Origin of the sequence: Azospirillum himalayense (assembly GCF_042657465.1) — a bacterium.
Classification (GTDB): Bacteria; Pseudomonadota; Alphaproteobacteria; order Azospirillales; family Azospirillaceae; genus Azospirillum; species Azospirillum himalayense.
In genome coordinates this window covers 55,836-157,422 of the sequence record NZ_JBHSLC010000035.1, presented here as the reverse complement: position 1 = coordinate 157,422, position 101,587 = coordinate 55,836, and the positions used below count along the sequence as shown (strand labels likewise).

At 68.1% G+C, this 101,587-nt stretch carries 101 protein-coding genes and 1 tRNA gene (1 of these 102 running past the window's edge); 41 read left to right on the top strand and 61 right to left on the bottom strand.

Annotated elements, in window-relative coordinates; all coding sequences use genetic code 11:
* The coding region (locus tag ACFPMG_RS17355) for a flagellin (RefSeq protein ID WP_376996431.1) at positions 1–898 on the bottom strand (898 nt) is incomplete at its 3' end.
* Positions 899–1,292: 394 nt separating this feature from the next.
* Here ACFPMG_RS17355 and ACFPMG_RS17350 point away from each other — a divergent pair.
* Together ACFPMG_RS17350 and ACFPMG_RS17345 are read left to right on the top strand one after the other, a co-directional pair.
* Complete coding sequence (locus ACFPMG_RS17350) at positions 1,293–1,760, top strand: RidA family protein (protein ID WP_376996373.1); 468 nt, start codon at positions 1,293–1,295, stop codon at positions 1,758–1,760.
* Between the two features lie 91 nt (positions 1,761–1,851).
* Positions 1,852–3,072: a GNAT family N-acetyltransferase gene (locus tag ACFPMG_RS17345; RefSeq protein WP_376996372.1), complete on the top strand. Its 1,221-nt coding sequence runs from the start codon at positions 1,852–1,854 to the stop codon at positions 3,070–3,072.
* Between the two features lie 24 nt (positions 3,073–3,096).
* Here ACFPMG_RS17345 and ACFPMG_RS17340 read toward each other — a convergent pair whose 3' ends face one another.
* Complete coding sequence (locus tag ACFPMG_RS17340) at positions 3,097–3,573, bottom strand: nucleoside deaminase (RefSeq protein WP_376996371.1); 477 nt, start codon at positions 3,571–3,573, stop codon at positions 3,097–3,099.
* A gap of 179 nt (positions 3,574–3,752) precedes the next feature.
* Here ACFPMG_RS17340 and ACFPMG_RS17335 point away from each other — a divergent pair, with 179 nt between their 5' ends.
* Entirely contained in the window at positions 3,753–5,063 is a 1,311-nt protein-coding gene (locus ACFPMG_RS17335; protein ID WP_376996370.1) for a pentapeptide repeat-containing protein, read from the top strand.
* 3 nt (positions 5,064–5,066) lie between these two features.
* Here the strand turns inward: ACFPMG_RS17335 and ACFPMG_RS17330 are convergent, their stop codons facing one another.
* Entirely contained in the window at positions 5,067–6,179 is a 1,113-nt protein-coding gene (locus tag ACFPMG_RS17330; protein ID WP_376996369.1) for a CaiB/BaiF CoA transferase family protein, read from the bottom strand.
* A 154-nt stretch (positions 6,180–6,333) separates the two neighbouring features.
* Here ACFPMG_RS17330 and ACFPMG_RS17325 point away from each other — a divergent pair, with 154 nt between their 5' ends.
* On the top strand, positions 6,334–6,525 hold the full coding sequence (locus tag ACFPMG_RS17325; protein ID WP_376996368.1) for a YegP family protein: 192 nt from the start codon (positions 6,334–6,336) through the stop codon (positions 6,523–6,525).
* Between the two features lie 85 nt (positions 6,526–6,610).
* On the opposite strand, the gene clpA is transcribed toward ACFPMG_RS17325, so the two are convergent.
* The 4 genes from clpA to ACFPMG_RS17305 form a co-directional block, all read right to left on the bottom strand.
* Complete coding sequence (gene clpA, locus ACFPMG_RS17320) at positions 6,611–8,926, bottom strand: ATP-dependent Clp protease ATP-binding subunit ClpA (RefSeq protein ID WP_014239699.1); 2,316 nt, start codon at positions 8,924–8,926, stop codon at positions 6,611–6,613.
* A gap of 8 nt (positions 8,927–8,934) precedes the next feature.
* The gene (gene clpS / locus ACFPMG_RS17315) at positions 8,935–9,261 is read right to left on the bottom strand and encodes an ATP-dependent Clp protease adapter ClpS (protein WP_038529118.1); all 327 of its coding nucleotides are present in this window, start codon (positions 9,259–9,261) and stop codon (positions 8,935–8,937) included.
* A gap of 455 nt (positions 9,262–9,716) precedes the next feature.
* Entirely contained in the window at positions 9,717–10,202 is a 486-nt protein-coding gene (locus tag ACFPMG_RS17310; RefSeq protein ID WP_014239701.1) for a phasin family protein, read from the bottom strand.
* A gap of 268 nt (positions 10,203–10,470) precedes the next feature.
* Positions 10,471–11,007 carry a phasin family protein gene (locus ACFPMG_RS17305; protein WP_051140131.1) on the bottom strand — a complete coding sequence of 179 codons (537 nt, stop codon included), beginning with the start codon at positions 11,005–11,007 and terminating at the stop codon, positions 10,471–10,473.
* A gap of 420 nt (positions 11,008–11,427) precedes the next feature.
* Here ACFPMG_RS17305 and ACFPMG_RS17300 point away from each other — a divergent pair, with 420 nt between their 5' ends.
* Positions 11,428–12,189 (top strand): proteasome-type protease, encoded by a 762-nt coding sequence (locus ACFPMG_RS17300; protein WP_376996367.1) that lies wholly within the window; start codon positions 11,428–11,430, stop codon positions 12,187–12,189.
* Positions 12,190–12,320: 131 nt separating this feature from the next.
* On the opposite strand, the gene ACFPMG_RS17295 is transcribed toward ACFPMG_RS17300, so the two are convergent.
* Positions 12,321–13,043, bottom strand: coding sequence for a hypothetical protein (locus ACFPMG_RS17295; protein WP_376996366.1), 723 nt, complete (start codon positions 13,041–13,043; stop codon positions 12,321–12,323).
* A 481-nt stretch (positions 13,044–13,524) separates the two neighbouring features.
* Here ACFPMG_RS17295 and ACFPMG_RS17290 point away from each other — a divergent pair, with 481 nt between their 5' ends.
* Complete coding sequence (locus ACFPMG_RS17290) at positions 13,525–14,733, top strand: serine hydrolase (RefSeq protein WP_417281706.1); 1,209 nt, start codon at positions 13,525–13,527, stop codon at positions 14,731–14,733.
* Between the two features lie 79 nt (positions 14,734–14,812).
* On the opposite strand, the gene ACFPMG_RS17285 is transcribed toward ACFPMG_RS17290, so the two are convergent.
* Together ACFPMG_RS17285 and ACFPMG_RS17280 are read right to left on the bottom strand one after the other, a co-directional pair.
* Positions 14,813–15,649 carry an ABC transporter substrate-binding protein gene (locus ACFPMG_RS17285; protein WP_376996364.1) on the bottom strand — a complete coding sequence of 279 codons (837 nt, stop codon included), beginning with the start codon at positions 15,647–15,649 and terminating at the stop codon, positions 14,813–14,815.
* A 112-nt stretch (positions 15,650–15,761) separates the two neighbouring features.
* Complete coding sequence (locus tag ACFPMG_RS17280) at positions 15,762–16,457, bottom strand: ABC transporter permease (RefSeq protein WP_376996363.1); 696 nt, start codon at positions 16,455–16,457, stop codon at positions 15,762–15,764.
* A 119-nt stretch (positions 16,458–16,576) separates the two neighbouring features.
* Between ACFPMG_RS17280 and fdhD the strand changes: the two genes are divergently transcribed.
* The 13 genes from fdhD to ACFPMG_RS17215 all read left to right on the top strand — a co-directional run bounded on the left by fdhD (position 16,577) and on the right by ACFPMG_RS17215 (position 27,811).
* Complete coding sequence (gene fdhD, locus ACFPMG_RS17275; protein WP_376996430.1) at positions 16,577–17,458, top strand: formate dehydrogenase accessory sulfurtransferase FdhD; 882 nt, start codon at positions 16,577–16,579, stop codon at positions 17,456–17,458.
* A complete protein-coding gene (gene mobA / locus ACFPMG_RS17270; RefSeq protein WP_376996362.1) occupies positions 17,448–18,074 on the top strand; it encodes a molybdenum cofactor guanylyltransferase MobA in 627 nt (208 codons plus the stop codon). Before fdhD ends, mobA begins: the two co-directional genes overlap by 11 nt.
* Positions 18,071–18,565, top strand: coding sequence for a DUF3305 domain-containing protein (locus tag ACFPMG_RS17265; RefSeq protein WP_376996361.1), 495 nt, complete (start codon positions 18,071–18,073; stop codon positions 18,563–18,565). The genes mobA and ACFPMG_RS17265 overlap by 4 nt, the downstream gene beginning before the upstream one ends.
* A 142-nt stretch (positions 18,566–18,707) precedes the next feature.
* A complete protein-coding gene (locus tag ACFPMG_RS17260) occupies positions 18,708–19,289 on the top strand; it encodes a DUF3306 domain-containing protein (protein ID WP_376996360.1) in 582 nt (193 codons plus the stop codon).
* A 290-nt stretch (positions 19,290–19,579) separates the two neighbouring features.
* A complete protein-coding gene (locus ACFPMG_RS17255; RefSeq protein ID WP_376996429.1) occupies positions 19,580–20,191 on the top strand; it encodes a TorD/DmsD family molecular chaperone in 612 nt (203 codons plus the stop codon).
* A gap of 176 nt (positions 20,192–20,367) precedes the next feature.
* Positions 20,368–20,568 carry a hypothetical protein gene (locus ACFPMG_RS17250; RefSeq protein ID WP_038529100.1) on the top strand — a complete coding sequence of 67 codons (201 nt, stop codon included), beginning with the start codon at positions 20,368–20,370 and terminating at the stop codon, positions 20,566–20,568.
* Between the two features lie 15 nt (positions 20,569–20,583).
* Positions 20,584–23,496 carry a formate dehydrogenase subunit alpha gene (locus tag ACFPMG_RS17245; protein ID WP_376996359.1) on the top strand — a complete coding sequence of 971 codons (2,913 nt, stop codon included), beginning with the start codon at positions 20,584–20,586 and terminating at the stop codon, positions 23,494–23,496.
* Positions 23,497–23,516: 20 nt separating this feature from the next.
* On the top strand, positions 23,517–24,113 hold the full coding sequence (fdh3B, locus tag ACFPMG_RS17240; RefSeq protein WP_014239715.1) for a formate dehydrogenase FDH3 subunit beta: 597 nt from the start codon (positions 23,517–23,519) through the stop codon (positions 24,111–24,113).
* A 26-nt stretch (positions 24,114–24,139) separates the two neighbouring features.
* Complete coding sequence (locus ACFPMG_RS17235) at positions 24,140–24,304, top strand: hypothetical protein (protein WP_376996358.1); 165 nt, start codon at positions 24,140–24,142, stop codon at positions 24,302–24,304.
* 46 nt (positions 24,305–24,350) lie between these two features.
* Positions 24,351–25,424: a formate dehydrogenase subunit gamma gene (locus ACFPMG_RS17230; RefSeq protein WP_376996357.1), complete on the top strand. Its 1,074-nt coding sequence runs from the start codon at positions 24,351–24,353 to the stop codon at positions 25,422–25,424.
* Between the two features lie 11 nt (positions 25,425–25,435).
* Entirely contained in the window at positions 25,436–25,825 is a 390-nt protein-coding gene (locus ACFPMG_RS17225) for a hypothetical protein (RefSeq protein ID WP_376996356.1), read from the top strand.
* 159 nt (positions 25,826–25,984) lie between these two features.
* Positions 25,985–26,929, top strand: a complete 945-nt coding sequence (locus ACFPMG_RS17220) for a WD40 repeat domain-containing protein (RefSeq protein WP_376996355.1) — start codon at positions 25,985–25,987, stop codon at positions 26,927–26,929.
* A gap of 183 nt (positions 26,930–27,112) precedes the next feature.
* Positions 27,113–27,811 carry a class II aldolase/adducin family protein gene (locus ACFPMG_RS17215; RefSeq protein WP_376996354.1) on the top strand — a complete coding sequence of 233 codons (699 nt, stop codon included), beginning with the start codon at positions 27,113–27,115 and terminating at the stop codon, positions 27,809–27,811.
* 19 nt (positions 27,812–27,830) lie between these two features.
* Here the strand turns inward: ACFPMG_RS17215 and ACFPMG_RS17210 are convergent, their stop codons facing one another.
* The 11 genes from ACFPMG_RS17210 to ACFPMG_RS17160 all read right to left on the bottom strand — a co-directional run bounded on the left by ACFPMG_RS17210 (position 27,831) and on the right by ACFPMG_RS17160 (position 37,934).
* On the bottom strand, positions 27,831–29,903 hold the full coding sequence (locus ACFPMG_RS17210) for a sensor histidine kinase (RefSeq protein ID WP_376996353.1): 2,073 nt from the start codon (positions 29,901–29,903) through the stop codon (positions 27,831–27,833).
* Between the two features lie 207 nt (positions 29,904–30,110).
* A complete protein-coding gene (locus ACFPMG_RS17205; protein ID WP_376996352.1) occupies positions 30,111–30,914 on the bottom strand; it encodes a DODA-type extradiol aromatic ring-opening family dioxygenase in 804 nt (267 codons plus the stop codon).
* Positions 30,915–31,011: 97 nt separating this feature from the next.
* On the bottom strand, positions 31,012–31,491 hold the full coding sequence (locus ACFPMG_RS17200; RefSeq protein ID WP_038529084.1) for a F0F1 ATP synthase subunit B family protein: 480 nt from the start codon (positions 31,489–31,491) through the stop codon (positions 31,012–31,014).
* Positions 31,488–32,138, bottom strand: coding sequence for a F0F1 ATP synthase subunit B family protein (locus ACFPMG_RS17195; RefSeq protein ID WP_051140136.1), 651 nt, complete (start codon positions 32,136–32,138; stop codon positions 31,488–31,490). The genes ACFPMG_RS17200 and ACFPMG_RS17195 overlap by 4 nt, the downstream gene beginning before the upstream one ends.
* Positions 32,139–32,225: 87 nt before the next feature.
* Positions 32,226–32,450, bottom strand: coding sequence for an ATP synthase subunit C family protein (locus tag ACFPMG_RS17190; RefSeq protein WP_014239727.1), 225 nt, complete (start codon positions 32,448–32,450; stop codon positions 32,226–32,228).
* A gap of 73 nt (positions 32,451–32,523) precedes the next feature.
* Positions 32,524–33,267, bottom strand: coding sequence for a F0F1 ATP synthase subunit A (locus ACFPMG_RS17185; protein WP_094305931.1), 744 nt, complete (start codon positions 33,265–33,267; stop codon positions 32,524–32,526).
* Positions 33,268–33,279: 12 nt separating this feature from the next.
* The gene (locus tag ACFPMG_RS17180; RefSeq protein ID WP_014239729.1) at positions 33,280–33,642 is read right to left on the bottom strand and encodes an AtpZ/AtpI family protein; all 363 of its coding nucleotides are present in this window, start codon (positions 33,640–33,642) and stop codon (positions 33,280–33,282) included.
* Positions 33,643–33,818: 176 nt separating this feature from the next.
* On the bottom strand, positions 33,819–34,421 hold the full coding sequence (locus tag ACFPMG_RS17175; protein WP_376996351.1) for an SCO family protein: 603 nt from the start codon (positions 34,419–34,421) through the stop codon (positions 33,819–33,821).
* A gap of 71 nt (positions 34,422–34,492) precedes the next feature.
* The gene (locus ACFPMG_RS17170; protein ID WP_376996350.1) at positions 34,493–34,717 is read right to left on the bottom strand and encodes a hypothetical protein; all 225 of its coding nucleotides are present in this window, start codon (positions 34,715–34,717) and stop codon (positions 34,493–34,495) included.
* Between the two features lie 45 nt (positions 34,718–34,762).
* On the bottom strand, positions 34,763–36,907 hold the full coding sequence (locus ACFPMG_RS17165) for a bacteriohemerythrin (RefSeq protein WP_376996349.1): 2,145 nt from the start codon (positions 36,905–36,907) through the stop codon (positions 34,763–34,765).
* A gap of 289 nt (positions 36,908–37,196) precedes the next feature.
* Complete coding sequence (locus ACFPMG_RS17160) at positions 37,197–37,934, bottom strand: PhoH family protein (protein WP_137140118.1); 738 nt, start codon at positions 37,932–37,934, stop codon at positions 37,197–37,199.
* 741 nt (positions 37,935–38,675) lie between these two features.
* On the opposite strand from ACFPMG_RS17160, the gene minC reads away from it, so the two are divergent.
* The 10 genes from minC to ACFPMG_RS17110 all read left to right on the top strand — a co-directional run bounded on the left by minC (position 38,676) and on the right by ACFPMG_RS17110 (position 48,692).
* Positions 38,676–39,437 carry a septum site-determining protein MinC gene (gene minC, locus ACFPMG_RS17155; RefSeq protein WP_376996348.1) on the top strand — a complete coding sequence of 254 codons (762 nt, stop codon included), beginning with the start codon at positions 38,676–38,678 and terminating at the stop codon, positions 39,435–39,437.
* 141 nt (positions 39,438–39,578) lie between these two features.
* Positions 39,579–40,394 carry a septum site-determining protein MinD gene (gene minD, locus ACFPMG_RS17150; protein ID WP_376996347.1) on the top strand — a complete coding sequence of 272 codons (816 nt, stop codon included), beginning with the start codon at positions 39,579–39,581 and terminating at the stop codon, positions 40,392–40,394.
* Positions 40,391–40,789, top strand: coding sequence for a cell division topological specificity factor MinE (gene minE, locus ACFPMG_RS35415; protein WP_465252024.1), 399 nt, complete (start codon positions 40,391–40,393; stop codon positions 40,787–40,789). The genes minD and minE overlap by 4 nt, the downstream gene beginning before the upstream one ends.
* A 237-nt stretch (positions 40,790–41,026) precedes the next feature.
* Complete coding sequence (locus tag ACFPMG_RS17140) at positions 41,027–42,418, top strand: CRTAC1 family protein (RefSeq protein ID WP_376996346.1); 1,392 nt, start codon at positions 41,027–41,029, stop codon at positions 42,416–42,418.
* Between the two features lie 248 nt (positions 42,419–42,666).
* Positions 42,667–43,215 (top strand): PAS domain-containing protein, encoded by a 549-nt coding sequence (locus tag ACFPMG_RS17135; protein ID WP_376996345.1) that lies wholly within the window; start codon positions 42,667–42,669, stop codon positions 43,213–43,215.
* A complete protein-coding gene (locus tag ACFPMG_RS17130) occupies positions 43,190–44,500 on the top strand; it encodes a methyl-accepting chemotaxis protein (RefSeq protein ID WP_376996344.1) in 1,311 nt (436 codons plus the stop codon). Before ACFPMG_RS17135 ends, ACFPMG_RS17130 begins: the two co-directional genes overlap by 26 nt.
* Before the next feature lie 431 nt (positions 44,501–44,931).
* A complete protein-coding gene (locus ACFPMG_RS17125; protein ID WP_376996343.1) occupies positions 44,932–46,038 on the top strand; it encodes a methyl-accepting chemotaxis protein in 1,107 nt (368 codons plus the stop codon).
* Between the two features lie 79 nt (positions 46,039–46,117).
* Positions 46,118–47,116, top strand: a complete 999-nt coding sequence (gene dgcA, locus ACFPMG_RS17120; RefSeq protein ID WP_376996342.1) for an N-acetyl-D-Glu racemase DgcA — start codon at positions 46,118–46,120, stop codon at positions 47,114–47,116.
* Positions 47,113–47,493: a cupin domain-containing protein gene (locus ACFPMG_RS17115; protein ID WP_376996341.1), complete on the top strand. Its 381-nt coding sequence runs from the start codon at positions 47,113–47,115 to the stop codon at positions 47,491–47,493. The genes dgcA and ACFPMG_RS17115 overlap by 4 nt, the downstream gene beginning before the upstream one ends.
* On the top strand, positions 47,490–48,692 hold the full coding sequence (locus ACFPMG_RS17110) for an aminotransferase class V-fold PLP-dependent enzyme (protein ID WP_376996340.1): 1,203 nt from the start codon (positions 47,490–47,492) through the stop codon (positions 48,690–48,692). Before ACFPMG_RS17115 ends, ACFPMG_RS17110 begins: the two co-directional genes overlap by 4 nt.
* Positions 48,693–48,695: 3 nt before the next feature.
* Here the strand turns inward: ACFPMG_RS17110 and ACFPMG_RS17105 are convergent, their stop codons facing one another.
* Together ACFPMG_RS17105 and ACFPMG_RS17100 are read right to left on the bottom strand one after the other, a co-directional pair.
* Complete coding sequence (locus ACFPMG_RS17105; protein ID WP_376996339.1) at positions 48,696–49,880, bottom strand: glycosyltransferase family 4 protein; 1,185 nt, start codon at positions 49,878–49,880, stop codon at positions 48,696–48,698.
* 64 nt (positions 49,881–49,944) lie between these two features.
* Entirely contained in the window at positions 49,945–50,346 is a 402-nt protein-coding gene (locus tag ACFPMG_RS17100; RefSeq protein ID WP_376996338.1) for a 4a-hydroxytetrahydrobiopterin dehydratase, read from the bottom strand.
* A gap of 101 nt (positions 50,347–50,447) precedes the next feature.
* On the opposite strand from ACFPMG_RS17100, the gene ACFPMG_RS17095 reads away from it, so the two are divergent.
* Positions 50,448–51,041, top strand: a complete 594-nt coding sequence (locus ACFPMG_RS17095) for a uracil-DNA glycosylase (protein WP_376996337.1) — start codon at positions 50,448–50,450, stop codon at positions 51,039–51,041.
* A gap of 7 nt (positions 51,042–51,048) precedes the next feature.
* On the opposite strand, the gene glk is transcribed toward ACFPMG_RS17095, so the two are convergent.
* The 3 genes from glk to ACFPMG_RS17080 all read right to left on the bottom strand — a co-directional run bounded on the left by glk (position 51,049) and on the right by ACFPMG_RS17080 (position 54,769).
* The gene (glk, locus tag ACFPMG_RS17090) at positions 51,049–52,038 is read right to left on the bottom strand and encodes a glucokinase (RefSeq protein ID WP_376996336.1); all 990 of its coding nucleotides are present in this window, start codon (positions 52,036–52,038) and stop codon (positions 51,049–51,051) included.
* Between the two features lie 10 nt (positions 52,039–52,048).
* Positions 52,049–53,446, bottom strand: a complete 1,398-nt coding sequence (gene otsA / locus ACFPMG_RS17085; RefSeq protein ID WP_103040313.1) for an alpha,alpha-trehalose-phosphate synthase (UDP-forming) — start codon at positions 53,444–53,446, stop codon at positions 52,049–52,051.
* 444 nt (positions 53,447–53,890) lie between these two features.
* Positions 53,891–54,769, bottom strand: coding sequence for an N-formylglutamate amidohydrolase (locus ACFPMG_RS17080; RefSeq protein ID WP_376996335.1), 879 nt, complete (start codon positions 54,767–54,769; stop codon positions 53,891–53,893).
* A gap of 234 nt (positions 54,770–55,003) precedes the next feature.
* Here ACFPMG_RS17080 and ACFPMG_RS17075 point away from each other — a divergent pair.
* Positions 55,004–55,078 (top strand) — tRNA-Val (locus ACFPMG_RS17075).
* 156 nt (positions 55,079–55,234) lie between these two features.
* Here the strand turns inward: ACFPMG_RS17075 and ACFPMG_RS17070 are convergent.
* On the bottom strand, positions 55,235–57,406 hold the full coding sequence (locus tag ACFPMG_RS17070; protein ID WP_417281707.1) for a malate synthase G: 2,172 nt from the start codon (positions 57,404–57,406) through the stop codon (positions 55,235–55,237).
* Between the two features lie 283 nt (positions 57,407–57,689).
* Here ACFPMG_RS17070 and recD2 point away from each other — a divergent pair, with 283 nt between their 5' ends.
* From recD2 to ACFPMG_RS17050, 4 genes are all read left to right on the top strand, one after another.
* Positions 57,690–59,846: an SF1B family DNA helicase RecD2 gene (gene recD2 / locus ACFPMG_RS17065; RefSeq protein ID WP_417281705.1), complete on the top strand. Its 2,157-nt coding sequence runs from the start codon at positions 57,690–57,692 to the stop codon at positions 59,844–59,846.
* Between the two features lie 351 nt (positions 59,847–60,197).
* Complete coding sequence (locus tag ACFPMG_RS17060; protein WP_137140132.1) at positions 60,198–60,800, top strand: cold-shock protein; 603 nt, start codon at positions 60,198–60,200, stop codon at positions 60,798–60,800.
* Positions 60,801–61,116: 316 nt separating this feature from the next.
* A complete protein-coding gene (locus tag ACFPMG_RS17055; protein WP_376996332.1) occupies positions 61,117–61,839 on the top strand; it encodes a Crp/Fnr family transcriptional regulator in 723 nt (240 codons plus the stop codon).
* 145 nt (positions 61,840–61,984) lie between these two features.
* Positions 61,985–64,975 carry a hybrid sensor histidine kinase/response regulator gene (locus tag ACFPMG_RS17050; protein ID WP_376996331.1) on the top strand — a complete coding sequence of 997 codons (2,991 nt, stop codon included), beginning with the start codon at positions 61,985–61,987 and terminating at the stop codon, positions 64,973–64,975.
* A 50-nt stretch (positions 64,976–65,025) separates the two neighbouring features.
* On the opposite strand, the gene ACFPMG_RS17045 is transcribed toward ACFPMG_RS17050, so the two are convergent.
* The 12 genes from ACFPMG_RS17045 to ACFPMG_RS16990 form a co-directional block, all read right to left on the bottom strand.
* Complete coding sequence (locus tag ACFPMG_RS17045) at positions 65,026–67,017, bottom strand: methyl-accepting chemotaxis protein (RefSeq protein WP_376996330.1); 1,992 nt, start codon at positions 67,015–67,017, stop codon at positions 65,026–65,028.
* A 229-nt stretch (positions 67,018–67,246) separates the two neighbouring features.
* On the bottom strand, positions 67,247–67,546 hold the full coding sequence (locus ACFPMG_RS17040; protein WP_014239762.1) for a hypothetical protein: 300 nt from the start codon (positions 67,544–67,546) through the stop codon (positions 67,247–67,249).
* A gap of 219 nt (positions 67,547–67,765) precedes the next feature.
* On the bottom strand, positions 67,766–68,059 hold the full coding sequence (locus tag ACFPMG_RS17035) for a ferredoxin family protein (protein WP_079285569.1): 294 nt from the start codon (positions 68,057–68,059) through the stop codon (positions 67,766–67,768).
* Positions 68,056–69,357 carry an FAD-dependent oxidoreductase gene (locus ACFPMG_RS17030; RefSeq protein WP_376996329.1) on the bottom strand — a complete coding sequence of 434 codons (1,302 nt, stop codon included), beginning with the start codon at positions 69,355–69,357 and terminating at the stop codon, positions 68,056–68,058. The genes ACFPMG_RS17035 and ACFPMG_RS17030 overlap by 4 nt, the downstream gene beginning before the upstream one ends.
* A gap of 30 nt (positions 69,358–69,387) precedes the next feature.
* Positions 69,388–70,467 (bottom strand): electron transfer flavoprotein subunit alpha/FixB family protein, encoded by a 1,080-nt coding sequence (locus tag ACFPMG_RS17025; protein ID WP_376996328.1) that lies wholly within the window; start codon positions 70,465–70,467, stop codon positions 69,388–69,390.
* 39 nt (positions 70,468–70,506) lie between these two features.
* A complete protein-coding gene (locus tag ACFPMG_RS17020; protein ID WP_376996327.1) occupies positions 70,507–71,358 on the bottom strand; it encodes an electron transfer flavoprotein subunit beta/FixA family protein in 852 nt (283 codons plus the stop codon).
* Between the two features lie 346 nt (positions 71,359–71,704).
* Positions 71,705–72,028 (bottom strand): nitrogenase-stabilizing/protective protein NifW, encoded by a 324-nt coding sequence (gene nifW, locus ACFPMG_RS17015; RefSeq protein ID WP_035672214.1) that lies wholly within the window; start codon positions 72,026–72,028, stop codon positions 71,705–71,707.
* Between the two features lie 17 nt (positions 72,029–72,045).
* On the bottom strand, positions 72,046–72,924 hold the full coding sequence (gene cysE, locus ACFPMG_RS17010; RefSeq protein ID WP_376996326.1) for a serine O-acetyltransferase: 879 nt from the start codon (positions 72,922–72,924) through the stop codon (positions 72,046–72,048).
* A 13-nt stretch (positions 72,925–72,937) separates the two neighbouring features.
* Positions 72,938–74,083 carry a homocitrate synthase gene (nifV, locus tag ACFPMG_RS17005; RefSeq protein ID WP_376996325.1) on the bottom strand — a complete coding sequence of 382 codons (1,146 nt, stop codon included), beginning with the start codon at positions 74,081–74,083 and terminating at the stop codon, positions 72,938–72,940.
* A 252-nt stretch (positions 74,084–74,335) separates the two neighbouring features.
* Positions 74,336–75,541, bottom strand: coding sequence for a cysteine desulfurase NifS (gene nifS, locus ACFPMG_RS17000; protein ID WP_376996324.1), 1,206 nt, complete (start codon positions 75,539–75,541; stop codon positions 74,336–74,338).
* Positions 75,542–75,544: 3 nt separating this feature from the next.
* Positions 75,545–76,462, bottom strand: a complete 918-nt coding sequence (nifU, locus tag ACFPMG_RS16995; protein WP_376996323.1) for a Fe-S cluster assembly protein NifU — start codon at positions 76,460–76,462, stop codon at positions 75,545–75,547.
* A 49-nt stretch (positions 76,463–76,511) separates the two neighbouring features.
* Positions 76,512–76,892 (bottom strand): HesB/IscA family protein, encoded by a 381-nt coding sequence (locus tag ACFPMG_RS16990; protein WP_376996322.1) that lies wholly within the window; start codon positions 76,890–76,892, stop codon positions 76,512–76,514.
* Between the two features lie 281 nt (positions 76,893–77,173).
* On the opposite strand from ACFPMG_RS16990, the gene ACFPMG_RS16985 reads away from it, so the two are divergent.
* The gene (locus tag ACFPMG_RS16985; RefSeq protein ID WP_376996321.1) at positions 77,174–77,671 is read left to right on the top strand and encodes a hypothetical protein; all 498 of its coding nucleotides are present in this window, start codon (positions 77,174–77,176) and stop codon (positions 77,669–77,671) included.
* A 34-nt stretch (positions 77,672–77,705) separates the two neighbouring features.
* Here the strand turns inward: ACFPMG_RS16985 and ACFPMG_RS16980 are convergent, their stop codons facing one another.
* The 14 genes from ACFPMG_RS16980 to ACFPMG_RS16915 form a co-directional block, all read right to left on the bottom strand.
* On the bottom strand, positions 77,706–78,296 hold the full coding sequence (locus ACFPMG_RS16980) for a nitrogen fixation protein NifQ (protein ID WP_376996320.1): 591 nt from the start codon (positions 78,294–78,296) through the stop codon (positions 77,706–77,708).
* A gap of 58 nt (positions 78,297–78,354) precedes the next feature.
* The gene (fdxB, locus tag ACFPMG_RS16975; RefSeq protein ID WP_376996319.1) at positions 78,355–78,648 is read right to left on the bottom strand and encodes a ferredoxin III, nif-specific; all 294 of its coding nucleotides are present in this window, start codon (positions 78,646–78,648) and stop codon (positions 78,355–78,357) included.
* A gap of 168 nt (positions 78,649–78,816) precedes the next feature.
* Positions 78,817–79,023, bottom strand: a complete 207-nt coding sequence (locus ACFPMG_RS16970) for a CCE_0567 family metalloprotein (protein WP_376996318.1) — start codon at positions 79,021–79,023, stop codon at positions 78,817–78,819.
* A gap of 10 nt (positions 79,024–79,033) precedes the next feature.
* Entirely contained in the window at positions 79,034–79,498 is a 465-nt protein-coding gene (locus ACFPMG_RS16965) for a NifX-associated nitrogen fixation protein (RefSeq protein ID WP_376996317.1), read from the bottom strand.
* 4 nt (positions 79,499–79,502) lie between these two features.
* Complete coding sequence (nifX, locus tag ACFPMG_RS16960; protein ID WP_035672311.1) at positions 79,503–79,904, bottom strand: nitrogen fixation protein NifX; 402 nt, start codon at positions 79,902–79,904, stop codon at positions 79,503–79,505.
* Positions 79,905–79,951: 47 nt separating this feature from the next.
* Positions 79,952–81,352: a nitrogenase iron-molybdenum cofactor biosynthesis protein NifN gene (gene nifN / locus ACFPMG_RS16955; protein WP_376996316.1), complete on the bottom strand. Its 1,401-nt coding sequence runs from the start codon at positions 81,350–81,352 to the stop codon at positions 79,952–79,954.
* Positions 81,353–81,357: 5 nt separating this feature from the next.
* Positions 81,358–82,773, bottom strand: a complete 1,416-nt coding sequence (nifE, locus tag ACFPMG_RS16950) for a nitrogenase iron-molybdenum cofactor biosynthesis protein NifE (RefSeq protein WP_376996315.1) — start codon at positions 82,771–82,773, stop codon at positions 81,358–81,360.
* 189 nt (positions 82,774–82,962) lie between these two features.
* A complete protein-coding gene (locus ACFPMG_RS16945; RefSeq protein WP_376996314.1) occupies positions 82,963–84,450 on the bottom strand; it encodes a methyl-accepting chemotaxis protein in 1,488 nt (495 codons plus the stop codon).
* Between the two features lie 436 nt (positions 84,451–84,886).
* Positions 84,887–86,095 (bottom strand): NAD(P)/FAD-dependent oxidoreductase, encoded by a 1,209-nt coding sequence (locus ACFPMG_RS16940; protein WP_376996313.1) that lies wholly within the window; start codon positions 86,093–86,095, stop codon positions 84,887–84,889.
* Between the two features lie 146 nt (positions 86,096–86,241).
* Positions 86,242–86,772, bottom strand: coding sequence for an RrF2 family transcriptional regulator (locus ACFPMG_RS16935; RefSeq protein WP_137115840.1), 531 nt, complete (start codon positions 86,770–86,772; stop codon positions 86,242–86,244).
* 211 nt (positions 86,773–86,983) lie between these two features.
* Positions 86,984–88,543, bottom strand: a complete 1,560-nt coding sequence (gene nifK, locus ACFPMG_RS16930; RefSeq protein ID WP_137102568.1) for a nitrogenase molybdenum-iron protein subunit beta — start codon at positions 88,541–88,543, stop codon at positions 86,984–86,986.
* Positions 88,544–88,573: 30 nt separating this feature from the next.
* The gene (gene nifD / locus ACFPMG_RS16925) at positions 88,574–90,013 is read right to left on the bottom strand and encodes a nitrogenase molybdenum-iron protein alpha chain (protein ID WP_014239785.1); all 1,440 of its coding nucleotides are present in this window, start codon (positions 90,011–90,013) and stop codon (positions 88,574–88,576) included.
* Positions 90,014–90,154: 141 nt separating this feature from the next.
* On the bottom strand, positions 90,155–91,036 hold the full coding sequence (nifH, locus tag ACFPMG_RS16920; protein ID WP_038528978.1) for a nitrogenase iron protein: 882 nt from the start codon (positions 91,034–91,036) through the stop codon (positions 90,155–90,157).
* 271 nt (positions 91,037–91,307) lie between these two features.
* Positions 91,308–92,546: a hypothetical protein gene (locus tag ACFPMG_RS16915; protein ID WP_376996312.1), complete on the bottom strand. Its 1,239-nt coding sequence runs from the start codon at positions 92,544–92,546 to the stop codon at positions 91,308–91,310.
* A 342-nt stretch (positions 92,547–92,888) separates the two neighbouring features.
* On the opposite strand from ACFPMG_RS16915, the gene ACFPMG_RS16910 reads away from it, so the two are divergent.
* From ACFPMG_RS16910 to ACFPMG_RS16890, 5 genes are all read left to right on the top strand, one after another.
* Entirely contained in the window at positions 92,889–93,776 is an 888-nt protein-coding gene (locus ACFPMG_RS16910; protein WP_376996311.1) for an NAD(+)--dinitrogen-reductase ADP-D-ribosyltransferase, read from the top strand.
* Positions 93,777–93,803: 27 nt separating this feature from the next.
* Positions 93,804–94,697, top strand: coding sequence for an ADP-ribosyl-[dinitrogen reductase] hydrolase (draG, locus tag ACFPMG_RS16905; RefSeq protein WP_376996310.1), 894 nt, complete (start codon positions 93,804–93,806; stop codon positions 94,695–94,697).
* Between the two features lie 8 nt (positions 94,698–94,705).
* Complete coding sequence (locus ACFPMG_RS16900) at positions 94,706–95,134, top strand: ArsC/Spx/MgsR family protein (RefSeq protein WP_376996309.1); 429 nt, start codon at positions 94,706–94,708, stop codon at positions 95,132–95,134.
* A gap of 75 nt (positions 95,135–95,209) precedes the next feature.
* Positions 95,210–95,977 (top strand): class II glutamine amidotransferase, encoded by a 768-nt coding sequence (locus tag ACFPMG_RS16895; RefSeq protein ID WP_376996308.1) that lies wholly within the window; start codon positions 95,210–95,212, stop codon positions 95,975–95,977.
* A gap of 149 nt (positions 95,978–96,126) precedes the next feature.
* Entirely contained in the window at positions 96,127–96,753 is a 627-nt protein-coding gene (locus tag ACFPMG_RS16890; RefSeq protein WP_109068576.1) for an FMN-dependent NADH-azoreductase, read from the top strand.
* Positions 96,754–96,919: 166 nt separating this feature from the next.
* Here the strand turns inward: ACFPMG_RS16890 and ACFPMG_RS16885 are convergent, their stop codons facing one another.
* The 8 genes from ACFPMG_RS16885 to ACFPMG_RS16850 form a co-directional block, all read right to left on the bottom strand.
* A complete protein-coding gene (locus ACFPMG_RS16885; RefSeq protein WP_376996307.1) occupies positions 96,920–97,798 on the bottom strand; it encodes an SIR2 family protein in 879 nt (292 codons plus the stop codon).
* Between the two features lie 88 nt (positions 97,799–97,886).
* Positions 97,887–99,083, bottom strand: a complete 1,197-nt coding sequence (locus tag ACFPMG_RS16880) for a DegT/DnrJ/EryC1/StrS family aminotransferase (RefSeq protein ID WP_376996306.1) — start codon at positions 99,081–99,083, stop codon at positions 97,887–97,889.
* A 94-nt stretch (positions 99,084–99,177) separates the two neighbouring features.
* Positions 99,178–99,462 (bottom strand): hypothetical protein, encoded by a 285-nt coding sequence (locus ACFPMG_RS16875; RefSeq protein WP_376996305.1) that lies wholly within the window; start codon positions 99,460–99,462, stop codon positions 99,178–99,180.
* Positions 99,463–99,467: 5 nt separating this feature from the next.
* Positions 99,468–99,677, bottom strand: a complete 210-nt coding sequence (gene nifT / locus ACFPMG_RS16870; RefSeq protein ID WP_035672252.1) for a putative nitrogen fixation protein NifT — start codon at positions 99,675–99,677, stop codon at positions 99,468–99,470.
* A 38-nt stretch (positions 99,678–99,715) separates the two neighbouring features.
* Complete coding sequence (locus tag ACFPMG_RS16865; RefSeq protein ID WP_376996304.1) at positions 99,716–100,867, bottom strand: cysteine desulfurase family protein; 1,152 nt, start codon at positions 100,865–100,867, stop codon at positions 99,716–99,718.
* A gap of 34 nt (positions 100,868–100,901) precedes the next feature.
* A complete protein-coding gene (locus ACFPMG_RS16860; RefSeq protein ID WP_014239798.1) occupies positions 100,902–101,213 on the bottom strand; it encodes a nitrogen fixation protein NifZ in 312 nt (103 codons plus the stop codon).
* Positions 101,214–101,236: 23 nt separating this feature from the next.
* Complete coding sequence (locus ACFPMG_RS16855) at positions 101,237–101,533, bottom strand: nitrogen fixation protein NifZ (RefSeq protein ID WP_114860847.1); 297 nt, start codon at positions 101,531–101,533, stop codon at positions 101,237–101,239.
* Positions 101,534–101,557: 24 nt separating this feature from the next.
* On the bottom strand, positions 101,558–101,587 hold the 3' end of the coding sequence (locus ACFPMG_RS16850; protein WP_376996303.1) for a 4Fe4S-binding leucine-rich repeat protein. It continues 744 nt past the right edge of the window; only the last 30 of its 774 coding nucleotides appear in the window; its start codon lies beyond the right edge, outside the window; the stop codon is at positions 101,558–101,560.

Here is a 101,587-nt window from a genome sequence, read left to right as displayed (position 1 = left end):
AGGTGAAGGTCTGGTCTTCGACGGTGATGGTGAAGCTGTCGCCGGCCTCGATCGTGCCGCCCATCGACACCTGGGTGATCTGCGCGGTGCCCGACTTGGCCGCCGTCGTCGTGTTGGCAGCCATGGTCTGGCTGTTGTCGAAGTAGGTGATCGTGCGCGACTCGTTGCCGTCCGTGATGATGAAGGACCGCTCGCGGCCCTTGGCGCCGCGGACCTCGATCTGCACGTCGGAGAAGCTGCCGAGCGAGGTGGCCATCGTGCCGGACAGCTTCAGGCCGACCAGGCCGTGGGCCATCTCGGCGCTGTTGATCTCGCCGGCCGCGCCCTCGATGGAGCCGTCGCCCTTGACGCGCACCGTGTAGGTGTCGGTCGACACCACGTTGGTGACGCGGGCGTTCTCGATGCCCTGGATGGTGTTGACGGCGCGGCGCGACTCGCTGGTGGAGTCCAGCCGCAGGCCGTTGCCGGCCAGCAGGTTCTTGCCGGCATAGCCGCTGTCGCCGGCCAGCTTGTCAATCTGCTCCTTCAGCGCGTTGAACTGGGCGGACAGCGTCTTGCGGGTGGCGACGGAACCGGCGTCGGTGCCCAGAGCGGAATAGGCGGCGGTGGTCAGGCCGCGCGCCTGCTCGATCATGCTTTCGATCGCGGTCACGCCCTTGTCGGCGGCCTTGATGGTGCTGATCGACTGACCCATGGCGTCCTTCAACGACGACAGGTCGCCGGCGCGCTGGGTCAGGCTCTTCGCTGCGAAGAACGAAGTCGGGCCGTCGAGCGCCGAGTTGATCTTGTTGCCGGTCGAGAGGATGTTCTGCTTGACACCGATCTTGTCGTTCACGCTCTGCAACTGCAGCAGATTCGTGCGCATTGACGCGGTGAGGGTGACGTCGTTGATGGCCATGGTTCCAAGTCTCCTTCTGAGGCTCGCCCCGCGGCTGGTGCTTGAAACCGAAGCGAGGCAACGTGCATTTGCGCGATCCTCCCCTATCAAGACCCGTGCCAGTTCCCGGAAATGCCATTAAGTAATTGATTTTAATCGATGTATTTGAAGGTTGCGCGGTGGCTCGGCGATGGCCGGCCGGACGCCCTTTCCCAGGCCGGTGGAAAGTTTTGCCGGGCAGAAAGGGTGTTGCGCCCCGGACTCCGGGACAAAACTACCCAGTTGGGGGCACGCCCCAGGTGCCGGTAAGCCCTTGGTGGCGGAGGCGGAGGGGGCTATCGTCGGGGTGTCGCACCCATCAGGGCGCACCCATCGGGGCCTTCTCGGTGCCCCCAACGACGACGGAGGGATGAACATGGCCGGACGCATCGAGGCGCGGCTGAAGGAGTTGGGGATCGAACTGCCGCAGGCGGCGGCCCCGGTGGCGGCCTATGTGCCCTACACCCTGTCGGGCAACACGCTCTACGTGTCGGGTCAGGTCACCGTGTGGAACGGCGAGCGCCGCTTCATCGGCAAGCTGGGCCAGGACTTCACGGTGGAGCAGGGCCAGCAGGCGGCGCGGCTGTGTGCGCTGAACATCATCGCCCAGGCCAAGGCAGCCTGCGGCGGCGATCTCGACCGGGTGGTGCGCGTGCTGCGGCTGGGCGGCTTCGTGAACGGCACCCCGGACTTTCACGACCAGCCGCTGGTCATCAACGGCGCGTCGGAACTGATGATGCAGGTGTTCGGCGACGCCGGGAAGCACGCCCGCGCCGCGGTCGGCGCCCCGTCGCTGCCCGGCAACGTGGCCGTCGAGGTGGATGCCATCCTCGAACTGGCCTGATCCGGGCTCCGCATCGGGGGGAGGGGGCGGGCCTCTTGCCGCGGCGCGGCAAAGCGCCCACCTCCCTCGGCGAACCCGCGAAGGAGAGACCATGCCCGACGGCAAGGACAGCGGCCCCAACCCCGGTGCCGATCCCGAGGCCGGGGAGACGATCACCGTCAAGGTCCTGACCGGCATCGGTCTGGCCGACCCGAAGGAGTGGGACGCCTGCGCCGGGCCGGACAACCCGTTCCTCAGCCACGCCTTCCTGCTGGCGCTGGAGGAATCGGGATCGGTCACCGGCCGCACCGGCTGGCAGCCCAGCCACCTCGCCGCCCTCGACGGGGCGGGGCGGATCATGGGCGCGGTGCCGCTCTATCTTAAGAACCATTCCTATGGCGAATATGTCTTCGACCACGCTTGGGCGCATGCCTATGAGCGGGCGGGCGGGCAGTATTACCCGAAGCTGCAGTGCGCCGTTCCCTTCACCCCGGTGCCGGGGCCGCGCCTTCTGGTCCGGCCCGGCGCCTCGCTCCAGGGGATGGAGGCGGTCGCCGGCGCCCTGATCCAGGGGATGGAGGAGGTGGCGCGGCGCTACGGCGTCTCCTCGGTCCATGTCACCTTCCCGGAGGAGGGCGATTGGCGCCGCCTCGGCGAGGCCGGCTGGCTGCTCCGCGAAGGCGTGCAGTATCATTGGGAAAACCGCGGCTATGCCAGCTTCGACGATTTCCTGGGCACCTTGAACAGCCGCAAGCGCAAGGCCATCCGCAAGGAGCGACGCGAAGTGGCGGAGAGCAGCGTCCGGCTGCACAGCCTGACCGGCGCCGACCTGAAGTCGGAGCATTGGGACGCTTTCCACCGCTTCTATCTGGAAACCGCCGACCGCAAATGGGGCGGCGGCTATCTGAACCGCGCTTTCTTCCGGCTTCTGGGCGAGACCATGGCCGACCGGGTCATGCTGGTGATGTGCGAGGACAATGGGGAGTGGGTGGCCGGCGCCCTGAACCTGATCGGGACCGACGCGCTCTACGGCCGCAACTGGGGCTCCGACGGCAGCTACCGTTTCCTGCATTTCGAGGCGTGCTACTACCGCGCGCTGGACTTCGCCATCGAGCGCGGCCTCGGCCGGGTCGAGGCCGGCGCCCAGGGGGAGCACAAGATCCAGCGCGGCTATCTGCCGGTGCCGACCTACAGCGCCCACTGGGTGGCCGACCCCGGCTTTCGCCGCGCCATCGCCGATTACCTGCGCCGCGAGCGGCCCGGCGTGGCGGCGGAGCGCGAGGCGCTGATGGATCTGTCACCCTACCGCCAGGATGGCCTGCCGGAGCAATAGGGCCGGATCAGTAGGGAACCCGGATCAGTAAGGAATGCGGTCGGGACGGGCGGCCCATTCGTCGAAGACGGCGCGCGCTTCGTCGGCCAGCAGGCGCTGCATGGGGATCGCCCGCTGTTCCAGCGGCAGGGCGATTTCCGTGTAGAGGAAGGCGTCGTCGAAGCCGATGGCCGCCGCGTCGTCGCGCCCGTTGGCGTAGACGATGCGCCCGATCCGCGCCCAGTAGATGGCCGACAGGCACATCGGGCAGGGCTCGCAGCTCGTGTAGACGGTCGCCCCGGCGAGGCTGAAGCTGCCGAGGTCGCGGCAGGCGTTGCGGATGGCGACGACCTCGGCGTGCGCCGTCGGGTCGTTGCTGGAGGTCACGCAGTTCCACCCCTCGCCGATGATCCGGCCGTCCCGCGCGATGACCGCGCCGAAGGGGCCGCCGGCGTTGCCCTGCATGTGGGTGCGGCTGAGCGCGATGGCGCGGCGCAGGCACTCCGTGTCGAAACTCGTCATGCTTTCCCTCTCCCAACCCTAACCGCGTTGTCGTTCAATGGTTTAAAGACTTCTCTATGGCCTCGGTCCGGCATGCGCCCGCGGCATTGCAGGGGTGGCGGACGATTGGGGATTTCTCCTTTACTGCCCATGCGCAATGCGTAGTGTGGGCGGGATCAGCCGACCGACGGACCCGCCCGATGACCGACCGCGCCATGGAATTCCTGAAGCAGGTGCGGGACCATCTATTCTATCTCAAACTGAAGCCGGGCGGTGTGCGCCTTCAGGCGAAGGGCGTCGATCTGTCGAGGCTGCGGCTGAAGGGCTTCAACCTGCAAACGGCCATCCTCACCCAGGGCAACTTCTCTGACGCCCAGCTCGAGGAGGTCAGCTTCGCCATGTCCGACCTGTTCGGGGCGAATTTCAGCCGGGCGAAGCTGGTGGGCTCCTCCTTCGCGCGGGCGGACCTGCGCGGGACGAACTTCCTGAAGGCCGACCTGACCCGCACCGACTTCGAAGGGGCCGATCTGCGCCCCGGCCAGATCATGGTCCACCGCGCCGGGCGCGAGGACGAGGAGGAGCGGCGGCCCGCCAACCTGACGGACGCGCGGATGGACGGCGTCAATTTCAAGGGCGCCGACCTCAGCCACGCCGACCTGGCCAACGCCTCGACGGCAGGCGGCGACTTCAGCAACGCCAACCTGTTCGCCGCCAATCTGGCCGGGGCCGACCTGACGGAGGCGAACTTCAGCGGGGCCAAGATGAAGCGCGCCGTGCTGAACGGCGCCAACCTGACCCGCGCCATCCTGCGCAACGCCGACCTGCGCGAGGCGACCCTGCGCAACGTCGACCTGACCGTGGCGGACACGCAGGGCGCCAACCTGAGCGGCGCCGTCTACATGCGGAACGCCGACGCCTTGCCGATGCCGGTGCGCAGCGTGCTGGACGCCCACATCCTGTGGATCAACAGCGGCGGCGGGGCCGGGACGCGGGCGGACTTCACCGGGATGGATCTGCGCGGGCTGGACCTCACCGCCTGCGACCTGTCGGGCGGGGTGTTCCGCGACGCCAACCTGGACGAGGCCCGGCTGTCCAACGCCTCGCTCTCGCTGGCCGATTTCGGCGGGGCCAGCCTGCGCCGGGCGCGGCTGGACCAGGCGGTGCTGACCGGGGCGAACCTGAGCGGGGCCGATCTGAGCGGGGTGGATCTCCACGGCGCCGACCTCGGCATGGTGGAACTGCGCAACCCGGACGGCACCCCGACCGGGCGGAGCTGGCCCGCCAACCTGACGAACGCCACGCTGGCAGCCGCCGACCTGCGCGGCGCCCGGCTGACCGGGGCGAAGCTGGCCGGCGCCAGTTTCGAGATGGCCAACCTCGCCTCCGCCGACCTGCGCGGCTGCGACGACGCGGCGGCGAACCTGTCGAAGGCCAGCCTGATGGGCGCCCGCCGCGGCCCGCTGGACGCGCGGTCGCCGCGCGACGGCGGCGGGCCCCTCATCGCCCTGTAGCCGTTACCTCCAGGCGGCGAGCACCGCGGCGGCGGTGGACTCGCGCAAGGGCGCCCGCTCGGGCGGGGTCCCGCCATCGACGCGCAGGCCCATCAGGGTCTCCACCAGCGGCTCCGGCCCCGGCGTGACGCGGACTTGGCCGCGGGCGGCGATGTGCGGGTGGTCCGGCATCTCCGCCAGCGTCGGCAGCGCCTCGAAGCAGCAATCCACGGGGTCGAGCAGCGCCTTCCAATCGGCGAGGCTGCGTGTGGCGAACAGGGCGTCCACCTCTGCGATCAGGGCGGTCTGAGGGAGCGAGTCGGTTTGCCGGGCGGTCCAGTCGGGGCGTCCCACCGCCTCGCAGAAGCCTTGCCAGAACTTGGCCTCCAGCGCCGACAGGGTGGCGAAGCGGCCATCGGCGGTGCGGTAGATGCGGTAGCAGGCGGCCCCGCCGGACAGCAGCGCCTCGCCGCGGGCCGGGACCTCGCCGCGGGCGTCGGCGGTCAGGTTGAAGCCCTGCCAGCCCAGCACCGTCTCCATGATCGACAGGTCGAGGAAGCAGCCTTCGCCGCTGCGCTGGCGCCCGAACAGGGCGGCGACCACCGCCAGCGCCGCCTGCTGGGCCGACGCGAAGTCGGCGACCGGCGGATGGCTGATCGAGGGGCGGTCCGGCGTGCCCGAGGAGTCCAGGCCGCCGCCGACCGCCATGTAGTTGAGGTCGTGGCCGGCCCGCCGGGCGTACGGGCCGCTGCTGCCCCAGCCGGACAGGCTGGCGTGGACCAGCCGCGGGTTCAGCGCGCGCAGCCGGGCGTGGCCGACCCCCAGCTTGTCCAGCACGCCAGGGCGGTAGCTTTCCACCAGGGCATCGGCCCCGGCGATCAGCCCTTCGAAGGCGCCGCGGTCGCCCTCGTCCTTCAGGTTCAGGCGGATGACCGTCTTGCCGGCGTTGAGCAGCTTGTAGGCGGCGGTCGTGCCGTCGGCGTCGGTGGAGCCCATCTGGCGCAGCGGGTCGCCGCTCGGCGGCTCCACCTTCACCACTTCGGCGCCGAGGTCGGCCAGCATCTGGGCAGCGTAGGGACCCGGCAGATACTGGCCGAGATCGATGACGCGCAGTCCGCTCAGGAAGGGCAGGGGCATGGTGCGTTTCCTCATACTTTGTTTCGGCGTGCTTCGTTCTGGGGGTGCCGCCTGGAAGGAGTGTCCGTGATGCGGCATCGGGAATGCAACCGTCCGCCCTTCACATTTGTGTCGCCTCCGCCGTCCGTATCAGACCATCGGCGAGGAGGAACACATGTCCACGGCCAAGGCTCCCAAGTACAGGATCTACAAGGATCACCGCAACGAATGGCGCTGGACCTTCCACGCCGCCAACGGCGAGGCCATCGCCGTCAGCAGCGAGGGCTACACGGCCGAGCGCGACTGCCTGCACGGCATCGCTCTGATGAAAAGCTCCAACGACGCGGTCGTCTTGGTCGAGGAGTGAGCGCCGGGCGACCCACAGGCGGGCACCGGACAAAAAGAAAGGGGGCCTTGCGGCCCCCTTTTTTAGCGTTTCGTACGAAGCGGCGTCATTCCGCCAGTTCGTGCACGACCTCGTCCTCGTCCTCGTCGCCGGAGCGCCGCTTGCGCGAGCCCTCGGTGTACTCGAAGGCGGGCTTGTCGTCCTTCACGGTGACCTTGACCAGACCGCCCTTGGCGAGCTTGCCGAACAGCAGCTCCTCCGCCAGCGGCTTCTTCAGGTGCTCCTGGATCACGCGGCCCAGCGGACGCGCGCCGTAGAGCGGGTCGTAACCCTTCTTGCCCAGCCACTCGCGGGCCTGATCGTCGAGTTCGATCGTGACGCCGCGGTCCTCGAGCTGCGCCTCCATCTGCATGATGAACTTGTCCACCACGCGGTTGATGACCTCCTGGGTCAGCGGCGCGAAGGGGATGATCGCATCCAGACGGTTGCGGAACTCCGGCGTGAACAGCTTCTCCACCGCTTCCATGTCCTCGCCTACCCGGCGCTCGCGCTCGAAGCCGATGGCCGGCTTGGCCATGTCCGCGGCGCCCGCGTTGGAGGTCATGATGAGGATGACGTTGCGGAAGTCCACCGTCTTGCCGTTGTGGTCGGTCAGCTTGCCGTGATCCATGATCTGCAACAGGATGTTGAACAGATCCGGATGCGCCTTCTCGATCTCATCGAGCAGCAGCACGCAGTGCGGATGCTGGTCGATGGCGTCGGTCAGCAGGCCGCCCTGGTCGAACCCGACATAGCCCGGAGGGGCGCCGATCAGGCGGGAGACGGTGTGCCGCTCCATATACTCCGACATGTCGAAACGGGTCAGCTCGATGCCCAGCGTGAGGGAGAGCTGGCGGGCCACCTCGGTCTTGCCGACGCCGGTCGGGCCGGTGAACAGGTAGTTGCCGATCGGCTTCTCCGGTTCGCGCAGGCCGGCGCGGGCCAGCTTGATGGCGGAGACCAGCGCGTCGATGGCCTTGTTCTGGCCGAAGACCATGGTCTTCAGGTCGCGCTCCAGGTTGAGGAGCGTCTCCTTGTCGTCGCGGCTGACCGACTTCGGCGGGATGCGGGCGATCTTGGCGACCACCGCCTCCACGTCCTTGACGGAGATCTTCTTCTTCCGCTTGTTCTCCGGCAGCAGCATCTGCGCGGCGCCGACCTCGTCGATGATGTCGATGGCCTTGTCGGGCAGCTTGCGGTCGCCGATGTACTTCGCGGACAGCTCCACCGCCGAACGGATCGCGTCGTTGGTGTAGCTCACCCGGTGATGCTTTTCGTAGTAGGTCTTGATCCCCTGGAGGATCTTGATCGCATCCTCGACCGTCGGCTCGTTGACGTCGATCTTCTGGAAGCGCCGGACGAGCGCCCGGTCCTTCTCGAAATAGTTCCGGTATTCCTTGTAGGTCGTCGAACCGATGCAACGCAGCGAGCCGGAGGCGAGGGCCGGCTTCAGCAGGTTCGAGGCGTCCATCGCACCGCCCGAGGTCGCACCGGCGCCGATGACCGTGTGGATCTCGTCGATGAAGAGGACGGCACCTTCCGTGGCCTCCAGTTCGGAGACGACGGCCTTGAGGCGCTCTTCGAAGTCGCCGCGGTACCGCGTACCGGCGAGCAGGGAGCCCATGTCGAGCGCGAAGATGGTGGCGCCCTTCAGCACCTCCGGAACCTCGCCATGGACGATGCGGCGGGCCAGCCCCTCGGCGATGGCGGTCTTGCCGACACCGGGGTCACCGACATACAGCGGGTTGTTCTTCGACCGCCGGCACAGGATCTGGATGGTCCGTTCGACCTCCTGCTCCCGTCCGATCAGCGGATCGATCTTCCCGCTGGCCGCCTTCTTGTTCAGGTTGACGCAATAAGCCTCTAGGGCTTCGCTGCCTTTCTTCACGACCTTCTCCGCCGCCGCGTCCTCGTCGGCTCCGGTAACGCGCTTCGCTTCCGAGCGGCCCGGGGCCTTCGCGATTCCGTGAGAGATGTAGTTCACCGCGTCGAAACGGGTCATCTCCTGCTCCTGCAGGAAATAGACCGCGTGGCTTTCGCGTTCAGAGAACAGGGCGACGAGCACATTTGCTCCCGTCACCTCTTCACGCCCCGACGACTGGACGTGGATGGCCGCGCGTTGCAGCACCCGCTGGAAGCCCGCCGTCGGCTTAGCATCATCGGGCCTGTTCGTGATCAGGTTCGCAAGCTCGTTGTCGAGGTAATCCGAGAGTTCGGCGCGCAGTCGGTCCAGATCGACCCCACAAGCGCGCAAGACGGCCATGGCATCGGCATCCTCGGTCAATGCGAGCAGCAAGTGTTCGAGCGTCGCGTATTCGTGCCTGCGCTCGTTCGCATGGGCCAGGGCTCGGTGCAGCGTCTGTTCCAAGTTACGCGACAGCATCTGTGGCCTTAATCCTTTTCTAGCGTACATTGCAGCGGGTGCTGGTGCTGGCGCGCAAAGTCCATCACCTGCGTGACTTTCGTCTCCGCCACCTCGTAGGTGAACACGCCGCACAAGCCCACACCCCGCCGGTGCACATGCAGCATGATCCGCGTAGCCTCCTCGCGCGACTTGGCAAAGAAGCGCTCCAAGACATGAACGACGAATTCCATAGGTGTGTAGTCGTCGTTCAACATCAAGACCTTATACATCGAGGGCTTTTTAGTCTTAGGCTTGGTTTTGATAACCACGCCCGTGGTGGTGCCCTCGTCGCCGTGCTTGTCGTTTTCGGCCATGGTCTCAACAGGTCAACATCGCGATGTACGTCGCATGAATGATATGAGAACTCCGGGCGCGGTGGGAAGGGGCCGTTTTCGGTGAGTCCCCATTTGGGAGAGGCCCATTCGGAACAAGACCTGCCCGGCTACCCCGGAATTGGTGGAAGGCATTTGATTTTGCGGCAGAACTGCCGCACCGGCGTGCCAAAAATGGCACGGCCCGCACCCTGTACATGTCCCTCGCGCCCAAAAGAAACAAGCCCGGCGGTCTGCACCGCCGGGCTTTCCCGGAACTTCACAACGCCGTGAGGCGGCAGGATTTAAAGCGGTACCGCCTTGCGCCGTCCGCACCCCCGGACGATAGCGTCCCGGGGGCGGCGGAGGTGGGAGCCGCCCCGGCCCTGCGGCCGGGTCTGTGGAATTGCTGGCTCCGGGACATTTTGTCTCAGGCTGACGTCTGGGACCGGCCTGGATCAGGCGGCCTTCGCCGCGACCGGCTTGGACAGCGTCTCGACCGTGACCTGGAGGCGGTCGTTGATCGGCGCGAAGGCGTCCTTGGCGGTCTTCAGCGACAGCTCCTGCAGCTTGGCGCTCTCCTTGACGAAGGTCTCGAAGCTCGCCTTGGCGAAGCTGCTCTGCAACTCGACCAACTCCTGGACGGTCTTGACGGCCAGCAGGGCCTTGCCGGTGGCGGCGCTCTTCTCCAGCGAGGACTGGGTGAAGGAGGCGACCTGCTTGCCGGCTTCCTCGGCGCCCTTGGCGACGATGGTGCCCGACTTCACGACGGCGTCGACGTTGCCCTTGGTGAGCGCGGTCAGCTCGTCGAAGCCCTTCAGGATCTGGGCGGAGGCCTTCTCGAACTGCTCCTGCTGGGCCTTGACCAAGCCATCGACGTTCTGCTTGGCGGCGGAGACGGCGTCTTCGAAGGTCTTGGTGGCGGCGGCGAACTTGTCGGTCATGGAACGGCTCCTCGAATTTCATCGGGTTGACCCGCGCCGGACCCACCGATTGGCGACCGCGCGGATGATCCGACCAGCGACCCCGTGGCTTCGGGCGTCGGGTCGATGCTGCAATGCAGCATGACTAAACTTAGGGCAGGCTCCAGCGCCTGTCAACGGGATTTTGTGCGGTGCACAAAAACTTTTGCGCGTCTCGGCCGGCCCCTTCACGCGCGGAGCCCGGCCGTCGGGGAACGGCCGGGCTCCGTGGATTCGCCGTGTGGGCGGATCAGGCCGCGATCGGCTTGGACAGGGTGCTGACGGTGACCGACACGCGGTCCTTCAGCGGGGTCAGGGCCGCCGTGGCGACGCGGGTGCCGATGCCCTGGAGGCGGGAGGACTCCGCGACGAAGGCATCGAAGCTGGCCTTCACATACTCGCTCTGGAGATCGACGACCTCCTTCAGCGACTTGGCGGTCAGCAGGGCCTTGCCGGTGGTGACGGACTTGTCGAAGGAGGCCTGGGCGTAGGCGGTCACCTCGCGGGTCAGCTCCTCCGCACCCTGGGTGGCGATGCTGCCGCTCTGGATCAGCGCTTCCACGTTGGCCTTGTTCAGGGCCTGAAGCTCGGAGGAGATCTTCAGGAGCTGGGCGGACAGCTTCTCGACCTGCTCCTTGGTGGCGGAGGCGGTCTGCTCGAACGTCTTCGCGGCCTGCTCCTGGCCGGCCTTGACGAAGCCCTCGACCTGCTCCTTGGCCTGGGCGGCGGCGCTCTCGAACGCCTGGGTGGGGGCGGGGGCCGGCTTGGCCTTCGTCACGGTCGTCATGCCTTGCGTTCCTTCCTTCGTCGAAGCCCGGCGCGCATCAACCCGGATCGGCGGACCGTCCGCCTGCGGGGCGCAGACCGGCTGCGTTGGGGAGGCCCGGACGGCTCCGGGCCCGAAAAATGCTGCAGTGCAGCAATGGCTAAACTATGGGCATTTATCCGTGGAGTCAACAAAGAATCTTGTGCGTCGCACAATATATCAGTTGAGCCCGGTCCCTTTGCTTATCGGTACGGCGAAAGCTCCACCGTTCCGCCTCATGGGAAAACCGATCCACTTTGGCTCGACTGGGCGGAGCCTTTACGAAAGCTTTACCGCCGATCCTGCCCAATCCTACCCTGCCCGCCGAAGGGACGCGCTTCGGCCAAAGGTCAGACCAACCGCGGCGGAACGTCGCAGCTATCAGTTCGGGAACGTTCTTTCATGACCTATTGCCTCGGCATCAAGACCCGCGACGGCCTGATCGGCCTGTCCGACGGGCGCATCACCAGCGGCTCGCAGCTGTCGTCCGCGCGCAAGGTGACCATGGTGGGCAGCGGCGGCGACCGCTTCTTCATCCTGAATTCCGGCCTGCGCAGCGTGCGCGACAAGACGCTGGCCTACCTGCGCCGCGACATGTCCCGGCGCCGCGGCGAGAGCTACCCGACCATGCTGGACGCGCTGTCGGCCTTCACGGCCTGCCTGCGCCAGGTGGCGGCGGAGGACAAGGAGGCGCTGGAGGCGTCCAAGCTGGCCTTCAACCTGCACGCCATCATCGGCGGCCAGCTCGCCGAGGACCGCGAGCCCTACATGTTCCTGGTCTATCCGGAGGGCAACTGGATCGAGGTGGACGAGCGCACGCCCTACCTGTCGATCGGCGCCACGGCCTACGGCAAGCCGATCCTGGACCGCGCGCTGTCCTACAGCACGGACATGCAAACGGCGCTGAAGATCGCCTATTTGTCCTTCGACAGCACGCGCTTCTCGTCCAACGACGTCGGCTTCCCCATCGACATGGTGACCTTCAACGCCGAGGAGCGGCTGTGGCGCCAGTCGAACTTCGACTACGACGATCTGGTCGAGCAGCGCCTGTGGTGGAACCGGAACATCACCGAGCTGGCCCGCCGCATGCCGGACGGCCCCTGGGTGGACACGCTGCTGGCCGCGGGTGCGCGGGCGGATGTTGCTGAAGAGGAGGTGGTCTGAGGTGTGAAGCCTTGCCCCCTCCCTAACCCTCCCCCGCTATCGCAGGGGAGGGGACTGCCGCCGCTTCGCAGAATCTCCCTCCCCTGCGAAGCGGGGGAGGGCCGGGGTGGGGGCGATGTCAGCCCTGCCCGCTACTTCCCGGCGAACAGCCACGACCCGAAGGGCGCGGTCGGGCCGACCAGCCCGTCGCGGCCCACCTGCACCTCGAAGACCACGCCGGCGCTGTCCACCTGACCGCCGGTCGGCAGGGTGCGTGGGGCGTCCTGCGGGCGCGGCAGGGCGGGGTAGGGCACGCCGATCCCCTGGCCGCTGCCGTCCAGCTCCTTCAGCGGCCCGTCGAAACGGATGTCGGAGAAGCGGTCGGACGGGTAGGGGTAGGCGTTGAAGAACCAGCTTCCCCGCCGGCAGCCGTTGATCAGCCAATAGACGCCGTTGGACGGCAGGCGCACCCCGCTCGGCGCCGGCTCGAAGGCGCCGCTCTCGTAGAGGCGCAGGACGAACAGGGCGAACTGGCGCGGCGACAGCTGGGCCTTGGCCACCGGGCCGCGGGCCACCGCCGCCGGGTCGTCCAGATCGATGCGGGCGAGGTCGGTGGCCTCCAGGACGCGCGCCTCGACCAGCGCGCCGCCGGTGCCACGGTCGCCGACGATGTCGTAGGTCCGCACATGCTTCTGATAGTCGGCGTTGAAGACCAGCCGGTAGCGGTCGGTCTCCCCCTTGGTGCAGGCGGCGCGCAGGTCGTCGCCGTTGAGGTAGCTGACCCAGGTGAGCTTGCGCGCCACCGGGTTGTCGGTCGGTCCGACCGAGGCGCAGCCGGCGAGCAATCCCGCCGCGGCCACCGCCAGCCCCGCCACCCTCGCAATCCGTCCTCTTCGTCCGTCCCGTGGGGCAGCGCGCGGAGTCGGCGGGCGTCGCTCGGGCGGGCGGGTCATGAGGTGCCTCGCGTCCAGTCGGGAAGGGAAATGGTCCTGCGCTTCCGGGAAGATGGATCGGCGGTCGCGCTCCTTCAACGCGGTTCGCCCCGTACGGGTCCGTGCCTCATCCAATTTCGTCACAGCGTCGCCGAAGAAATCGAAGCGGCAAATTAACGAATTGTCGCTAGACACTGATTTCCATGGAATTTACCATTGCGCCAAACAGCAAGTATTAGCCTTTGGCGGGGGCATCATGACCGTAACGGGCCAGACCGTTCGAAGCCTGCTTTTGGTGTTCGCTTGGCGCGGACGCGAAACGGAGGGGGAACAGGCCGCAGAACGTTTGGCGAATGGACGTTCGACTCTGGGGAGTGCCTTCGGCATTACCCCTTTCGTTAGAAGGCTGTGCGGCGCCCTGGCGGTGCTGGCGGTGACCATGATGGCGCCGCTGCCGGCGCTGGCCGCGAAATACGCGGCGATTGTCGTCGACGCGCGCACGGGTGAGGTGCTGCACGAGGAGAACGCCGACACCCTCACCTACCCGGCGTCGCTGACCAAGATGATGACGCTCTACCTGACCTTCGACGCGCTCGACGAGGGGCGGCTGCGGCTGGATCAGGCGCTGCCCGTGTCGGCCTGGGCGGAGGCGCAGTCTCCGACCAAGCTCGGGTTGCGCGCCGGCAAGACGCTGCGGGTGGAGCAGGCGATCCTCGGGCTGGTCACCAAGTCGGCCAACGACGCCTCGGTCGTGCTGGCGGAGGCGCTGGGCGGCAGCGAGGCGAAGTTCGCCGAGATGATGACCCGCAAGGCCCGCGAACTGGGGATGCGCAACACCGTGTTCCGCAACTCCAACGGCCTGCCCAACATGGAGCAGCTGACCACGGCGCGCGACTTCTCCATCCTGTCGCGGGCGATGCTCTCCGACCACTCCCGCTACTACCCCTATTTCAGCCGCCGCGCCTTCGTCTATGGCGGGCGCAGCCTGAACAACCACAACCGGCTGATGTCGCGCTACGAGGGCATGGACGGCATCAAGACCGGCTACACGGTGGCCAGCGGCTTCAACCTCGCGGCCTCGGCGGTGCGCGACGGGCGGCGGCTGGTCGCCGTGGTGCTGGGCGGCAAGTCCGCGGCCTCGCGCGACGCCCGCATGGAGGCGATTCTCGACAAGGCGTTCGACAAGCCGAGTCGCGGGTCTGAGGCGCCGGTCGTCGCCCGCGCCGGGGACGAGGACGCGCCGCGCGCCACCGCCAAGGGCAGGCCGCCGGCCAAGCCGGAGACCATCGCGCAACTCGCCTCCACCGTCTCCACCCCCGCCGCGGTCCGCCCGCCGGCCCGCGCCCGCGACGAGGACGGCGACACGAAGGCCGACGGCTCGAAGTGGGGCGTGCAGGTCGGCGCCTTCTCCACGCGGGAGGCCAGCAACCGGGCACTGACCCAGGCGACCAAGCAGGCGCCCTTCCTGCTGCGCGCCGCCAAGCCGGCGGTGACGCCGGTGAAGGCGAACGGCTCCACCGTCTACCGCGCCCGCATGGTCGGGCTGGACGAGCGGACCGCCCGCAAGGTCTGCTCGGAGCTGACCCGCAACGGACACCGCTGCGTTACGGTGTCGCCGAACGAGAAGCTGTAAGCCGCTTCTTCCCCGCCAAAAAGAAAAGGCGCAGCCGCGGGGCTGCGCCTTTTTTTCGTGCCCGCGGAGCGGGGGCCGGTCAGGCACCCGGCTCGTTGGCGTTCGGGAAGAACAGCGAGTTGCCGTTGATCTTGTAGTCGGCGATGGCCTGCTGGCCCTCGGCGGAGACCAGCCAATCGACGAAGGCCTGCCCGTCGGCGGCCTTGACGTGGCTGAACTTGGCCGGGTTCACCAGCATGACGCCATACTGGTTGAACAGGCGCTTGTCGCCCTCCACCAGGATATCGAGGTCGCCGCGGTTCTTGAAGCTGAGCCAGGTGGCGCGGTCGGTCATGGCGTAGCCGTTCACCGCGGCGGCGGTGTTCAGCGTGGCGCCCATGCCCTGGCCGATGGCGCGGTACCAGCCGTCACCCGCCGCCGGATCGACGCCGGCGGTCTTCCACAGCGCCTGCTCCGACTTGTGGGTGCCGCTGTCGTCGCCGCGCGACACGAAGGGGGCCTTGGCGGCGGCGATGCTCTTCAGCGCCGCGGACACGTCCTTGCTGCCGCCGACCTTGGCCGGGTCGGCCTTCGGCCCGACGATCACGAAGTCGTTGTACATGACCGGCTTGCGCACGGTGCTGAAGCCCTCGGCGACGAACTTGTCCTCGGACGGCTTGTGGTGGACGAACAGCACGTCGGCGTCGCCGCGCTTGGCGATGTCGATGGCCTGGCCAGTGCCCTTGGCGACCACGCGGACCTCGATCCCGGTCTTTTCGGTGAACTTCGGCAGGATCGACTTGAACAGCCCCGAATCCTCGGTCGAGGTGGTGGAGGCCACGGTGATGAAGCGGTCGGCGGCGGTGGACGGCTGAACGGAGCCGAGCAGCAGAGCCGCCGCGGCGGCGCATCCCAGCACGAAAGAACGGCGCAGCATCGGACTATCCCTCTCCAGGTTCTTGCCCGCCTTGGTTGCGGGCTGTGGCGGCGACTATGGGAAAGTTCGAACGGCTTTGCAAATTTTCCAGAATCGCGGAAGCGGAGGCGAGTCAGGCCCGCCGCGTCTCCCGCACCATGGCGGCGGCGAGATTCACCGACAGCGACAGGATCATCAGGATGACGCCGAGGCCGAGCGCCAGCGGCAGGTCGCCCTTGCTGGTCTCCAGCGCGATGGAGGTGGTCATGACGCGGGTCACCCGGTCGATGTTGCCGCCGACGATCATCACCGCGCCGACCTCCGCCGAGGCCCGCCCGAAGCCGGCCAGCACGATGGTCAGCAGGCTCCAGCGCGCCTCCGACAGCAGGGTGAACAGGGTGGTCAGCGGCCCGGTCCCCATCACCCGCAGCAGGTCGCCATACTCCATCAGCAGATCCTCGACGATCTGGCGGGTCAGGGCGGCAACGATGGGGACGATCAGCACGGTCTGGGCCACGATCATCGCGGTCGGGGTGAATAGCAGCCCCAGCACCCCCAGCGGACCGGAGCGCGACAGGATGAGATAGACGATCAGCCCCACCACCACCGGCGGCAGCCCCATCGCCGTGTTCAGGAACAGGGTCACCGCGCGCCGCCCTGGAAAGTGGAAGGCGGCCACGGCGGCGCCCAGCGGCAGGCCGATCAGGGCCGACAGCAGGACGGCGGTCAGGCTGACGCGCAGCGACAGGGCGACGATCCCCACCAGACCGGGGTCGAAATCGGCGATCAGATGGAAGGCGGTGACGAAGGCCAGACCGAACTCATGCATAGGGGTACTCGTGCATACCAAGCGCTCGCGCGTCAAATCGGGGCCGCATCGCTTCCGTCTTGCGGGAGCCGATCATCCGCCGCTTGCCCCGGCGCGCAATCTTCCCCACTCTTCCGGTCATGGACCTCTCGGAATTCACCATAAGGCCGGACCCGGCGAATCCCAAGCTGACGGAGCGCGTTTCCGGGCTGGATCAGGACGGGCGCCCGGTGGAGGCGTCGGTCACCGTGGAACGGCCGCTGACGCTGTACCTGAACGGGCAGGAGATCGTCACCATGATGACGATCGCCGACTACCCTGATTATCTGGCGGTGGGTTATCTGCTCAACCAGAACATGCTGAAGCGCGACGACCGGATCACCGGCATCGACTACGACGAGGAGATCGACACCGTCGTCGTCCGCACCGAGCGCGCCACGAATTACGAGCAGAAGCTCAAGAAGAAGACGCTGACCTCCGGTTGCGCCCAGGGCACCGCCTTCGGCGACGTGATGGAGACCTTCGAGTCGGTGCGGCTGAACCCCGACGCGCGGCTGAAGACCTCCTGGATCTACGCTTTGTCGAAGAAGATCAACCTGACTCCCAGCCTGTACCTGGAGGCCGGGGCCATCCACGGCTGCGTGCTCTGCCAGGACGACCGCCCCCTCGTCTACATGGAGGACGTCGGGCGGCACAACGCGGTGGACAAGGTGGCGGGCTACATGCACCTGCACGACGTGCCGGCGCACGACAAGATCTTCTACACGACGGGGCGCCTGACCTCCGAGATGGTCATCAAGACGGTGCAGATGGGCATTCCGATCCTGATCTCGCGCTCCGGCTTCACCGCCTGGGGGGTGGAACTGGGACGGCAGGCCAACCTGACTATGGTCGGGCGGGCCAAGGGCAAGCGCTTCCTTGCCCTGGCCGGCACCGACCGGCTGGACTTCGACGCCGACCCGGCCGCGGTCGGGGACGAGGGCGGGCGCCACCAGCGCAAGGGGAGCCGCGATGAGGACTGAGGGCATTGCCGGCGTGCTGCTGGCCGGCGGCCTGTCGCGGCGCATGGGCGGCGGCGACAAGAGCCTGCGCACGCTCGGCGGACGCAGCATCCTGGAGCGCATCGTCGCCACGGTGCGCCCGCAGGTCGGGCCGCTGGTGCTCAACGCCAACGGCGACCCGGAGCGCTTCGCCGCCTTCGGTCTGCCGGTGGCGGCGGACGTGGTCGAGGGCTTCGCCGGACCGCTGGCCGGGGTGCTGACCGGGATGGAGTGGGCGCGGACCAACGCGCCGGACTGCCGCTGGCTGGCCAGCTTCGCCACCGACGCGCCCTTCATTCCCGGCGATCTGGTCGCGCGTCTGATGGCGGCGGTGGAGCGCGAAGGCGCCGACCTCGCCTGCGCCCGCTCCGAAGGGCAGGAGCATCCGGTCTTCGGGCTGTGGCGGGTGGATCTCGCCGACGACCTCCGCCGCGCCATGGTGGAGGAGGACATGCGCAAGGTGGACGCCTGGACGGCCCGGTACCGTCTGGCCATTGCCGACTTCGCCGCCGATCCGGTAGACCCCTTCTTCAACACCAACCGCCCCGACGATCTGGCGGAGGCGGAACGGCTGATGGCGGCGGGACTGGTCCAATGAGTGAAGCGCTGAACAGAACCGAGACGATGGACCTGGGCATCGTGCTGGAGCGCCGCAAGGGCAGCAGCGCCTGGGCGGACTGGGCGTGGCGTCCGGTCTCGGTGATCCCCGGTGCCCCGCCGGTCGACGGCCCCTGGCGGTTGCTGCGCGAAGGGGAGGGCTGGGCGCATTTCCACGCCGCGACCCTGCCGCTGGAGCTGTTCCGCAGCGACACCGAAGGCTACAAGCTGAACCTGTCGCAGGAGCCGCCGCGCCTCTGGGTCGTGCTGCGCCCGGACGAGACGGGCGAGCCGGGGGGCGTCGTGCCCTTCGTCGTCACCGCCTCCGCCCACGAATGCGAGGCCTATCAGGTCAGCGGCGTGGAGATGGTGGAGACGGTGCCGATGCCGCCGGAGGTCACGGCCCTGGTCCGCGACTTCACCGAGCAGCACCATGTGGATGTCCCCTTCGTGAAGCGCGAGCGCAAGCGGCACTTCCCGAAGCAGGGGTGATGACTTCTTGATGGGGCGTCAGCGCCGCGCCCCCTCCCGGCCTCCCCCCCGCTGACGCAGGGGGAGGAGAAAAAGCCCTCCCCTGCGCAGCGGGGGAGGGTTGGGTGGGGGCACGGTCCGGCGATCCCCGAGACACACCGACATGACCGACGAATCCTTCCTATCCCGCTGGTCCCGCCTGAAGCGGCAGCCCGTCGCCCCCGCCCCGGAACCGGCCCTGGAGCCTGTGCCGTCGCCGCTGGCCGAGGAACCGGCCGCGCAACTCCCGGTGGACGCAACGGCCGAGCCGGCCGAGACTACGCCGGACGCCGATGACCCGCTGAAGGACCTTCCTCCCGTGGAGGAGCTGACGCTGGAGTCCGACTTCACGCCCTTCCTGCGGGCGGAAGTCCCGGACGACCTGCACCGGCAGGCGCTGCGCAAGCTGTGGACCTCCGACCCGGTCTTCGCCAACGATGACGGGTTGAAGGACTACGCCGACGATTACGCCAGCCTGTTCACCGGGTCCTCGCCGGTGAAGACGCTCTACCGCGTCGGCAAGGGCTTCCTCGACGCCGCGGAAGAGGCGGCCGAGAAGGCGGAGCAAGGAGCCGGCGGGACGGCCGCGGACGGCAACGTCGATGAAGACGGGAAAGAAATCGTGGCGCTTCCCGAAGGTTCGGAGTCCGAGCAGGTTCCCTCTGCTTCGCAGGAACCGGGTATCGATATGATAAAAAGAGCATAGCGCTAATCCAGCCCAAGTCGCGGTAAGCACACTTCTGAGTCAACCTTTGTTGACAAACACCGCGAATCTGCCCTTTAATATACCAATCCTGAACGTTAAGCCCCTGATATGGCGAGGCTTTTCGCGGGTGCAATATGAGGTTGTCGGTCCAGGGCGTCTCGGGCGCCGGCCCAAGACGCCGTGAGCCTGCAACGGGCGAGCCAATGCGCCGCCGTTGTCGCGACGGGTGGGGCCGGGTGCCGGAGTTTTGCCGATCTGGTCCTTTCGTCGTGTCGGGAGGGATGAACGCCGTGTCCGTGACCGGTGAACACGATCCGTCGGCCCTGCCGCCGGAAGAGATGCAGCGGGCGCAGCTCTACGCGCTGCTGGCGCGTCTGCTTGCCCGCCCGCCCGGCGGGGAGTTCCTGGCCGCCCTGTCGGCGCTGGACAGCGACGCGAGCCCGCTGGGGCAGGCGCTGCGCGGTCTGGCCGAGGCCGCCCGCGGCACGGACGCCGCCGCGGTGGAGGAGGAGTTCAACACCCTCTTCATCGGCGTCGGCGGCGGCATCCTGTCCCCCTACGGGTCCTACTATCTCACGGGTTTCCTTCACGAAAAGCCGCTGGCCGAGCTGCGCGGCGACATGGCGCTGCTGGGCATCGCCCGCGCCGACGACGTGAAGGAACCTGAAGACCACATCGCCGCCCTGGCCGAGATGATGGCGGGTCTGATCACCGGGGCCTTCGGTGCCCCGGCCGATCTGGAGGCGCAGCGCCGCTTCTTCGACCGCCACATCGGCTCCTGGGCCGGCCGGTTCTTCACCGATCTGGAATCCACGCCGTCCGCCGCCTTCTACCGCGCGGTGGGCACGCTGGGTCACCGGTATCTGGAGGTCGAGGGCAAGGCCTTCGACATGGCGGCGTGATCGGGCGGCGTGACGGGGCGGCCCGACCGCACACCGGCACCGCCGCCGAACGGACAGCAAAACAACGAGACCGGCCCACGACAAGACCGGTCCGGAAACGCTCAAAACAAGGCCCGGAAACCGGGCGGCACATCGGTCTTCAGTCTCGGGGAAGCCGCGAAGAATAGGGTGAAGCTATGACGGACAAGAAGGAAAAGACCACGCTGGCGCGGCGCGACCTGTTCCGCGCGGCTGGATTAGGCGTCGGCGCGCTTGGCGCCGCCGCCGTGGGCGCCGTGGCGGGTGCGGAGCCGGTGCAGGCCGCCGAGCCCGCTCCCGCCCAGGGCTACCGCGAGACCGACCATGTCCGGACGGTCTACGAACTGAGCCGCTTCTAAGAAGGACCGCCGCACATGCTGACAAAGAAGAAGGCGGCTGCTTCCGGCGGCCGTTCGCTCGCCACGGCCAACGGCCGTTCGCTGTCGAAGATGGTTTCCGGCTTGACCGGTAACACCGTCGACCGTCGTTCGTTCCTCCGCACCTCGGGCATCGCCGCCGGTGGCGCCGCCATCGCCGCCACCATGCCCTTCGGTATGGTGAAGAAGGCCGAGGCGGTGACCGCCACCTCCGCCGCCGGTGCGCCGGTCAAGCTGGTCAAGAACGTCTGCACCCACTGCTCGGTCGGCTGCACGGTCACCGCCGAGGTGCAGAACGGCGTGTGGATCGGCCAGGAGCCGAGCTTCGACAGCCCGATCAACCTGGGCGCCCATTGCGCCAAGGGTGCCGCGGTGCGCGAGCACGCCCACGGCGACCGCCGCCTGCGCTACCCGATGAAGATGGTGGACGGCAAGTGGACCCGGATCTCCTGGGACCAGGCCATCCAGGAGGTCGGCGACAAGCTGCTGGCGATCCGCGAGAAGTCCGGCCCGGATTCGGTCTTCTGGCTCGGCTCGGCCAAGCACAGCAACGAGCAGGCCTATCTGATCCGCAAGTTCGCCGCCTTCTGGGGCACGAACAACGTCGACCATCAGGCCCGCATCTGTCATTCCACCACCGTCGCCGGCGTGGCGAACGTGTGGGGCTATGGCGCCATGACGAACTCGTACAACGACATCCAGAAGTCGCGCGCGATGTTCTTCATCGGCTCCAACGCCGCCGAGGCGCACCCGGTCTCCATGCTCCACATCCTGAAGGGCAAGGAGCAGAACAACGCCCCGCTGATCGTCGCCGATCCGCGCTTCACCCGCACCGCGGCCAAGGCCGACGAGTACATCCGCTTCCGCCCCGGCACCGACGTCGGCCTGATCTGGGGCATCCTCTGGCACATCTTCGAGAATGGCTGGGAGGACAAGGAGTACATCGCCAAGCGCGTCTACGGCATGGACGAGATCCGCGCCGAGGTCGCCAAGTGGACTCCGGAGGAGGTCGAGAAGGTCACCGGCGTTCCGGGCTCGCAGCTGAAGCGCGTCGCCCGCACGCTGGCCTCCAACCGTCCGGGCACGCTCGTCTGGTGCATGGGCGGCACGCAGCACCACATCGGCAACAACAACACCCGCGCCTACTGCGTGCTCCAGCTCGCGCTGGGCAACGTCGGCGTGACGGGCGGCGGCACCAACATCTTCCGCGGCCACGACAACGTGCAGGGCGCCACCGACTTCGGCGTCACCTCGGACTCGCTGCCCGGCTACTACGGTCTGGCGGAGGGCGCGTGGCGCCACTGGGCCCGCGTCTGGGACGTCCCGTACGAGGACGTACTGGCCCGCTTCAAGGACAAGAAGCTGATGGAGGCCACCGGCATCCCGGTGTCCCGCTGGTTCGACGGCGTCCTGGAAGCCAAGGAGAACATGGACCAGCCCGAGAGCATCAAGGGCATGGTCTTCTGGGGTCACGCGCCGAACAGCCAGGTCCGCCTTCCGGACATGAAGAAGGCGATGGAGAAGCTGGAGCTGCTCGTCGTCGTCGATCCGTTCCCGACGATGACCGCCGTCCTGTCCGACCGCAAGGACAACTTCTACCTGCTGCCCGCCGCCACCCAGTTCGAGACCGTGGGGTCGCGCACCGCGTCCAACCGCTCGGTCCAGTGGTGCGACAAGATCATGGAGCCGCTCTTCGAGGCGAAGACGGACCATGAGATCATGTACCTGTTCGCCAAGAAGTTCGGCTTCGCCGAGCCGATGTTCAAGAACATCAAGCTCCACGGCAACGAGCCGGACATCGAGGACACGACGCGGGAGTGGAACCGCGGCATGTGGTCGGTCGGCTACACCGGCCAGTCGCCGGAGCGGCTGAAGCTGCACATGCAGCATCAGGCGACCTTCGACAAGACCACGCTGCGCGCCAACGGCGGCCCGTGCGACGGCGACTATTACGGCCTGCCGTGGCCCTGCTGGGGCACGCCGGAGATGAAGCATCCGGGCACCGCCAACCTCTACGACACCTCCCTGCCGGTCGCCGAGGGCGGCGGCGCCTTCCGCGCGCGCTTCGGCGTCGAGCGCAACGGCGTGACGCTGCTGGCCGAGGGCTCCTACCCGGTCGGGTCGGAGATCAAGGACGGCTACCCGGAAGTCACCTACGCCATGCTCGACAAGCTGGGCTGGACTGGGGAGCTGACCGAGGCCGAGATGGCGGTCATCCGGAAGATCGGCGGCGAGAAGATCGGTGCCGTGTCCTGGACCACCGACCTGTCGGGCGGCATCCAGCGCGTGGCGATCAAGCACGGCCTGAATCCGCCGGGCAACGCCAAGGCCCGCTGCGTCGCCTGGAACTTCCCGGACCCGGTGCCGGTGCACCGCGAGCCGCTCTACACGCCGCGCCGCGATCTGGTCGCCAGCTACCCGACCTACAAGGACACCAAGTCCTGGCGCCTGCCGACGCTCTACAAGTCGATCCAGGACCGCGACGTGTCGAAGGAGTACCCGATCATCCTCACCTCCGGCCGTCTGGTCGAGTATGAGGGCGGCGGCGACGAGACCCGGTCGAACCCCTGGCTGGCCGAGCTGCAGCAGGACATGTTCGTCGAGATCAACCCGTTCGATGCCAACAACGCCGGCATCAAGGACGGCCAGATGGTCTGGGTCGAGGGTGCGGAAAAGGGCAAGGTGAAGGTCAAGGCCATGCTGACCGAGCGTGTCGGCCGCGGCGTCGCCTTCATGCCCTTCCACTTCGGCGGCCATTACCAGGGCCAGGATCTGCGCTCCAAGTACCCGCAGGGCGCCGACCCGGTCGTGCTGGGCGAGGCGGCGAACACCGCCACGACCTACGGCTACGACTCGGTCACGCAGATGCAGGAAACCAAGACCACCCTCTGCCGGATCTCGGCGGCCTGAGACGCTAGGAGTTCATCACCATGGCCCGCATGAAATTCCTCTGCGACGCGGACCGCTGCATCGAATGCAACGCCTGCGTCACCGCCTGCAAGAACGAGCACGAGGTGCCCTGGGGCATCAACCGCCGCCGCGTCGTCACCATCAACGACGGCAAGCCCGGTGAGCGGTCGATCTCGGTCGCCTGCATGCATTGCTCCGACGCGCCCTGCAAGGCCGTCTGCCCGGTCGACTGCTTCTACCAGACCGAGCAGGGCGTGGTCCTGCACAACAAGGACCTGTGCATCGGCTGCGGCTACTGCTTCTACGCCTGTCCGTTCGGCGCCCCGCAGTACCCGCAGGCCGGCAACTTCGGCACCCGCGGCAAGATGGACAAGTGCACCTTCTGCGCCGGCGGCCCGGAGGCCGACAACACGGACGCGGAGTACAAGAAGTACGGCCGCAACCGTCTGGCCGAAGGCAAGCTGCCGCTCTGTGCCGAGATGTGCTCGACCAAGGCCCTGCTGGCCGGCGACGGCGACAAGGTGTCGGACATCTACCGTGAGCGCGTGGTCGCCCGCGGCTTCGGGTCCGGCGCCTGGGGCTGGGGCACCGCCTATCAGATGAAGGCGGGGTCGTGACCGTGATCCGCCGGACTGTCTGTGCGATGGCGCTCCTTCTCGTCACCCCGCTTCTGGCGGGGTGCAACGAGGAGGAGCAGGCGCGCCCGATCCATCTGGAGAAGGGCGTCTACCGCGGCGCCGCGGACAGTCCTCTGTCCGCGGATCAGGTCCAGGCGCTCCAGCAGCGCTCGGCCGGCCAGCGTTTCTGAGAGGGCGTTTCCGATGGGCGCTGTTCTCAAGGGAAGGGCTGACGCAATGACGTCGAATCATTCCAAGGGCGTGCTGGCCAAGGGCTGGCTCCGGTCGCCGTTCCAGATCGTGCTTCTGGGCGTCGCCATGCTGGCGCTGACCCTGGTCATGGCGAACGTCTCCTCCGCCGCGGCGGCGGAGGCGTTCCCACCGGTCGCCAGCCAGCCGGCCGACGGCACCTCCAAGGCCGACATGTGGCGCGGGGTGCGCTCGGGCGAGCAGGGCTATGTCTCCATCCCCAACAAGAGCGCCGGCGTGCTGGTGCAGTCGGAAGGGGAGCTGTGGCGCTCGGTCCGCAACGGCCCGCTGTCCACCTACGGCGGCTGGGTGCTGGGTGGCATGCTGGGTCTGTTGGTGCTGTTCTTCCTGGTGCGCGGGCGCATCCGGATCGACGGCCAGAAGACCGGCCGGACCATCCAGCGCTTCAACGCCTTCGAGCGGGGCGTGCACTGGCTGACCGCCGGCAGCTTCGTCATCCTGGCCTTCACCGGGCTGAACGTGCTGTACGGGCGCCACACCGTCCTGCCGCTGCTGGGGCCGGAGGCGTTCGCCACGATGACCCAGTACGGCAAGTTTGCCCACAACTACCTGGGCTTCGCCTTCATGCTGGGCATCCTCCTCATCTTCGTGATGTGGGTGAAGCACAACATCCCGGAGCGCAACGACATCACCTGGGCGCTGAAGGCCGGCGGCCTGTTCAGCAAGGGCGTTCATCCGGCGGCGAAGAAGTTCAACGCCGGCCAGAAGGTGATCTTCTGGGCGACGGTGCTGGGCGGCGCGGCGCTGGGCTTCACGGGCGTGCAGCTGCTCTGGCCCTTCTCCTTCGCCTCGATGGCCGACATGCAGCTCTACCAGCTGATCCACGCCGCGGTGGCGGTGGTGCTGACCGCGGTCATCATCGCGCACATCTACATCGGCTCGGTCGGCATGGAAGGCGCCTTCGACGCCATGGGCACGGGCGACGTCGAACTCCAGTGGGCGCGCGAGCACCACTCGCTATGGGTTCAAGAGGTGACGGGCGAGACTCCCGGCCGTCATGGGGGCCATCACCATGGCCGCCACCGCGCGCCCGCCGAGTGAGGATCTCATCCATGCGTTCTTTCCTGATCGGCCTGCTGCTGGCCGGGGCGCTCGCCGCTCCGGCCGCCGCCCAGACCTCCGCCCCGACCTCTCCCGCGGCGAAGCCGGCGGACGAGGTGAAGCGGATCGTCGAGCAGACCTACAACGTGCAGGTCCTGCGCGTGACCGAGGCGGCGCTGGAGGACGGCACCGCCGTCTACAAGGTCGCCGCCATGATGCCGGGGACCGCCGGCAACGCTGCCTTCATGGTCAACACCCTGACCGTCGATGCGGCGACCGGCCTCGCGCTTCCGCCCTTCCGCCACCACGCGGCGGGCTACAGCCTGCCCCAGGGCGGCAGCTACGAGCCGAACCGGACCTCCAACAACCCCGCGGTCGCCCGCGGGCACACCTGGCGCTGAAATAGCCGGGCGCTAAGAACGTCCGGTGCTGATACCTGTTACCCCTGACCGGCGGCTGAGAGGCCGCCGGTCTTTTCCTTTTCGGGAGGCGGTTCGGGCATGGGAAGAGGGCGTTATCCGGGGAATCCGCCGTGCCGGACCCGTCGCCGACTGCTCGCGTTGGCCGCGGCCGCGCCAGTCCTCACCGTTCCTCTGCTGTCCCGCGCCGCCGACCTGATCGGCCATGGCGCCATGGTCAACGCCGTCGCCGTGTCGCCCGACGGCTCCCGCGTCCTGACGGGAAGCTGGGACTATTCGGCCATCCTCTGGGACCTCGCCTCCGGCTCCCAGATCGCCTCCTTTCACGAGCACGCCGCCGGCGTCACCGCCGTGGCCTTCCTGCCGGACGGCAAACGCGCCCTGACCGGCAGCCGGGACGCCGCCATCATCCTCTGGGACCTGGAGAGCGGTCGGTTGCTGCGCCGTTTCGAAGGCCACACCGGCACCGTCGCGGGTTTGGCGGTGGCGCCGGACGGCCGCGGCTTCGCCTCCGCGGGCTGGGACTTCGCCATCCGCGTCTGGGACCCGGAGAGCGCCGCCGCGCTGCGGGTGCTGGAGGGGCATGGCGCCAACGTCAACGCCGTGGCCTACACCCCGGACGGCGGGCGGTTGGTGTCCGCCGGCTACGACTTCCAGATCCGTGTCTGGGACGTGGCGACCGGGCGGGAGATGACGGTTCTGGAAGGGCATGAGGGCAGTGTGAACGGTCTGGCCCTGTCCCCCGACGGGCGGCTGGCCGCCACGGCGTCCAGTGACGAGACGGTGCGGCTGTGGGACCTGGAGGCCGGGACTCTCCTGCGGACCCTCTATGGACACAGCGGCTTCGTCACCTCCGTCGCCGTCGCGCCCGATGGCAAGGCCCTGCTGTCCGGCGGGGGCGGCGACCGGCGCGTCCGGTTGTGGGACACCGCCACCGGGCGGCAGCTCGCCTCCTTCCGCGGCCATGAGAAACCGGTCCTGGCGGTCGCCTTCACCCCGGACGGGCAGGGCGCCCTGTCCGCCGGCTACGACGCGGTGGTCCGCCATTGGGACCTGACGAGCAAGGCGGACGCGGAGCGTCCATGATCCCCTCTCCCGTCCCGGGAGAGGGTGGCCCGAAGGGCCGGGTGAGGGTAAAATCAAGAATCCAGGCGCAGTTCCTTGGCTGTACCCTCACCCTCCCGCCGCGTTGCGGCGGGTCCCTCCCTCTCCCGGGGCGGGAGAGGGGTACGGGAGGCGCGCACTGTTCCACAAGCGAGACCGCCGCCCATGACCAGCCTGTCCCACCCAGCGCCGCGCCGCGCCATCATCGACACCTGCCTCGCCATGAACGGGTCGGGCATCAACCAGGGGGCGTCGGGCAACCTGTCGGTGCGGGTGGAGGGCGGCTTTCTGATCACGCCCAGCAGCCTGCCTTACGACGAGACGGCGCCCGAGGACATCGTGGAGATGGGCTTCGACGGGAGCTATGTCGGCCGGCGGCGGCCCTCGTCGGAATGGCGCTTTCACCGCGACATCCTGAAGGCGCGGCCTGACGTGGACGTGGTGCTGCACACCCATTCGACCTTCGCCACGGCGCTGGCCGTCCATGGCCGGGGCATCCCCAGCTTCCATTACATGGTGGCTCTGGCCGGCGGCGATTCGATCCGCTGCGCGCCCTATGCCACCTTCGGCACGCAGGAGCTGTCCGACCAAGCCGTCGCGGCGCTGGAGGGGCGGCTGGCCTGCCTGCTGGCCAACCACGGCATGATCGTGTTGGGAAAGACGTTGAAGGGCGCCCTGGCCCTGGCGGTGGAGGTGGAGACGCTGGCCCGCCAGTATCTCCACGCCCATCTGCTGGGCGAGCCGGTCATCCTGCCCCCCGAGGAGATCGCGCGCGTCGCCGAGAAGATGCGCCGCATGAAGTATGGCCTGCCGCCCGACGAGGATGCCGCGCCGGAGGACACCGCACGCCCGCGTGAAGGCTGACGGCCAACGTCTCCAGGCGTCAGGAGGCCAGCTGGGCGACGGGGCGCAGGGGGGCGACGGTGACCAGCGGGCGCTTGGCAGCCCCGGCGGTGCCGACCTGGAGCGGGCGTTCCTCCGCTGGGGGCTGGTAATAGGCGGGCAGTGCCACCGTGACGCGGGTGCCCTGGCCGGGCTCGCTCGCCACCTCGATGTCGCCGCCGAGCATGGCGGCGTAATGGCCGACCAGGGTCAGGCCGAGCCCGGCACCGCGCCGCTTGGCGCCGCTGCCGCCCTGGACGAAGGGCTGGAACAGCCGGGCGGTCTGGCTGGTGGCGAAACCGCTGCCGCTGTCGGTCACGGTGAAGCGCAGCCAGGGCTCGCCGTCGCGCTCGACCCGCTCGGCGGCCAGCCGGACCGCGCCGCCCTGGGTGAACTTGCAGGCGTTGTCCAGCAGGTTGAGAAGCGCCTGCCGGACCTTGCCGAAATCCGAATACATCTGGCCGAGCGCCGCGGCCTCGGCCTGGAGCGTCACCTCGTTGCCGTTGAGGTCGGCGGCGGGCAGCGTGCGCTCCCGCGCCTCGATCAGCAGACGGTGCACGTCGAAATCCTGCAGCACGACGTCCATGTTGCCGGCCTCGATCCGGGCGTAGTCGAGGATGGCGTCGACCAGGGTCAGCATCTGTTCGCCGGTCCACTGGATCTGCTCGATGTCGGTCGCCAGCTCCCCGGCGCCCAGCCGGTGCAGCTCGCCCATCAGCGACTGGCTGGAGGCGACGATCTCGTTGAGCGGGGCGTGCAGCTCCTGCCCGATGTTCACCAGGAAATGGGTCTTCGCCTCGTTGGCAGCGTCGGCGCGCTCCTTGTCGCGCAGCAGTTGGCCGTGCCGGTCGGCGGCCTCCTGGCGCTGGCGCTCCATCTCCGCGGTGTTGTCGCGCAGGACGCGGACGGCGCGGGCCATGGCAGCCACCTCGTCCGCCCCCTCGTCCGGCGGCAGGGCGATGTCGGTCCGTCCGGCGGCGAGTGAGGTCACCGCGGCGGCCATGCCGGCGACCGGATGGGAGACCCGGCGGTTGACGAACCAGACCATCGCCAGCCCCGCCAGCGTCACCCCCAGCGCCGCCCACAGGGCGATGCGCAGCGTGCGCCAGGACTGGTCGGCCAGACCGCCGCGCAGCTCCGCCGCGACGGCGTCATTGCGCTGGCGGATTTCCGCCGCGTGGGCAGCGACGGCGGCGGCGTTCGGCGTCAGCCGCTCGGCGCGCAGCCCGTCCTCGTCGGCCAGGGAGGCCTCAATGCCGCCCAACACCCCGTCGATGCCGGCCAGCGCCGCCTCCACCTCGTCGATGGTCTGGCGGGTGCCGGGAACCCAGAGATAGCGGTTCATCTCGGCCAGCTTGGCGCGGGCGTTGCCGAGTTCGGCGCGCATGCGCAGCGAATCGCGGTCGTCGCGCCGCGCCACGTAGCGGCCGAGATGGTCCTGCATCATCAGGATGGCGACGGTCGCGTCGCCGGCCAGCGCCGCCGAATCGACGCCGCCCGCGTCCTTCAGCCGGCCCAGCCCGGCGCGGATCTGGGATATCTGCGGCTCCAGCACCGACTCGGTCAGCCGGGCGCGCTCGCCGCGCAGCGCGACCAGCGCCTCGAAGCCGCTCCAATAGGCGTCCAGCGCCGTGCGCGCGCCCTCCACCGAGCGGCGGTCGGCATCGTCCTGCACCATTCCGGCCAGGGCGGTCAGCCGCTCCAGCAGGCCGTCGCGGCGCAGCCCGGCGTCGAGCAGGCTCTGCTGGTCGCCCTCGGCCAGATGGTCACGGACCGAGACTTCCAGGTCGCGCAGCCCGATGTCCAGGTCGGCGGCGGTCTGGGAGGCGTCGGCGTAGCCAGAGAAGGTGCCGACCTCGCGGCTGACCCCGTAGAGCGAGGCCACGCCGATCAGCGCCAGCAGAAGGACCAGAGCCAGAACCACGCCGAAGCCCAGCCCGACGCGCGCAGCGAGCGTCAGCTCGTCCAGGCGGCGCAGGAGACCGAGCCCCGGAAGGGAGCGCGCGAGGCGGGCCGGGGCACCGGGGGGGGAGGGGGCGTCGCCGGACCGGGGCAGGGTTCCGTTCCGCGTCACGCCACGTCCCGTACGCGCTGTCGTTCGTAAGCCACGAGATCCGGCCGAAGGTTGCGGGCGGGAAAAGCCCGACGTTGTCAGAAACCCCTCCGTGTGCACGGACGGGTGGCGCGGATTGTAGCTTGGCGAGGCAACGGCGCAAACAGACAAGTGTGTCGGGTTCAGCCCCCGTTAAACATCCCCCCTTTGAACATCTCCGGCACCGTTTCAGACCGTGCCGTGGAAGGCGTAGGCTTGCATGCCGATGCTGCCATGCTCGAACCCGGTGTGAAGCCGCTCCGTCCGCACCGCGCTGCCGGCGGCGCCGAAGGCCACGGGCAGGGGCAGGAAATGCTCGTCGGTGGGATGCGCCGCCTTCGCCTGCGGGCAGAGCGTCTTCCAGCCGGCCAGCGACGCTTCGTCGCCCGCCGTCAGCACCCCGTCGAGCCAGCCGGCGAAGTCCTCCGCCCAGCCGGCCACGTCGCGCTCACCGAAGCGGAAATCGCCGAGATTGTGGACGGCGCCGCCGCTGCCCAGGATCAGCACGCCGTCCTGCCGCAGGGGCGCCAGGGCGCGGCCCAGCGCGATGTGGTCGGCGGCGGTGGCGCCGGGCTGGACGGACAGTTGGGCGACCGGGATATCGGCCTCCGGGTACATCAGCATCAGCGGCACCCAGGCGCCGTGGTCGAGCCCCTGGCCAGGGTCCACCGCGGCGCCGGTCAGCGCCCGCACGCGGTCCGCCAGCGCCGGGGCGCCGGGGGCCGCGTAGCGCATCGCGTAGAGGGCGCGGGGAAAGCCGTAGAAGTCGTGGATGGTGTCCGGCTGCGTGGCGCCGCTGATCGCCGGGGTCTGGGTCGTCCAGTGCGCCGACACCGCGATCACCGCGCTCGGGCGGCCCAGCCGCGTGCCCAGACCGGCCAGGAAATGGCGGCCCGGCGAATCCTCGATGATGAGGGTGGGGGCGCCGTGCGAGACGAAGACGCTGGGGAAGGCGGAAGAGGGCAGGGCGGTGGCCGGCTGGGTCGTGGTCATGGAAGAGGCTCCGGGTTGCCGGACCATTCCATCAAAGAAAAACCCCGGCGCCTAGGCCGGGGTTTTTCGAAAGACTGTTGCCGGTGGGGCAACGATCTCAGTGCAGGTGCTTCGGCAGCTCGGCGATCGACTGTTCGATCAGCTTGTCCGCCTGGGCCGGCTGGATGCCGGTTTCCAGGATGCGGCGGCTGGCGTCCATGGCGATGTCGACGGTCAGGTTGCGGACCTCGGCCAGCGCCCCGGCTTCCGCCTGGGCGATGCGGTCCATGGCCTGGGCCTCGCGGCGCTTCAGCGACGCTTCGAGATCGGCGCCGGCCTGCGAGCGGAGGCGGTCGGCCTCCTCGCGGGCGTGGGCGATGATGGCCTCGGCCTCCTTCAGCGCGTCGCGCTGACGGCGCTGGTAGTTGGCGAGCAGCGCCTGGGCGTCTTCACGCAGGCGCTGGGCCTCGTCCAGTTCCGCCCGGATCTTCTCGGCGCGGGCGTCGAGAAGGCCGGTGATCGCGCCGGACGCCTTCTTCCACACCAGGGCGGCGAAGATGATGAAGGCGATGGCGACCCACATTTCAGGCGTGTTCATGACCGGCGCTCCTCGATCACGGCGGCGACCGCCGCATCGGCCTGGGCCGCGTCGACGTTCAGCCCGGCCAGACGGCCGGCGACGTCACGGGCGATGTCGGCGGAGATGGAGCGGACGTTGGCGATCGCCTGCTCCTTGGCCGCGGCGATGTTCGCCTCGGCGCTGCGCAGACGCTCGGCGTTCTCGGCGTTCAACTGGGCCTGACGGGCGTGGTTGTTCGCGTCGATCTCGGCGGCGACCTGGGCGATCAGGGCCTGGGCTTCGGAACGGGCCCCGGCGAGGGACTGATCGACCTGGGCCATGGCGGCCTCGGCCTCTTCCTTGAGCGAAGCGGCCTTGCTCAGGTCGCGCGAAATGCGCTCCTGGCGCTCCTCCAGAACCTCGGCCACGCGCGGCAGCGCTTTCTTGGACAGGAGGTAGTAGAGGGTGATGAAGGTCAGCGCCAGCCAGAAGATCTGGGTGGGGAAGGTGGCGGGATTGAGCTGCGGCAGGCCGCCGGCGGCGTGCTCGCCGCCATGGGCGGCTTCCGGCGCGTGCTCCGCCGTCGCCGCCAGGACGTTACCGGCAAGCACGGTCAGAGTGGCGAGCGAGGCGCCCGCAGCACCCGACCAGCGGACCAGCCGTCGCTTGGCCAACAGGTTCGGCATGGATCGGTCCCCCTAGGCAAGAATGCGGCGCCGAAACTTCGAGAGCCCGGCGCCGCGTCAGAGCGAAATTGAAAGTTCGCTCGGGCCTTAGGCGAACAGGATCAGGAAGGCGATCAGCAGGGCGAACAGCGCGACGGCTTCCGTCAGCGCGAAGCCCAGAATGCCGATCGGGAAGACCTTCGGCTGGACGGCCGGGTTGCGGGCGATCGAACCGATCAGGGTCGAGAAGATGTTGCCGATACCCAGGCCGACGCCGGCGAGGGCGATAACGGCCAGACCGGCACCGACGTACTTGGCGGCTTCAGCTTCCATGGTACTCATTCCTCTAGGTAAGGGTGAACTGTGGTGAAAACGGTGAAGGGATGATCCGGGTCGGCGCTGGTGCTCAGTGCAGTTCCAGCGCGTCGCGGATGTACAGGCAGGTCAGGATCGAGAAGACGTAGGCTTGCAGGAACGCGACCAGGAACTCGAAGCCGGTCAGCGCGATGTTGATGGCCAGCGGGACGAGGCCGGCGAGGAAGCCGACGGCGCCCAGGCCGCTGATCATCATAACCGTGAAGCCCGCGAACACCTTCAGCATGGTGTGACCGGCCATCATGTTGGCGAACAGTCGGATCGACAGGCTGACGGGACGCATCAGGTAGGAGATCACCTCGATCGGGATGAGGATCGGGGCGAGCGCCACCGGCGCGCCGTGCGGCATGAAGAAGCTGAAGAAATGCAGGCCGTGCTTCATCAGGGCCAGGACGGTCACGAACACGAACACCGTCGCCGCCAGCGTGAAGGTCACGATGATGTGGCTGGTGAAGGTGAAGGTGAACGGGATCATGCCGACGAGGTTGCCGAACAGCACGAACATGAAGATCGCGAAGACGAACGGGAAGTACGGGCGGGCATCGTGCCCGGCGTTGTCCCGAACCATGTTCGCGACGAATTCGTAGAAGATCTCGGCCAGGGACTGCAGGCGGCCCGGAACCAGGGCGCGGCCAGACATGCCGAAGACGAGCAGCGCATAAATCAGCGCGACCGCCACGACCATGAAGAAGGCCGAGTTCGTGAAGGACACGTCATACCCGGCGATCACGATCTGGAGGATCGGGTTGATCTGGAACTGGTGCAGCGGATCCAAGGTCGTCCTCGCTCAGTGTGCGTCGCCGTTGGGGCGCTCGTTGTCATCCTCACGGGCCCGGCGGTAGCCGGGGGCTAATCCGAGCCCGGTGATGGCCCGGTAGACATTCAGAATTCCGGCCGCCGCGCCGAGGAAGAACATGACGATCAATCCCCAGGGCGCCGTTCCGAGCCAGCGGTCGAGCAGGAGCCCGCCACCGACGCCAACGATCATGGCAGCGACCAGCTCGGTCCCGATTCGAAAGGCGATGCCGAGAGGACTCTGCGGCAGCCGGTGATATTTCCCCGGACCGCTCTGCGATTCCTTCCCTTCACGCGCCTTCTTCAGTCGGGCGTCAAGCTCTGCCAGAGACGGCGGGGGCTTTTCGTCGCTCATGTCGCTTCGTTGTCCCCGTTGTCTCGCAGCCACGCGAAAGCGGCGAGACCATACGGACAGGGCACAACCCTGTCAAGTCGCAAAACCCTTAATACAAGTGCTTGAAAACCCAACAAAACCGCGCCGAAACCTTGGTATTACCGGGTCAAGGGGCGCGGCTCCGCTCATGTTTTCCGTCAGCCGGCAATGCGGGTGCCCAGATCCTGGGCCACGCGGTCGGCGGTGGTGCCCGCCGGATAGACCCCGAGGAAGCGCCCGTCGGGGCCCATCAGGTAAAGGAAACTGGAGTGATCCATCAAGTAATCCCCCGGTTTTCCGCCTTCCTGTGGCGCCTTGGCGTAATAGACCCGGTAGGCCTTGGCCGCCGCCTTGACCTGCTCCGGCGTGCCGGTCAGCCCGACCAGATTGGGGTGGAACAGCCCGACATAGTCCTTCAGATGCGCCACCGTGTCGCGCTCCGGGTCGACGGAGATGAACATCGGCTGCACTTTCTCCGCCTGCACGCCCAGCAGATCCATGGCGCGGGCCATCGTGCCCAGCTCCGTCGGGCAGACGTCGGGACAATAGGTGTAGCCGAAATAGATCAGCAGATACTTGCCGCGATAGTCGGCGTCGGTGACCGTCTTCCCGTCCTGGTCGGTCAGGGTGAAGGGGCCGCCGATGGGCACGCTGCTCTGCACCGTGCTGGAGGCGTTGTCGACCTGCCACCAGGCGATGCCGGCGGCGATCACGAGCCCCACGGCGGAGGCGGCGGCAATGCGGATGAGTCGGGCTTTCATGACCGACTGGAATGGGGCGGCGCACGGTCCAGGTCAAGAGGACAATCTGCCCAGGGCGGGGCATCGCGCGCTCAACAGAGGCGCCGGGTGGCCCAGCGCAGGGCCAGCGCCGCCGGGACCGTCACCAGCGCGATCAGGAAGATCGTGGTGCCGATCAGGGTGACGGTCGTTGCGTAGATCGCAGCGGCGGCGAGTCCTCCCGGAATGCCGAAGAGCAGCCAGGTCAGGCGGGGCTTGCAGGATACGAAGCTGACGAGGGCTCGGACCACCAGCCAGCCGATAAGCCGTGCCAGCACATCGATCACCAAGTCCATCCGAAACCCCGCCTCGCTTCCGGTTCCTCACGCGGCCTTGCGTGCCGGTTCTCCCGAATGGGCCAGATGGTCGCCGATGCGCTTGTCGAAGCGCTGGATGTGACCCGTCAGCCAGTCGCGGAAGAGGGCCAGCAGGTCGTCGCCGACCCGCGCCTCCCCGGCCGCGAAGCGCTGCTTCAACTCGGCCACGCGCTTGCGCAGGGCGTCGTGCTGCGCCTTGTGCTGGACGAAATCGGGATAGCCCGACCGCTGCATCACCCGCTCCTCCTCCTCGAAATGCAGGACGGTGTAGGCGACGAGCTGGTCGATGGCCGACCCGATGGCCTGCGGCACTTCGCCGCCCCGGATGCGCCGGGCCGCCCGGTTGATCAGCGCGACCAGGATCATGTGGTCGTTGTCGATGTCCTCCTGCCCGACGGCCAGCGTGTCGTTCCAGGGCATGAAGACCTCCTCCCCGCCGGGGGCGAAGAGCGTTGCCAGCTCCGCGCTGTTGATCGCCGCCACGTTGACCAGGAAGGCATCGACCAGGGCGCGCAGGGACCCAGCCTGCTGCGCGAGGCTTTCGGCGGCGTCGAGCAGGCTGTTGGCGGCCTTCTCCGTCTCCAGGGCGGAGGCCGAGACCTCGTCGATGCTGGTGGAGACCTGCCGCGTGCCCTGCGCCGCCTCCCCCGCGCTGCGGGCGATCTCGCCGGTCGCCGCGCCCTGCTGCTGGACCGCGGCGGCGATGGAGGTCCCGATCTCGTCGCTGCGGGCGATGATTCCGGCGATCTCGCGGATGGCGGTGACGGCGCCGTGGGACGCGTGCTGGACCTCGCTGATCTGGGCGGCGATCTCCTCGGTCGCCTTGGCGGTCTGACCGGCGAGGTTCTTCACCTCGCCCGCCACCACGGCGAAGCCCTTGCCCATCTCGCCGGCCCGCGCCGCCTCGATGGTGGCGTTCAGCGCCAGCAGGTTGGTCTGGTTGGCGATGCTGGTGATGAGATCGGCGACCTCGTTGATTTTCTGCGCGGCGTGGCCCAGCCCGTCGATGCGCTCGCTGGCCTGCCGGGAAGCGGTCACCGCCTCCAGCGAGATGTGCGAGGAGGTGGCGACCTGGGTGCCGATCTCGGCGATGGCGCTGCTCAACTCCTCGGCGGCCGCGGCGACGGTCTGCACGTTCACGGACGCCTGCTGCGAGGCCCCGGCAACCGAGGCCGCCTCGCGCATGTTGCGGTCGGCGGTGTCGGACAGGGAACGCGCCGTGTTCTCCAGCGCCTGCACCGCCTGCCCGACCGTCCCGACCATGGCGCTGACCGTGGCGTCGAACCGCTCGGTCAGCCGTTCCAGGGCACGGGCGCGCTGCCCGGTCACGCGGTGCTCCACCTGCTGGCGCTCCCAATGGCGCCGCAGGTCGATCTGGTTGTTGCGGAAGACCTCCAGGGTGCGGGCCATGACGCCGATCTCGTCGCCGCGCTGCGTGCCGGACACCGTCACCGCCGTGTCGCCGCCGGCGAGCGTCTGCATCACCCCGGTCATGGCGTGCAGCGGACGGACGATGGCCCGGCTGACCAGCAGGGCGATGCCCGTCGCCACCAGCGCGATCAGCAGCCCCAGCCCGCCGAGGAACAGGGCGGCCTCGCGGAAGGCGGCGGCCACGTCGTCCACATAGATGCCCGACCCGATCAGCCAGCCCCAGGGCTCGAACCCGCGCACGTAGGAGATCTTCGGCACCGGCTCCGCCTGACCCGGCTTCGGCCACAGGTAATCGACGAAGCCGCCCTCCGCCGCGACGCCGACGCGGGTCATCTCGACGAACAGCAGTCTGCCGTTCGGGTCGGTGGTGCGCGACTGGTCCTGCCCGTCCATCTCCGGGCGGATGGGATGCATGATCATGCGCTGCGCGCGGTCGATGACGAAGAAATACTCCGAACCGGCGTAGCGCAGCCGGCGCAGCGCGTCCTTGGCCGCCGCCTGGGCGGCGTCGCGGGTCAGCGCGCCCTTGCGCTCCATCTCCTCGTAGTGGGCGACGAGGCTGTGCGCGACCTCCACCACGCTGCGGGTCTTGTCCTGGCGGTCCTTCATCATCTCGGCGCGCAGGCCGAACAGGCTGACGGCGGCGATCAGGGCGAGGCCGACGGCCGCGGCGCCCAGGATGACGGAGATCTTACCCTTGATGCTGATGCGCTCGAACACCTGACGTTCCTCCGGAATCTTCCTTATGTCCGGCACACCGGCGCCGGTTCCGGGCGGTGCGGCGACCGTCCGAAAATTCCGCTAAATTTTTTGTTACTTTTGCTCCGCGCACCTGATCGTCGTCAAGGCGGATCAACCCGGGGTGAGAAAACGTCGCGGGCCACCGTCCAAAAGTTTGGAAAAGAAAGATTGCGGCGGCGTGAAAAAAGAAAGGGGAGGCCCGAAGGCCTCCCGCAGTTGCGAACCGGTGGGGTGGTTGCGCGTCGATGCGCTTCGTTTGCCGATGGCTTCAGAGCACGGTCAGCATGCTGGCGACCAAGGGGTGGCGGACGATGTCGGTGTCGCTCAGCCGGACGACGGCGATGCCCTCCACCGCCTCCAGCCGGCGCGCGATGTCGGCCAGACCCGACAGGTTGTCCAGCAGGTCCGTCTGGTCGGGATCGCCGGTCAGGACCATGGTGGAGTGCCAGCCCAGGCGGGTCAGCAGCATCTTGATCTGGGCGTAGGTGCAGTTCTGCGCCTCGTCGATCACCACGAAGGCGTTGTTCAGGGTGCGCCCGCGCATGAAGCCGACGGGCGCGATCTCGATGGTGCCGTCGGCCATCAGGGCGCGCAGGCGCTTGGCGCCCAGCCGCTCGCTCAGCGCGTCGTAGAGCGGGCGCAGGAAGGGGGCCATCTTCTCGTGCATGTCCCCCGGCAGATAGCCGATGCTCTCACCCGCCTCGATGGCCGGGCGGGACAGCACGATGCGGTCGACCTTGCCCTCCTCCAGAGCCTCCACCGCGGAGGAGATCGCCAGATAGGTCTTGCCGGTGCCGGCGGGGCCGAGCGCCACAACGAGGTTATGGTCCTTGATCGCCTCCATCAGCCTCTTCTGGTTGGGGCTCTGGGGCTTGACCTTGCGGAGATAGCTCTGGTCGCGGCGGTCGGCGCCGCCCACGGGGTCCCAGCCGGCGGCGGGGAACAGCGGGTGGACCGTCGACTCGGACGCTGAAACGGCGCTGCCTTTGGTCTGGCGTTTGGCCATATCGCTCTCCTAACGTCACGTTGGTGGGCGGCGGCTCCGGGCACAAAAAAACCTCCCGCAAGGGGGAGGTCGTCGATGCTGCTGTGCAACAGGATGGCCGGAGTCTGGCTTGCCGGTGCGAGGCGTGCGTCCCGTCGGCTGCGCCCGTCATGGGGTGCCGGCGACAATCGGACGCTCGGGAACGAAGCAGGGTGCAAGCGGAACCTCTTCGTCAGAATAGGAACCTCACATCACAAACATAGGACGCGTGGCGGCGAAGGTCAGTCGAAATTGCGGGCATCGCAAAAGATTCACACAAGATGTTGTGGATGAGCCGCAGGTGGGAGCGCAGCGGCGACGGGCTACCGCCAGAGGCGGAGGGAACCCGCCGCCGTTGCGACAAGGAGATGTGTCGGGGGTGCATGAACCATCTCTGCGGGTGCTGTTGGGAGGGAAAGATGCCGCAGCGCGAAAAGGGCATATCCCTGCGAAACCCTTTGCCCGGCGAATCCAGTTCCATTACCATACTTTGTAGTGAGACCTTCCGCTGACGCAACACATGGACCTCCAGCCCGGACGGGGACGCCCTGTTCCGGCCGATGGCGCGTGTGTCCGGCGGTTGTCACTCCATCGGCGCCGGGAAAGGCTTGAACGGATGGGGCCCGCGCCGCTAGAACCCGGGTGGTTGACCCTTCCGCCCTGGTGCCTGGCCGATGGCCCCAGACATGCGGACGACACGGATTCGGCAGGAACACAAGCAGGATGGCAGCGGTGAGCAGCGCCAGGCAGGGTGCCGATCGGGACGGTCCGTTCCAGTTGCGGGGCAATTCCTTCACCATGATGGTGCTGAAGGTGAATGATCCGGCGTCGCCGGACTTCTTCACCCAGCTCGCCGTCAAAGTCCGGCAGGCGCCCAATTTCTTCCGCAACGCCCCGGTCGTCCTCGATTTCGAGGAACTGACGGAGGACACCCCGCGCTTCGACATCGCCGCCCTGGTGACCAACCTGCGCGCGCTGTACCTGCTGCCGGTCGGCTTCCGGGGCGGGCCGCGCGCGGTCCATGAGGGGGCGCTCGCCGCCGGCCTGACTCCGATGCCCGCCGGCCGCGCCGCCAAGCTGGAGTCCGCGGCACCCCCCGCCGCCGAACCGCAGGCCGGTGCCGCCCCGATCCCGGCCCCGCCGCCCGAGCCGGTTTACCGTCCGGCGCTGCTGGTGACCGAGCCGGTGCGCTCCGGCCAGCAGATTTACGCCGAGAAGACGGATCTGGTCATCACCGCCCCGGTCTCCCCCGGCGCGGAGGTGGTGGCCGACGGCAACATCCACGTCTACGGCGCGCTGCGCGGCCGGGCGCTGGCCGGTGTGTCCGGCGACACCAACGCGCGCATCTTCTGTCACAGCCTGGAGGCCGAGGTCGTCTCGGTGGCCGGGCTGTACCGCGTCAGCGAGGATTTCGGGAACGACGTGCTGAAGAAGCCGGTGCAGATCTTCCTGCGCGACGGCTATCTTCACATGGAGCCCCAGTGATGACGCTTTTGAGCGCTTTCTGTCGAATGGCCCTCTGTGCGAGGACGGTGTCACGCAAAGCGTGCCCGGCACAGACCCTGATCTGCGTAACCCGGTAACCGGACCTTGGCGGCAACATTTAGGAACGTGGGAGAAGCTCCGTTGGGCAAGATCATCGTCATGACTTCCGGCAAGGGCGGCGTCGGCAAGACGACCTCCTCCGCCGCTTTCGCGACCGGACTCGCCTTGCGCGGCTTCAAGACGGTCGTCATCGATTTCGACGTCGGGCTGCGCAACCTCGACCTCATCATGGGCTGCGAGCGGCGCGTGGTGTTCGACTTCATCAACGTCATCAACGGCGAAGCGAAGCTGAGCCAGGCGCTGATCAAGGACAAGCGCATCGACAACCTGTCGATCCTGCCGACCTCGCAGACCCGCGACAAGGACGCCCTGACCCGCGAAGGCGTGGAGAAGGTTCTGAACGAACTCTCCAAGGATTTCGACTACATCGTCTGCGACAGCCCGGCGGGCATCGAGCGGGGCGCGCTGATGGCGCTGTACTTTGCCGACCACGCGGTGATCGTGACCAACCCGGAAGTCTCCTCGGTCCGCGACAGCGACCGCATCCTCGGCGTGCTGGCCTCCCGCTCGCGCCGGGCGGAGCAGGGTCTGGAGCCGGTGACCCAGCAGCTTCTCCTCACCCGCTACGACCCGGAGCGGGTGGAGCGCGGCGAGATGCTGAAGGTCGACGACGTGCTGGAGATCCTGGCGATCCCGCTGCTCGGCGTGATCCCGGAGAGCCAGGCCGTGCTGCGCGCCTCCAACGTCGGCATGCCGGTCATCCTCGACGAGGCGTCCAACGCCGGCCAGGCCTATCTGGACGCGGTCTCCCGCTTCCTGGGCGAGGATGTCGAGCACCGCTTCGTCGCGCCCCAGAAGAAGGGCCTGTTCAGCCGCCTCCTCCGGAGGTCCGCATGAGCATCTTCAGCTTTTTCCGGTCCGCCCCCCGCGCGTCGGCGGTCCAGGCCAAGGAACGCCTCCAGATCGTCATGGCGCACGAGCGCGCCGGGCGGACCGGGCCGGACTATCTGCCGATGCTCCAGCAGGAGCTGCTGGCGGTCATCGCCAAGTACATCGACATCGACCAGAACAAGGTCGAGGTCAAGCTGGACCGCGGCGGCGACTGCTCGACCCTGGAGCTGAACATCGAGCTGCCGGCCCGCGAGGCGGCCGCCAAGGCGCTGAAGGAAAGCGCCAAGCTGGCGGTGGCCGGAAACCGGCCGGTGGCGGCCAAGGATGGTGACGAGTCCGATCCGGTCAAGCTGGCCGCCGGCGGCTCTCTGACCAACGGCGGCGTCAAGAAGCGCCGCTGACCGCCCTATGCTTCTGACCGATCCCGCCGCAGCCGGCCCGCTGCGGCGGGATTTTTCATGACCTATGGCGCTTCATCCTCGCGGTCATAGGCCGCAGCTCCCTGGCGGGCTGGACTTCCGTGCGGGTTTACCTCGGCCGTTCGAAGAGGTATCAACGGATTGGAGCCCGTCAGGGACCGGCCTTCGCGGGCCAAACCCTCCCCGGGCGTCGTCGCGGCAGTGAGGGAGTGGCGGCCGATGTTCTTCGAATGCTCGCGGCTGATCGACGGCAACCAGCCGCGCCTGTCCAACGGCATCACCGTGACCGACGTCGACGGTGACGGGGCATTCGAACTGGTGGTCACCGGCTACGCCACCAACAACCTCATCCTCAAATGGGACGGCTCCCGGCTGGTGGACATCGCCGGGCCGCTGCTGGCCGACGCCTCGGGCTGCGCGGTCGCCATCGCCGCCGCCGACGTGGACGGTGACGGGCGGGAGGAGCTGTATGTCCTGAACTCCGACCGGGCGAGCGGGCCGAAGGAGATGGGCGACCGGCTGTTCGCCTGCTTCGGCAAGCACTGGCTCGACCTGCTGGCCCAGCCGGAGAACGCCGGCATGGCGAACCGCGTCGCCGGACGGTCGGTGATCGCCATGGACCGGCACGGCCATGGCCGCTACGGATTCGTCGTGGCGGCGGACGGCGGCCCCTTCCGCCTGTTCGAGCTGAGCCGGCGCGGGCGGCTGGAGGACGCGGCGGAGGAGGCGGGCATCGACCTGATCGGCGCCGGCCGCGGGCTGCTCGCCCTGCCGTTCCTGTCCGACCGGGTGGACCTGTTCGCCTGCAACGAGGGCGGACCAAACTTCCTGTTCCGCAACCTGGGCGACGGAACCTACGAGGAGATCGCCGAGGAGCGGGGGGTCGCCGATTCGCGATTCGCCGGACGGGCTGTGGCCGCAGTGGACGGGCCGGGCTACGGCGGGTTCGGGCTGCTGGTCGGCGCCTGGGAAGGGCCGCAGCGCCTGTTCGTCCAGCGCTCCGGCGGCGGCTTCGTGGACGAGGCCGATCCCGAGATGTCCTTTCCGGGCCGGGTGTCCAGCGTGATCGCCGCTGATTTCGACAATGACGGCTACGAGGAGCTGTTCTTCAACCTGCACGGCGAACCGAACCGCCTGTTCGGGTGGCGCGACGACCGCTGGCAGGCCATCGATCTCGGCGACGCGCTGGAGCCCAAGGGGCTGGGGACGGGAGCCGCGGTGGCCGACATCGACGGCGACGGGCGGCTGGAGCTTCTCGTCGCGCATGGCAACGGGGTGGGCCATGGGACGGGCGGCGGATCGCCGCAGCCCCTGTCGCTCTACCGCACGGCGGCGAACCACAACGGGTGGCTGCGCGTGCTGCCGTTGACCCCCTACGGCGCGCCGGCGCGCGGCGCCGTGGTCACCTGCACGGCCAACGGGCGGCGGCAGCGGCGCTCCGTCTGCGCGGGTTCGGGCTATCTCTGCCAGATGGAGCCGGTGGCCCATTTCGGGCTGGGCAGCGCCCGCACGGTGGAGCGGCTGGAGGTGCGCTGGCCGGACGGCATGACGGCCATCGTCGAGAACCCGCCCATCGGCCGGCTGCTGACCGTTCCCTATCCGCCGGAGTGAGGCCGCCGGAGTGAGGCGACGGCACAATCTTGCGTCCGGTAAACGGTTGAGCGATGTCGGGCGGACGGTTGAGCTGAATCATATTTCCGCCCGGCAACAAATTTAATCTTTTGTATAACCCGCATGGTCTTTATTTTGCGGCGTCCGCCGGTGCCCGCCGGGAACGCGCGGATGGGGAGATGTACGCCCTGTAACCGACCGCGAACCAATAAGGGGGCGCCGGGCCTCGGGCCCGCGACCGCAGGCACATGGCACACAGCGCTGTTCTCAGCCCCGGCCCCCGAGACCGGGCATTGACCGGGGTCGAGCGGTTCTTCGACGCCGATGAGGTGATCGTTTCCAAGACCGATCTGAAGGGCCGGATCACCTACGCCAACCGGGTGTTCCAGCGCGTTGCCGGCTACAGCGAGGCGGAGCTGATGGGCGCTCCGCACTCCATCGTCCGCCATCCCGACATGCCGCGCTGCGTGTTCAAGCTGCTGTGGGACACGCTGGGGGCGGGGCAGGAGATCTTCGCCTACGTCGTGAACCGGGCGCGCAACGGCGACCATTACTGGGTCTTCGCCCACGTCACCCCCAGCTACGACGTCAACGGCCGGCTCGTCGGCTACCACTCGTCGCGCCGGGTTCCGGACCGCGGCGCCATCGACAAGGTGGCGCCACTCTACCGCACGCTTCTCGACATCGAAAACCGCCACGAAGACCGCAAGCAAGGCATGAACGAGGCTTTCGCCACGGTTGTCGGGCTGCTGACGGAGAAGGGGATCGGGTATGACGAATTCGTCTTCTCTCTCTAAGGCGTTCGGCCTGGGGGCGGTCGCGGCTCTGCTCGTCGCAGCGCTGTTGGTGACCGATTCGCTGGACGTCGGCGGCGCGCCGCTGCGCATCGGGATCGGGGCCGCGGCGCTGGTCGCTCTGGTCGGCGTCATGCTGTGCATGGTGCGCGCCCGCGCCGCGGTGGGGCAGGCGGTGGCGGTCTGTCAGGCGGTGTCGCGCGGCGACTTCGAGGCGCGGGTCGTCAACGTTCGGGAAAAGGGCGACCTCGGCGAGCTGATGCACGCCCTGAACGACTCGATCGACCGGACCGACGCCTTCATCCGCGAGGCCACCGCCTCGATGAGCTACGTGTCGGCCAACAAGTATTTCCGGCGGATCGTGCTGAAGGGCATGCAGGGCAACTTCCTGCACGCATCGCGCACCATCAACACCGCCACCGACGCCATCGCCGCCAAGGTGAAGGGCTTCGCCGGGGTGACCGACCGTTTCGAGACGCAGATCCGCGCGGTGTGCGAACAGGTGTCCGGCACCGCCCATCAGTTGGAAATGTCGGCCCGCACCATGGAGAGCGACGCCCAGACCGCCACCGGCAAGGCGTCCTCGGTCGCCGCCGCCGCGTCGCAGACCGGCTCCTCGGTCGGCAGCGTCGCCGTGGCGACGGAGGAGCTGTCGGCGTCGATCCGGGAGATCGCCCGTCAGGTGGAGGAGGTCGCCAAGGTCGCCGCCAGCGCGGCGGGCGAGGCCGAGCGCTCGAATGCCCTGATCGCCGAACTGTCCGGAGCCGCCAAGACGGTGGGCGAGGTGGTCACCCTGATCAACGACATCGCCAGCCAGACCAACCTGCTGGCGCTCAACGCCACCATCGAGGCGGCGCGGGCGGGTGAGGCCGGCAAGGGCTTCGCCGTGGTGGCGCAGGAGGTCAAGCGGCTGGCCGATCAGACCGCCAAGGCCACCGGGGACATCGCCGGCCAGATCGCCGGCATCCAGTCCTCGACCGACGTGGCGGTCGCCTCCATCGTCGGCATCGGTCACACCATCCAGGACATCAACCAGATCGCCGGCGGCATCGCCGCGGGCATCGGGCAGCAGGGCTCGGCGATCCGCTCGATCGTCAGCAACATGGATCAGGCCGCCGCCGGCACCCGCGCCGTCACCGAGGACATCCAGGACGTCACCACCGCCGCTGAACGCACCAGCGGCACTGCCCACGAGGTCTTCGCCGCGTCGGAGCGGATGAGCGTCCAGGCCGACCGCCTGACCCGCGAGGTGCAACTTTTCCTCGACGAGATGCACAAGGTTGCTTGACGCGATTCTGTGCAATTCGGGCTCTTTTGCCCGAAAAATTGCGCTTGCTCAAAAGCCGGGCATTGATTAGCGGGCCGTCATTTGCTTGTATGCTAAGCAGTGTCGGGACGGGAGGCGGGGGCTCTGCGACCTTTTGCCTCATTTTTTAGGAGAAAACGGTGCTTTTGTTGCGGCGCACGCGGTGCGCCGGGTGCGGCGCAACGAGGATGGTGCCGTGTGTGATTGTTCGGACTCCAATATGACGCCGAATTCATCACAATTTCGAAACTGACATCTCAAGAACGTTGAACCGGAGCCCGCAACGCCGCCCGCAAACGCAGGCGTTCCGCGGCTTTGCGCGCCCAGATGGTTTCAAAAGGGCGTTTGGCACAGCGTTTGATGGTTAGACGTCTAAAAAAGATATCCCACCTAAAATCACAGAGGTGTTCGGGATGAGTGTGGCCGGAAACGAACTGTTCGAGCTTTCCCGGGGCGTCCTGGACGTCGCCTCGCGGAAGGTGTCTTTGATCGAAGACATCACCCGCCGCACCAAGATGCTGGCGATGAACGCCCTGATCGAAGCGTCGCGGGCCGGCGACGCCGGGCGGGGCTTCGCAGTCGTCGCGAACGAGGTCTCCGAGATTTCCAAGCAGGTGAACACCATCACCAAGGAACTGCGGTCGGAGATCGTCTCGCGCGTCGACCACCTGACCACCACCGGCAGTGCCATGGTGCAGGAGATGCACGGGCGGCGTCTGGCCGACCTGTCGCTGAACATGATCGAGATCATCGACCGGAACCTGTACGAGCGGTCCTGCGACGTGCGCTGGTGGGCGACCGACAGCGCGGTGGTGGACTGCGCCGCCGACCCCACGGAGGTGAACCGCCAGCACGCCTCCCACCGGCTGGGCGTGATCCTGGAGTCCTACACGGTCTATCTCGACCTGTGGATCGCCGACCTGAAGGGGGAGGTGATCGCCACCGGCCGTCCCGGCCGCTACCCCGGCGCCCAGGGCGCCCGCGTGGGCGATGAGGCGTGGTTCCGCCAAGCGCTGGCAACGCGCAACGGCGGTGAATTCACGGTGGGCGACGTGGCGCGCAACGGCCGGCTGGAGGACCGGGTGGTCGCCACCTACGCCACCGCGATCCGGCGCGGCGGCGAGGCGGACGGCGACCCGATCGGCGTGCTGGGCATCTTCTTCGACTGGGAACCGCAGGCCGCCGCCGTCGTCCAGGGCGTCCGGCTGGAGGAGGAGGAGCGCTCCCGCTCGCGCTGCCTTCTGCTCGACGCGCGGCACCGCGTGATCGCCTCGTCCGACGGGCGCGGCATCCTCAGCGAGACCGTCCAGCTCCGTCGCAGCGGCGAAAGCATGGGCCATTACGCCGACGGGGCCGGACGCACCTACGGCTACGCGCTGACGCCGGGCTACGAGACCTACAAGGGGCTGGGCTGGTACGGGGTGATCGTGCAGGACCCGGACCCGCGCCAGCAGCAGACGCCTGCAACCGTTGGTATGGGCGGGCGCGCGGGAATGAACGGGGCCGGGCTTCACGGGTAAGGCTGGCATTCGCACCCTGCTCTGGTCATCGCGGCGGGTTTGCTTACACTTCGGGTCCGCCGCGTTGCTGGAGAGTTTCATGTCGTCCACCGCCCGCCGTCTTTACGTCCGCCGCGATACCTTCCCCATCGCGGGGACCTTCCGCATATCGCGCGGCGCCAAGACCGAGGCCGAGGTCGTGGTCGCCGAGGTGGTCGAATCCTGCAAGCGGGGCCGTGGGGAATGCGTACCCTACGCCCGCTACGGGGAGTCGCTGGACGAGACGGTCAAGACGCTGGAGTCCCTGGCCGGGGCGGTGGCGGACGGGCTGGACCGCGAACGGCTGCGTACCCTCCTGCCGCCGGGGGCGGCGCGCAACGCGCTGGACTGCGCGCTGTGGGACCTGGAGGCCAAACAGGCGGGCAAACCGGCGTGGCGGCTCGCCGGCTTGCCCGACGCGCCGAAGAAGCTGACCACTTGCTACACGCTGAGCGTGGACGAGCCCGCGGCGATGGCTGCCTCCGCCAAAGCGCGGGCGGCGGACCATCCGCTGCTGAAGATGAAGCTGACCGGGGAGGGCGACCTCGACCGCGTGCGCGCGGTGCGCGAGGCCGCCCCGACCACCCGCCTGATCGTCGACGCCAACGAGGCCTGGACGCTGGAGATGCTCCGCCGCTTCGCCCCGGTGCTGGCCGATCTCGGGGTGGAACTGATCGAGCAGCCGCTGCCCGCCGGCGAGGACGAGGCGCTGCGCGGCATCGACTGCCCGGTGCCGCTGGGCGCCGACGAATCCTGCCATGGGCTGGACTCGCTCGACCGGCTGAAGGGCATCTACCGGGTGGTGAACATCAAGCTGGACAAGACCGGCGGCCTGACCGAGGCGCTGCTGCTGAAGCAGGCGGCGCAGGAGTCCGGCTTCGACATCATGGTCGGTTGCATGGTTGCCACCTCGCTCGCCATGGCGCCGGCCGTGCTGCTGGCCCAGGGCGCGCGCTACGTCGATCTCGACGGGCCGCTGCTGCTGGCCGAGGACCGCACGCCGGCCCTGCATTACGACGGCGGCACGCTGTGCCCGCCCGCCCCCGAACTGTGGGGATGAGCATCCCGGCCGGCAACCTGCTGGCAGGCCTGCCGTTCGGTACACTTCCGGACGAACTTTTCACGACATTGGCGGAAACGGCGTCGTCCGGGACGGTGCGCATCGAGCGCATCCTCTCCTCCGGTCAGGCGTCCCCCGACGGCTTCTGGTACGATCAGGACTGGGACGAGTTCGTGCTGGTCGTCCAGGGCGCCGCCCGGCTGCAGCTCGACGGCGAGGCGGAGCGCGCGCTCGGGCCCGGCGACTGGGTGATGATTCCTGCCCAGCGGCGGCATCGCGTGGCCTGGACCGATCCGACGGCCCCGACCGTCTGGCTGGCGGTGCACATCGGCGAGAAACAGCCACCGGAAACACCGGGGCAGGGGGAGGACCAATGACCATCGACATTGCGCGCGCTCGCGCGGAGACGCCGGGAACCCGGCACGTCGTCCACTTCAACAACGCCGGGGCCGCCCTGCCGCCGCAGCCGGTGCTGGACGCCGTGACCGCGCATCTGGCGCTGGAGGCCACCATCGGCGGCTACGAGGCGGCCGAGCACGCCAACGGCCGGCTGGAGGGGGTCTACGACTCCGTGGCCCGCCTGATCGCCTGCTCGCGGGAAGAGGTGGCCCTGGCGGAGAACGCGACGGCGGCCTGGGGCATGGCCTTCAACGCGCTGGCCGCCCTGCCGGGGGAGGGCTTCCGGCCCGGCGACCGCATCCTGACGGCGCGCGCCGAATACGCCGCCAACCTCATACCTTTTCTGCAAGCCTCCCGGCGCACCGGCGTGGTGGTCGAGGTGATCCCCAGCGACGAGACCGGCCAGACCTCCGTCGCGGCGCTGGAGGCGATGATCGGGGAGCCGGGGAAGGGTCCGGTCAAGCTGATCGCCATCACCCACATCCCGACCAACGGCGGCTTGGTCAACCCGGCGGCCGCCATCGGGCGGGTGGCCCGGCGGCACGGCATCCCCTATCTGCTCGACGCCTGCCAGACGGTGGGCCAGATGCCGGTGGACGTCGAGGAACTGGGCTGCGACTTCCTGTCGGCGACCGGGCGCAAGTTCCTGCGCGCGCCGCGGGGCACCGGCTTCCTCTATGTCCGCAAGGACTGGCTCGACCGCATCGAGCCGCACACGCTCGACCACAGCGGCGCCGCCTTAACCGGGCCGGACCGCTACACGATGCGTCCCGACGCCCGCCGATTCGAGCTGTGGGAGAGCAACACCGCCGCCCGGCTCGGGTTGGGCGTGGCGGTGGATTACGCGCTGTCCTGGGGGCTGGAGGCGATCCGCGATCGCGCCTTTGCCCTCGCCGACAGGCTGCGGCACGGTCTGGGCGCGCTTACCGGCGTGACGGTGCGCGATCTCGGGGCGGAGCGCTGCGCCATCGTCACCTTCACGATGGACGGCCACGAGCCGCGGGCGATCAAGGCCGCTCTGCGCAGCCAGGGGATCAACCTGTCGGTGTCCTCCGCGCCCTCGACCCCCTTCGACATGGAGGCCCGCGGCCTGACCGAGGTCGTCCGCGCCTCCCCCCACTACTACAACGACGAGGCGGAGGTGGAGCGGCTGCTGGCGGCGGTGAGGGCGCTGTAGGCGCTACAGCACCGACTCCACGACGCCGGCCACCCCGTCCGCGTAGCGGTCCCAGGTCAACCCGGCCAGGAAGGCGGCGCCCGCCCGCCCGATGGCTGCGGCGTGGGCGCGATCGGCCCACAGGCCTTGCAGCGTTGCGACGATCTCCTCCACGTCGCTCTCGCCCCAGCCGTCGGTGCCGAAGGAGGTTTGAATGGCGCCCTGCCGGGTCAGCGGGACGCAGTTGTCCGCCCCGATCAGGTCGAGATGCCCGGTGTTGGCCGACAGGATGGCGGGTACGCCGCAGGCCATGCATTCCATGGCGACGAGGTTGGTCCCGCCCTCGCCGCGGTTGGGGAACAGGCCGACGTCGACCTCACGCAGGATGCGGGCCATGTCGGCGTTGGGCACCGGGCCGAGGTCCATCACCTGATCGGCGCGCAACCCGTTGGCGACCGCCCAGCCCGTGCCGTCGAACTGCCCGTTCTCATGGAAGCGCACCGGCGCCACGGCGGGGTTGGCCTCCAGCGAGCGGGCGCTCTCCGGCCAGGGGTTGTGCCACGCCGTCAGCAGCAGCGCCTCCGGATGGCGTTCGGCGAAGGCGCGGAAGCCGAGCAGGGCGAGGTCCTGCCCCTTGCGGAACTCCGGCTTGCCGCCGGAGAAGACGACGAAGCGGTCCTTGAACCAGCCGACCTTGGGCGCCGGATGGAAGTGGGTGGGATCGACGCCCTGCAGCACCGTCCGCACCCGTCCGATGCCCGCGCCGGTCAGCACCCGCTCGACGAAGCTGGACCCGGCGACGATGGCCGCGCAGCGATCCGCCCGCGCCCGGCCCTCCGCGTCGATGGCGGAGTCCTCCAGATAGCAGACGCCGACGGTGGGCTGGCCTTTCAGGGTCACGCCCTCCACCGACCGGCTGCCGACGAGGTTGTTGCCGAGCCCGCGCAGCACCGGCACCGACACACCGACCTCCTGCCCGGCGTGGGGCGCGATCTGCCGGCAGAGCGTCTCGGACTCGCGGACGAAGCCGGCCATACGCCGCCATTCAAGCGGAGACAGCGCGATGTCCTCCAGCCGCAGCGGCAGCGAGCAGACCGGCACCAGCCGCCCGCTGCGTGTCCAGCTCAGCGCCAGCTGCAGCCCGTTGACGCCCCATCCGCTGTAGCTGGACAGGCCCCATTGGATGACGGCAGGTTGGGCGTTGGGCATGGGGCGTGCTCCGGGTTGATTTGCCTTCAGCCTACCCTCTCCCCGGAGGAGACAGGGGGAAAAATCACCCGTGCCGCGCGGTGGGGGAGACGTCGCCCATGGATTCGGACACCGGGGCGTAGGGTTCGTCCATCAACCCTTCGACCTTGGCGGCCATGATGAAGTCGTTCTCGTGCAGGCCCTTGATCTTGTGCGTCCAGAAGGTGACGGTGCAATGGCCCCAGCCATAGAGGATCTCGGCGTGGTGGCCTTCCGCCTCGCACAGGTCGCCGACGCGCATCGCGAAGTGCTGGGCCTCGCGGAAGTTGGAAAATCGGTAGTCGCGTTCCAGCCGGTCGGGGTCCGGCCTGATCGACCAGCCGGGCACCTGCACCAGATAATTTTCCGCCATCGCCCGGTCCATCGGGGGGATGCCGCCGCGGCAGGGTTCGCAGCTCTTTCCCGCCAGCTCCTGTTGTGTCGCCATCTCGTGCCCTCCGGTGTTGTTGGTTCGGACTCCTCGATTTGAACAATGCTGGGGCCGAAGCCTCGCGGCGGCAAGCCTCACGACCAGCAACGGATGCACGCATGACGGACCTGCCCTTCGCCGACTACCAGCCGCCCACGAAGACCAGCGCCGGGCCGCGCCTCGCCATCGTGGGAGAGGCACCGGGCGCGGAGGAGGCGCGGCGGGGCGTGCCCTTCGTCGGGCGCAGCGGCCAGCTCCTCGACGAGACGCTGAAGGCGGCGGGGGTGGAGCGGGCGGAATGCCTCGTCGCCAACGTCTTCCGTTACCAGCCGCCCGGCAACAAGGTGGGGCATTTCTTCGCCTCCCGCACCCGCGCCAGGAAGGAGGGGCGGGCGCTGGACGAGCGCTGGGGGCCGTTCGGCACCTCCGACTGGGTGCTGGCGGAGTTCTCCGGCGAGATCGAGCATCTGCAGCGGACGCTGGAGGGCTTCGCCCCCCGCGTCATCGTCGCGCTGGGCCGTACGCCCTTGTGGGCGCTGACCGGGCTGAACGGGATCATGCAGCTGCGCGGCACAGTCCAGCCCTGCCGTCTTGTGCCGGGAGCAGAGGTGGTGGCGACCTTCCACCCCAGCTACATCCTGCGCGGCCAGCTCGCCGAACAGCCGACCTTCCTGGCCGACATCACGCTGGCCGCGTCGCGGCTGGCCGCCTGAAACGCCGTTACGCCCGCTCTGCGGCCTCGGCCAGACCGAGGAAGGCGGGCAGCTCGTGGGTGATGACGTAGGTCGGGATGGGGGCCAGGAAGTCGCGCATCCGGCCCTTCTCCATGAAGCGCTTGCGGAAGCGGGAGTGGGTGAACAGGGTGCCCAGCTTCGGCACGATGCCGCCCGCGATGTAGATGCCGCCGCGCGCGCCCAGCGTCAAAGCGAGGTTGCCCGCCACGGTGCCGAGCATCGCGCAGAACATCTCCACCGCCTCCACGCAATGCGGGTTGGTGTTGGCGGTCGCCGCGTCCGACACCTGGGCCGGGGTGAAGGGTTCCGGCTCCTGATGGTCGAGGACGCACAGCGCCTGATAGAGGTTGACCAGCCCCGGCCCGGACAGCACCCGCTCCGCCGACACATGGTCGAAGCTCTTGCGGAGCTGGGCCAAAACGGCGCTCTCGCGGTCGCTGACCGGGGCCATGGTGACGTGGCCGCCCTCCGCGGCCAGCGCGGTCCAGCCCTCGGGGCCGGGCACCAGCCCCGACACGCCCAGCCCGCTGCCCGGCCCGATCACCCCGACGACGTGGCCCGGCTCTGGCGCTCCCCCGCCCACCTGATGAACATCGGCGGGGGTGAGGCGTGGCACCGACAGGGCGACGGCGGTGAAGTCGTTGATGACGGCCAGCCGCTCCAGCCCCAGCTTGCCGCGCACCTCGGCCGTGGAGAAGGACCAGCCGCGGTTGGTCATCAGCACCGCGTCGCCGGTCACCGGGCCGGCGATGGCGAAAGCGCCGCGGCTGGGCCGGGCGTCGTGCGCCACGCCGCCCAGATAGGCGAGCGCCGCCGCCTCCAGCGACGGGAAGTCGGCGCAGCGCAGCACGCGCGAGCCGTGGATGCCCGTGCCGTCGATCAGGCCGAAGCGGGCGTTGGTGGCGCCGATGTCGGCGACCAGGGTGACGGGGCCGGAAACGGCGGCGCGGTCATTGGTGGTGTGGTCTGCGGTCATGCAATCAGTTTCACCCGTAGGGCGCGCGCGTCAAGGCATCGACGTAGCTTTCCCGCCACCAGCCGATGTCGTGGCTGCGCAGGATGCGCATCATCGCGGCGTGGCGCTCCTTGCGCTCGGGCAGGGACATGGTCAGGGCGCGCTGGAGGGCGTCGGCCACCGCCTCGATGTCGAAGGGGTTGACGATCAGAGCCGAATCGAGTTCCCGCGCCGCGCCGGCAAAGGTGGACAGCACCAGCACGCCGGGGTCGTCGGCGTCCTGGCAGGCCACATACTCCTTGGCGACGAGATTCATGCCGTCGCGCAGCGGGGTAACCAGCCCGACATGGGCGGTGCGGTAGAAGCCGGCCAGCACGCGCCGCCCGAAACTCTTGTTCAGGTAGCGGATGGGCACCCAGTCGAATTCGGCGAAGCGCCCGTTGATGCGGCCCGACAACTCCGACAACTCGCGCTTGATGGCGATGTACTCGGGCACGTCCTCGCGGCTCGGCGGCGCCACCTGGAGGAAGGAGACGCGGTTGCAATGCTCCGGATAGGCCGCCAGAAGCTGCTCGAAGGCCTGGAAGCGCTGCGGCAATCCCTTCGAGTAGTCCAGCCGGTCCACCCCGATGATCAGCCGCCGCCCGACGAGGCTCTCCTTCAGCCGCTCGGTGTGACGGGAGCGCACGGCGGTCTCGGCGATGCCCACGAGATTTTCGGTGTCGATGCTGATGGGGAAGGCGCGGGCCAGCAGCGTGCGACCGAAGGCGTGGATCAGCATACCGCCCTCGGGGCCGCGGTCCTCGACCTCGCCGTTCAACTCCTGCCGGATGTAGTCGGCGAAGCTGCGCAGGTCGACCTGGGTGTGGAAGCCGACGAGGTCGTAGGCGCACAGCTCGCGGATCAGCTCCCGGTGGTTCGGCAGCGCCACCAGGATTTCCGGCGCGGGGAAGGGCGTGTGCAGGAAGAAACCCATGCGCTGGGTGCAGCCGCGCTGGCGCAGTTCCTCGCCGAAGGGGATCAGGTGGTAGTCGTGGACCCACACCATGTCGTCGGGGCGCAGCAGCGGGACGAGCTTCTCCGCGAAATAGCCGTTGACCCGCTTGTAGCCTTCGCGCGTGCGGCGGCTGACCTCGATCAGGCCGACGCGGTAGTGGAACAGCGGCCACAGGGTCTGGTTGGCGAAGCCGTTGTAGTATTCCTCGAAGTCGCGGCGGCTGAGGTCCAGCGTCGCGTAGGTCAGGCGCCCGACGTCGGTGCGCCGGGGTTCGCTCTGCGATTCCTCCTCGACCACTGTGCCGCTCCAGCCGAACCAGATGCCTCCGGTCTTCTTCAGCGCGGCCAGCACGGCCACGGCGAGGCCCCCGGCGGCCTGTTTGCCTTCGTCGATGGGGGCAACGCGGTTGGATACGACGACCAGTCTGCTCACGTGGGTGGTTCTCCGGTGCCGGACGGCCGCTTGAAAAGGCGGCCGAATCGCGTGTGGCGGGGCGGACCCCGGGACGCGCAGGGACAAAACGACCGTGTGGGGGGTTGGTTCCCTATCGGTCGAATGGGTTATGCCGAAGGACCGGGGTGGGTTGGCGGGCGCGCCGCCAGCCCCAGATTGTGCGGGAGCAGGGCCGGGATTCTGTGTGCAATGCAGCATAAACCGCTGTTTGCGCTGCGCCGGAGCTTTGTCTTAACTTTGGTTAAACCATTGAATGACATGGAAAAACATTTTCCCTCTTGATCCCGGTCAGGGGTTTCATCATATTGTGCAGTGCGGCATCGATCGTGTCTGCGACGCGGGCGGTGCCGTAACGCACTTCTTGGGCGTTTCCTCCCTAGACTCGGGCCGGGGCTTTTGCCCCGGCCTTTTTTTGCGCGCGGCTCAGCGCGGGGCAAGGGGGGCGGGCGGCAGGTGGGCGATGTTGTCCACCATCTCGTGCATGTGCCGGGTCAGGACCGTCAGGAAGGGCAGGCGCGACAGCGTCGCCTCGTCCATGTAGAGGTCGCGGCTGATCTCGATCTGGAGCGCGTGGATGCCCTGGCGCGGGCGCCCGTAATGGCGGGTGGTGTAGCCGCCGGCGTAGGGCGCGTTGCGGCTGACCGTGTAGCCCAGGCCGCGCAGGAAGCGCTCCGCCGTCTCGGTGACCGCGGGCGCGCAGGAATTGCCGAAGCAATCCCCCAGAATGATGTCGCTGCGCCGGTTGTCGCGGTCGCCCAGCCCGGGGGAGGGCATGGAATGGCAGTCGATCAGCACCGCGTGTCCGAAGCGGGCGCGCGTGTCCTCCACCAAGCGGCGTAGCGCGGCGTGGTAGGGCGTGTAGCACTGCTCCACCCGGCGCACCGCTTCGGAAAAGCGCAGCTTGCCGCGGTAGATGTCCTCGCCGTTGGCGACCACCCGCGCGATGGTGCCCAGCCCCGCGGCCACGCGCGGCGAGCGCGTGTTCACATAGGGCGGCAGGGGGTCGGCGAACATCTCCGGGTCCAGCTCGTAGGCTTCGCGGTTGACATCCAGGAAGGCGCGGGGGAACAGCGCGCGGATCAGCGGTATGCCCAGCGCCGGGGCGCCCGCGAAGATTTCGTCGACGAAGCAGTCTTCCGACTTGCGCAACGCGCGCGGGTCGAGCCGCGCCGCCGCCAGGAACTCGGCCGGATAGCGGTTGCCGCTGTGCGGCGAGGCCAGCACCAGCGGCTTGGTCTGTTCGTCCGGGGCCAGAAGTTCGAAGGCCGGCTCCGGTGTGGCGGCGTCGACGGAAGCATCCATGGCACTGTGATGTAGTGGACCTGGACGGCTCTGTCACGCACCGTCCCGCTCGCGCCCCAACAGATGTGACGCGCGGCTTGTCCCTTCGGCGGGAAAAATGACGGTGTCCGTCGCCGGGCGGCAAAAAAGTGAAATCCGGGCTTGCCAGACCTCCGGGATGATGGTACACCCCACGCCCACGCCGGACGGGACGCAAGACGGATGCCGAACCCCGAACCGACCGGCGACACGGATGGGCGCGTAGCTCAGCGGGAGAGCACTACGTTGACATCGTAGGGGTCACAGGTTCAATCCCTGTCGCGCCCACCATCCTCGAAGGCCGGAACCCAGACGGGTTTCCGGCCTTCGCCATATCTGGGCTTTGCCGTGTCTGGGCCCAGCAGGCGCACTGGCCTTGAGCAAAGAAAAAGGCCCTCCCCCGCGAACGGGGAAGGGCCTTCGATGCGCGCCGGATGGCGGGTCGGTTTAGCTGGCAGCCTTCGCCTTGGCCTCGATGCGGCGGCGGTGCAGCACCGGCTCGGTGTAACCGTTCGGCTGCTCGCGGCCCTTGAAGACGAGGTCGCAGGCGGCCTGGAAGGCGACGCTGCCGTCGAAGTCGGCGGCCATCGGGCGGTAGAGCGGATCGCCGGCGTTCTGCTTGTCCACCACGGCGGCCATACGCTTCATCGTCTCCATGACCTGCGCCTCGGTGGTGATGCCGTGGAGCAGCCAGTTGGCGATGTGCTGGCTGGAGATGCGCAGCGTGGCGCGGTCCTCCATCAGCCCGACGTTGTTGATGTCCGGCACCTTGGAGCAGCCGACGCCCTGGTCGATCCAGCGCACGACGTAGCCGAGGATGCCCTGGGCGTTGTTGTCCAGCTCCTGCTGGATCTCCTCCTCCGACCAGTTGGGGCGGTCGGCCAGCGGGATGGTCAGGATGGCGTCCAGGCTGGCGCGCTCGCGGCGGGCCAGCTCCTCCTGGCGGGCGGCGACGTTGACCTGATGGTAGTGCAGGGCGTGCAGCGTGGCCGCGGTGGGCGAGGGCACCCAGGCGGTGTTGGCGCCGGCCTGCGGGTGGACGATCTTGGCGGCCAGCATGTCGGCCATGCGGTCGGGCATCGCCCACATGCCCTTGCCGATCTGGGCGTGGCCCTTCAGCCCGCAGAGCAGGCCGGTGTCCACATTCCAGTCCTCATAGGCCTTGATCCAGGCGGACGACTTCATGTCGTTCTTGCGGATCATCGGGCCGGCTTCCATGGCCGTGTGCATCTCGTCGCCGGTGCGGTCGAGGAAGCCGGTGTTGATGAACACCACGCGCGCCGCCGCGGCCCGGATGCACTCCTTGAGGTTCACCGTGGTGCGGCGCTCCTCGTCCATGATGCCCATCTTCAGCGTGTTGCGCGCGATGCCCAGCGCGTCCTCGACGCGGGCGAACAGCTCGTCCGCGAAGGCGACCTCCTCCGGCCCGTGCATCTTCGGCTTCACGATGTAGACGGAGCCGGCGCGGCTGTTGAGGCGGGCGCCCTTGACGTCGTGCAGCGCGATCAGCGAGGTGATCATGCCGTCGAGGATGCCCTCCGGCGCCTCGCTGCCGTCCTTCAGCAGGACCGCGCTGTTGGTCATCAGGTGACCGACGTTGCGGATCAGCATCAGGCTGCGACCGGGCAGGGTGATCGTCTCGCCGTTGCGGCTGGTGTAGCTGCGGTCGGGGTTCAGCCGGCGCTCCACCGTGCCGCTGCCCTTGGGGAAGCTGGCGGTCAGGCTGCCGGTCATCAGGCCCAGCCAGTTGCGGTAGGCCAGCACCTTGTCCTCGGCATCCACGGCGGCGACGGAATCCTCGCAGTCCTGGATGGTGGTCAGGGCGGATTCGAGCACGAGGTCGGCGACGCCCGCCACGTCGGTCTTGCCGATCGGGTGGCTGCGGTCGATGCGGATTTCCAGGTGCAGGCCGTTGTCGGCCAGCAGGATGGCGGTCGGGGCGGACGGCGCGCCGTTGTAGCCGACCAGACGCTCCGGCTCGGCCAGACCCGTGCTGCGGCCGTCCTTCAGCGCGACGACGAGGCGGCCGTTGTCCACCGTGTAGCCGGCGGCGTCGGCGTGCGACCCGTCGGACAGCGGGGCGGCGCGGTCCAGCACATCGCGGGCGAAGGCGATGACCTTCTCGCCGCGCTTCGGGTTGTAGCCGGCGGTGCGCTCCGCCCCGTCGTCGTCGGGGATGGCGTCGGTGCCGTAGAGCGCGTCGTAGAGGCTGCCCCAGCGGGCGTTGGCGGCGTTCAGCGCGTAGCGGGCGTTCATCACCGGCACGACGAGCTGCGGGCCGGCGGTCGTGGAGATCTCCGGATCGACGTTCTCGGTCGTCACGGCGAAGTCCGGGCCCTCCGGCAGGAGATAGCCGATCTCCTTGAGGAATTCGGTGTGGGCGGCGCGGTCCAGCGGCTGGCCGCGGCGGCTGCGGTACCACTCGTCGATCTGGGCCTGCAGCGCGTCCCGCTTGGCCAGCAGCGCGCGGTTGCGCGGGGCCAGATCGTGGAGGATCGCGTCAAGGCCCGACCAGAATTGCTCCGGCGTCACGCCGGTGCCCGGCAGGGCTTCGTTCTCGATGAAGCGGTGAAGCTCCGTGGCAACTTGCAAGCCGCCAACCTGAATGCGTTCCGTCACCATTGCTGCTCTTTCCTTCCGAAATCGTAGACACCGCGGTTTTTTCGGTTTGTCGTTCTTTGGCTGACGTTTTTTTCACCGCAAACCCGCGCGTGGCGCCGTTCCTTCGGTGCGGCGCCGGCGTGGGCTTCGCGCGACAAAGTACACATTCGCGGCGCTCCGGTCTTCCTCCGAATTGACGGCGCGGAATGGTGACATCAGGAACTCCCCCAATGGCCCGGCGCTGCCTATGTTGGGGAGCATGAGCATATCCGGTCATGCATCCCCCGCCGCAGGCGCACCTTTGCGGGAACCGCTGTCGGGTCTGGTGGAGCGGGTGACCTTCCACAGTCCCGAGACGGGATTCTGCGTGCTGCGGCTGAAGGTGCGCGGCCAGCGCGACCTCGTCACGCTGGTCGGCCACGCCGCCACCATCGGCGCCGGGGAATTCGTGCAGGCCAGCGGCGCCTGGGTGAACGACCGCAACCACGGGCTCCAGTTCAAGGCCGACTTCCTGCGCGCCACCCCGCCGACCACGGTGGAGGGGATCGAGAAGTATCTCGGTTCCGGCCTGATCCGCGGCATCGGGCCGGTCTACGCGAAGAAGATGGTCAAGGCCTTCGGCGAGGCCGTGTTCGACGTGATCGAGCAGGAGCCGGACCGGCTGCGGCAGGTCACCGGCATCGGGCCGAAGCGGGCGCAGCGCATCATCGCCGGCTGGGCCGACCAGAAGGTGATCCGCGAGATCATGATCTTCCTGCACAGCCACGGGGTCGGCACCTCGCGCGCCGTGCGCATCTTCAAGACCTACGGGCCGGACGCCATCCGGCTGATCACCGAGAACCCCTACCGGCTGGCCCGCGACATCCGCGGCATCGGCTTCAAGACGGCGGACGCGGTGGCCGCAAGGCTGGGCATCGAGAAGACCGCGATGATCCGGGCGCGGGCCGGCATCGGCTATGCCCTGGCCGAGGCGACCGACCAGGGCCATTGCGGCGTCCCGGTGGCCGAGCTGATCCCCATGGCCGTGAAGCTGCTGGAGATCGACGCCTCGATCCTGGAGGCCGCGGCGGAGCTGGAGCGGCAGGACGGCGCGGTGGTCGCCGACAGCCTGGGCGGGGAGCCCTGCCTGTTCCTGGCGAGCCTGCACCGGGCGGAGCAGGCCATCGCCGACCGGCTGCGCCGTCTGGCCGGCGGTCCGGTGCCCTGGCCGGAGATCGACGCGGAGAAGGCGATTCCCTGGGTGGAGGCGAAGGCCGGCATCACGCTGGCCGAGGGACAGCGGGAAGCGCTGCGCCAGGCGGCGACGTCGAAGCTGCTGGTCATCACCGGCGGTCCAGGGGTGGGCAAGACGACGCTGGTGAACAGCATCCTGACCATGCTGAAGGCCAAGGGCGTGTCGATCGCGCTGGCCGCCCCGACGGGGCGCGCCGCCAAGCGGCTGAGCGAGAGCACCGGCCTGGAGGCGCGGACCATCCACCGCCTGCTGGAGACCGACCCGCAGGCCGGCGGCTTCAAGCGCGACGAGACCAACCCGCTGGATTGCGACCTGCTGGTGGTGGACGAGACCAGCATGGTCGACGTGCCGCTGATGAACGCCCTGCTGCGCGCCGTGCCGGGGCGGGCGGCGCTGCTGCTGGTCGGCGACGTGGACCAGCTGCCCTCGGTCGGGCCGGGGCAGGTGCTGGGCGACGTGATCGGCTCCGGCGCGGTGCCGGTGGTGCGGCTGACCGAGATCTTCCGGCAGGCGGCGACCAGCCGCATCATCGTCAACGCCCACCGCATCAACGCCGGCCAGATGCCGGAGACGCCGAAGGCCGGTGAGGACAGCGACTTCTACTTCGTCGAGGCGGCGACACCGGAGGCCGGGGTGGCGAAGCTGATCGAGATGGTGCGCGACCGCATTCCCCGCCGCTTCGACGCCGACCCGGTGCGCGACGTGCAGATCCTCTGCCCGATGAACCGCGGCGGCCTCGGCGCGCGGTCGCTGAACATCGAATTGCAAAAAGTGCTGAACCCGCCGGGCGAATCCCGAGTCGAGCGATTCGGCTGGACCTTCGGCCCCGGCGACAAGGTCATGCAGGTCGAGAACAACTATGACAAGGAGGTCTACAACGGCGATCTCGGCATCGTATCCGCGGTCGATGCTGAAGAAGGGACGCTGACCGCCACCTTCGACGGGCGCCCGGTGACCTATGATTTCGGAGAATTGGACGAGATTGTCCTGGCCTACGCGACGACGATCCACAAGAGCCAGGGGTCCGAATACCCGGTGGTCGTGATCCCGGTGGTGACCCAGCATTACACGATGCTTCACCGCAACCTGATTTATACCGGCGTGACGCGGGGCAAGCGGCTGGTGGTCATGCTCGGCCAGCGCCGTGCGCTCGCCATGGCGGTGCGTGGGACGCAGGGGCGGCGGCGCTGGACGAAACTGGGGGAATGGCTGGTGCCTCTATGACCCTTGGCGAAAGACAACCATGTCGGGATTTTGTCACAGACGTATGCGCGTGGCGTTTGCGATGCCTGCCTCGGTGTGCGGCGCGTCCTCTTTCGAAACGTGTGGAAGATGTCCTAAGCTGTTCAATTGACGAAAGAAACTCCTCTCCTCCCAGGGCCGGGGCAGGGGAAGACCCCCAGAGGCCGCCGTGGGCGGCACCGGGCGCCTTCGGGACCGGCACCCCTTCCGAACGGGCGGATTTCTCCCTGGCCGAATGTCGCAGGAATGGGCGTCTGGCCTTTGGCGTGCTTGACGGACGGCTCGTACCCTGTGACAAAGATAATTCGGCATCCTCTATGAGCTTGAAGACACATGTTCGACCGCCCGCCCCGTCAGGGCTACCGCGCTCCCGAGATCACCAAGGCCAACGTCACCGCCACTGTTAAGTGGTTCAACCCCACCAAGGGGTTCGGCTTCGTGTCACCCGAGGACGGTTCGCCCGATGCCTTCCTGCACGTCTCCGCGGTCCAGGCCGCCGGCTATGACGCGCTCGACGAAGGCGCGACCATCGTTTGCGACCTCGCCCGCGGCCCGAAGGGTCCGCAGGTTGCTTCCATCCAGTCCGTGGACACCTCCACCGCGACCCGCTCGGCCCGTCCGGCCCGCACGGGCGGCGGCGGCTTTGGCGGCGGCGGTTATGACCGTGGCGGCTTCGGCGGCGGCGGCGGTTACGACCGCGGCGGCTGGGGCAACGACGCCGGCGGCGGCGAAGAGGTCGACGGCACCGTCAAGTGGTTCAACGCCGACAAGGGCTTTGGCTTCATCACGCCGAGCACCGGTGGCAAGGACGTGTTCGTCCATGTGAACGTTCTGCGTCGCTCCGGCATGCAGACGCTCCAGGAAGGCGATCAGGTGCGCGTGACCGTCCGCCAGGGCCAGAAGGGTCCTGAGGCCGGCAAGGTCGAGTACCGCTAAGCCGTCTTCAGCCTCTGAAGAACGGACTCTGAAGAGCGGCCGGGGCGCTTCCGAGAGGAGGCGCCCCGGTTCGTTTTCGGGCTTCCGATGCCAGCGCCAAAGGCATCCGCACCGTTGCGATGAATCCCCATCTTGCCCAAACCTTGTGCATGCTGCGACAGTGCCTGGGCGGTTTGGACTCGGCGGGTCCTGGACCGTGGCGGTGTCCGGGGACTTGCTGGCGGCGCGGAACGATCATCGCCGGTGTGGCGGAAGGTCCTGCCGACCGGATGCCCGTACCGGGGCTGTGGGAGAGGGTGAAGAGGTGAAGGAAGGCATGAGGAACGATCCGCCGGGCTTCCGGCCCCAGGACGCCGCGACGCTGCGGTCCAACGCGCTGTTCGGGCGCCTGCCCGACCGGTCGCTGGAGCTTCTCGTCAGCACCGCGCAGGTGCGCATGGTGCCGCGCGGCACCACCCTGTTCGTTCAGGACGAGGAGGCCGATCGCTTCTTCGCGCTGCTCGACGGCTGGGTGAAGCTCTATCGCCTGACCCGCGACGGGGCGGAGGCGGTGGTGACCATCGTCGCCCCCGGCGAGACCTTCGCCGAGGCCGCCATGTTCGCCAGCGGCAAGTTCCCGGTCTGCGCCGAGGCGGTCGCCGACTCGCGCGTCATGACCCTGACGGCGGAGGGCTTCGCCCGCTGCCTGCGCGAGGACGAGCAGATCGCCTTCGCCATGCTGGGGTCGCTGTCGGTGCGGCTCCGCCATCTCGTTCAGCAGATCGAGCAGTTGCAGGTCCAGCCGACCGCCCAGCGGGTCGGCAGCTTCCTGCTGCGCTTCTGCCCGGAAGGGGGCGGCGCCACCAGCTTCGCTCTGCCCTTCGACAAGGCGCTGATCGCGCGGCGCCTTGGCATGCAGCCGGAGACCTTCTCCCGCGCGCTGGCCAAGCTGCGCGGCGTCGGGGTGGAGACGCAGGGAGGGACGGTGTCCGTCGCCGACCTGGACGCGCTGCGCGGCTTCTGCAACGCCGACGCCGGGGGCGGCGACCACGGCGGCTGACGGGAAGAGCGCAGTCTGGGGTTGTCGGTGGCGGCGGCTTCCGGCCGATGAAGGGTTGTGGCTGGCCGCTGGAGCATGTTCACGCGCGGCAGCCCTGTGATATCCTCCCGCCACCGGTGGAAGCCGGCGGTGCGGAGGGAGTTCGATGAGCGACGAGTTTCTTTTCGCCGACGACGAGCCGGGTATCGAGGCCGAAACGGCGAAGGAAGCGGCGCCGGAACCCGCCGATCCCTGGATCATCCTGATTGTCGACGACGATCCGGCCATCCACGCGACCACCAAGATGGTCCTGCGCGGCTTCACCTTCGAAGGCCGCCCGGCGCAGTTCCTGTCCGCCGGCACCGCGGCCGAAGCGCGCAGCCTGCTGGAGCAGAACCCGGCCATCGCCGTGGTGCTCCTCGATGTGGTCATGGAATCGGACGACGCCGGCCTGCGGCTGGTGCGCATGATCCGCAGCGAGCTGAACAACCGGCGCGTGCGCATCATCCTGCGCACCGGCCAGCCGGGGCAGGCGCCGGAACGCGACGTCATCCTCAACTACGACATCAACGACTACAAATCGAAGACGGAGCTGACGGCGCAGAAGCTGTTCACCTCGGTCGTCGCCGCCCTGCGCGGCTATCAGGACATCACCGCCATCGAGGACCACCGCCGGGGTCTGGAGCGCATCCTGGACGCCTCCTCTGCCCTGCTCGACAAGCGGACCATGGCGGAGTTCGTTCGCGGTGCGGTCTCGAAGATCGCCGAGATCTGTCCGCCCTGCGACGGCATCGCGCTGTGCAGCCGCTGGACGGAGGAGGAGATCGGCGGCGTGCGCGACCCGCTGGTGCTGGGGGCCGGAGGCATCCACGCGGCGGCGGAGGGCAAGCCGGTGCGCGCCGCCCTGCCGGCGGAGGCGGCGGAGGCGGTGACCCAGGCGTTGGCCGACGGGCGGAACCGCTACGAGCGGGAGCGCAGCCTGCTGGTCTTCCGCTCCACCTCGCGGCACCACGACACGGTGTTCCACATCAGCCACCGGCGTCCCCTGACCGAGGACGAGCGGCGGCTGCTGGAGGTCTTCTGCTCCAAGGTCGCGGTCGGTTTCGACAACGTGCATCTGTACGAGGAATTGACGGCGCTCAACCGCAACCTGGAAAGCCAGGTCGCCGATCGCACCCGCGAGCTGGTGGCCGCGACCGAGGCGGCCGAGGCGGCAAGGGCGGAGGCGGAGGCGGCCAATCAGGCCAAGTCGCTGTTCCTGGCGACCATGAGCCACGAGATCCGCACCCCGATGAACGGCGTCCAGGGCATGCTGGAGCTGCTGGAATACACGCCGCTGACCCCCGAGCAGCAGGAGCTGGTCGCCGTCGTGCGCGATTCGGCGGGCGCGCTGCTGACCATCATCAACGACATTCTGGATTTCTCGAAGATCGAGGCCGGGCGGCTCGACCTGGAACGGGCCCCGGTGTCGCTGTCCGCGGTGGTGGAGGGCGTGGCCGAGACGCTTGCCCCGGCGGCGCGGCAGAAGGACCTAACCCTGCTCACCTACGTCGATCCCGACCTGCCGCCGCTGGTCATGGGCGATTCGGTGCGCATCCGGCAGGTGCTGTTCAACATCGCCGGCAACGCCGTGAAGTTCACCCCCTCCGGCTCGGTGCGCATCCGGGCCGAGCTGGCGCGTTTCGAGGAGGGGCGGGCGACCATCCGGATCACCGTGACCGACACTGGCATCGGCATCGCCACGGAGGCGCAGGCCCAGCTGTTCCGCCCCTTCACCCAGGCGGAGCCCTCGACCACCCGGCGCTTCGGCGGGACCGGGCTGGGGCTGTCGATCTGCCGTCGTCTCGCCGAACTGATGGGCGGCGAGGTCGGGGTGGCGAGCGAACCGGGCCGCGGCTCCACCTTCTGGTTCACCTTCACCGCCGATCTCGCCCCGGACGGTGAAGGCGACGGCGACGCCGCGGGCGTCTCGGCTCCGCCGCTGGCCGGGCTGTCGGTGCTGCTCCTGGCCGCCGATGGAGAGGAGCGGCGGTTCCTCGCCCGCTACCTGAGCACCGATGGTGCCGTGCTGCTGGACGCGCCGGACGCGGCGGCAGGGATGCGGGCCCTGCCGCCCGGCACGCCCTGCGACGTCGTGCTCACCACCGCCGAGGCGGATGTGCGCGCGTTGGACGCCGCGGCGCCGGGGCTGGCGCGCGGACGGGTGCTGCTGGGCGGGAGCGGCGTCCTGATCGACGCGGTCGGGTTGGCCCGTCCGGTGCGCCGCGGCCATCTGGTGCGCGCAGTGCTGGCCGCCGCCGGCCGCGGACCGGCGGTCGAGGCCGAGGTGGGGCATCCCGGCCGGGCCGGAGCTTTCCTGGCGGAAGATGGCACGGCGGCCCCGCCGCGCATCCTGGTGGCCGAGGACCATCCGACCAACCGGCAGGTCATCCAGCGGCAGCTTGCCCTGCTCGGCCACACGGCGGACCTGGCCGAGGACGGCGTCCGGGCGCTGGCCCTGTGGCGCGACGGCGATTACGCCCTGCTGCTGACCGACTGCCAGATGCCGGAGATGGACGGCTTCGAGCTGACACGCCTGATCCGCGCCGAGGAGGCGGCGAAAGGGCGTCCCCGCCTGCCCATCATCGCAGTCACCGCCAACGCCATGGCCGGCGAGGCCCAGCGCTGCCTGTCCGCGGGGATGGACGACGCCCTGTCGAAGCCGGTGGAGATCGGCCAGCTCCGCCGCCTGCTGGACCGTCACCTGCCGTTCCAGCCGGGGCCCGAGCCGGAGGTGGCTCCCACCGCACCCGTCACGGCGCCGGACTCCGGCCCCGACGCGCCGCCCATCGACGTGGGCGTCCTGGCGACGCTGTTCGACGGCGACATGGAGTTCGTCGGGCAACTGCTGCAGGAGTTCATCGTCTCTAACAGCGCCAGCCGCGACCGTCTGGTCGCCGCCCACGCGGCGGAGGATTGGGACGGCGTGCGTCAGGCCGCCCACAAGCTGGCGGGGTCCTCCCGTACGGTGGGCGCGCGCGATCTGGCTGCGGCGAGCGATGCCATCGAACTGGCCTGCGTGGAGCGGCGGCTGGACGGCATCGGTGCGAAGGTCGCCCGCGTCGACCACGAGCTTGGCCGCGCCGCCGCCTACATTCATGGAATGGCGCCGGCTTAGCGAACCGGCGCCGGCCCCATCGGTCGATCAGGCGGCTCCCGCACGGTTCCTCAAGCGGCCATCGGCCGCAGGGCGCGCTCACGGACCAGCGCGTTGAACTTCTGTTCGAAGCCGGCCTTCGCCTCGCCCGAAAGCTCGAAACGGACGTGGCAGCTTTGGGCCTCGACCGTCACGACGGTGAAGGGCAGGGCCATACCGAAGCCGTCGATGTGCAGCGTGCCGCGTGCGCCGCCCGCGGCGCCGTCCCAGACCTGCAGCGCGGCGCCGCTGGAGGACAGGTTGTGCAGGCGGCAGCTCCGGTTGCCGGCGGGGGTGTCGGCGTGGGCGGGGAGATCCACCGCGTAGCGGGCCTCGCGGCGGCGGTCCACCTCGCTCATCGAGGTGCGGACGACGCGGACCAGGATGCCGCGCAGCTCGTCGATGCTCCCCGAGACGTCGTCGGCGACGGTGCGCACGTCGGACGCGCGGTCGCCGGTGGCCTGCGCCTCGCTGGAGACCTCGGCGATCCGGCGGGAGACCTCGCGCGCGGCGTCGGCGGTCTGGTTGACGTTGCGGCTGATTTCCTGGGTCGCGGCGGCCTGTTCCTCCATCGCGGCGGCGATGGCGGCGGCCACCTGGTCCACTTCGGTGATGCTGTCGGTGATGGTGGAAACGGCGGCGACGGCGCCTCCGGTCGCGGCCTGGATCTCGCCGATCTGGGTGGCGATGTCCTCGGTCGCCTGCGCGGTCTGGTTCGCCAGATTCTTCACTTCGCTGGCCACCACGGCGAAGCCCTTGCCGGCTTCCCCGGCGCGGGCCGCCTCGATGGTCGCGTTGAGCGCCAGAAGGTTGGTCTGGCTGGCGATCGTCTGAATGAGCTGGGCGACGTCACCGATCTTCTGCACGGCGTTGGACAGCGATTGGATGGTGCCGCGCGCCACATCGCCCTTCTCCACGGCGATGCGGGTGATGCTGCTGGCCTGCGCCACCTGGGTGCCGATCTCGCGGATCGAGGCGGCCAGTTCCTCCGAGGCGGCGGCGACGGTCTGGGCGTTGCGCAGGGCCTGTTCCGCGGCGGTGGCCACGGACTGGCTGTTCGTTCCGACGGCGTCCGCCGACCGGGCCATGGCCGCGGCGTTGCCTTCCATCTGTCCGGTGCGTTCGGCCACCCGGTCCACGGCGTTGCGGGTTTCGCGCTCCACCGTCTGGGCCATGTTCTCCAGCGCGTCGCGCTTGGCGGCTTCGGCCTGCTCGCGCTGGCGCTCCTGCTCATGGCGCATGCGCCGGTTCTCCAGCCCGTTGGCCTTGAACACCTCCACCGCGCGGGCCATCGCGCCGATCTCGTCGTGCCCGCCGCTTCCCGGCACCGGTTCGGCATAGTCGCCATCGGCGATCCGCCGCATCGCTGCGGTCAGGTGCCCCACCGGGCCGACGACGCGGCGGACCACCACCATCACGCCCAGCAGCACCATGGCGATGCCGACGGCCAGCAGCGTCCAGGCGGTCGTGCTGGCCATGTCGTGCGTCTTCAGGGCCGCCGCGTAGCTTTCGCCGGCGACGCGCACCTGGAGGTCGATCAGCAGGCCGATGCGGTCGGTGACGGGATCGATGGTCTGGTACAGCTCCTTGCGGACGAAACCGTCCAACGCACGGCCGTCCTTGTCTGCCAGGATGCCGATCAGCCGCTCGATCAGGATGTCCGCCTTGGCCATGTCCGGCTTGATCTGATCGACGAGGGCCCGCTCCTCGGCGTTGAGCGTGTTGGCGAGATAGGCGGACCAGTGCGACCGGATGTCCTCCTTCGCCTTGCGGGTCGACGCCAGGCTCTCGTCCCAGGTGAAGTTGCCGTTGCGGGCCTTGTGCGAGGCGTCGACGATGAAGACGGCGTAGGCGTCCGAGATGATCTTCAGGTTGCGCAGCGGCAGCACCCGGTCGTCGTGGACCGACCGCAGATCGGCGTTCGCCATGTTGAGCGCGCGCAGCCCGACGACGTCGCTGACGGCGAGCAGAAGGCCGAGAAGATTCAGAACCACAAGAAGAAGGACTTTGATGGAGAGGCGCATTGCAGACTTCCCGCGGATTTCGACAGGCACCCGCTTGTTCCCATCGTCGCGCGACGGTGCGGGTTTCGGAGGCGTCAGGCGTGGACAGAACGAAAAATCGCCGTCCGCGGGATGGACGCGGACGGCGATTCCTCATGTTTGTTCTGCACAGCTGGCCGCGCGATCCGAGCCTTGTCCGAACAGCCGGCGGGTGTTTACGAGCGTCGTCTCGTGGTCAACCCTTCGGGCGTCAGTGGACCTTGACCTCGTTCCCGTGATCGCGGCGGTAGATGTGCACATGGTAGGCGGCCATCGGATTGCCCCGGACATACTCCAGCAGACGGCGTTCCATGTCCGGCGTGGCGTTGCGGATCAGCATCTGCCAAGCCGGCTCCATCGTGGCGCGCTGGGTCTCGTTGTGCGGCAACATGATGAAGCCCGCCCATTCTGGCCGGAAATCAGCGAGATAGCTCTCGGCATAATGCCGCATCATCGACGCGTCGTTGACGTTGACCGACTTCATGTTCTCGAAGCAGACACGAAGCTGCATTTCCCGTCTCCCTCGTCTTGCAGGTCTCGATACAACGGATATGTGCAGCGTCCGTCCCGGCTGCATCCACCGGGCGGCTGAAAATTCGGGTGGGGTGGAGGCTCCTGCCACGAAGAAAACCCCTCCCCGCGGAGCGGGAAGGGGTTCAGTCATGGCGGATAGGAGAGGGAGACGACCGGCAAACCAGCGGCGAAGGCCGTAGGACCGCCGGTGCGTTCCTCAACCAAACTTATAACTGATGCCGTAGCCGCCCCGCGGGTAGTCCCACTGAATATTTTCCTTGTCCTGGCAGACCACGCGGCAGGTGCCGCATTCCAGGCAGCCGTCGGTGGCCAGCGTCACGCTGCCCGTCTCGTTCTTGCTGTAGCAGGCCGCCGGGCAGCAGATGGTGCAGGCCTGGGACTCGCAGGACTTGCAGACCGCGTCGTTGCGGATCTGGATGTGCGGCCGGCTCTCGTCGACGATGTAGCGGTTCTGGTACAGCTTCTCTTCGATCTTGACCACGATGCTCATCGCACGGCCCTCACCAGCTTGATTGCGTCGCCGACCAGACCCATGATCGAGCGCTTCTTGACGAAGGACTTCATGATCTCCTTCTCCTTCGTCTTCTTGTCCACGCTGTCCACGGTGAACCAGCTGTGGGCGGCGGCGGTCAGCGTGTCGGGATAGGCGCCGAAGAACTGCTTGTTCTCGTGCATGATGCCCGGCAGGTTCCGGTACTTCTTCAGGTCCTTCATGATGAAGCTGTCGTCCAGCTTCTTCTTGTAGGCGGCGAGGTTGGCGGCGTTGAAGGGCTTGCCGGCCTGCTTCAGCTCGATCACCGTCTCCGCCGCCATGCGGCCCGACGCCATGGCGAGGTTGGAGCCCTCGCGGTGGGCGGCGTTGTTGAAGTGGGCGGCGTCGCCGACCACCATCCAGCCGTCGCCGTAGAGCTGCGGAACCGCCTTGTAGCCACCCTCGGGGATCATGTGGGCGGCGTATTCCTTCATCTCCGCCCCTTCGATCAGCGGCTTGATGACGGGGTGGTTCTTCAGGTCCTCCAGCATCTTGTAGGGCGGGATGGCGCCCTCCTTGAAGTCGGAGATCAGGCAGCCGATGCCGATCGTCAGCGATTCCTTGTTGGTGTAGAGGAACGCGGTGCCGACCATGCCCTTGGTCACCTTGCCCATGATCTCGATGACCACGCCCTCCTCGTCCTTCAGGCCGAAGCGCTGCTGGATCAGCTCGGGATCGATGAACAGGATCTCCTTGACGGCCAGCGCGACGTTCTGCGGCGCCAGCTCCTGCTGGAAGCCGGTGCGGCGGGCGAGCAGGGCGTTCACGCCGTCGGCCATGATGACCACGTCGGCGTGGATCTCGCCGCCCTCGCGGTCGGTGCGCACGCCGATCACCTTGCCGGAGGCGTCGCGGATCAGCTCCGTCACCGTGGTCTCGCAGATCTGCAGGCCGCCGGCCTCGCGGATCTTCTCGGAGAACCACTTGTCGATGTTGGCGCGGATGATCGTGTATCGGTTCGGCTTGTCGCTGTTGAAAGCCTCCGACCGGTAATTGGTGCCGATGTAGTTGTCGTCGCCGAGCAGCCAGATGCGCTGTTCGATGATGTGGCGCTCGGTCGGGCAATCCTCACGGAAGTCCGGGATGATCTTTTCCAGCTCGGCGGCGTACATGATGCCGCCCTGGACGTTCTTGGCGCCGGGATACTCCCCGCGCTCGAGCTGGAGAACGTTGAGGCCCTGCTTGGCCAGCGTGTAGGCCGCCGCGTTGCCGGACGGGCCGGCACCGATGACGATGGCGTCGAACTTTTCGACCATGGTCCTTGTGGCTCCTGTTCGTCCGGTTGCTTAGCCGGCCAGCCGGTTGACCGAGAGGCGCTTGCCGAAAGCGTCGGTCAGGGCCGGCAGGATGGTCAGCGCGTCGCCGACCAGCCCGAGATGGGCGAAGTCGAAGATCGGCGCGTTGGGGTCGGTGTTGATGGCCAGGATCAGGTCGGACTTCTCCATGCCGACCCGGTGCTGGATGGCGCCGGAGATGCCGGCGGCGATGTAGAGCTTCGGGCGCACCGTCTTGCCGGTCTGCCCGACCTGCCGGTCGAAGCCGGTCCAGCCGGCCTGGACCAGCGGGCGGGTCACCCCGACCTCGCCGCCCAGAACCTTGGCGAGGTCGAAGACCAGCTTCAGGTTCTCCGGCTTGCCCAGCCCCTTGCCCGCCGCGACGATGATGTCGGCGAAGGCGAGCTGCGCCTCGTTCTGCTCACGGTCGGCGATGAAGCTCAGCACCTTGGTGATGACGTCGGTCTCACGCAGGTTCGGGAACACCTCGACCACGCGGCCGCTGCGGCTGTCGTCGCGGTCGGGCATCGACATCACGCGCGGCCGCACCGTGGCCATCTGCGGGCGGTAGGCCAGCGTCTGGATGGTGCAGAGCAGGGTGCCGCCGAAGGTCGGGCGGGTGGCCGCCAGCGACCGGTTGTCCATGTAGATGTCCAGCTCGGTGCAGTCGGCGGTCAGGCCGGTGGCGAGCGTGGTGGCGATGGCGCCGGCGAGGTCGCGGCCCAGCGTGGTGGCGCCCAGCAGCACGATCTCCGGCTTGTAGGTGTTGACCACGTCGGTCATCACCCGCGTGTAGGGATCGGTGCGGTAGTCGGCCAGGACCGGGTCGGTCACCTTGTAGACGACGTCGGCGCCGTAGGTGAAGGCGTCGCCGCAGATGGCGTTCAGCTCCGGGCTCTCGGCGCCCAGCACCACGGCCCCCACCTCGACCCCCAGCTTGTCGGCGAGCTTGCGGGCCTCGCCCACCAGCTCCCACGACACGGAATGGACGGAGCCGCGCTCCTGCTCCACGATCACCCAGATGCCCTTGTATTCCTTCAGGTGCTCGGGCAGTTGGAACTTGCGTCCCTGCGGCTTGCTTGGTTCGCTCATCGGGATGTCTCCGGCGGAGGATTCGTCAGGAACGGCGCGTCACAGCCCCGCGGCGGCGCGGGCGAGCAGCTCGTCGGCGAGTTTCGGCTGGGCGCCGAGGATGGCGTCCACGGCGGCGGCGGCCTGGGCCTCCGCGGTGGGGGACTCGGCCTCGACCATCGTCGCCTTCTGGGCGCGCGGCTTCGGAACGAAGACCTTCGACACGACGGTGGGCGAGCCCTTCAGCCCGACCTTCGTCTCTTCGGCGCCGGTGGTGTCCTTGTTCCAGGTCTTCAGGCCATAGCGGGCGGCGCGGAACATGTCGTCCATCTTGCCGAAGCGGATGGTGTTCGTGCCTTCCAGCATCGTGATCATGCAGGGCAGGGCAGTCTTCAGCACCTGCACGCCGCCTTCGGAGCGGCGGTGCACGACGATCTCCTTGGCGCCCTGATCGATCGATTCGATCTTCGTGATGTAGGTGAGCTGCTGGAAGCCCAGCCGCGTGGCGATGCCCGGACCGACCTGCGCGGTGTCGCCGTCGACCGTCTGCTTGCCGCAGAAGACCAGATCGACCGTCTCCTCCTCCGACAGCTTCTTGATGGCGGAGGTCAGGGCGTAGGAAGTCGCCAGCGTGTCCGACCCGGCGAACTTGCGGTCGGTCAGCAGCACCGCGTCGTCGGCGCCCAGCGACAGCGCCTTGCGCAGCGAGGTTTCGGCCATCGGCGGCCCCATGGTCAGGACGGTGACGCGGGCGCCGACCTTGTCCTTGATCCGCAGCGCCTCCTCCAGCGAGAAGAGGTCGAAGGGGTTGATGATGGCCGGGACGCCCTGACGCATGATCGTGTTCGTCACGGGGTGGATGCGGATCTGGGCGCTGTCGGGCACCTGTTTGATACAGACAACGATGTGCATCCCGGTCTCCTTGACATTCCGCCGCCTGTCGCGCGGCGTGGCTATGGTCCTACCAGCAAGCGGCGTGCCAGTTCTGTGCGTTTGCGGTAAGTTATTGTATTTAAATAATTTTATGGCTGTTGAGAGATTGTCGCAAAAACGACAAAGAACGAACGTGTCGGCTTCTCAACAGGGGGCTTCCGTCACGGCCCGACCGACTCCCCAACCCGGTCCGGCCTCTGTCGCCTACCGGACAAACCCGACAACGGCCGCACAGGGCGCGGAGGATGCCGGAAAGCACGACGGCCCGCGGACGCTCGCCGGGGGCGGGTCCGCAGGCCGTCTTGGAAACGAAGGATGAAACGGATCAGGTCGGCAGCAGGGCGTCCAGCGGGACGAAGCGGTCGGCCATCTTGCGCGCCTCCTCCTGGTGGACCTTGAAGGTCTTCTCGGCGATGGCGTTGGACGCCACGAAGTCCTGATAGGCGCGCTCCAGATGGGCGCTGTAGCGGGCGGCCATGCCTTCGTCGTCCAGCCCCTCCATGCCGGTGTCGGCGGACAGATAGTCGTGGAAGCGCTGCAGGATGTGCAGGCGGTTCACGTTCACCACGCGCTGCTCGTAGGTGACGCCGAGGAAGCGCAGGAAGTCCTCCGCGGTCTCCAGATCCTCCAGATCGTCCTTGAAGCTCATGGCGGGGTCCTTTCCGTTCAGATGACGTAATGATCGGCGCGTGCGCCGAAGTCGGGAGAGCGCTTGTCGTGGTTATCGTGATTGCGGTCGCCGCAGGCGTCCTGGTCGCACAGGTTGCCGCAGCTCCGGCAGACGATGCCGTCGAGCGGCAGGTCGTCCAGCCGGATCGTGCTTAGCGGCGGCGCGGGGCGCATCGCCTCTTCCGCCGCGTGGGCTTCCAGCCGGGCCTCGATGCGGTTGATGTGGTCGATCAGGCAGGCTATGGCCTTGCCGACCGGGTCGGGCATCAGGTGGTGGTCGAGATCGATGCCGTGGGCGGCCAGCCGGCGCTGGGTGTCCGGACGGACGACGCGGCCGGGGATTCCGACCACCGTCATGCCCTCCGGCACGTCCTTGGTCACCACGGAGTTGGCGCCGACGCGGCACTGGGCGCCGACGGTGATCGGCCCCAGGATCTTGGCCCCGGACCCGACCAGCACGCCGTCGCCCAGCGTCGGGTGCCGCTTGCCCTTGGTCCAGGAGGTGCCGCCCAGCGTCACGCCGTGGTAGAGCGTGACGTCGTCGCCGACCTCCGCCGTTTCGCCGATGACGACGCCGGCCCCATGGTCGATGAAGAAGCGGCGGCCGATGGTGGCGCCGGGGTGGATGTCGATGTTGGTCAGCGCGCGGGCCAGATAGGACAGGAAACGCGCCGGCCAGCGCAGACCCCGCCGCCACACGGCGTTGGACAGCCGGTGGACCACCAGCGCGTGGATGCCGGGGTAGCAGGTCAGCACGTCGAAGACGTTGCGCGCCGCCGGGTCGCGGTCGAAGACGCAGGCGACGTCCTCACGCAGCAGCCGCCAGAGGCTGGTCTCATTCATGGCAAGGTCCGGGTGGGCGTCGATCGCGGCCATGGGGTCCTCCGGATCACGAGGAGACGCAGTTCCAGCGCGTGGCGTCATCGTGGAAGGCGAGCAGTTCGTCGGCTGTCGGGGCACGCTTGGCGCGGGTGGCGAGGGCCCGAACCCGCGGCAGCACCGCCTGGGCGGTGGCGTCGTCGCAGGCGATGCCGAGCTGGCCGTAGGCCATCTTTACCCCCGCGGTGCCGGAATGCTTGCCCAGCACGATGCGGTGTTCGCGCCCCACCTCGGCGGGGTCGAAATTCTGGTAGGTCGCGCGGTCGCGCAGCAGCCCGTCGACATGGATTCCGGCCTCGTGCGTGAAGACGGCATCGCCGACGATCGACTTGTTGACCGCCACGGGCCGGTTGGAGGCGCGCTCCACAAGGTCGGAGATCGCCCCCAGCGCGCGGGTGTCCACCCCACAGTCCTGTCCGTAGAGCACCTTCAGCGACACCACCACCTCCTCCAGCGGGGCGTTGCCGGCGCGCTCGCCCAGCCCATTGACGGTGGTGTTGACGTGGGTCGCCCCGCCGAGCACGGCGGCCAGGGAGTTGGCGTTGGCGAGGCCGAGGTCGTCATGGGCGTGAATCTCGATCTCCAGGTCGGTGGCCCGGCGCAGCCGTTCGATGCAGGCGCGCGTCTGGAAGGGATCGAGCACGCCCAGCGTGTCGGCGAAGCGGAAGCGGCGGGCGCCGGCCTCCTGCGCCACGGTCGCGGCGGCGATCAGGAAATCCATGTCGGCGCGCGAGGAGTCCTCGCCGCCCAGGCTGACCTCCAGCCCGTGGTCGCGGGCCGTCTTGACCTTGCGTTCGATCTCCGCCAAGGCCCAGGCGCGGCTGCGCTTCAGCTTTTTGGTGATGTGGATGTCGGAGACGGGCATCGACAGGTTGACGGTGCCGACCTGGCAATCGAGCGCTGCCTTCAGGTCGGTGTCGTGCATGCGGCACCAGACCATCAGCCGCGCCTTCAGCCCCAGCGCAGCCACGGCGCGGATGCCCTCGCGCTCCTCCGGCCCCATGGCGGGGATGCCGATCTCCAGCTCCGGCACGCCGGCCTCGTCGAGTGCGCGGGCGATGGCGATCTTCTCGTCGAGCGTGAAGGCGACCCCCGCCGTCTGCTCCCCGTCGCGCAGCGTCGTGTCGTTGATGATGGTGGAACCGGCCATCGGCATTCGGTCACATCCTCAATCTGAGCGTAATCAGCGGTGGGTCTTGCCCCCTCCCTAACCCTCCCCCGCTTCGCAGGGGAGGGGATCAAGTCCCTCTCCTGCGAAGCGGGGGAGGGAGGGGACCCACGCAGTGGGGAGGGTGGGGGCAACGGGGCCAGAAAGTGTGTCGCAGACCGGGCCGGGGAACCGCGTCCCGGCGGGTGTCGTCGGGCGGGTTGCCGGGGCGCGGGCCCGGCCCGGCCTGCGATCTCGGTGTTACGAGTAAACCGGCGCGAACTCCTTCGGAGCGCCCGCCTGCGACCAGTAGGGCGACAGCGAGCGCAGCTTCGCGATGATGCCGGGGACCACCGCAATCACCCGGTCGATCTCCTCCTCGGTCGTTTCGCGCGACAGGGAGAAGCGGGTGGCGCCGTGGGCGGCGGTGTAGGGCACGCCCATCGCCCGCATCACGTGGCTCGGCTCCAGCGACCCGGAGGTGCAGGCCGACCCCGACGAGGCGGCGATGCCCGCCTCGTTCAGCAGGAGGAGGATCGCCTCGCCCTCGATGTACTCGAAGGCGACGTTGCAGGTGTTGGGCAGGCGGTTGGCCGGGTTGCCGGTGACGAAGCAGTTGGGGACGGCGGCCAGGATGGCCTGCTCCAGCTTGTCGCGCAGCGCCTTGACCCGCGTGTTCTCGTCGGTCATGTGCAGCAGCGCGAGCTGCGCCGCCGCTCCCAGCCCGACGATGCCCGGCGCGTTCTCCGTGCCGGCGCGGCGCGAGCGCTCCTGGTGGCCGCCGCGCAGCATCGGGCGGAAGCGCAGGCCGCGCTTGACGTAGAGCGCGCCGATGCCCTTGGGGGCGTGCAGCTTGTGGCCGGACAGCGACAGCATGTCCACCGCGCTGTTGACGAGCGTCATCGGGATCTTGCCGACCGCCTGCACCGCGTCGGTGTGGAACACCGCGCCCGCCGCCTTGGCGAGCTGGGCCAGTTCCTCGATCGGGAAGATCGTGCCGGTCTCGTTGTTCGCCCACATGATGGAGACGATGGCGACGTCCGGCCCCAGCGCCGCCTTGTAGGCGTCGAGGTCGAGGTTGCCCCGGTTGTCCACGCCGATGCGGTGGACGGTGTAGCCGCGCTTCTTCTCCAGATAGTCGCACAGCGCCAGCACGGCGGGATGCTCGACCACGCTGGTGACGATGCTCTTCTTCTTCGGATAGGCCTCCAGCACCGACAGGATGGCGGTGTTGTCGCTCTCCGTGCCGCCGGAGGTGAAGACGATCTCGCTGTCATGGGCGGCGCCGAGCAGCGCCTGCACCTGCTTGCGCGCCCACTCGATCTTGCCGCCCACCGCGGCGCCGAAGCCGTGCATGGAGGAGGGGTTGCCGAACTGCTCGGTGAACAGCGGCAGCATCTCCGCCAGCACCTCCGGATCGACGCGGGTGGTGGCGTTGTTGTCGAGGTAGATTCCCTGTGCGGTCATGGCTCAGGCCCCCACCGGCAGGAGGGAGGCGGGCTTGACGCGGACGAACTCGCCCAGCGCCTCGACCAGCTTGGCCTGCACGCCCATCATGGTGCCGGCGGACTGCGAACAGCCGGAGCAGGCGCCGGTCAGCCGGACGTAGATGTCCTTGCCGTCGATGTCCACCAGCTCGACATCGCCGCCGTCGCGCTGAATCTGCGGGCGCAGCTCCTCGATGGCGACCATGATCTTCTGCATGCGCTGCACGTTCGTGAGCTTGGCCGGTGCGGCCTCGGCCTTCGGGGCCAGCGGCTTGATGGCGTCCAGCCCGACCGTGCCGGGGGCGTGGGGCTTGGGCGGGGCCAGCGCGCCGGTCTTGGCGAGCACGGCCTCCAGCACCTCCTCGATCTTCTCGTGGCAGGTCTGGCAGGAGCCGCCGGCCTTGGTGTAGTGGGTGACCTCCTCCAGCGTGGTCAGGCTGTTGACGGTCACCGCGCGCTCGATCATCGCCGCGTCGATGCCGAAGCACTTGCAGACCAGCTCGCCTTCCTCGTGGTCGTCGACCCACTCCTCGCCCTTGAAGTTGGCGATGGCGGCGCGGAGCGCCTCGGCGCCCATGACCGAACAGTGCATCTTCTCCGGCGGCAGGCCGCCCAGATACTCGGCGATGTCGCGGTTGGTGACGGCCAGCGCCTCGTCCACCGTCTTGCCGATGATCATCTCCGTCAGCGCCGACGAGGACGCGATGGCCGAGCCGCAGCCGAAGGTCTGGAACTTCGCGTCCTCGATGACCTGGTTGTCGGGGTTGACCTTCATCATCAGCTTCAGGGCGTCGCCGCAGGTGATCGACCCGACCTCGCCCACGGCGTTCGCCTCATCCAGCGCGCCGGCGTTCTTCGGGTTGAAGAAGTGTTCCTTGACCTTGTCGGTGTAGTTCCACATGACGCCTTGCCTTTCCCGACGTTATCGGGTGGGGGGAGAGTGTTCGGGGTTAGTGGGCGGTGCCGCAGCCGCCGGCCGACGGCGTGGAGGAGCAGCTGCCCCCCGGACCCGCCGAGAAGGACTTGCCGCAGCCGCAGCTGCCCGTCGCGTTCGGGTTGTCGAACTTGAAGCCCGCGCCCTCGACCCCTTCGACGAAATCGACCACCACGCCGGTCAGGAAGGGCTGGCTGGTCGGGTCGACGAAGATCGTCACCGGGCCGAAGGTCAGCACGGCGTCTTCGTCGCCCGCCGTGGCCTCCAGCCCCATCTGGTACTTCATGCCGGCGCAGCCGCCGTCGGCCACCGCGATGCGCAGGCCGGCCGCGGCGCCGCCGGACTTCGCCAGCACGCGCTCCAGGGTGTTCACCGCCGCATCCGTCAGGGTCACCATGTCTGCCGCCTCCAAATGCTTCGTCGGGCATGCCGACCGTTCCTGGTCATAGGATCAGCAAGCAGCGTGCCAACTTTTAAGTTGTTGATTTTGATGAATTGTCAGGTCGGGTGGCTGGTGTTTTTCCGACAATTGTCGGGTCGGGGCCATGTCGGCTTTGCGACATCCTGCGACGAAAGGACGCACAATTTGATTATGGGCTTTTGCGAAACGGGCTTGCGAGCCATACAGGATTGTCGGTCGGGCGCACGGTTTTGCGAAACAACGGAAGGGGACGGGTGATGGAGCGGCCGGTCGAACTGCGGATGTCCAACGGGCGCATGGCCTTCGGCGAGGTGCCCGAGTATATCGACGAGAAGCTGCAGGAGGCGGTGAAGGCCCGCCCCGACGCCGCGGCCTGCGAAGCCCTGCTGTGGGAGGCCCACCGGCTGGGGCCGCGCGTCCTGCCGGTCTTCTACGCGCTCTACAAATTCTACTTCAACCGCAAGCGCTTCGCGGACGCGGAGCGGGTGGCGATGATCGGACTGGACGCGGCGGCGCGCGAGGGCGGCTATGCCGGCGACTGGCGGAGCCTGCGCGTGGACAGCGCGGATTGGGCGAAGGAGGGGCCGCCGCGCTTCACCCTCTTCACCCTGAAGGCGTTGGCCTTCATCAGCCTGCGCAGCGAGCGGGTGGAGGAGGCGAGGGTGATCCTCGCGAAGCTGACGGAGATCGACCCGCAGGACCGGGTTGGCTACGGCGTCATCGCCGCGCTGGCGAAGGGTCTGGGGGAGGAGTGACTTGGGAAGAGGGGTGATTGACGGTTTGGTTCCGTCAGTCACCCGAACCGAAGCACACGGCCTCCGCGCCGCAATCGCGGCAGACCGGGGCGCCGCAGGGAATCAGCCCGTCCCGCGCGCAGAGGAAGCGGTAGAGGAAAGCCTTCCAGCGGGTGCCGGTGGCGTTCAGCAGGGCCAGCGAGTCGAAATGGCGCTCCATCAGCGCCGCGAGGTGGCTCGGGCCGGCCAGCCCGAGATCCCGCCACAGTTCGCCCTCGTCCAGCATGGCCCGTGCCACGATGGCGGCGAGCCATTCCTCCTCCTCGATGCCCAGCGACCGGTGGGCGAGCAGGAGGGCGGCGATGTCGTCCACCTCGCCGCGAAGAAGCGGCGGCAAGGGGGTGGGCGAGCTGTCGGGAACCGGCAGGCCGGCCGCGAAGGCGCCGGGGAAATAGCGGTCGAGAATCTGGCCGAGCGCCCGGTCGTCCAGTCCCAAAGCGCCCGGACCCGCCGGCCAGCGGCGGGACAGGATGCAGGCGAACAGATGCGCGTCGAAGACGTTGCAGCGTCCCTGGCGGTCGGTCAGCCAGCGGTACAGAAGCGTGGTGTCGCCCGCCCCCGGCGGGGCGGTGTCAAGGATGCCCATGGCGTCCTCCTCCGGGGGCGGGCGGCCGTCAGGCCGTCTCAGATCAACTCGGCGACCCTCAGGCCGCCTGGGGCAAGTGGGTGATGCAGTTCTTGGAACAGACCTTGCCGCAGCTCTCGCAGCCGATGCAGTTCCCGGCGTTCTTGACGCTCATGACCTTCTTCTCGGCCTCGTCGTCGAAGGCGTCGACGATGTCGCCATCCTCGGTGATGCCGATCAGCTCCAGCACGTCGCGGCCGCAGACCTTGAAGCAGCGGCCGCAGCCGATGCACATCTTCTGGTCGATGCTTTCCACGAATTTCGGCGTCCAGGCGCCGCCGCCGCGGGTGGTGCCGGTCACGAACTCAGCCATCGTCTGCTCCTCAATCGGGCTTGGTGTGTTGTTTGGTGGGGATGTGGGCGTAGGTGTTGCCCCCTCCCTAACCCTCCCCCGCTTCGCAGGGGAGGGGACTGCCGCCGCTTCGCGATCATCTCCCTCCCCTGCGAAGCGGGGGAGGGTCGGGGAGGGGCAGGAGGATGCTCAGGCGGACGCCGTCTCCAGCGCCTTCAGCTCGGCGCGCTTCTCGGTCAGGGTCTTGTAGGCGTCGTAGGTCTCCTGGGCGACCTGGAGGATGGTCTGCCAGTTCTGCGGCAGCTCCTCCGACAGGTCGTGCAGGTCCATCTTCTTCTGGGTCGCGCGGGCGTTGAGCTTCTTGACCTCGTCCTTCAGGGCGTCGATGTCGGACATGTCGGAAACCTCACAGATCGGCGACGTCGGGATATTTGCGGATCAGCGCCACGGCCTCGTCCACGATCTTGGCGCCGTCGGCGGCCAGCTTCTCCAGCGACGGGAAGCCGAAGCGGTGGACGTCGCGCAGATGCTTCGACACCACGACCAGCCGGCCGGTGGTCAGCACCATGCGGCCGAAGCCCTCGTGGCTCATCTTCATGATGGGGGAGGCGATGTGGCCGGTCTGCTTCTCGACCGTGATGCCGACGGCCTTGTAGAACAGCTCCAGCCGCCACAGCGTGTCGGGGTCCGGGTCGCCCATGATCGGGATGGCGGCGCGGGCCTCCTTGTCGAGGATGAAGGGGGCGAGGATCGTCTCGTCGCTCTTGCCTTCCCAGGCGCCGTAGCTGTCTTCGGCGCGGAACAGCATGACCAGAGTCTTCAGGAAGGCCTCGGCGAGATCGCTCCCGGCGGCCACGGTGGTGTCGGTCATGCTCTCAATCCTCCTCGTCGAAAGCCAGCTCCTGCGGCTGGCCGGCGTTCAGGGCCTTGCGCAGCCAGGGCGGCGGGTTGCCGTTGATGGTTTCGACCAGACGGTCGAGCAGGGCGGTGATGGTTTCCGTGGCCTCCACCTTCACGGGGTGGATCTTCTTCGCCACCACGCGGGCGGCGGCGGAGGCGCCGATGGCCGACAGGTAGACGATGGCGCAGTCGGCCAGCGCGTCGAGCTTCGGGATCAGCTTGTCCTCGTTGCCGTCCTCGAACATCGAGCCGCCGAACTGGCAGGTCTCGACCATCGTGTAGCCGGCCTTGTCCACCTCGTAGACCACGATGTTCTTGGCCCACCCGAAATGCGCATCGACGTGCTGCATGTCCTGGGTGCAGAAAGCGACCTTCATGGAACCTCCTTTGCGGGGCCGGCCCTCCTCGGCCTGGCCCACCACACTCAGCCGGCGCTGCATCCGCATGATCCGCTCCCGCAGTGCTGGCCGTGTTCATGCCCGTCCCCAGGACGATGACCGTGAGCATGGCCATGCTCGTCGTGGTCCATCTCGCGGGACAGGAACAGGTTGCCGATTTCGAACAGAAGCTCGCGCGTGCCGCGGTAGCCGACATGGACCTTCAGCCCGGCGCCCAGCCGGTCGAACATCGGAAGCCCCATGCGGTGCAGCGGCACCCCGATGCGCGCGGCCCCCTGCCGCCCGTGCGAGTTCGACACGATCAGGTCGGCGTCGCGGGCCAGAGTCTCCACGTCGGAATGGTCGCCGACCATGACGGTCGCGGCCTTCAGCTTCTCCAGCACGGCGGTCTGGGTGGGGGACACCGCGGCGATCACCTCCGCCCCCATGTCCGCCAGGAAGCTGGTGACGGCGTAGAGCAGGTCCGGCTCCAGCGCGACGGCGATCCGCTTGCGGCTGTAGAAGAAATGCCCGTCCAGCATGCCGTCGACCAGCGTCTCGCGCTGACGGCGAAGCTTCGCCGGCACCGGACGGCCCGACAGCTCCGACAGGGTGCGGACGAGGCGATCCGACGCCTCCAGCCCGGTCAGCCGATCGAAGAAAAGGCTGCGCACGTCGGTCTTCAGCTCCAGCGCCGCGGCGGCGACGCGCATGTGCTCGCCGACCACCAGCGTGGCTTCCGACGCGCCCATGGACGCGATCTGCTCCACCGTCACGCCGCCCAGCGAGGTCGCCGTGAAGTCGTCCGGCTGGCGGCCCGACATGGACAGCGACAGGTCGGGCAGGAAGATCGGCGACAGGCCGAAGCTCTCGATGATGTCGCGCAGCTCCTCCACGTCGCCCGGCGACAGGTGGCAGCCGGCCAGCACGTTGATCTGGCCCTTCACGGTCGTTTCCGACGGCTGGACCACCTCCTCGACGATGCCGGTCACCGCGGCGGAGAAGCCGTCCTCGAAGCCGCCGGAGAAGTCCGGGGTGTTGGCGAAGACCAGCTTCAGGCCGGACAGCGCGGGGTTGCGCTGGCGGAACAGCGAATACTGCCCGGCCATGTCCTCGCCCTTGGTCTCGGTCACGCCGGTGGTGGCGACGCCGATCAGGGCGGGCGCGTTGCGCTCGTGGATGGTGCGGACGGCCTGCTCCAGATTCTCGTAGCCGCCGAGGATGGTCGAGACCTGATCCATCGCCGTGGTCTGGAGCGGAATGGCCTCGCGGAAATGGCGGACCAGCAGGACCAGCCCGAAGGCGGTGCAGCCCTGGCTGCCGTGGAACAGCGGCATGCAGCGGTCCACGCCGAGGAAGGCGAGCGCCGCGCCCAGCGGCTGGCTCATCTTCAGCGGGTTGGTGGCGGCCGCCTTGGCGGAATGGGGGAAGCGCTGGATGGTGCCCATGGCGGTTACGCTCCCACCGGCTTGGCGTCCGGCCTGGAGTCGGGCTTGGATTCCCAGGGAGCGGCCAGACGCACCTGCCGCCAGATCGGGTTGGACAGGGTCTTGTCGATTTCCTCACACAGATTGACGATGCCGTCATAGCCCGCGTAGGGGGTGTGGCGCTCCTGGTTCAGGTCGAGCCACGGCACCTTGGCCTTCAGCGCGATGAACTGCGACCGGCCGCCGGACATCATGATGTCGGCCTCGCTGTCGCGCAGCATCTTGTAGATGTCGCGGGGCTTCAGGTCGTCCCACTGGTGGAACTCCTCGCCCTTCATCTTCTTGATGCGCTCCTTGTCCTCCTTGGTGGACTTCTTGGTGGAGGTGCCGACGATGGTCAGCCCGGCGCCTTCCAGCGCGGTGACCATCGACCAGCTCTTCACGCCGCCGGTGAACAGAAGGACGCGCTTGCCGTCGAAGCGCGGCTTGTAGGGTTCCAGGCGCCGCCAGACGCGGCTCTCCTCACGGGCGATGACGCCTTCGGTGCGGTCGATAATGGCCTTGTCGGCGCCGCGCTCCACCAGCATGCGGGCCATGGTGCGGAGCGTGTCCGACATGTCCGACACGCCGTAGAAGGAGCCTTCGAAATAGGGGATGCCCCAGCGCTCCTGCATCTTGCGCCCGACATTCACCAGCGCCTGCGAGCAGACCACCATGGTCAGCCGCGCCCGGTGGGCCTGCGCCACCTCGTTGTAGCGCCCGTCGCCGGAGATGCAGGACAGGATGCGGATGCCGATCTCGTCGAGCAGCGGCTTCACCAGCCACAGCTCGCCGGCCAGATTGTATTCGCCGATGATGCAGATGTCGGTCGGGGTCGTGACCGCCGGCTCCACCGTGCCGATGACGTGGTCGAGCAGAGTCTCGCCGGCCAGCTTGTTGCCGAGATTCTTCGACCCGACGAAGCCCGGCGCCATCACCGGGATCACCGGCTTGCCCAGCTTCTTCGCGGCGAATTTGCAGACCGCCTCGATGTCGTCGCCGATCATGGCGGGGACGCAGGTCTGATAGACGAAGACGGCCTGCGGATCGTACTGCTGCACGATCTCCTTGATCGCCCGGTAGAGCTTCTTCTCACCGCCGTGGATGATGTCGAGCTCCGACATGTCCGTGGTGAAGCCGGTGCGGTAGAGCTGCGAGCCCGACGATTTGGTGCCGCGGTTGTCCCAGGAGTTGCCGAGGCAGGCGATCGGCCCGTGGACGAGGTGGGCGGCGTCGGCGATCGGCTGGAGCGCGATCATCGCGCCGTCATAGGCGCAGCCGCCGGCGGCGGCCCCCGGCTTCAGAGCCTTGGAGCAACCCTTCTTCCGCTCCTTCTCCGACTTGGCTTGGTTGGTGGAGCAACCCGGCTCGTTGAAGACGTCCTGGAGCTTTTCCTGGAGCATGACCTTCTCCCGCCATTGGCCGACATCGGCGCCTGTGGATCAGTCATATGCAGGAGGTGTGCCAAGGAGTGATTTGTTTATATTCAATAAGTTAAGGTGAGCGGCCCCGTGTGCGATACCCGACAATCGCGGACTTTGTCGGGTATCGCACAGCCCGGGGCGATGGCCGGCCGCGCATGGCGCGTGCCGTCAACGGGCCAGCACCTTGGCGGCTTCCTTGGTTTCCGAGACCGCCGACGCGATCTGGGTGATCGCGGAGTTGATGGCGCCGATGTTGTGGTCGACGGCGCTGACCGAGGCCGACGCGTTCTGCATGTTGGTGGACATGTCGCCGGTCACCGCGCTCTGCTCCTCCACCGCCCCGGCGGAGACGGTGACGAACTCCATCAGGTTGCTGGTGGCCTGACGGATGTTGCCCAGCGACGCAACGACGTCGGACGAGACGGCCTGCATGCCTTCGATCTCCTTGGAGATCTGGGCGGTCGCGTTGGCCGACTGGTTGGCGAGATTCTTCACCTCGTTGGCGACGACCGCGAAGCCGCGCCCGGCCTCGCCGGCCCGCGCCGCCTCGATGGTGGCGTTGAGCGCCAGCAGGTTGATCTGGCTGGCGATCGAGCTGATCAGATCGACGATGCCGCCCATCGCCTTGGCGACCTCCGTCAGCCGCGCCGCCGCCCGGTCGGCGTTTCCCGTCTCGTCCATCGCGGTGCTCGCCGCTTGGCGCGAACGGATCATGCTGTCGGCGATCTCGCGGGCCGACGCGGCGAGTTCCTCGGCGCTGGCGGCGACGGTCTGGACGGTGCCTTGCGTCGCACCCGACCGCTGGGCGGCGTCCTCGGCCTGCCTGCCGGCGGCGGAGAGCGCGGCGTCGATCTCGGTGAAGTTGTTGTCGATCAGCGCCTTCAACTGGTCCAGAAGTTCCACTTGGCGGGTGATGTCGGTGGCGAACTTGACGATCTTGGACAGCCGGTTGCTGGAATCGAACACCGGGTTGTAGGACGCCTGAATCCACACCACGCGGCCGCCCTTGCCGATCCGCTTGTACTGGGCGGCCTGGAAACGGCCCTGCCGCAGGCTATCCCAGAAGGCCCGGTAATCCGCGCTGCCGTGCTCCGCCGGATCGACGAAGGTGCTGTGGTGGCGCCCCGCGATCTCCGGCAACGTGTAGCCGAGCAGGGACAGGAAATTCTCGTTGGCGGTGATGACCGTGCCGTCGGGGGTGAATTCGATCACCGCCTGGGACTTGGAGATCGCCTCCGCCTTGCCGCGCAGATCGATGTGTTCCAGATGGCGTTCGGTGACGTCGGTGCACACCTTGACCACCTTGTGGGTGACGCCCTGGCGGTTCTTGATCGGGTTGTAGGACGCCTCGATCCAGACCTCCCGCCCGCCCTTGCCGATGCGCTTGTACAGTGAGGATTGGAATTCACCCCGGCGCAGACGCTCCCAGAACTCCTTGTAATCCGAGCTGTCATGGAGATTCGGGTCGACGAATATCCGGTGATGCTTCCCTTTGATCTCCTCAAGGCTGTAGCCCATGCATCGGAGAAATTGGTCATTCGCCGACAGTATGTTGCCAGAAGTGTCAAAGGAGATTATGCCATTAGATTTGTCTAATGCGTTGGTTATTTCCGTCGCTTCCGTGTCTGCCGACCTTAGAAAGGTTTTAAAGGGCATGTTGATTGTCCTTATGGGGCAAGTATGGCGTGACGATTTGATGTTATCGGCAATTTGCATAAAAAACAATTAATCGACGTCCAGGCTGTGCCGTGGAGTGCCGTATCGTTTCGGCGATGATTGTATTCGCTAAGATATGCCGTTCTGCTGGCAGGTAATCGAATGCAATTTTTTGTTGATATTATGGATATTTTGTCGGTGGTGGTCGCTTGCGGTTCAAAGACATCGGTGCTTCTGTTGTTCAACCGGCGGGCATCGCGTGTGTTTTCGCAAAATCAGCGAAGGACTCCGCCTTTCGCCTCCTTTCCATGAAAGGCTGTGAAGAGAGCGCGCCTGCAAAGGGCGCGGGCTCAGGTGGCCTAGACGCTCCACTGGAAGCAATGCCTGCGGAGCCGCGTCCCTGCTATGGCAAGAGCGTGGCTCCGCCGGGCCACCGTCAGGGAACGATCACATAATCGGGGTTGGCGATCGCGAAGGCGGCGTCGCGGTCCGGCTGGGGCGGGTAGATCCACTTGGTGTTGATCTCGCGCTTCACCGCCTTGCCCTCCTCGCGGGTCAGCCGGACCTGCCGGTCCCAGCCCTCGGTGAAGAGCGCCCCCCACGGGCCGAGGTCGAGGCAGGTCACGTACTTGGGCTGGCTGTAGGGGTGGGTGGGCAGGCCGACCAGCTCCGCCGCGGCGTTGTGGCCGGCGACGCGGCCCAAGCTGAGGGCATGCTGGCAGGACATCGCGGCGACGTTGCCGAAGTCGTCGGTGGCGGCCCGCGCCACGTCCCCGGTGACGAAGATGCCGTCGCTGCCGACCGCTCGCAGGAACGGATCGGCCGGGACGCGCCCGAACCGGTCATGCTCGCCGGTGATCTGCGCGGCCAGAGGGTTGGCGCGGGCGCCCGCCGTCCAGACGACGGTGGCGGCGGCGATGCGCTCGCCGGTCGATGTGGTGACGCCCCCAGCGTCGATGGCGGCGACCGCCGTGCCGGCGATGATCTCCACGCCGCATTCGGCCAGCGCCTGCTCGATGACGGGGCGCGGCACGGGGCCGAGGTCGGGGCCGATGGCCGGCGCCTGTTCGATCACCACGACGCGGACCTTGGCGTCCGCGCCCAGGATGGCGCGCAGCCGGTCCGGCATCTCCGCCGCCGTCTCGATGCCGGTGAAGCCGCCGCCGGCCACCACCACGGTGTTGCGCGCTTCCGTTTCCGGCCGGGCGGCCAGGGCCTTCAGATGAGCATCGAGGGCGTGCGCGCTGTCGAGTTGGTCGACGTTGAAGGCGTGCTCGGCGAGACCGGGAATCGGCGGGGTGAACAGGCGGCTGCCGGCGGCCAGGACGAAGCGGTCGTAGGGCAGGGTGAACCGGGCATCGTCGGTGCCGGTGACGTCCACCGCGCGGCGGTCGGCGTGGATCGTTGTCACGACTCCGGGGATGTGGCGGACGCCCACCGCTTCGAACAGCGCGGCGAGGTCCGGCGCCATGCCTTCCAGCACCGCTTCGTAGAGGCGGGGGCGGATGTGGAGCTGAGGGGCCGGCGAGACGACGGTGATCGCGACGTCGCCGTCGCGGCCGGCCAGCGCCACGGCGCGGGCGGCGGACAGGGCGGCCCACAATCCGGCGAAACCGGAACCGGCGATGACGATTTGTTGGGTCATGACTCTGTGTCCTTCTGAAAGCCGGACAGGAGGGAGCGTTCTGGCGCGCGGGTGCGCGGCAGCCATCCCGTCCGTCCGGCGGAGATCCGGGAGGTGTTTCAGGGCATTGGATGAGGCGTGGTGGTCGGGCCGGCTGCGGTGGCCAGCTACGGTGTGTGCCGTGTCCGTGATGCGGCGCGGGCGCTGAGGCGCGCGTCGATCCAGGTCTGGACGTCGCCTTGGAAGTCCGGCGGGGCCTTGCGCCCGAAGGTTTCGCCGACGCTGGCCAGAGTCTCCTTGGCCAGCGTGTCGCGCATCGCCTTTTCGGCCTTCAGCATCACGGCATGGATGGCGCAGACGCCGGAGGTTGCCCAATCCGGCGGTCTGTCGTCGAAGACCGCGCAGCGGCCGCGGATCTCCTGGCACTCGAACAGCGGCTTCTCGCCCTCGATGGCGTCGACGATGACGAGGAAGCTGATGTCTTCCGGCGCCTTGGCGAGGCGGTAGCCGCCGCGCACCCCTTCGCTGGCCGTGACGATTCCCGCCTTCTCCAGCTTTGGGAAAATCTTGGCGAGGAAGGAGGGAGAGATGCCCTGCAGTTCCGCCAGATCCCGGCTGCTCAGCGGCGTGTCGCCGGCGGCGGCCAGCCAGAGCAGGCAGTGGATGCCGTATTCGACGCTTGCGGTGAGATGTGCCATGGCGTGGCCCGTCCAACGGTCTCGACAACACAGACCGTATCAGTCCGCGTTCTCAAGCGCAAGATGGAAAACGCAGATAATATTTGTCCGCGTTTATGAGCGAGGCCGCAGGCCGGACATGGAAAAGCCGGAGCCCACCTTGCGGTGGGCTCCGGCTCTCCGGGGAAGCGGCCGGGCGGGGGGATGGAGACCCCGCGCCGGCCGGGGGAGGTCAGCGCACCAGATCGAACGAGTAGTCGGTCTCGCCGACGATGTTCGTGTTGGCGTCCATATCCTCGAAGATCCGATCCAGGATGCGCACCAGCACGTTCAGAGCGCCCTGGTAGCCCCAGGTCGGGTAACGGTGATGGTGGTGGCGGTCGAAGATCGGGTAGGTCAGGCGGATGAGCGGGATCTTGGTGTCGCGCTCCAGATACTTGCCGTAGCTGTTGCCGATGATGTAGTCGACCTTGTCGGTGAACAGCAGCGAGCGCAGGTGCCAGAGGTCCTTGCCGCCGTAGGCCTTGCCGGACTTGCCGAACGGCGAGGCGTCGAGCGTCTTCTGAACCTGCTTCTCCCACTTCTTCGAGCCGGAGGTGGACAGGATGTGCACCGGCTCGGCGCCCAGCTCCATCAGGAACTTCGACATGCCCAGGCAGAAGTCCGGGTCGCCGTACACGGCGAAGCGCTTGCCGTGCAGGTGGGTGTGGCTGTCGGCGATGGCGTCGACGAGACGGCCGCGCTCCAGCTTCAGCTCCGCCGGGACCGGCTTGCCGGACAGCTCGGCCAGCTTCAGCAGAAGCTCGTCGGTGCCGGTGACGCCCATCGGGTAGTTGTACTTGGCGACCTGCTGGCCCTTCTCCTTGATGAACTGCAGGGACTGCGGGGTGCAGTATTCCTGCATGGAGATGGTGGCCTTGGCGTGGACGGCCTCCTTCGTGGCCTCCAGCGGGGTGCCGCCGTCATACATGCGGTACTCGCCGTCGGCCGGGGTGTCGAAGTTGTCCGACACGTCCGACAGGATCGTCAGGTCGATGCCGAACAGGCCGGCGATGCGCTTCAGCTCGCGGTTGTTGCCGACCGCGAAGCCGTCGAAGCCCGGGATCAGGTTGATCTTCTCGTTCTTCGGGGTGTCGAAGTTCTCCGACGTGCCCCAGAAGTGGGTCAGAACACCCTTGATCATGTTGTCGTAGCCAACGATGTGGCTGCCGACGAAGGCCGGGGTGTGGGCGAAGGGAACCGGGAAATCCGCCGGGACGCTTTCCTTGTTCTTCGCGTTGTTGATGAAGCCCGAGAGGTCGTCGCCGATGACCTCGGCCATGCAGGTGGTCAGCACGGCGATCATCTTCGGCTTGTACAGCGCGTAGGCGTTGGCCAGGCCGTCGATCATGTTGTTCAGGCCGCCGAACACCGCCGCGTCTTCCGTCATCGACGAGGAGACCGCGGAGTTCGGCTCCTTGAAGTGGCGGGTGAGGTGCGTGCGGTAGTAGGCGACGCAGCCCTGCGAACCATGGACGAAGGGCAGGGTGCCCTCGAAGCCCTGGGCCGCGAACATCGCGCCGATCGGCTGGCAGGCCTTCGTCGGGTTGATGACGACCGCCTCACGGGCGAAGTTCTTTTCCTTGTACTCTTCCGTCTTGGTCCACGCGGAAACCCGGGCGACCTCTTCGTCGGAGTGGCCGTACTCGAACTCCGTCTTCTTGCGCTCGAACAGCTCCTTGTATTCGGGCTGACGGAAGAGCGTGAAGTGGTCGATGACCTTGTCGGCGCTCTGGGAAACGGGGTGGGACATGCTCATTACTCCTATCTTCCAGAGGCCGCTTTAGAACGGAGCCTTCATGATGCCCCAGACGGGGTTGTTGATGGCCAGATCCATGTCGCGGGCGAAGATCGCGAAGCCGTCGTAGCCGTGATACGGACCCGAGTAATCCCAGGAGTGCATCTGGCGGAAGGGCAGGCCCATCTTCTGGAAGACGTACTTTTCCTTGATGCCCGAGGCGACGAGGTCCGGACGCATCACCTCGACGAACTTCTCCAGTTCGAAGGCGGTGACGTCGTCGTAGATCAGCGTGCCTTCCTTCACGTAGTGCTGGGTGCGCTGATAGTCGTCGTTGTGGGCGAATTCGTAACCCGTGCCGACGATCTCCATGCCCAGGTCATGGTAGGCGTCGACCACGTGGCGCGGACGCAGGCCGCCGACGTAGATCATCACCTTCTTGCCTTCGAGCCGCGGCTTGAACTTGGCGATGACGGCGTCGACCATCGGCTGGTACTTGGCGATGACCTTCTCCGCGTTCTCCTTGATGGTGTCATCGAAGAGAGCGGCGATCTTGCGCAGGGACTCGGCGATCTGCGACGGGCCGAAGAAGTTGTACTCCATCCACGGAATACCGAACTTCTCTTCCATGTGGCGCGCGATGTAGTTCATCGAGCGGTAGCAGTGGATGAGGTTCACCTTCGCCTTCGGCGTGTTCTCCAGCTCGGCGAGCGTGCCGTCGCCCGACCACTGGGCGATCACGCGCAGGCCGATCTCCTCCAGCAGGATGCGGCTGGCCCAGGCGTCGCCACCGATGTTGTAGTCACCGATGATGGTGACGTCGTACGGGGTGGAGACGAAGCCTTCCTTCGGCTCGGTCTTCTCGAAGATCCAGTCGCGGATGACGTCGTTGGCGATGTGGTGGCCCAGCGACTGGGAGACGCCGCGGAAGCCTTCGCAACGGACCGGAACGACCGGCTTGCCCAGCTCCTCGGACTTGGCGCGGGCGACCGCCTCGATGTCGTCGCCGATCAGGCCGATCGGGCACTCGGACTGGATGGAGATGCCGTTGACGAGCGGAAACAGCTCGTTGATCTCCTCGATCACCTTGTGCAGCTTCTTGTCGCCGCCGAAGACGATGTCCTTCTCCTGGAAGTCGGAGGTGAAGTGCATCGTGCCCCAGCTGTCCACGCCGGTGTCGCCGACATAATAGTTGCGGCGGCCGGACCAGGAGTAGTAGCCGCAGCCGACCGGGCCGTGGGAGATGTGGATCATGTCCTTGATCGGACCCCACACCACGCCCTTGGAACCGGCGTAGGCGCAACCACGGATGGTCATCACACCGGGGATCGACTTGATGTTCGACTTGACGCCGCAGTCCTTCGCCTCGGCCTCCAGCACGTTCAGGTGCTTGGCGCGGCGCTTGCGCGACTTCTCGGGATACGCTTCGAGAACCTTGTCGACGAGACCCTTGACGTCGACGCCTTCGTTCACGGACAGGCTCATGGTGCCAGTCTCCTGCATGCTCTCATTGTCCGCGCCACTTCAGCGCGGGACCGAGCCCCCTCTCTCCCACCCCGCGCACAAGGGCGGGGTGGGCTGGGGAGGGGGCCAGTTCAGACCTGTGCCCCGTCAGGGATCCAGGTGTCAGGCCTTGGCGGCTTCCTTGGCCTGGAGCTCGGCGAGCTGCTGCTCCTCCGACTTCATGATGCCGAAGTCCATCAGCATCTCTTCCAGCTCTTCCATCGTGATCGGGGTCGGGATGGTGCCCTTGCCCTTGTTCGCGTGGACCTTGTTGGCGAGCTGGCGGTATTCCTGGGCCTGCTGGCTGTCCGGCGCGTACTCGATCACGGTCATGCGGCGCAGCTCGGCGTGCTGCACGATGTTGTCGCGCGGCACGAAGTGGATGAGCTGGGTGCCGAGGCGGCCGGCCAGGGCCGAGGCGAGGTCGATTTCCTTGTCGGTCTGGCGCTCGTTGCAGATCAGGCCGCCGAGGCGCACGCCGCCGCTGTGGGCGTACTTCAGAATGCCCTTGGCGATGTTGTTGGCGGCGTAGAGCGCCATCATCTCACCGGACATGACGATGTAGATTTCCTGGGCCTTGTTCTCGCGGATGGGCATGGCGAAACCGCCGCACACCACGTCGCCCAGCACGTCGTAGGAGACGTAGTCGACGTCGTCGTAGGCGCCGTTCTCTTCCAGGAAGTTGATCGAGGTGATCACGCCGCGGCCGGCGCAGCCGACCCCCGGCTCCGGACCGCCGGACTCGACGCACTTGATGCCCTTGTAGCCGATCTTGAGAACGTCCTCGAGCTCCAGATCCTCGACCGAGCCGGCTTCGGCGGCGAGGTGCAGCACGGTGTCCTGCGCCTTGGCGTGCAGGATCAGGCGGGTCGAGTCGGCCTTCGGATCGCAGCCGACGATCAGGATCTTCTGATCCAGCTCGACCAGCGCGGCCAGGGTGTTCTGGGAGGTGGTGGACTTGCCGATACCGCCCTTACCGTAGAACGCAATCTGGCGCAAAGACATGGGAGGTTACTCCTTTGCTTGGGTCTACAGGGTGTCTTCAATTCCGGGGCGGCCTGCCCAGCGGCCGCTTCGACCCCTTCTCTGCATCCCCCGTGCCAGTTCGCGGAAAATTTTTAAGTCATTGAAAACGAACAAGAAATTAGATTGCGGACGAGCGCGGTCCGCTTTGTCGGGCCTGTGACATACCCGACAAAGCCCGACATTTTGTCGGGTCTCTCGCAATGAAACGGAAGGGATGGACGAACGTCGTCCGCCAGCGTCAGAGCCAGCGTCAGGCGGCGGCGTGGTTCAGCGCGTCGCGGGCGACAACGAGGCGCAGCGCCAGCGCCTCCAGCTCGTCGCCGTCCTGGCCCATGTCATAGAGAAGCTGGGCCAGCGACTGGCCGCGGGCGAGGAGGCGGCGCGCCTTGGCCGGGTCGGCGGGGCGGGCCAGCAGGATGCCGACGAGACGCTCCCCGGCGATGCGGGCCAGCGCGCGGCTGCGTTCGGCCAGACGGCGCTCCAGCGTGTCGAGCACCGCCGGCCGCCCGGCATGGTCGAGGTCGGTGCAGAACTGGTGCAGGGAGCGGAGCTGGCGCAGCAGCGCCTCGAACAGCAGCTCGTCGAGGTCGCCGCCGTTGGCGGCCTTTCCGACAAGATCGAACAGCGTGTCGGAAAGCCGCCACGCCGCCGACAGGCAGTCGTTCATCGCCTTGCGGTCGGCGGGCTCGACGAAGGCGTTGGCCTCCTCACGGTGCTCTTCCTGGTCGTCGAGGTTCCGCATCGCGACGACGAGCAGCCCGTCCACCGAGGCCAGCGTGGCGAGGCTGGCGTGCAGCGCCTTGATGCCGCGGTCGGCGCCGAAGCCGTCCATGGCCTCCGCCGCCCGGCGCAGGGCGTGGCGGGTGAGACGGCGCGACTGATAGACGACGTCGCGCAGGGCGACGGTGGCGCCCAGCGTCTCCAGCATCAGCCGCCGCGCCTCGAAGCGCAGCAGAGCGTGGGCGAGGCTGTCCATGGCGCCGGCGGTGGCGCCTGCCGGGTCCTCTTCCGCGACCGCGACGGGCACTTCGCCGCGAACCAGCCGGTCGGCGTCGGCGCGGGCGTCCGCCTCGATGGCCGACACCACCGACAGCACCGCGCCACGCCCGGCGCCGCGCAGCAGGCCGACCAGGGCGCGCAGGGCGGTGGCCACCTCCAGCGCGCCGGGCAGCCCATCCTCGGCATTGCCCTTGTTGTGGACGACGCGGTCGATCAGATGGTCGCGCAGGCGGGGCAGCAGGACGTCCAGGATGATCGGCGCGGTGGGGCGCAGCAGCGCCTCCAGCAGGCGGCCCTGCGGCTGGCCGAGCATGGCGGCCAGCGGGTTGACCGGCTTGGGCACCAGACGCGGGCGGTGGGGCTCCAGCAGGGCCAGCACCTCGTCGCCGCGCAGCGGGGTAATGGTGCCGCGCAGCAGCCGGGCGAGCGTCACGGCGTCGCGGGCCTCCCTGGCGCCGCGCAGCGGAACCGGCGGCCGTCCCGAACGCATCGGCATCTTTTCCGAGACGGCGGAAGGAAGAAGAACGCGCGGCGGCTGTACCGCCCGGTTGCGCGTCTCCTGTTCCTTACGCTTCATCGGCCACATGGCCTTGCCTCGTCTTGCGGTGCACTGAATCCTGTCCGAAGAACTATGGTGTCGTCTGGTCATCCGTTCAAACGGATATTTTTAAGATATTTGGAGTAAGCCAAAAGTTGTTTCGGCTGTTTAGTCGAATTGTTTTCGAATTCGAAATGTATTGCGGAATGGCGACTGCGCTCTGTGATGACGCGGACCCTTGGCGGACGCGCCGGTTCGCGGTATCCATGAAAGAATTGTGGATTTGAGAGCGCGATGGCGGACGGTTCGGCGAGCGGTGGCTTGAGGGATGCGCGGGGGCGGCTGATCGATCCGGATTCGCCGCTGGCGCTGAAGGCGCATCGCACCAACCTGCTGAACGTGACGGCGGAAACGCTGTGCGCGGAGGCCTTCAACGACGAGCCGCGGCGCCTGCGCATCGGCGGCACGCGCAGCGAACACGCCGTGCTGTTCGAAGCGCTCGACGAGAGCCCGAACAGCCTGATCGCCGCCGACATCTTCCAGCACTACATGGCCTTCACCTTCGGGCTGAACCCGGACTTTTCCGGCGCCGAGGGCGCGGACGGACGGCGGCGTTACCGCGCCAGCTACCTGCGCCTGCTGAAGGGGTGGCTGTTCGACAGCAACAACGCCGAGGGTGCGGTTCTGAAGGGCTGGGTGGAGAGCCGCTTCGGCCTGCTGCCCACCTATCACAAGGAACCGATCCTGCGCTTCGCCTCCGACGCGTGGCGGACCTACGGCGAGGAGAAGGTCGCCACCCGCTTCCACAACAACAACATCAACCTGCAGCTCGACCTGCTCTACGAATATTGCCAGTGGTGGATGCGCCGCGGCTGGCCGGACGCGCCGATGCCGTCCCGCGCCAGCCACATCCGGCTCTACCGCGGCGTCAACGATTTCGAGGAGCACCACATCGTCGCGCGCCCCGACAAGCGCACGGCGGTCCTGCGCCTCAACAACCTCAGCTCCTTTTCCATCGAGCGCGACATCGCCGGCCAGTTCGGGGACTACATCCTCGAAACCTGGGTGCCGCTCACCAAGGTGGTCTTCTTCCGCGACATCCTGCCCCGCTACCCCTTCAAGGGGGAGGGCGAGTATCTGGTCGTCGGCGGGGACTACAGGGTGGGGGTGTCGCTTCTCTGACAACCGATCACGGGACAGATCCGGCCCATGACTGACCATTCCATCCGCTCACGCGCGCTGGGCGCCTATCTCGGGCTGGCCTGCGGCGACGCGCTGGGCGCCACCGTCGAGTTTCTGACAAAGGGCGAGATCGCCCACCAGTACGGCGTGCACAAGCACATCAAGGGCGGCGGCTGGCTGAAGCTGCCCGCCGGGCAGGTGACCGACGACACCGAGATGTCGATCCATCTCGGCCGCGCCATCCTGGCCGCCCCGGAGTGGGACGCCCGCCGCGCCGCGGAGGAGTTCGCCGTCTGGCTGAAGGGCGTTCCCGTCGATGTCGGGGACACGACACGGCGCGGCATCCGCCGCTTCATCATGCACGGCACCCTGTCGGAGCCGGAGAGCGAATACCACGCCGGCAACGGGGCGGCGATGCGCAACCTGCCGGTCGCCCTGGCGACGCTGGGCGACGACGCGGCCTTCGAGCGCTGGACGGTGGAGCAGGCGCACATCACCCACTGCAACGCCATGTCCGACGCGGCGACCTTGACGCTCGGCCACATGGTGCGCCGTCTGGTGCTGGGCGGCGGCGTGCGCGACGTGCGCGACGAATCGAACAAGCTCATCGAGAAGCACCGGCAGTTCAAATTCCAGCCCTACCGGGGCCTCGCCACCGCCTACATCGTCGATACGATGCAGACGGTCATGCACTATTATTTCCAAACCGATTCCGTGGAGTCCTGCGTCGTCGAGACCGTCAACCAGGGCGGCGACGCCGACACCACCGGCGCCATCGCCGGCATGCTGGCCGGCGCCACCTACGGGGTGGAGACCATCCCGCCGCGCTGGCTGCGCAAGCTCGACCGCAAAGTCTATGATGAAATCTGCGCCCAGGTGGACGGGCTGCTCGCCCGCTCCCCGGCGCTCAAGCAGGGGTGACCGCGACCATGGCCGACGTGATCTTCTTCGAAAAGCCCGGCTGCGCCGGCAACAACCGCCAGAAGGCCCTGCTGGCGGAGGCCGGGCACACCGTCCACGCCCGCGACCTGCTGTCCGAGCCCTGGACGGCGGACCGCCTGCGCCCCTTCTTCGGCGACCGCCCGGTGGCCGAGTGGTTCAACCGAAGCGCCCCGGCGGTGAAGAGCGGCGAGGTTGATCCGGATGCGCTGGACGAGGCCGCCGCCCTGGCGCTGATGCTGAAGGCGCCGCTGCTGATCCGCCGTCCGCTGATGCAGGTGGGCGACCGCCGCGACTGCGGCTTCGAGGCGGAGCGGGTGGACGCCTGGATCGGGCTGGCCGCCGGGGCGCCGGAGGGCACGCTGGAAGGCTGCGCCCGCGCCGGGATGCCGCCCTGCCCACCACCCGCAAAGGGGTGACGGGACAACCCGGACTGTCGTAGGTTTGCCCCCGTCCTGTTTGAAACCCGACATTTCAGCGATGGGGGCCGATCCATGTGCGAACTCCTGGGCATGAGCGCCAACGTGCCCACGGACATCTGCTTCAGCTTTCGCGGCCTGATGCGCCGCGGCGGGCAGACCGGTCCGCACCGCGACGGCTGGGGAATCGCCTTCTACGAGGGGAAGGGCTGCCGCGCCTTCCACGACCCGGCGCCGAGCTGCGAGTCGGAGATCGCGCGGCTGGTCAGCAGCTATTCGATCAAGTCCTGCGTGGTGATCTCCCACATCCGTCGCGCCAACCGCGGCCGGGTGTCGCTGGAGAACACCCACCCCTTCACGCGGGAGCTGTGGGGCCGCGTCTGGACCTTCGCCCACAACGGCCAGCTCAAGGGCATCAAGGAACGGACGCTGACCTTCTACGAGCCGGTCGGGACGACGGACAGCGAGCACGCCTTCTGCTGGCTGCTCGACCAGATCCGCATGCAGTATCCCGAACCGCCCAAGAGCAGCGGCGCGCTGATGCGGCTGATCCGCGACCTCGCCACCGACCTCGGCACGCTGGGTGTCTTCAACATGCTGCTCAGCGACGGGCGGTACCTGTGGTGCCATTGCGCGACCAACCTCGCCTGGCTGACCCGCAAGGCCCCCTTCGGCCCGGCGACGCTGATCGACGAGGACATGAGCGTCGATTTCGCCAAGGAGACGACGCCCGACGACGTGGTGACGGTGGTCGCCACCCGCCCCCTGACCCGCGACGAGAATTGGACCGTCATGAAGAGCGGCGAGATGGTCGTGTTCAAGGGCGGCAATCGGGTGCGCTGACCGAGGATTGTTCTGATCTGTGCAACGAAGATTGGCGAAATCGGGGCTCAATCGATTGGCGTAAGCGGGCTTATGGTCACTTCCGAGACAAACCGAAGCGGTGACGGTGCCGGACCGGCGCCCCGCTTCCCGGACAGGAAGACGTGACCATGAAGATCCTTCGCATCGACTCCAGCCCGCTGGGCGACGCCTCCGTTTCGCGCCAGCTCACCGCCTCGATCGTCGCGGCGCTGCGCCAGGCGACGCCGGACGCCGAGGTCTCGCACCGCGACCTGACCGTCGCCCCGCCGGATCACCTGACCGGCGAGCTGATGCAGGTGGTGAAGTTCCGCAACCTGGAGGGCCTGACCGCCCGCCAGCAGGAGGAGCTGGCCCTGACCGACGCGCTGGTCGACGAGTTCCTGGCCGCTGACGTCGTGGTGATCGGCGCCCCGATGTACAACTTCACGGTCCCGACCCAGCTCAAGGCCTGGATCGACCGCATCGCCCAGGCGGGTCGCACCTTCCGCTACACTGAGACCGGCCCGGTCGGTCTGGCCGGCGGCAAGAAGGTCTACATCGCCTCGACGCGCGGCGGCGTCTACTCGACCAACGCCGCGATGAGCGCGCTGGACCACCAGGAGGCCTTCCTGCGCACGGTGCTGGGCTTCCTGGGCGTCACCGACGTGACGGTGATCCGCGCCGAGGGCGTCGGCATGGGCCCGGACGCCCGCGCCAAGGCGCTGGCCGCCGCCCAGCAGGAGATCGACGCCCTGGCGACTCCGGTCGCGGCGTGAGGATCGCCGCGTTCCCTCTCGATGTCCCCTCTCCCCTCCGGGGAGAGGGTTAGGGTGAGGGGGTTGCGCGTGGCGGACCGGTCCGGCACAAGCGCAACCCCCTCACCCGGCCCTTCGGGCCACCCTCTCCCCGGAGGGGAGAGGGGAGCTTCGCGACGCGCTAGCTTTAATTGGCCCCCATCGCTTCGCTGATCCGCCGGACCGCCTCGTCCAGAGGCAGGTCGAGGCGGGTGATGTTCTGCAGCTCCAGGAAGCGCGCCTCGTTCTTCGACAACTCGCCCTCGATCACCGCCCAGTGCTTGTCCGACGACCGCTTGGCGATCTGGCGGGCAAAGGTGCGCTGGATTTCCTGATCGAAGCGGCAGCCGAGATAGAGGAAGCTCCGGCCCGCCCGGCGTTCCTGCACGACGGCGGGAATCGGCGTCTGGATGTCGATCTCCGTCAGGATCTCGACGAAGTCGCTGTCGGAAATCAGATAGTTGCCCGCCGGGGTGGCGCTGCCCGACGGCTTGTAGAGCAGGGTTTCCCAGCCGGACGCCGTGGCGGCCTCGACCTCCGCCCCGCCCGGCGCGTAGAATTTCACCCATTCGCCGACGCCCTGCGGATGGGACAGGCCCTGGATCTGGCCCCAGCTCCGGCCGGCGTCGGCGGTCAGCAGGCTTTCCAGCGTGTTGTCGTACCAGACATCGACGATCATCGGCGGGGCGGGCAGGGTGGCCAGCCATTGGTGCACCGGCGTCGCCGAGACCTCGCGCTTGAAGATCTCGTTCAGGAGGCCGTCCAGCGTCTTGCGGTGGCGCCGCGATTCGATGAATTGGGCGACGGCGGTCAACTGGCTGCGGATGCGGCCCGGTGCGGCGACCTTGGCGTTCAGCCGCTGCGCCAGCTCCAGCGAATTGCGCGGGATCGGGCAGTCGGCCTCCGGCAGCAGCGCGAAGGCGCCCGGCCCGAGATAGGGTACCACGCCCCGCGCCTTCAGCGCCGCGGCGATCTGCGCGATGATGGTGTCGGTGTCCGTGCTGTCGATGACGGCGATGTCGGTCATGCTAACCCCGTTCGGCTGGCGTTTGCCCCCTCCCTGACCCTCCCCTGCTGCGCGGGAGAGGGGAATGGCGCCGGGAAGGGGCCGCGTTTCACAAATAGATCGCCGCGCCCGCCCCCGTGTTGACGGTGGCGTCCTTCAGCGTGTCCACGATGAACTGCACCTGATCGACGGTGACCTTGTGGTGCAGCGGCAGGGCCAGCACGCGGTCGACCGTCTTCTGGCAGACCGGGCAGTCGGCCCGGCTGGCGCCGCGCTCCTGGTAGTATTGCTGGGTGTAGAGCGCCTGACCGTAGTCCGACGCCTCGACGTCGTGGGTCGCCAGATCCTCCAGCACCGCCTTGCGCCCCGAGGCGGTGAAGCGGGTGCCGAGATGCACGGCGTAGACCATCGGGTGCACGTCGTCGGCGCCCGGCCCCTTGTAGGGCGGCTTGATTCCCTCGAAGCTGGCCATGGCCGCCTCGTAGAAGCCGACCACCGCCCGGCGCTTCGCCAGGATCTCCGGCAGGCGCTTCAACTGGACGAGGCCCAGCGCGGCGGTGATGTTGCTCATCCCCGCCTGGAAGGGGATGGTCCGGGTGATGACCACCGTGTTGCGGTGTTCCATCTCGCGCCGGCGCAGGTAGCGGAGCTGATGGGCGAGGTTGCGGTCGTCGGTGACGATCATCCCGCCTTCGCCGGTCACCAGAACGCCGGGTTCGGAGAAGTCGAAGATGGCGCAGTCGCCGAAGCTGCCGACCAGCTTGCCCTTGTAGGAGGAGCCGATGGCCTCGGTCGAATCCTCGATCAGGATCAACCCCTTGTCGGCAGCGAGCGCGCGCAGCTCGTCCCAATGGGCGGGGTGGCCGTTGACGTTGCCGGCCAGGATGGCCTTGGTCCGCGGCGTGATCTTCGCCTCGGCCTTCGCCGGGTTGATGGTGTGCTGCCAGTAGTCGATGTCGACGAAGACCGGCTCCGCCCCGGCCAGCGCGATGGCGTGCTGCACCTGATGCCAGCCGAAGGGGGAGCAGAGCACCTCGTCCCCCGGCCCGATGCCGTAGGCTTTCAGAACCATCAGCGTGGCGATGGTGCCGCTGGACACCGCGACCGCGTGGGAACGGCCGAGCCAGGCGGCGAAGGCCTCCTCGAACCCTTCCGTCATCCGCCCGTCGCTCAGGCTGCCGGAGGTGAGGATGCGGCCGATGACCGCCACCTCCGCCTCGGACATGTCCGGGTCGATCAGCGGGATGTAGTCGCCGAGTCCGCCGTCGTCGTCGTCTTCGGCTGTGCCGTCCTGGGGCATCGTCATTCCGCGATCCTCGTTCATACCGGCACGCCGATGACGTGACGTGCCGTATTGCGTTCAGACGCCACGCGGGCTTCGCCGCGCCATGGGCGCGGCGTCAGTCGTCCTCGTCCCGTTGCGCGATCACCACGCCGGTCGCCGTCTCCGGCTTGTTGGTGATGAGCCAGCAATGGTTGGAACCATCCACGAGGTAGAGGTTGAAGCCGGGCTCCTCCCGGAAGGCGTCCTCCGCCATCACCGCGGCGTGCGCCCCGGTGACGTTGGACAGGTCCGGGTTCGCCTCGCGCACGGAGCGGACCACGGCGTCGAGCCGGGTGCCGTCCGCGAAGAGCTTGCCGGCCAGGGCGGCGATGGCGTCGATCCGTTCCGGGGACAGGGCCATGGCCGTCACTCCGCGCCGCGCTTCTTGGCTTCGACGGTGATGGGCAGGCGGGTGTCCGCCGGCATCTCCGGCAGGTCGAGCGTCCAGCCGTTGGCGACCTTGACCCAGCCGCCCCACAGGCCCGGCTTCTCCATCTCGGTGATGGGCTCCTCCAGGTCCTTCTTGGCGACGTAGATCGTGTACTGCTCACCGGCCTTGCGCACCATCACCTTCATGTCACTCTCCAGTCGTCGTGTGTTTGGCTGTTCTCTGGTCAGGCCGCGATCCGCGCGTAGAGCGCGGGAAACTCGTTGAGGACCGATTCCACCTCTTCCGCCGTGCTGTAGCGGCTGAGGGAGAAGCGCAGGCTGGCCGCGGCCTCCGCCGGGGTCAGGCCCATGGCGGTCAGGACGTGGCTCGGTTCGTTGCCGCCGGACGCGCAGGCCGCCCCCATGGAGACGGCGATGCCGGCGCGGTCGAGCCGCATCAGCAGTTCCTCCGCGTCCAGCGGGCGGCCCTGCGGGTCGGCGAAGCGGATGTTGCTGGTGTTGGACAGGCGGTCCGCCCCCTCGCCGTTGACCCGGCTGCCCGGCCAGGCGGCGAGCACGCCTCGCTCCAGCCGGTCGCGCAGGATCGCCATGGCGCCGGCCTCCGCCACCGTGGCTTCGGCGCGGCCGGCGGCCACGCCGAAGCCGACGATGGCCGGCACATTCTCCGTCCCGCCGCGGCGGTGGCGTTCCTGATGGCCGTGGATCAGCGGGGCGAAGGGCACGCCCTTGCGGATGAAGAGGGCGCCGATGCCCTTCGGCCCGTGCATCTTGTGGGCGGACAGGGTCAGCAGGTCGGCGTTCACCGCGTCGACCTTGATGGGCAGCCGCCCGGCGGCCTGCACCGCGTCGGTGTGGAACAGGGCGCCGCGCGCCTGGGCGATGTCGGCGGCGTCGCCGACCGGCTGGATCGCCCCGGTCTCGTTGTTCGCCCACATCACGGAAACCAGCGCCGTCTCCGCCGTCACCGCGTCGCGCAGGTCGGCGAGCGCGATGGTACCGGCGCCGTCCACCGGCAGGACGGTGACCCGCCAGCCTTGCCGTTCCAGGTCCCCGGCCAGCATCAGCGTGGAAGGGTGCTCGATCGCCGTGGTGACGAGGTGGCGGCGCTCCGGACGCTCCGCGGCGACGGCCCGCAGCGTGCCGAGCAGGGCCGTGTGGTTGGCCTCCGTCGCGCTGGCGGTGAAGAGGATGTCCGCCGCCTTCGCGCCGACCAGCGCCGCCACCCGGGCGCGCGCCTCGCCCACCGCCCGCTTGGCCGCCATGCCGGCGGCGTGCGGGCTGGAGGGGTTGCCGAACTCCCCGAACAGGTGCGGCAGCATCGCCTCCCGCACCTCGGGCGCCAGCGGGGTCGTCGCGTTGTTGTCGAGATAGATCATGGGTCCATCGCAGGCCGTGGCGGGGAGGGGGCGGTCAGTCCATCACGCCGGGGACGCCGCGGCGGCGGCCATCGGCGGGCGTGATCTCCTCCTCCAGGCAGCCGACGACGACGCCGGCCGGGAACTCCACCAGATAGACGGGGATCTGCGTGCCCTCGGCGTGGCCGATGCGCACGATGGTGCCGGGCGTGCCCTTCGGGGCCAGAAGGGCGCCGTCCTCGGCGTTGGGGTGGCTGCCGTCGTTGTGGAGGTCCACCGCGGCGGTGACCATCAGGCCCCAGTCGTAGAGCGGCTCGCGGGGCGGGATGAAGCCGGGTTTCTTCGCTTCGGTAACGGCGTCGCTCATCGCGTGCTCCTCAGGCGGGAAGGTCATTGCGGGTCGTTGCAGCGGGCGTCGACCAGTTCGAGTTCCTTGGCGCGCATGCCGACGATGATGCGCTTCTCGTAAAAATCGACGCCGTAGATGTAATACATCTGCAGGTAGGTGCCGATGGACTTCACATAGCCGATGTCCCCGGTGCGGATCAGAAAGTCGCCCATCGGGCGCCCGGGATAGGTGCCGTCGTTGCGCACGTCGCGAAGGGCGCGGACCTTCTGGCCCTCCTCGAAGGCGGGGCGGTCTTCCAGTTCGATCGTCTCGTTCGGATCGCGGGCGCGCTCGCGCATTCGGTGCTCCTTGGTGCGGGGGCGTCAGTCTGGGATCAGGTCGCCGGTGGCGGG

Coding starts and splice junctions, on each gene's coding strand:
- nifH (WP_038528978.1), bottom strand. CDS start 91,036: ATGTCTTTGCGCCAGATTGCGTTCTACGGTAAGGGCGGTATCGGCAAG.
- ACFPMG_RS17115 (WP_376996341.1), top strand. CDS start 47,113: ATGAGCATCCCGGCCGGCAACCTGCTGGCAGGCCTGCCGTTCGGTACA.
- ACFPMG_RS16910 (WP_376996311.1), top strand. CDS start 92,889: ATGGCGGACGGTTCGGCGAGCGGTGGCTTGAGGGATGCGCGGGGGCGG.
- ACFPMG_RS17200 (WP_038529084.1), bottom strand. CDS start 31,491: ATGAACACGCCTGAAATGTGGGTCGCCATCGCCTTCATCATCTTCGCC.
- mobA (WP_376996362.1), top strand. CDS start 17,448: ATGAGGACTGAGGGCATTGCCGGCGTGCTGCTGGCCGGCGGCCTGTCG.
- ACFPMG_RS17335 (WP_376996370.1), top strand. CDS start 3,753: ATGACCGACCGCGCCATGGAATTCCTGAAGCAGGTGCGGGACCATCTA.
- ACFPMG_RS17055 (WP_376996332.1), top strand. CDS start 61,117: ATGAGGAACGATCCGCCGGGCTTCCGGCCCCAGGACGCCGCGACGCTG.
- ACFPMG_RS17135 (WP_376996345.1), top strand. CDS start 42,667: ATGGCACACAGCGCTGTTCTCAGCCCCGGCCCCCGAGACCGGGCATTG.
- ACFPMG_RS16855 (WP_114860847.1), bottom strand. CDS start 101,533: ATGCGCGAGCGCGCCCGCGATCCGAACGAGACGATCGAACTGGAAGAC.
- nifT (WP_035672252.1), bottom strand. CDS start 99,677: ATGAAGGTGATGGTGCGCAAGGCCGGTGAGCAGTACACGATCTACGTC.
- ACFPMG_RS17300 (WP_376996367.1), top strand. CDS start 11,428: ATGACCTATTGCCTCGGCATCAAGACCCGCGACGGCCTGATCGGCCTG.
- ACFPMG_RS17175 (WP_376996351.1), bottom strand. CDS start 34,421: ATGAAAGCCCGACTCATCCGCATTGCCGCCGCCTCCGCCGTGGGGCTC.
- ACFPMG_RS16895 (WP_376996308.1), top strand. CDS start 95,210: ATGTGCGAACTCCTGGGCATGAGCGCCAACGTGCCCACGGACATCTGC.
- ACFPMG_RS17310 (WP_014239701.1), bottom strand. CDS start 10,202: ATGACCGACAAGTTCGCCGCCGCCACCAAGACCTTCGAAGACGCCGTC.
- fdxB (WP_376996319.1), bottom strand. CDS start 78,648: ATGGCTGAGTTCGTGACCGGCACCACCCGCGGCGGCGGCGCCTGGACG.
- ACFPMG_RS17040 (WP_014239762.1), bottom strand. CDS start 67,546: ATGCAGCTTCGTGTCTGCTTCGAGAACATGAAGTCGGTCAACGTCAAC.
- minC (WP_376996348.1), top strand. CDS start 38,676: ATGGCAGCGGTGAGCAGCGCCAGGCAGGGTGCCGATCGGGACGGTCCG.
- ACFPMG_RS17245 (WP_376996359.1), top strand. CDS start 20,584: ATGCTGACAAAGAAGAAGGCGGCTGCTTCCGGCGGCCGTTCGCTCGCC.
- ACFPMG_RS17265 (WP_376996361.1), top strand. CDS start 18,071: ATGAGTGAAGCGCTGAACAGAACCGAGACGATGGACCTGGGCATCGTG.
- ACFPMG_RS17230 (WP_376996357.1), top strand. CDS start 24,351: ATGACGTCGAATCATTCCAAGGGCGTGCTGGCCAAGGGCTGGCTCCGG.
- nifS (WP_376996324.1), bottom strand. CDS start 75,541: ATGACCGCACAGGGAATCTACCTCGACAACAACGCCACCACCCGCGTC.
- cysE (WP_376996326.1), bottom strand. CDS start 72,924: ATGGCCGCGATCGACGCCCACCCGGACCTTGCCATGAATGAGACCAGC.
- ACFPMG_RS16900 (WP_376996309.1), top strand. CDS start 94,706: ATGGCCGACGTGATCTTCTTCGAAAAGCCCGGCTGCGCCGGCAACAAC.
- ACFPMG_RS17345 (WP_376996372.1), top strand. CDS start 1,852: ATGCCCGACGGCAAGGACAGCGGCCCCAACCCCGGTGCCGATCCCGAG.
- dgcA (WP_376996342.1), top strand. CDS start 46,118: ATGTCGTCCACCGCCCGCCGTCTTTACGTCCGCCGCGATACCTTCCCC.
- fdh3B (WP_014239715.1), top strand. CDS start 23,517: ATGGCCCGCATGAAATTCCTCTGCGACGCGGACCGCTGCATCGAATGC.
- ACFPMG_RS17025 (WP_376996328.1), bottom strand. CDS start 70,467: ATGAGCGAACCAAGCAAGCCGCAGGGACGCAAGTTCCAACTGCCCGAG.
- ACFPMG_RS17045 (WP_376996330.1), bottom strand. CDS start 67,017: ATGCGCCTCTCCATCAAAGTCCTTCTTCTTGTGGTTCTGAATCTTCTC.
- ACFPMG_RS16875 (WP_376996305.1), bottom strand. CDS start 99,462: ATGGCCCTGTCCCCGGAACGGATCGACGCCATCGCCGCCCTGGCCGGC.
- ACFPMG_RS17195 (WP_051140136.1), bottom strand. CDS start 32,138: ATGCCGAACCTGTTGGCCAAGCGACGGCTGGTCCGCTGGTCGGGTGCT.
- nifE (WP_376996315.1), bottom strand. CDS start 82,773: ATGCTCCAGGAAAAGCTCCAGGACGTCTTCAACGAGCCGGGTTGCTCC.
- nifW (WP_035672214.1), bottom strand. CDS start 72,028: ATGAGCTTCAAGGACGATCTGGAGGATCTGGAGACCGCGGAGGACTTC.
- ACFPMG_RS17095 (WP_376996337.1), top strand. CDS start 50,448: ATGACGGACCTGCCCTTCGCCGACTACCAGCCGCCCACGAAGACCAGC.
- ACFPMG_RS16935 (WP_137115840.1), bottom strand. CDS start 86,772: ATGGCACATCTCACCGCAAGCGTCGAATACGGCATCCACTGCCTGCTC.
- ACFPMG_RS16865 (WP_376996304.1), bottom strand. CDS start 100,867: ATGATCTATCTCGACAACAACGCGACGACCCCGCTGGCGCCCGAGGTG.
- ACFPMG_RS17305 (WP_051140131.1), bottom strand. CDS start 11,007: ATGACGACCGTGACGAAGGCCAAGCCGGCCCCCGCCCCCACCCAGGCG.
- glk (WP_376996336.1), bottom strand. CDS start 52,038: ATGACCGCAGACCACACCACCAATGACCGCGCCGCCGTTTCCGGCCCC.
- ACFPMG_RS16945 (WP_376996314.1), bottom strand. CDS start 84,450: ATGCCCTTTAAAACCTTTCTAAGGTCGGCAGACACGGAAGCGACGGAA.
- ACFPMG_RS17060 (WP_137140132.1), top strand. CDS start 60,198: ATGTTCGACCGCCCGCCCCGTCAGGGCTACCGCGCTCCCGAGATCACC.
- ACFPMG_RS17020 (WP_376996327.1), bottom strand. CDS start 71,358: ATGCACATCGTTGTCTGTATCAAACAGGTGCCCGACAGCGCCCAGATC.
- ACFPMG_RS17250 (WP_038529100.1), top strand. CDS start 20,368: ATGACGGACAAGAAGGAAAAGACCACGCTGGCGCGGCGCGACCTGTTC.
- clpS (WP_038529118.1), bottom strand. CDS start 9,261: ATGGCCGAAAACGACAAGCACGGCGACGAGGGCACCACCACGGGCGTG.
- ACFPMG_RS17260 (WP_376996360.1), top strand. CDS start 18,708: ATGACCGACGAATCCTTCCTATCCCGCTGGTCCCGCCTGAAGCGGCAG.
- ACFPMG_RS17325 (WP_376996368.1), top strand. CDS start 6,334: ATGTCCACGGCCAAGGCTCCCAAGTACAGGATCTACAAGGATCACCGC.
- ACFPMG_RS17050 (WP_376996331.1), top strand. CDS start 61,985: ATGAGCGACGAGTTTCTTTTCGCCGACGACGAGCCGGGTATCGAGGCC.
- nifD (WP_014239785.1), bottom strand. CDS start 90,013: ATGAGCCTGTCCGTGAACGAAGGCGTCGACGTCAAGGGTCTCGTCGAC.
- fdhD (WP_376996430.1), top strand. CDS start 16,577: ATGGACCTCTCGGAATTCACCATAAGGCCGGACCCGGCGAATCCCAAG.
- ACFPMG_RS16970 (WP_376996318.1), bottom strand. CDS start 79,023: ATGTCCGACATCGACGCCCTGAAGGACGAGGTCAAGAAGCTCAACGCC.
- nifK (WP_137102568.1), bottom strand. CDS start 88,543: ATGTCCCACCCCGTTTCCCAGAGCGCCGACAAGGTCATCGACCACTTC.
- nifU (WP_376996323.1), bottom strand. CDS start 76,462: ATGTGGAACTACACCGACAAGGTCAAGGAACACTTCTTCAACCCGAAG.
- ACFPMG_RS16915 (WP_376996312.1), bottom strand. CDS start 92,546: ATGCGTTCGGGACGGCCGCCGGTTCCGCTGCGCGGCGCCAGGGAGGCC.
- ACFPMG_RS17350 (WP_376996373.1), top strand. CDS start 1,293: ATGGCCGGACGCATCGAGGCGCGGCTGAAGGAGTTGGGGATCGAACTG.
- ACFPMG_RS17215 (WP_376996354.1), top strand. CDS start 27,113: ATGACCAGCCTGTCCCACCCAGCGCCGCGCCGCGCCATCATCGACACC.
- minE (WP_465252024.1), top strand. CDS start 40,391: ATGAGCATCTTCAGCTTTTTCCGGTCCGCCCCCCGCGCGTCGGCGGTC.
- ACFPMG_RS17110 (WP_376996340.1), top strand. CDS start 47,490: ATGACCATCGACATTGCGCGCGCTCGCGCGGAGACGCCGGGAACCCGG.
- ACFPMG_RS16985 (WP_376996321.1), top strand. CDS start 77,174: ATGGAGCGGCCGGTCGAACTGCGGATGTCCAACGGGCGCATGGCCTTC.
- ACFPMG_RS17330 (WP_376996369.1), bottom strand. CDS start 6,179: ATGCCCCTGCCCTTCCTGAGCGGACTGCGCGTCATCGATCTCGGCCAG.
- ACFPMG_RS17280 (WP_376996363.1), bottom strand. CDS start 16,457: ATGCATGAGTTCGGTCTGGCCTTCGTCACCGCCTTCCATCTGATCGCC.
- ACFPMG_RS17180 (WP_014239729.1), bottom strand. CDS start 33,642: ATGAGCGACGAAAAGCCCCCGCCGTCTCTGGCAGAGCTTGACGCCCGA.
- ACFPMG_RS17205 (WP_376996352.1), bottom strand. CDS start 30,914: ATGACCACGACCCAGCCGGCCACCGCCCTGCCCTCTTCCGCCTTCCCC.
- ACFPMG_RS16860 (WP_014239798.1), bottom strand. CDS start 101,213: ATGAGCGACGCCGTTACCGAAGCGAAGAAACCCGGCTTCATCCCGCCC.
- ACFPMG_RS17035 (WP_079285569.1), bottom strand. CDS start 68,059: ATGAGCATCGTGGTCAAGATCGAAGAGAAGCTGTACCAGAACCGCTAC.
- ACFPMG_RS17285 (WP_376996364.1), bottom strand. CDS start 15,649: ATGCTGCGCCGTTCTTTCGTGCTGGGATGCGCCGCCGCGGCGGCTCTG.
- draG (WP_376996310.1), top strand. CDS start 93,804: ATGACTGACCATTCCATCCGCTCACGCGCGCTGGGCGCCTATCTCGGG.
- ACFPMG_RS16980 (WP_376996320.1), bottom strand. CDS start 78,296: ATGGGCATCCTTGACACCGCCCCGCCGGGGGCGGGCGACACCACGCTT.
- ACFPMG_RS17140 (WP_376996346.1), top strand. CDS start 41,027: ATGTTCTTCGAATGCTCGCGGCTGATCGACGGCAACCAGCCGCGCCTG.
- ACFPMG_RS17030 (WP_376996329.1), bottom strand. CDS start 69,357: ATGGTCGAAAAGTTCGACGCCATCGTCATCGGTGCCGGCCCGTCCGGC.
- ACFPMG_RS17130 (WP_376996344.1), top strand. CDS start 43,190: ATGACGAATTCGTCTTCTCTCTCTAAGGCGTTCGGCCTGGGGGCGGTC.
- clpA (WP_014239699.1), bottom strand. CDS start 8,926: ATGCTGTCGCGTAACTTGGAACAGACGCTGCACCGAGCCCTGGCCCAT.
- ACFPMG_RS17100 (WP_376996338.1), bottom strand. CDS start 50,346: ATGGCGACACAACAGGAGCTGGCGGGAAAGAGCTGCGAACCCTGCCGC.
- ACFPMG_RS16890 (WP_109068576.1), top strand. CDS start 96,127: ATGAAGATCCTTCGCATCGACTCCAGCCCGCTGGGCGACGCCTCCGTT.
- ACFPMG_RS17125 (WP_376996343.1), top strand. CDS start 44,932: ATGAGTGTGGCCGGAAACGAACTGTTCGAGCTTTCCCGGGGCGTCCTG.
- ACFPMG_RS16990 (WP_376996322.1), bottom strand. CDS start 76,892: ATGGTGACCCTGACGGATGCGGCGGTGAACACCCTGGAGCGCGTGCTG.
- ACFPMG_RS16880 (WP_376996306.1), bottom strand. CDS start 99,083: ATGACGATGCCCCAGGACGGCACAGCCGAAGACGACGACGACGGCGGA.
- nifV (WP_376996325.1), bottom strand. CDS start 74,083: ATGCCGATGGCCGGTTCCACCATCATCAACGACACGACGCTGCGCGAC.
- ACFPMG_RS17235 (WP_376996358.1), top strand. CDS start 24,140: ATGGCGCTCCTTCTCGTCACCCCGCTTCTGGCGGGGTGCAACGAGGAG.
- ACFPMG_RS16940 (WP_376996313.1), bottom strand. CDS start 86,095: ATGACCCAACAAATCGTCATCGCCGGTTCCGGTTTCGCCGGATTGTGG.
- ACFPMG_RS17080 (WP_376996335.1), bottom strand. CDS start 54,769: ATGGATGCTTCCGTCGACGCCGCCACACCGGAGCCGGCCTTCGAACTT.
- ACFPMG_RS17190 (WP_014239727.1), bottom strand. CDS start 32,450: ATGGAAGCTGAAGCCGCCAAGTACGTCGGTGCCGGTCTGGCCGTTATC.
- ACFPMG_RS16885 (WP_376996307.1), bottom strand. CDS start 97,798: ATGACCGACATCGCCGTCATCGACAGCACGGACACCGACACCATCATC.
- ACFPMG_RS16965 (WP_376996317.1), bottom strand. CDS start 79,498: ATGACCGACACCACCGTGGCCGCCGGGAGCGATCTCGCCGAGGCCTTC.
- ACFPMG_RS17340 (WP_376996371.1), bottom strand. CDS start 3,573: ATGACGAGTTTCGACACGGAGTGCCTGCGCCGCGCCATCGCGCTCAGC.
- ACFPMG_RS17160 (WP_137140118.1), bottom strand. CDS start 37,934: ATGGCCAAACGCCAGACCAAAGGCAGCGCCGTTTCAGCGTCCGAGTCG.
- ACFPMG_RS17225 (WP_376996356.1), top strand. CDS start 25,436: ATGCGTTCTTTCCTGATCGGCCTGCTGCTGGCCGGGGCGCTCGCCGCT.
- ACFPMG_RS17105 (WP_376996339.1), bottom strand. CDS start 49,880: ATGCCCAACGCCCAACCTGCCGTCATCCAATGGGGCCTGTCCAGCTAC.
- nifX (WP_035672311.1), bottom strand. CDS start 79,904: ATGAAGGTCGCTTTCTGCACCCAGGACATGCAGCACGTCGATGCGCAT.
- nifN (WP_376996316.1), bottom strand. CDS start 81,352: ATGGGCACCATCCAGCGCTTCCCCCATTCCGCCAAGGCGGCCGCCACC.